This is a genomic window from Streptomyces ferrugineus (assembly GCF_015160855.1).
GTDB lineage: Bacteria > Actinomycetota > Actinomycetes > Streptomycetales > Streptomycetaceae > Streptomyces > Streptomyces ferrugineus.
The window spans coordinates 5,929,651-6,044,516 of sequence record NZ_CP063373.1; the positions used below are offsets into that span (position 1 = coordinate 5,929,651).

General features: G+C 72.1%; 96 protein-coding genes, 1 tRNA gene and 1 pseudogene (2 of these 98 only partly in view). 49 read left to right on the top strand and 49 right to left on the bottom strand.

The genetic code is table 11. From position 1 onward, the window contains the following. On the bottom strand, window positions 1-483 hold the beginning of the coding sequence (locus tag IM697_RS26780; protein ID WP_194038664.1) for a beta-galactosidase. The gene continues 1,539 nt to the left of window position 1, outside the view; 483 of the gene's 2,022 nt are visible here — the first part of the coding sequence; it begins with the start codon at window positions 481-483; the stop codon falls past the left edge of the window. Window positions 484-667: 184 nt separating this feature from the next. Here IM697_RS26780 and IM697_RS26785 point away from each other — a divergent pair, with 184 nt between their 5' ends. The 6 genes from IM697_RS26785 to IM697_RS26810 all read left to right on the top strand — a co-directional run bounded on the left by IM697_RS26785 (window position 668) and on the right by IM697_RS26810 (window position 5,799). Continuing rightward, window positions 668-1,996 carry an ABC transporter substrate-binding protein gene (locus IM697_RS26785; protein WP_194038665.1) on the top strand — a complete coding sequence of 443 codons (1,329 nt, stop codon included), beginning with the start codon at window positions 668-670 and terminating at the stop codon, window positions 1,994-1,996. Further along, on the top strand, window positions 1,993-2,916 hold the full coding sequence (locus tag IM697_RS26790; protein WP_194038666.1) for a carbohydrate ABC transporter permease: 924 nt from the start codon (window positions 1,993-1,995) through the stop codon (window positions 2,914-2,916). The genes IM697_RS26785 and IM697_RS26790 overlap by 4 nt, the downstream gene beginning before the upstream one ends. Further along, window positions 2,913-3,821, top strand: coding sequence for a carbohydrate ABC transporter permease (locus tag IM697_RS26795; RefSeq protein WP_194038667.1), 909 nt, complete (start codon window positions 2,913-2,915; stop codon window positions 3,819-3,821). Before IM697_RS26790 ends, IM697_RS26795 begins: the two co-directional genes overlap by 4 nt. Beyond that, entirely contained in the window at window positions 3,818-4,849 is a 1,032-nt protein-coding gene (locus IM697_RS26800) for a LacI family DNA-binding transcriptional regulator (RefSeq protein ID WP_194038668.1), read from the top strand. Before IM697_RS26795 ends, IM697_RS26800 begins: the two co-directional genes overlap by 4 nt. Before the next feature lie 121 nt (window positions 4,850-4,970). Next, a complete protein-coding gene (locus IM697_RS26805; protein WP_194038669.1) occupies window positions 4,971-5,321 on the top strand; it encodes a VOC family protein in 351 nt (116 codons plus the stop codon). Between the two features lie 88 nt (window positions 5,322-5,409). Then, complete coding sequence (locus IM697_RS26810) at window positions 5,410-5,799, top strand: MarR family winged helix-turn-helix transcriptional regulator (protein WP_194038670.1); 390 nt, start codon at window positions 5,410-5,412, stop codon at window positions 5,797-5,799. Window positions 5,800-5,812: 13 nt separating this feature from the next. Here the strand turns inward: IM697_RS26810 and IM697_RS44995 are convergent, their stop codons facing one another. The 5 genes from IM697_RS44995 to IM697_RS26830 form a co-directional block, all read right to left on the bottom strand. Further along, on the bottom strand, window positions 5,813-6,100 hold the full coding sequence (locus IM697_RS44995) for an MBL fold metallo-hydrolase (RefSeq protein WP_228044180.1): 288 nt from the start codon (window positions 6,098-6,100) through the stop codon (window positions 5,813-5,815). After that, a complete protein-coding gene (locus IM697_RS26815) occupies window positions 6,097-6,663 on the bottom strand; it encodes an MBL fold metallo-hydrolase (protein ID WP_228044181.1) in 567 nt (188 codons plus the stop codon). Before IM697_RS26815 ends, IM697_RS44995 begins: the two co-directional genes overlap by 4 nt. Before the next feature lie 252 nt (window positions 6,664-6,915). Continuing rightward, window positions 6,916-7,317 (bottom strand): SseB family protein, encoded by a 402-nt coding sequence (locus IM697_RS26820; RefSeq protein ID WP_194038671.1) that lies wholly within the window; start codon window positions 7,315-7,317, stop codon window positions 6,916-6,918. 148 nt (window positions 7,318-7,465) lie between these two features. Next, complete coding sequence (locus IM697_RS26825) at window positions 7,466-8,707, bottom strand: acyl-CoA dehydrogenase family protein (protein ID WP_194038672.1); 1,242 nt, start codon at window positions 8,705-8,707, stop codon at window positions 7,466-7,468. Between the two features lie 141 nt (window positions 8,708-8,848). Further along, window positions 8,849-9,580: a Type 1 glutamine amidotransferase-like domain-containing protein gene (locus tag IM697_RS26830; RefSeq protein WP_194038673.1), complete on the bottom strand. Its 732-nt coding sequence runs from the start codon at window positions 9,578-9,580 to the stop codon at window positions 8,849-8,851. Between the two features lie 160 nt (window positions 9,581-9,740). Here IM697_RS26830 and IM697_RS26835 point away from each other — a divergent pair, with 160 nt between their 5' ends. Continuing rightward, window positions 9,741-11,069 carry a phosphoribosyltransferase family protein gene (locus IM697_RS26835; protein ID WP_194038674.1) on the top strand — a complete coding sequence of 443 codons (1,329 nt, stop codon included), beginning with the start codon at window positions 9,741-9,743 and terminating at the stop codon, window positions 11,067-11,069. Between the two features lie 132 nt (window positions 11,070-11,201). Next, entirely contained in the window at window positions 11,202-12,128 is a 927-nt protein-coding gene (locus tag IM697_RS26840) for a peptidoglycan-binding domain-containing protein (protein ID WP_194038675.1), read from the top strand. A 20-nt stretch (window positions 12,129-12,148) separates the two neighbouring features. Here the strand turns inward: IM697_RS26840 and IM697_RS26845 are convergent, their stop codons facing one another. Beyond that, entirely contained in the window at window positions 12,149-12,844 is a 696-nt protein-coding gene (locus IM697_RS26845; protein ID WP_194038676.1) for a type 1 glutamine amidotransferase domain-containing protein, read from the bottom strand. A gap of 77 nt (window positions 12,845-12,921) precedes the next feature. Between IM697_RS26845 and IM697_RS26850 the strand changes: the two genes are divergently transcribed. Further along, the gene (locus tag IM697_RS26850) at window positions 12,922-13,869 is read left to right on the top strand and encodes a LysR family transcriptional regulator (RefSeq protein WP_228044182.1); all 948 of its coding nucleotides are present in this window, start codon (window positions 12,922-12,924) and stop codon (window positions 13,867-13,869) included. 26 nt (window positions 13,870-13,895) lie between these two features. Here IM697_RS26850 and IM697_RS26855 read toward each other — a convergent pair whose 3' ends face one another. The 4 genes from IM697_RS26855 to IM697_RS26870 form a co-directional block, all read right to left on the bottom strand. After that, on the bottom strand, window positions 13,896-14,372 hold the full coding sequence (locus IM697_RS26855) for a (2Fe-2S)-binding protein (protein WP_194038678.1): 477 nt from the start codon (window positions 14,370-14,372) through the stop codon (window positions 13,896-13,898). 8 nt (window positions 14,373-14,380) lie between these two features. After that, window positions 14,381-16,744: a molybdopterin cofactor-binding domain-containing protein gene (locus IM697_RS26860; RefSeq protein WP_194038679.1), complete on the bottom strand. Its 2,364-nt coding sequence runs from the start codon at window positions 16,742-16,744 to the stop codon at window positions 14,381-14,383. Window positions 16,745-16,996: 252 nt separating this feature from the next. Then, window positions 16,997-18,961 (bottom strand): collagenase, encoded by a 1,965-nt coding sequence (locus tag IM697_RS26865; RefSeq protein ID WP_194038680.1) that lies wholly within the window; start codon window positions 18,959-18,961, stop codon window positions 16,997-16,999. A 137-nt stretch (window positions 18,962-19,098) separates the two neighbouring features. Continuing rightward, entirely contained in the window at window positions 19,099-20,055 is a 957-nt protein-coding gene (locus tag IM697_RS26870; RefSeq protein ID WP_194038681.1) for a LysR family transcriptional regulator, read from the bottom strand. A gap of 136 nt (window positions 20,056-20,191) precedes the next feature. On the opposite strand from IM697_RS26870, the gene IM697_RS26875 reads away from it, so the two are divergent. Then, window positions 20,192-21,637 (top strand): glyceraldehyde-3-phosphate dehydrogenase, encoded by a 1,446-nt coding sequence (locus tag IM697_RS26875; RefSeq protein ID WP_194038682.1) that lies wholly within the window; start codon window positions 20,192-20,194, stop codon window positions 21,635-21,637. Here the strand turns inward: IM697_RS26875 and IM697_RS26880 are convergent. The 3 genes from IM697_RS26880 to IM697_RS26890 all read right to left on the bottom strand — a co-directional run bounded on the left by IM697_RS26880 (window position 21,616) and on the right by IM697_RS26890 (window position 24,757). Further along, window positions 21,616-22,548, bottom strand: a complete 933-nt coding sequence (locus IM697_RS26880; protein ID WP_194038683.1) for an HpcH/HpaI aldolase/citrate lyase family protein — start codon at window positions 22,546-22,548, stop codon at window positions 21,616-21,618. The genes IM697_RS26875 and IM697_RS26880 overlap by 22 nt on opposite strands. Beyond that, window positions 22,538-23,749, bottom strand: a complete 1,212-nt coding sequence (locus IM697_RS26885; protein ID WP_194038684.1) for a CaiB/BaiF CoA transferase family protein — start codon at window positions 23,747-23,749, stop codon at window positions 22,538-22,540. Before IM697_RS26885 ends, IM697_RS26880 begins: the two co-directional genes overlap by 11 nt. Before the next feature lie 72 nt (window positions 23,750-23,821). After that, window positions 23,822-24,757, bottom strand: a complete 936-nt coding sequence (locus tag IM697_RS26890; RefSeq protein ID WP_194038685.1) for a LysR family transcriptional regulator — start codon at window positions 24,755-24,757, stop codon at window positions 23,822-23,824. Window positions 24,758-24,900: 143 nt separating this feature from the next. Between IM697_RS26890 and IM697_RS26895 the strand changes: the two genes are divergently transcribed. Together IM697_RS26895 and IM697_RS26900 are read left to right on the top strand one after the other, a co-directional pair. Beyond that, window positions 24,901-26,214, top strand: coding sequence for a CitMHS family transporter (locus IM697_RS26895; RefSeq protein WP_194049881.1), 1,314 nt, complete (start codon window positions 24,901-24,903; stop codon window positions 26,212-26,214). Between the two features lie 25 nt (window positions 26,215-26,239). After that, window positions 26,240-28,327, top strand: a complete 2,088-nt coding sequence (locus tag IM697_RS26900; protein ID WP_194038686.1) for a 3-hydroxybutyrate oligomer hydrolase family protein — start codon at window positions 26,240-26,242, stop codon at window positions 28,325-28,327. Between the two features lie 36 nt (window positions 28,328-28,363). Here IM697_RS26900 and IM697_RS26905 read toward each other — a convergent pair whose 3' ends face one another. After that, a complete protein-coding gene (locus IM697_RS26905; RefSeq protein ID WP_194038687.1) occupies window positions 28,364-30,004 on the bottom strand; it encodes a thiamine pyrophosphate-binding protein in 1,641 nt (546 codons plus the stop codon). Next, window positions 30,001-30,786, bottom strand: a complete 786-nt coding sequence (locus IM697_RS26910; RefSeq protein ID WP_194038688.1) for a cyclase family protein — start codon at window positions 30,784-30,786, stop codon at window positions 30,001-30,003. The genes IM697_RS26905 and IM697_RS26910 overlap by 4 nt, the downstream gene beginning before the upstream one ends. Before the next feature lie 157 nt (window positions 30,787-30,943). Between IM697_RS26910 and IM697_RS26915 the strand changes: the two genes are divergently transcribed. The 6 genes from IM697_RS26915 to IM697_RS26940 all read left to right on the top strand — a co-directional run bounded on the left by IM697_RS26915 (window position 30,944) and on the right by IM697_RS26940 (window position 37,388). Further along, complete coding sequence (locus IM697_RS26915) at window positions 30,944-32,041, top strand: GDSL-type esterase/lipase family protein (protein WP_194038689.1); 1,098 nt, start codon at window positions 30,944-30,946, stop codon at window positions 32,039-32,041. A 38-nt stretch (window positions 32,042-32,079) separates the two neighbouring features. Then, window positions 32,080-33,714: a cellulase family glycosylhydrolase gene (locus IM697_RS26920; RefSeq protein ID WP_194038690.1), complete on the top strand. Its 1,635-nt coding sequence runs from the start codon at window positions 32,080-32,082 to the stop codon at window positions 33,712-33,714. 181 nt (window positions 33,715-33,895) lie between these two features. Then, window positions 33,896-34,936 carry an ABC transporter substrate-binding protein gene (locus tag IM697_RS26925; RefSeq protein ID WP_194038691.1) on the top strand — a complete coding sequence of 347 codons (1,041 nt, stop codon included), beginning with the start codon at window positions 33,896-33,898 and terminating at the stop codon, window positions 34,934-34,936. Window positions 34,937-34,977: 41 nt separating this feature from the next. Next, on the top strand, window positions 34,978-35,982 hold the full coding sequence (locus IM697_RS26930; RefSeq protein WP_194038692.1) for a FecCD family ABC transporter permease: 1,005 nt from the start codon (window positions 34,978-34,980) through the stop codon (window positions 35,980-35,982). Next, a complete protein-coding gene (locus IM697_RS26935) occupies window positions 35,979-37,061 on the top strand; it encodes a FecCD family ABC transporter permease (RefSeq protein WP_194038693.1) in 1,083 nt (360 codons plus the stop codon). Before IM697_RS26930 ends, IM697_RS26935 begins: the two co-directional genes overlap by 4 nt. 72 nt (window positions 37,062-37,133) lie before the next feature. Then, complete coding sequence (locus IM697_RS26940; protein WP_194038694.1) at window positions 37,134-37,388, top strand: EF-hand domain-containing protein; 255 nt, start codon at window positions 37,134-37,136, stop codon at window positions 37,386-37,388. Between the two features lie 9 nt (window positions 37,389-37,397). Here the strand turns inward: IM697_RS26940 and IM697_RS26945 are convergent, their stop codons facing one another. Both IM697_RS26945 and IM697_RS26950 read right to left on the bottom strand, forming a co-directional pair. Next, window positions 37,398-38,216, bottom strand: a complete 819-nt coding sequence (locus IM697_RS26945; protein ID WP_194038695.1) for an aminoglycoside adenylyltransferase domain-containing protein — start codon at window positions 38,214-38,216, stop codon at window positions 37,398-37,400. 94 nt (window positions 38,217-38,310) lie between these two features. Continuing rightward, the gene (locus IM697_RS26950) at window positions 38,311-41,685 is read right to left on the bottom strand and encodes a pyruvate carboxylase (RefSeq protein ID WP_194038696.1); all 3,375 of its coding nucleotides are present in this window, start codon (window positions 41,683-41,685) and stop codon (window positions 38,311-38,313) included. Window positions 41,686-41,826: 141 nt separating this feature from the next. Here IM697_RS26950 and IM697_RS26955 point away from each other — a divergent pair, with 141 nt between their 5' ends. Continuing rightward, window positions 41,827-43,905 carry a SpoIIE family protein phosphatase gene (locus IM697_RS26955; RefSeq protein ID WP_194038697.1) on the top strand — a complete coding sequence of 693 codons (2,079 nt, stop codon included), beginning with the start codon at window positions 41,827-41,829 and terminating at the stop codon, window positions 43,903-43,905. 165 nt (window positions 43,906-44,070) lie between these two features. Then, window positions 44,071-46,518 (top strand): SpoIIE family protein phosphatase, encoded by a 2,448-nt coding sequence (locus IM697_RS26960; RefSeq protein WP_194038698.1) that lies wholly within the window; start codon window positions 44,071-44,073, stop codon window positions 46,516-46,518. 4 nt (window positions 46,519-46,522) lie between these two features. Here IM697_RS26960 and IM697_RS26965 read toward each other — a convergent pair whose 3' ends face one another. Continuing rightward, on the bottom strand, window positions 46,523-46,849 hold the full coding sequence (locus tag IM697_RS26965; protein ID WP_194038699.1) for an SCO4225 family membrane protein: 327 nt from the start codon (window positions 46,847-46,849) through the stop codon (window positions 46,523-46,525). Between the two features lie 110 nt (window positions 46,850-46,959). Further along, window positions 46,960-48,738 (bottom strand): sigma-70 family RNA polymerase sigma factor, encoded by a 1,779-nt coding sequence (locus IM697_RS26970; RefSeq protein WP_194038700.1) that lies wholly within the window; start codon window positions 48,736-48,738, stop codon window positions 46,960-46,962. A gap of 416 nt (window positions 48,739-49,154) precedes the next feature. Between IM697_RS26970 and IM697_RS26975 the strand changes: the two genes are divergently transcribed. Genes IM697_RS26975 through IM697_RS26985 form a run of 3 tightly spaced genes read left to right on the top strand, consistent with a single transcriptional unit; the run spans window position 49,155 to window position 52,796 of the window. After that, a complete protein-coding gene (locus IM697_RS26975; RefSeq protein ID WP_194038701.1) occupies window positions 49,155-50,516 on the top strand; it encodes an MFS transporter in 1,362 nt (453 codons plus the stop codon). Further along, window positions 50,513-51,892 (top strand): alpha/beta hydrolase family protein, encoded by a 1,380-nt coding sequence (locus IM697_RS26980; RefSeq protein ID WP_194038702.1) that lies wholly within the window; start codon window positions 50,513-50,515, stop codon window positions 51,890-51,892. The genes IM697_RS26975 and IM697_RS26980 overlap by 4 nt, the downstream gene beginning before the upstream one ends. Window positions 51,893-51,944: 52 nt before the next feature. Next, on the top strand, window positions 51,945-52,796 hold the full coding sequence (locus tag IM697_RS26985) for a PaaX family transcriptional regulator (protein ID WP_194038703.1): 852 nt from the start codon (window positions 51,945-51,947) through the stop codon (window positions 52,794-52,796). 213 nt (window positions 52,797-53,009) lie between these two features. Here the strand turns inward: IM697_RS26985 and IM697_RS26990 are convergent, their stop codons facing one another. Beyond that, window positions 53,010-54,077, bottom strand: a complete 1,068-nt coding sequence (locus IM697_RS26990; RefSeq protein ID WP_194038704.1) for a DUF1152 domain-containing protein — start codon at window positions 54,075-54,077, stop codon at window positions 53,010-53,012. Continuing rightward, on the bottom strand, window positions 54,074-55,513 hold the full coding sequence (locus tag IM697_RS26995) for a coproporphyrinogen-III oxidase family protein (RefSeq protein ID WP_194038705.1): 1,440 nt from the start codon (window positions 55,511-55,513) through the stop codon (window positions 54,074-54,076). Before IM697_RS26995 ends, IM697_RS26990 begins: the two co-directional genes overlap by 4 nt. 247 nt (window positions 55,514-55,760) lie before the next feature. On the opposite strand from IM697_RS26995, the gene IM697_RS27000 reads away from it, so the two are divergent. From IM697_RS27000 to IM697_RS27035, 8 genes are all read left to right on the top strand, one after another. After that, window positions 55,761-57,014, top strand: a complete 1,254-nt coding sequence (locus tag IM697_RS27000) for an ATP-grasp domain-containing protein (RefSeq protein WP_194038706.1) — start codon at window positions 55,761-55,763, stop codon at window positions 57,012-57,014. Window positions 57,015-57,017: 3 nt separating this feature from the next. Further along, window positions 57,018-58,277 (top strand): ATP-grasp domain-containing protein, encoded by a 1,260-nt coding sequence (locus IM697_RS27005; protein WP_194038707.1) that lies wholly within the window; start codon window positions 57,018-57,020, stop codon window positions 58,275-58,277. Next, window positions 58,274-59,545, top strand: a complete 1,272-nt coding sequence (locus tag IM697_RS27010; protein WP_194038708.1) for an MFS transporter — start codon at window positions 58,274-58,276, stop codon at window positions 59,543-59,545. Before IM697_RS27005 ends, IM697_RS27010 begins: the two co-directional genes overlap by 4 nt. Beyond that, on the top strand, window positions 59,542-60,576 hold the full coding sequence (locus tag IM697_RS27015) for a peptidogalycan biosysnthesis protein (RefSeq protein WP_194038709.1): 1,035 nt from the start codon (window positions 59,542-59,544) through the stop codon (window positions 60,574-60,576). Before IM697_RS27010 ends, IM697_RS27015 begins: the two co-directional genes overlap by 4 nt. A 153-nt stretch (window positions 60,577-60,729) precedes the next feature. Then, window positions 60,730-61,380: a hypothetical protein gene (locus tag IM697_RS27020; RefSeq protein WP_194038710.1), complete on the top strand. Its 651-nt coding sequence runs from the start codon at window positions 60,730-60,732 to the stop codon at window positions 61,378-61,380. Window positions 61,381-61,527: 147 nt separating this feature from the next. Then, window positions 61,528-62,724, top strand: coding sequence for an FAD-dependent monooxygenase (locus IM697_RS27025; protein ID WP_194038711.1), 1,197 nt, complete (start codon window positions 61,528-61,530; stop codon window positions 62,722-62,724). 180 nt (window positions 62,725-62,904) lie between these two features. After that, window positions 62,905-63,903 (top strand): RNA polymerase subunit sigma-70, encoded by a 999-nt coding sequence (locus tag IM697_RS27030; RefSeq protein ID WP_194038712.1) that lies wholly within the window; start codon window positions 62,905-62,907, stop codon window positions 63,901-63,903. Window positions 63,904-64,043: 140 nt separating this feature from the next. Next, a complete protein-coding gene (locus IM697_RS27035) occupies window positions 64,044-64,505 on the top strand; it encodes a DUF6069 family protein (RefSeq protein WP_194038713.1) in 462 nt (153 codons plus the stop codon). A gap of 35 nt (window positions 64,506-64,540) precedes the next feature. On the opposite strand, the gene IM697_RS27040 is transcribed toward IM697_RS27035, so the two are convergent. Continuing rightward, window positions 64,541-65,278 carry a DUF1775 domain-containing protein gene (locus IM697_RS27040; RefSeq protein ID WP_228044183.1) on the bottom strand — a complete coding sequence of 246 codons (738 nt, stop codon included), beginning with the start codon at window positions 65,276-65,278 and terminating at the stop codon, window positions 64,541-64,543. 183 nt (window positions 65,279-65,461) lie between these two features. Next, window positions 65,462-65,531: transfer RNA gene (locus IM697_RS27045), tRNA-Arg, on the bottom strand. 247 nt (window positions 65,532-65,778) lie between these two features. Between IM697_RS27045 and IM697_RS27050 the strand changes: the two genes are divergently transcribed. Next, on the top strand, window positions 65,779-66,783 hold the full coding sequence (locus IM697_RS27050) for an esterase/lipase family protein (protein WP_194038715.1): 1,005 nt from the start codon (window positions 65,779-65,781) through the stop codon (window positions 66,781-66,783). Between the two features lie 246 nt (window positions 66,784-67,029). On the opposite strand, the gene IM697_RS27055 is transcribed toward IM697_RS27050, so the two are convergent. Next, entirely contained in the window at window positions 67,030-67,320 is a 291-nt protein-coding gene (locus tag IM697_RS27055; RefSeq protein ID WP_194038716.1) for a DUF6355 family natural product biosynthesis protein, read from the bottom strand. A 234-nt stretch (window positions 67,321-67,554) separates the two neighbouring features. Between IM697_RS27055 and IM697_RS27060 the strand changes: the two genes are divergently transcribed. Continuing rightward, entirely contained in the window at window positions 67,555-68,211 is a 657-nt protein-coding gene (locus IM697_RS27060) for a 2'-5' RNA ligase family protein (protein ID WP_194038717.1), read from the top strand. Between the two features lie 76 nt (window positions 68,212-68,287). Next, window positions 68,288-70,039, top strand: coding sequence for a dolichyl-phosphate-mannose--protein mannosyltransferase (locus IM697_RS27065; protein ID WP_194038718.1), 1,752 nt, complete (start codon window positions 68,288-68,290; stop codon window positions 70,037-70,039). 24 nt (window positions 70,040-70,063) lie between these two features. On the opposite strand, the gene IM697_RS27070 is transcribed toward IM697_RS27065, so the two are convergent. Further along, window positions 70,064-78,031 carry a type I polyketide synthase gene (locus IM697_RS27070; protein WP_194038719.1) on the bottom strand — a complete coding sequence of 2,656 codons (7,968 nt, stop codon included), beginning with the start codon at window positions 78,029-78,031 and terminating at the stop codon, window positions 70,064-70,066. Here IM697_RS27070 and IM697_RS27075 point away from each other — a divergent pair. Beyond that, window positions 78,030-78,185, top strand: a complete 156-nt coding sequence (locus IM697_RS27075; RefSeq protein WP_194038720.1) for a hypothetical protein — start codon at window positions 78,030-78,032, stop codon at window positions 78,183-78,185. The two genes, IM697_RS27070 and IM697_RS27075, sit on opposite strands and share 2 nt — an antisense overlap. Here the strand turns inward: IM697_RS27075 and IM697_RS27080 are convergent. Both IM697_RS27080 and IM697_RS27085 read right to left on the bottom strand, forming a co-directional pair. Then, window positions 78,145-78,876 carry a hypothetical protein gene (locus IM697_RS27080; RefSeq protein ID WP_228044184.1) on the bottom strand — a complete coding sequence of 244 codons (732 nt, stop codon included), beginning with the start codon at window positions 78,874-78,876 and terminating at the stop codon, window positions 78,145-78,147. The genes IM697_RS27075 and IM697_RS27080 overlap by 41 nt on opposite strands. A gap of 96 nt (window positions 78,877-78,972) precedes the next feature. Next, complete coding sequence (locus IM697_RS27085; protein ID WP_194038721.1) at window positions 78,973-79,473, bottom strand: PaaI family thioesterase; 501 nt, start codon at window positions 79,471-79,473, stop codon at window positions 78,973-78,975. A gap of 89 nt (window positions 79,474-79,562) precedes the next feature. Between IM697_RS27085 and IM697_RS27090 the strand changes: the two genes are divergently transcribed. Next, window positions 79,563-80,027, top strand: a complete 465-nt coding sequence (locus IM697_RS27090) for a winged helix-turn-helix transcriptional regulator (RefSeq protein WP_194038722.1) — start codon at window positions 79,563-79,565, stop codon at window positions 80,025-80,027. A gap of 51 nt (window positions 80,028-80,078) precedes the next feature. Here IM697_RS27090 and IM697_RS27095 read toward each other — a convergent pair. Beyond that, window positions 80,079-81,412, bottom strand: a pseudogene (locus IM697_RS27095) (FAD-dependent oxidoreductase). Window positions 81,413-81,830: 418 nt separating this feature from the next. On the opposite strand from IM697_RS27095, the gene IM697_RS27100 reads away from it, so the two are divergent. Together IM697_RS27100 and IM697_RS27105 are read left to right on the top strand one after the other, a co-directional pair. Beyond that, complete coding sequence (locus IM697_RS27100; protein WP_194038723.1) at window positions 81,831-82,400, top strand: PRC-barrel domain-containing protein; 570 nt, start codon at window positions 81,831-81,833, stop codon at window positions 82,398-82,400. A 4-nt stretch (window positions 82,401-82,404) separates the two neighbouring features. Then, complete coding sequence (locus IM697_RS27105; RefSeq protein ID WP_194038724.1) at window positions 82,405-82,845, top strand: PRC-barrel domain-containing protein; 441 nt, start codon at window positions 82,405-82,407, stop codon at window positions 82,843-82,845. A 19-nt stretch (window positions 82,846-82,864) separates the two neighbouring features. Here the strand turns inward: IM697_RS27105 and IM697_RS27110 are convergent, their stop codons facing one another. Further along, the gene (locus IM697_RS27110; RefSeq protein ID WP_194038725.1) at window positions 82,865-83,152 is read right to left on the bottom strand and encodes a hypothetical protein; all 288 of its coding nucleotides are present in this window, start codon (window positions 83,150-83,152) and stop codon (window positions 82,865-82,867) included. Window positions 83,153-83,312: 160 nt separating this feature from the next. Between IM697_RS27110 and IM697_RS27115 the strand changes: the two genes are divergently transcribed. The 4 genes from IM697_RS27115 (at window position 83,313) to IM697_RS27130 (ending at window position 86,114) form a co-directional block, all read left to right on the top strand. Further along, a complete protein-coding gene (locus tag IM697_RS27115) occupies window positions 83,313-83,828 on the top strand; it encodes a hypothetical protein (RefSeq protein ID WP_194038726.1) in 516 nt (171 codons plus the stop codon). Window positions 83,829-84,000: 172 nt separating this feature from the next. Further along, the gene (locus IM697_RS27120; RefSeq protein ID WP_194038727.1) at window positions 84,001-84,738 is read left to right on the top strand and encodes a hypothetical protein; all 738 of its coding nucleotides are present in this window, start codon (window positions 84,001-84,003) and stop codon (window positions 84,736-84,738) included. Between the two features lie 37 nt (window positions 84,739-84,775). Continuing rightward, window positions 84,776-85,369 (top strand): GIY-YIG nuclease family protein, encoded by a 594-nt coding sequence (locus tag IM697_RS27125; RefSeq protein ID WP_194038728.1) that lies wholly within the window; start codon window positions 84,776-84,778, stop codon window positions 85,367-85,369. A 49-nt stretch (window positions 85,370-85,418) separates the two neighbouring features. Continuing rightward, entirely contained in the window at window positions 85,419-86,114 is a 696-nt protein-coding gene (locus IM697_RS27130) for an ester cyclase (protein ID WP_194038729.1), read from the top strand. 24 nt (window positions 86,115-86,138) lie between these two features. Here the strand turns inward: IM697_RS27130 and IM697_RS27135 are convergent, their stop codons facing one another. After that, window positions 86,139-86,843, bottom strand: coding sequence for an SRPBCC family protein (locus IM697_RS27135; protein WP_194038730.1), 705 nt, complete (start codon window positions 86,841-86,843; stop codon window positions 86,139-86,141). Window positions 86,844-87,060: 217 nt separating this feature from the next. Between IM697_RS27135 and IM697_RS27140 the strand changes: the two genes are divergently transcribed. Together IM697_RS27140 and IM697_RS27145 are read left to right on the top strand one after the other, a co-directional pair. Continuing rightward, complete coding sequence (locus IM697_RS27140) at window positions 87,061-88,701, top strand: glycosyltransferase family 39 protein (RefSeq protein WP_194038731.1); 1,641 nt, start codon at window positions 87,061-87,063, stop codon at window positions 88,699-88,701. Window positions 88,702-88,860: 159 nt separating this feature from the next. Then, window positions 88,861-90,870 (top strand): spermine/spermidine synthase domain-containing protein, encoded by a 2,010-nt coding sequence (locus IM697_RS27145; protein ID WP_228044185.1) that lies wholly within the window; start codon window positions 88,861-88,863, stop codon window positions 90,868-90,870. Window positions 90,871-90,970: 100 nt separating this feature from the next. Here IM697_RS27145 and IM697_RS27150 read toward each other — a convergent pair whose 3' ends face one another. Next, window positions 90,971-91,720: a CbtA family protein gene (locus tag IM697_RS27150; RefSeq protein WP_194038732.1), complete on the bottom strand. Its 750-nt coding sequence runs from the start codon at window positions 91,718-91,720 to the stop codon at window positions 90,971-90,973. A 16-nt stretch (window positions 91,721-91,736) separates the two neighbouring features. Next, window positions 91,737-91,955, bottom strand: a complete 219-nt coding sequence (locus tag IM697_RS27155; RefSeq protein WP_194038733.1) for a CbtB domain-containing protein — start codon at window positions 91,953-91,955, stop codon at window positions 91,737-91,739. A gap of 252 nt (window positions 91,956-92,207) precedes the next feature. Here IM697_RS27155 and IM697_RS27160 point away from each other — a divergent pair, with 252 nt between their 5' ends. Then, window positions 92,208-92,789, top strand: coding sequence for a histidine phosphatase family protein (locus IM697_RS27160; protein WP_194038734.1), 582 nt, complete (start codon window positions 92,208-92,210; stop codon window positions 92,787-92,789). Here the strand turns inward: IM697_RS27160 and IM697_RS27165 are convergent. From IM697_RS27165 to IM697_RS27175, 3 genes are all read right to left on the bottom strand, one after another. Continuing rightward, window positions 92,777-94,291 carry a multicopper oxidase family protein gene (locus IM697_RS27165; protein WP_194038735.1) on the bottom strand — a complete coding sequence of 505 codons (1,515 nt, stop codon included), beginning with the start codon at window positions 94,289-94,291 and terminating at the stop codon, window positions 92,777-92,779. The genes IM697_RS27160 and IM697_RS27165 overlap by 13 nt on opposite strands. 92 nt (window positions 94,292-94,383) lie before the next feature. Then, window positions 94,384-94,818: a hypothetical protein gene (locus IM697_RS27170; RefSeq protein WP_194038736.1), complete on the bottom strand. Its 435-nt coding sequence runs from the start codon at window positions 94,816-94,818 to the stop codon at window positions 94,384-94,386. A 97-nt stretch (window positions 94,819-94,915) separates the two neighbouring features. Further along, window positions 94,916-96,352, bottom strand: a complete 1,437-nt coding sequence (locus IM697_RS27175) for an MFS transporter (RefSeq protein WP_194038737.1) — start codon at window positions 96,350-96,352, stop codon at window positions 94,916-94,918. Between the two features lie 105 nt (window positions 96,353-96,457). On the opposite strand from IM697_RS27175, the gene IM697_RS27180 reads away from it, so the two are divergent. Together IM697_RS27180 and IM697_RS27185 are read left to right on the top strand one after the other, a co-directional pair. Next, on the top strand, window positions 96,458-97,105 hold the full coding sequence (locus IM697_RS27180) for a TetR/AcrR family transcriptional regulator (protein ID WP_194038738.1): 648 nt from the start codon (window positions 96,458-96,460) through the stop codon (window positions 97,103-97,105). A 150-nt stretch (window positions 97,106-97,255) separates the two neighbouring features. Next, the gene (locus IM697_RS27185) at window positions 97,256-99,286 is read left to right on the top strand and encodes an RICIN domain-containing protein (RefSeq protein WP_194038739.1); all 2,031 of its coding nucleotides are present in this window, start codon (window positions 97,256-97,258) and stop codon (window positions 99,284-99,286) included. Between the two features lie 90 nt (window positions 99,287-99,376). On the opposite strand, the gene IM697_RS27190 is transcribed toward IM697_RS27185, so the two are convergent. Beyond that, on the bottom strand, window positions 99,377-100,240 hold the full coding sequence (locus IM697_RS27190; RefSeq protein WP_194038740.1) for an Fpg/Nei family DNA glycosylase: 864 nt from the start codon (window positions 100,238-100,240) through the stop codon (window positions 99,377-99,379). Between the two features lie 45 nt (window positions 100,241-100,285). Then, window positions 100,286-102,367 (bottom strand): SpoIIE family protein phosphatase, encoded by a 2,082-nt coding sequence (locus tag IM697_RS27195; protein ID WP_194038741.1) that lies wholly within the window; start codon window positions 102,365-102,367, stop codon window positions 100,286-100,288. Window positions 102,368-102,553: 186 nt separating this feature from the next. Between IM697_RS27195 and IM697_RS27200 the strand changes: the two genes are divergently transcribed. Continuing rightward, window positions 102,554-103,975, top strand: coding sequence for a lipase maturation factor family protein (locus IM697_RS27200; RefSeq protein WP_194038742.1), 1,422 nt, complete (start codon window positions 102,554-102,556; stop codon window positions 103,973-103,975). On the opposite strand, the gene IM697_RS27205 is transcribed toward IM697_RS27200, so the two are convergent. The 8 genes from IM697_RS27205 to IM697_RS27240 are packed head-to-tail and all read right to left on the bottom strand — an operon-like array spanning window position 103,963 to window position 111,787. Continuing rightward, entirely contained in the window at window positions 103,963-104,808 is an 846-nt protein-coding gene (locus IM697_RS27205) for an amidohydrolase family protein (RefSeq protein WP_194038743.1), read from the bottom strand. The two genes, IM697_RS27200 and IM697_RS27205, sit on opposite strands and share 13 nt — an antisense overlap. Next, complete coding sequence (locus IM697_RS27210; protein ID WP_194038744.1) at window positions 104,793-105,107, bottom strand: L-rhamnose mutarotase; 315 nt, start codon at window positions 105,105-105,107, stop codon at window positions 104,793-104,795. The genes IM697_RS27205 and IM697_RS27210 overlap by 16 nt, the downstream gene beginning before the upstream one ends. Then, window positions 105,104-106,051 carry an aldo/keto reductase gene (locus tag IM697_RS27215; protein ID WP_194038745.1) on the bottom strand — a complete coding sequence of 316 codons (948 nt, stop codon included), beginning with the start codon at window positions 106,049-106,051 and terminating at the stop codon, window positions 105,104-105,106. Before IM697_RS27215 ends, IM697_RS27210 begins: the two co-directional genes overlap by 4 nt. Beyond that, complete coding sequence (locus tag IM697_RS27220) at window positions 106,048-106,803, bottom strand: SDR family NAD(P)-dependent oxidoreductase (protein WP_194038746.1); 756 nt, start codon at window positions 106,801-106,803, stop codon at window positions 106,048-106,050. Before IM697_RS27220 ends, IM697_RS27215 begins: the two co-directional genes overlap by 4 nt. Further along, complete coding sequence (locus tag IM697_RS27225; RefSeq protein WP_194038747.1) at window positions 106,800-108,155, bottom strand: L-fuconate dehydratase; 1,356 nt, start codon at window positions 108,153-108,155, stop codon at window positions 106,800-106,802. The genes IM697_RS27220 and IM697_RS27225 overlap by 4 nt, the downstream gene beginning before the upstream one ends. Window positions 108,156-108,193: 38 nt before the next feature. Further along, on the bottom strand, window positions 108,194-109,219 hold the full coding sequence (locus IM697_RS27230; RefSeq protein ID WP_194038748.1) for an ABC transporter permease: 1,026 nt from the start codon (window positions 109,217-109,219) through the stop codon (window positions 108,194-108,196). Then, window positions 109,212-110,711 (bottom strand): sugar ABC transporter ATP-binding protein, encoded by a 1,500-nt coding sequence (locus tag IM697_RS27235; protein WP_194038749.1) that lies wholly within the window; start codon window positions 110,709-110,711, stop codon window positions 109,212-109,214. Before IM697_RS27235 ends, IM697_RS27230 begins: the two co-directional genes overlap by 8 nt. Beyond that, entirely contained in the window at window positions 110,708-111,787 is a 1,080-nt protein-coding gene (locus IM697_RS27240; RefSeq protein ID WP_194038750.1) for a sugar ABC transporter substrate-binding protein, read from the bottom strand. The genes IM697_RS27235 and IM697_RS27240 overlap by 4 nt, the downstream gene beginning before the upstream one ends. 164 nt (window positions 111,788-111,951) lie before the next feature. Here IM697_RS27240 and IM697_RS27245 point away from each other — a divergent pair, with 164 nt between their 5' ends. Next, window positions 111,952-112,653 (top strand): FadR/GntR family transcriptional regulator, encoded by a 702-nt coding sequence (locus IM697_RS27245; RefSeq protein ID WP_194038751.1) that lies wholly within the window; start codon window positions 111,952-111,954, stop codon window positions 112,651-112,653. 26 nt (window positions 112,654-112,679) lie between these two features. Here the strand turns inward: IM697_RS27245 and IM697_RS45000 are convergent, their stop codons facing one another. The 3 genes from IM697_RS45000 to IM697_RS27260 all read right to left on the bottom strand — a co-directional run. Continuing rightward, complete coding sequence (locus IM697_RS45000) at window positions 112,680-113,138, bottom strand: hypothetical protein (RefSeq protein ID WP_228044186.1); 459 nt, start codon at window positions 113,136-113,138, stop codon at window positions 112,680-112,682. 429 nt (window positions 113,139-113,567) lie between these two features. Next, window positions 113,568-114,125: a hypothetical protein gene (locus tag IM697_RS27255; protein WP_194038752.1), complete on the bottom strand. Its 558-nt coding sequence runs from the start codon at window positions 114,123-114,125 to the stop codon at window positions 113,568-113,570. Then, window positions 114,122-114,866, bottom strand: the 3' portion of a protein-coding gene (locus IM697_RS27260) for a serine hydrolase domain-containing protein (RefSeq protein WP_194038753.1). The gene runs 377 nt beyond the window's last position; 745 of the gene's 1,122 nt are visible here — the last part of the coding sequence; its start codon lies beyond the right edge, outside the window — the gene reads right to left on this strand; it ends in the stop codon at window positions 114,122-114,124. Before IM697_RS27260 ends, IM697_RS27255 begins: the two co-directional genes overlap by 4 nt.

Sequence of the window (114,866 nt, forward strand, 5' to 3'; positions counted from 1 at the left end):
GCAGGCCGAGACGGGGACGCCGTACTCGTTGTGCACGTGCCACATCGCGAGGGCCGGGTGGTCACCGTAGCGTTCGGCGAGCTTGGTGGTGATGGTGGCGGCCGCCGCCCGGTAGTCGGCGTTGCTGTGGCAGATCGCGGCGCGGGAGCCGAACTCGTGGCGCACGCCGTCCGCCGTGACGGGCAGGGCCTCGGGGTGGGCCCGGTAGAACCACACCGGCGGGCACACGGTGGGGGTGCCCAGGTCGACGCGGATGCCGTGCTCGTGCAGCAGGTCGAGGACGCGGTCGAGCCACCCGAAGTCGTACACCCCGGGTGAGGGTTCCAGCAGGGCCCAGGAGAAGATCCCGACACTCACCATCGTGACGCCGGCCTCGCGCATCAGCCGGACGTCCTCCCGCCAGACGTCTTCCGGCCACTGCTCGGGGTTGTAGTCCCCACCGAAGGCGAGCCCGGTCAGGCCCCTGGGGGTGGTCTCCGGCATGGATCTCTCCCGTTTGAGTCGATCATTTGGGAACGTGCACACACTCGATCGGCGGTGCGAGCCCAACATAACCGCACAGCAACAACCATTGACAAGTGTCCGGGATGTTTCTCTACTGTGAACGCTCACAGAAGCATGGCAGGTCTTCGCAACGGGCGGAGACCCCAGGTCAGGGGAGAGATCCATGCCCATCACGAAGCGCCGGCGGCCCTTTGTCAGAAGTGTTGCTGTGTCCGTCGCCGTCGCCCTCGGCGCCACCGCCCTCGCCGCGTGCGGCTCCGAGGACGACAGCGAGACCGAGTCCGGCCCCGTCTCGCTGACGTACTGGACCTGGACGCCCGGCATGGACAAGGTCGTCGACCTGTGGAACAAGGGCCAGGGCAAGAAGGACCGGATCACGGTCACGGTGAAGAAGCAGGCGTCCGGCGACACGCTGGTCACCAAGATCCTCACCGCGCACAAGGCCGGCAAGGCCCCGGACCTGGTGCAGGCCGAGTACCAGGCGCTGCCGACACTGGTCAGCAATGACGCGGTCGCGGACATAGCGAGCGAAGTCGGCGACGCCAAGGGCAAGTTCGCCGACGGCGTCTGGCAGCAGACCACGCTGGGCACGGACGCGGTGTACGCGGTCCCCCAGGACATCGGGCCGATGATGTTCTACTACCGCGAGGACCTGTTCGAGAAGTACGGCCTGTCGGTCCCGGCCACCTGGGAGGAGTTCGCCGAGACGGCCCGGGCGCTGAAGAAGAAGGCCCCGGACACGGACCTGACCACGTTCTCCGCCAATGACTCCGGCCTCTTCGCGGGCCTCGCCCAGCAGGCCGGCGCCAAGTGGTGGACGACCTCCGGCGAGAAGTGGAAGGTCGGCATCGACGACGCCGCCTCCCAGAAGGTCGCGGGGTTCTGGGGCGACCTCGTCAAGGAGGGCGCCATCGACAACCAGCCCATGTACACGCCGGCCTGGAACAAGGCGCTGAACACCGGCAAGCAGATCGCCTGGGTCAGCGCGGTGTGGGCCCCGGGCACGCTGACCACGGCCGCGCCCGACACCAAGGGCAAGTGGGCCATGGCCCCGCTCCCCCAGTGGTCCGAGTCGCAGAACGTCACCGGCAGCTGGGGCGGCTCCTCCACCGCCGTCACCACCGACTCGGGGCACAAGGCGGCCGCCGCGAAGTTCGCCGCCTGGCTGAACACCGACGACGCCGCCCTCCAGGCGCTGGCCAAGGAGAGCGGCATCTACCCGGCCGCCACGAACGCCCAGACCAGCGGCGCCTTCGCCACCCCGCCGGACTACTTCTCGAACCAGTCGGACTTCTACACCAAGGCCGCCGAGATCGCGAAGACCACCGCCCCGTCCGCCTGGGGCCCCAACGTGAACGTCGCCTACACGACCTTCAAGGACGCCTTCGGCAAGGCCGCCAAGGACAAGTCGGACTTCGCCGCCGCGCTGAAGACCATGCAGGACGACACGGTCGCCGACCTCGAGAAGCAGGGCTTCGAGGTCGCCGAGTGACCACCGCAAGCCGGAAGGCGTACGGGGTGAAGGGGGCCCCGTACGCCTTCCTCCTCCCCGCAGCCGTCCTCTTCCTCCTCTTCTTCGCCCTGCCCATCGGCTACGCGATCTGGCTCAGCTTCCGCAAGGTGAAGGTCTCCGGGCTCGGCCTCGGTTCCGGCGCTCGTAAGGAGGTCTGGGCCGGCCTGGAGAACTACACGGACGCCCTCACCGACAGTGAGCTGGTCAACGGCGCGCTGCGCGTCCTCGGCTACGGCTGCATCGTGGTGCCGGTGATGCTGGGCCTGGCCCTGCTGTTCGCGCTGATGCTGGACTCCGACAAGGTGCGCCTCGCGCCCTTCACCCGGCTCGCGATCTTCCTGCCGTACGCCATCCCGGGCGTGGTGGCCGCGCTGCTGTGGGGCTTTCTGTACCTGCCGGACGTCAGCCCGTTCTACTTCGTGCTGGAGAAGCTGGGCCTTCCGCAGCCGGACCTGCTGGACGGCGGTCCGCTGTATCTCGCCCTCTCCAACATCGCGGTGTGGGGCGGCACCGGCTTCAACATGATCGTCATCTACACCTCACTCCAGGCCATTCCGGCCGAGGTGTACGAGGCGGCGAAGCTGGACGGCGCCACCCCGCTGCAGATCGCGCTGCGGATCAAGATCCCGATGGTGGCGCCCTCGCTGGTGCTGACCTTCTTCTTCTCGATCATCGCCACGCTCCAGGTGTTCAACGAGCCGACCACCCTGAAGCCGCTCACCAACTCCGTGTCCACGACCTGGAGTCCGCTGATGAAGGTGTACCAGGACGCCTTCGGCAAGGGCGACATCCACGCGGCGGCCGCCCAGGCGACGATCATCGCCGTGGCCACGCTGCTGCTGTCCTTCGGATTCCTGCGGGTCGCCAACCGTCGTAACAAGCAGGAGGCAGCCCGATGAGCTCCCTCGCCGTCGGCAAGGCCGACACGGCCGCGGGTGTCACGCCCGGCGCCGCCCGGAGCCGACCGCCGCTGCGCCGCCGGATCGCGCTGGTGCCGACCGCCGCTCTGCTGCTCGGCGCGCTCTACTGCCTGCTGCCCGTGGCGTGGGTGGTGATCGCGGCGACGAAGTCCGGCAGCGAGCTGTTCGCCACGTTCACCTTCCTGCCGGGCACCGGCTTCGCGGACAACGTCTCGGACCTGAACGCCTACCGCGACGGCGTGTACTGGCAGTGGATGGGCAACTCCGCTCTGTACGCCGGTCTCGGCGCCCTGCTGTCGACGCTCGTCTCGGCGTTCAGCGGCTATGCGCTGGCCGTCTACCGCTTCCCGGGCCGCGAGGCGATCTTCAACACGCTGCTCGCGGGCGTGCTGATGCCGCCGGTCATCCTCGCCGTCCCGCAGTACCTGCTGCTGGCGAAGGCCGACCTGACGGACGCGTACCTGGGTGTGCTGCTGCCGCAGATCCTCTCGCCGTACGGCGTCTACCTCTCGCGGATCTACGCGAGCGCGGCCGTCCCCGCCGACGTCGTCGAGGCCGGGCGGATGGACGGGGCGGGCGAGTGGCGGATCTTCACCAGGGTGGCGCTGCCGATGATGGTGCCCGGCATGGTCACCGTGTTCCTGTTCCAGTTCGTGGCGATCTGGAACAACTTCCTGCTGCCGTACATCATGCTCAGCGACGACGAGAAGTTCCCGATCACGCTGGGTCTGTTCACGCTCCTCGAACAGGGTGCCAACACTCCGGCGCTGTACACGCTGGTGATCACCGGCGCGTTCCTCGCGGTCATCCCGCTGGTCGCGCTCTTCCTGGTCATCCAGCGGTTCTGGAGCCTGGATCTGCTCTCCGGGGCCGTAAAGTCATGACCATGAGCAACACGGGGGGCCGACGCAGGCCGCCGACGATCCACGACGTGGCGCGCGTGGCCGGAGTCTCACGGGGCACCGTCTCGCGCGTGCTCAACGGCGGGCACTACGTCAGCCCGGCCGCCCAGGAGGCGGTCAACGCGGCGATCCGCAAGACCGGTTACGTCGTCAACCGGCATGCCCGCTCGCTGATCACGGGGCGTTCGGACTCGGTCGGCTTCCTGCTGACCGAGCCGCAGGAGAGGTTCTTCGAGGACCCCAACTTCAACGTCCTGCTGAGCGGTTGCACGCAGGCGCTCGCCGCGCACGACATCCCGCTGCTGCTGATGCTGGCGGGCACGAAGGACGAACGGCGACGCATAACGCGGTACATCACCGCCGGTCATGTCGACGGGGTGCTGCTGGTCTCCAGCCACTCCGGTGACCGGGTCGCCGAGGAGCTGCGCGAGGCCGGTGTGCCCCTCGTGCAGTGCGGCAAGCCCATGGGGCCCGGCTCCAAGGTGAGCTATGTGGCGGCGGACGACCGCGACGGCGCCCGTGACATGGTGCGCCACCTGCTGTCGCTGGGCCGCCGCCGGATCGGCGTGGTCAGCGGCCCGCTGGACACGCCGGGCGGTGTCGACCGTCTCGCCGGGTACAAGGAGGTGCTCACGGAGGCGGGCGTCGAGATCGACGAGCGGCTCATCGTCTCCGGCGACTACAGCCGGGCCAGCGGCGAGGAGGGCGCCGAGCGGCTGCTGGCGCAGGCCCCGGACCTGGACGCCGTGTTCGTGGCCTCCGACCTGATGGCACAGGGCGCCCTGGCGGCGCTGCGCCGGGCGGGCCGCCGGGTGCCCGAGGACGTCGCCGTGGGCGGCTTCGACGACTCGGCCGCGGCGACCGAGGCCAAGCCCGCCCTCACCACGATCCACCAGCCCTACGACCGCATCAGCGCCGAGATGGTGCGGCTGCTGCTCGCGCAGATCGGCGGGGAGGACCCGGCGGCGGTGATCCTGCCGACGGAGCTGGTGAAGCGCGATTCGACGTGACGGCGTGCGGGGAGCGAGCGGGCCGCGACCGGTCAGGAATCGAGAAGCCGCCCGCCGCTCCCCGTCCTAGCGTGAAACCACCGACGAGAACCGTCGGCGCAGATCACGTCAGGAGGACGTCATGACCGCCGGAGTCAGCACGATCATCTACCCCGTCAAGGACCTCGACCGGGCGAAGGCCCTGTTCGGCGCCCTGCTGCGGACGGAGCCGTATGCGGACGAGCCGTACTACGTCGGCTACAAGGACGCCGGACAGGACGTCGGCCTGGACCCCAACGGGCACGCCAAGGGCATGACCGGCCCGGTGCCCTACTGGCACGTGGCCGACATCCGGGCGACCCACGCGGCCCTGCTGGAGGCGGGCGCCGAGCCGCTGCAGGACGTGCACGACGTCGGTGGCGGCAGGCTGATCGCCTCCGTGAAGGACGCCGACGGCAATCTCGTCGGGCTGCTCCAGGACCCGACCGGCTGAGCCCCGGACCGGCTCGCCGTACCCCGTCTCTTGCGCGCGCACTAGTTGCACGGGCAACAAATGGCCGAATCGGTGTTACCGTGCGGATATGGCAGCGAAAACGGCCGACGCGGGGCTCGAGGAACGGTGGCGGGACATCCTGTCGGTGCACGCGCGCACCATGTGTGAGATCGACCGGGTCCTGCATCCGCACGGCCTGGGCGCGAGCGACTTCGAGGTGCTCGACATCCTCGTGTCGGCGACGCCCGAGGAGGGCGGGCAGTGCCGGGTGCAGAACCTCGCCGGCCGGGTGCATCTCAGCCAGAGCGCGCTGTCGCGGCTGATCGGCCGGCTGGAGAAGGACGGCCTGCTGGAGCGTTCCGTGTGCGCGGAGGACCGGCGCGGCGTGTTCGTCACCCTCACCCGCAAGGGGCGTGACCTGCACGCCGAGGTCCTGCCGTTGCAGCGCGAGGCGCTGGCCCGGATGCTCGGCGGCTGACGGCCGACGGCGGTCAGAGCCCGAGCTCCACGCCGTCGGGCAGCACTTCGACACCCGCCCGCGCCACCTGTGCCCGGGCCGCCGAGCCCGGGTCGAGCAGGGGGTTGGTGTCGGCGAGGTGGGTGTAGATCCGGCGGGCGTGCGGGTGCCGGGCCAGGGCGGTCAGGGTGCCGGCCGGCCCCGAGACGGGCAGGTGGCGCCCGGCCCGCGCCGGCTCGTCACCCGCGAAGTGGGTGCCGTCCAGGACGACGCAGTCCGCCGTGGCGATCAGGTCGTCCAGCAGCGGGGACCAGGTGCTCACGCGAGGTGCGTACACCAGGACCCGCCCGGTGGCCAGGCCTCGATGCGGTACACGCTCACCCAGCGCCGATCCGAGCTCCGGGCCGGCACATACGCCGGGGCCCTCCCGGCGACCGGATGCGCCGTGACGACCAGGCCGCCGGCCAGCACGAACCCGCCCTCCGCCAGACTGTCCGCCCACTCCCACGGGGCCTGCCGGTCGAGTGCCGCCCGCGCCGGGCCCAGGGCGGCGAGCACCGGTGGAGCGGCGTAGGTCTTCAGCCCCGCGGCATCGCGCAGCACGGCCAGGCCCGCCACATGGTCGGCCTCGGCGTCGGTCAGCAGCACGCCCCGTACCGGGGTGTGACGGGGGCCGGGCCACAGGGCGGCCACGGCGGTGAGCTGGGTGCGCAGGTCCGGCGAGGTGTTCAGCAGCCACCAGTCGCGGGAGTTGCCGGTGACGGCGGCGCACTCCGGGCCGCGGGCGGGCAGCTTGCCGTCACGGGCGGCGTCGCACCGCACACAGGCGCAGTTCCAGCGTGGGAAGCCGCCTCCGGCGGCGGTGCCGAGCAGGACGACCCTCAAGACGGCCCCCCACCCCTTCGCGTCGGTCCTCCCGGTGGGATCTTCCCTTTCCATACGGCCGAACCACCCTGTGACAGGGAGCAGTTCCGGCCGACCTTCTCCCCGGTGTCCATGAGGCTCGGTGTCCACGAGGCCCGGTGTCCGCGAGGCCGCGTGGCCTCCTTCCCTGAAGGCACGAAAGGGATGAGCGGCATCCCATGCGGCCGCTCATCCCCTTCGTGGCGTGTGGTCGCCCGGGTCGCTCCTCGGGCGCTACGGTCGCGCCAGCAGGGTCCGTACCCCCTCCGAGGTCAGGGTCAGGGGGTGTTCGGAGCCGGCGTCTATGGTGAGGGCCAGGTCCTCGGCCGGCCACTGGGAGGCGAGTGCGCCCAGCGGGACCAGGCGGTAGCGGGAGATGTAGGGCAGCAACTCGGCCATCGCGGGCTCGGAGGTGAACACCGGGACGACCGGCTCACCGCCCGGCCGCTCGATGACCGGCAGCGCCACGGCACCGGGGTCGGTGGCGTCCGCCTCGCCCACGTCGTCGGGCACGGGGACGAGGACATCGCTGCTCGCGAGCGTGTCCAGCGCCGCGCTGTCCTCGGTGTTGTCGGCCAGCGCGTCCAGCGCCCGCCGGGCCGGTGTGGCGGTGTAGTCGTTCGCGGGTGTGTCCATGGCAGTTCCCCTGTCAGCGGCGGTAGTGCGGTCCGTCCGAGGCGTGATCGCGGGGTGGCCAGGCCCCGGCGCGGCCCTGCTCGCGTACCCGATCCGGACTGGAGCATTCCTATGGCTGTCCACAGGTCGGGCATCCGTTGTCCGCAGGTCAAGGGATCAGCGGAATGTGGTCGGACGGGAGGCCGAGGCGGTCGCAGCCGACCCGGCGGGCGAGGGGCTCGGCCATGCTGGGGCCCACATGCGTCCAGTACGTCGCCGCGTCCCGGAAGTAGCGCTGCATGCGCTCGCCGTCGCGGGCGTGCCGTGAGCCGACCGTGCGGAAGAGGGTGCCCTGCAGAACGTCCCAGGTCATCCGACCGGCGTTCAGGAACATCAGCGCGAGGCGGTTGTCGTCGGCGATCGTGAAGGGCTCACCGCCGGTGGCGTTGCGGTGGCAGGTCTCCATCCATTCCTCGGCGGTGCGTCGCAGCGCGGCCTCGGCCATGTGGATCACGCCGAGGGCCTCGCCCAGATGCCGCTGGTAGTCGTGGAGGTCGGCGCGGGTGCGGTCGGGTTCGAGGACGAGGGGGCGGGCGGAGATCGCGCGGGCGTACTCGTCCGCGGCGGCGTAGGCGGTGCCGATCATGATGGCGGCCAGTTCGCCGTGGAAGAAGCTCGGTGCCCGGCCGGCGTACAGGGGGTTGCCGTGCAGTTCGGAGCCGACGCTGCCGCCCTCGACGGGCAGGTCGAGCAGGCTCGCCTCGCGGGTGAGGTACGCGGGGATGCGGGCCTGTTCCATGTGGATGCTGTTGGAGCCGGTGCCGCGCAGCCCGAGGACGCCGTGCCAGTCGTCGAGCACGGTCCACACCGAGCGCGGGGCGACGAACAGCACCGGCGGTCCCGGCGGGGCGCCGGGCCGGTCCGGGGCGCGCAGGGTCTGACCGACGTAGTGCGTGGAGTAGGGGGCGCCCGAGGAGTACGGCCAGGTGCCGTCGAGGACGACATGGCCGTCGCCGTCGGGCTGGGCGACGCCGATGGGCGCGACCGTGGACGCGGCCCGGAAGTCGCCGTCGGCGCCGAAGATCTCGTCCTGTGCCCTCTCCTCGAAGACCGACGCGACCTGTAGGACGTGGGCGGCGGTGAGCGACAGGGCCCAGCCGGTGGAGGGGCAGCCGCGGGCGATCTCGGTGACCACGCGGTAGAACGTGGGCAGGCCGAACTCGTAGCCGCCGTACCGGCGCGGCTGGAGCATGCGGTAGAAACCGGCCCGCAGGAAGTCGTCGTGGGTGTCCTTGGGGTAGTGCGTCAGCCGTTCCGTCTCCGGCTGGCGTTCGAGCAGCACGGGCCGCAGCCGCACGGCCCGTTCGACGATGTCGCGTTCGGTCAGTCCGGGCTCGGGAGCGTCGATCACGATGCCTCCTGGCGTGTGGGGCCGTCCGTCGCGTGGCGTGTCGCATGACGCGGTACGAGTGATTGAACACGGCAACCGGCCACGGGTACCGACCGGATATCGCCAAGTGCCGGGTGCCGGGGCCGCGGGGGCGGCGTCGGCTCAGGGACCTGCTTCGGGTGCGGGGGCGAGGAGGCGGCACGGCAGGGCCCGCTCGCGCACACCCCCGTCGCCCTCCACCCGGTACACCTGTGCCCCCGGAACCCGCGTCACCGTCTCCGTCAGGCGCCCGTCGGTGAACAGGGCTCCGGTCCCGTCGTCCAGGGCCCACCCGGCGGGCAGTGCTCCGCTCCGTACCGCCGACCGGTACGACGGGCGGCGTCCCGGTTCGCTGTCGTAGTGCGGGCAGACCGACCCGGCCAGCAGTCCCAGGCCGTCCGGCAGGGACGTCAGCGGTCCGAAGGAGTCGGTGTGCGAGGCCTCGGCCCAGCAGTTGGCGCCGGCGCTGATGCCGCACAGCAGCGTTCCGCGGTCGTAAGCCTCGCGCAGGATCCGGTCGACGCCGTGTACCCGCCACACGGCGAGCAGGTTCGCGGTGTTGCCGCCGCCCACATAGACGACGTCCTGGGCGAGCAGGAACGCGCGCAGCGCCTCGTCGTCGAGGTCCCGCTGGAACAGCGGCAGGACGGAGGGCGTGCAGGAGGGGCGGGTGCGGAAGGCGGCCCGGAACCTCTCGACGTACGTGGGGGCGTCGCCGCTCGCGGTGGGCAGGAAGCAGATCCTGGGACGCGGAGTGCGGGCGTGCGACAGGAGCCAGTCGTCGAGCAGGCCGTCCTCCTCGGTGGAGAAGCCTCCGCCGAGGAGGGCCAGGCGGGGTGGGGGAACGTGGGTCACCGGTGCGCCTCCTTCGCGGGCGGGTGTCGGGGAACCATGCCGGGACCGGGGCCGCGTTCGCAATCAGGTTTGGCCCCGGGGCGTCTCGGTGGCGGGCGAACAGTCGTAGCCTGAGATGGAAGGGACAGGCTCCCGCCCTGATGGGCGCGGGAGGCGATGTATGCGTTACGACGACCGCAGGGCGGCCGGGCGGCTGCTGGCCGAGGGGCTGGACGGGCTGCGCGGTCAGGACGTGGTGGTGCTGGGCCTGCCGCGCGGCGGGATGCCGGTCGCGGCGGAGGTGGCCCGGCATCTGGGTGCCCCGCTGGACGTGCTGGTGGTGCGCAAGCTGGGCGTGCCCTGGCAGCCGGAGTGGGCCTTCGGGGCGATCGGCGAGCACGGGGTCCGGGTCCTCAACCGGGACGTGGTCGGCGACGCCGGGCTGGACGCCGCCGAGCAGGAGGCCGTGGAGGCAGCCGAGCGGGCCGAGCTGGACCGGCGGGTGCGCGACTACCGGCAGGGGCGGCCCGCGCTGCCGGTCGCCGGGCGTACGGCCGTCGTGGTGGACGACGGACTCGCCACCGGCGCCACGGCCGAGGCGGCCTGCCGGGTCGTACGGGGGCAGGGAGCGGCCCGGGTCGTGCTGGCCGTGCCCGTCGGGCCGGTGCACGGCGTCGAACGGCTGCGGAGGGTCGCCGACAACGTCGTGTGTCCCCGGCCCCAGCAGGTCCTGGGTTCGGTGGGCGCCTGGTACCGGGACTTCACCCAGATCGAGGACGCCGAGGTCACGGCGCTGCTCGCCGACGCCGCCCGCCCCACGCCCCGCTCCGCCGCCGGGCCCGCGCCGCCGCCGAACCGCGAGGTGCTGCTCCCGGCCGCCGGGGCCCGACTCGGCGCCCGTCTGGTCGTGCCGGACGGCGCGCGGGCGGTCGTGGCCTTCGCGCACGGCAGCGGCAGCGGCCGGCACAGCCCGCGCAACCGGTACGTCGCCACCGCCCTCAACCGCGCGGGCCTGGCCACCCTGCTGCTGGACCTGCTCACCGACGACGAGGCGCACGACCGGCACAACGTCTTCGACATCCTGCTGCTGGCCCGGCGCCTGCACTCCGCGGCCGTGTGGCTGCGGCGGGAGACCAGCCTGCCCGTCGCCTACTTCGGGGCGAGCACCGGAGCCGCCGCCGCGCTGGAGGCGGCCGCGCTGTCCGGCTCCGGGATCATCTCGGTCGTCTGCCGGGGCGGCCGCCCCGATCTCGCCACTCCGGCGGCGCTGACCCATGTACGGGCCCCGACGCTGCTCATCGTCGGCAGCCGTGACACACAGGTGCTCAGCCTCAACCGCCTCGCCGCCGACCGGATGCACTGCGAGCACCGGATGGCCGTCGTCCCGGGCGCCACCCATCTCTTCGAGGAACCCGGCACCTTGACCACGGTCGCCGAACTGGCCCGTGACTGGTTCACCGCCCACCTGGGCCGACCCACCACCAGGACGCCGCCGCTCCGCTCGGCCTGAGGTCCCTGATCCGGGCCGTGCGGCTGGTTTCGGACAGCCGGAAGCGCTGGTTCCGTCAACCTGCGGAGCCGAGGAGATTGAGTGTTGAACTTATGCCTAAACTCTGGATCCTTCATGGAGAGGGATCCCCACGTGAGCGAACCGAACGGCCCCGTCTGCCCGGAGTGCGGCACGCCCCGGGCGTCCGACGGAACCCCCGACTGCTCCTGCGCCGCCCGCGCCTCCGAGGCCCGTCGCGACGCGCGCGCCGCCGAACGGGCGGCGGCGGAGGACTTCGATCCGGTACGGATCCGGCCGTTCGTCGCACTCGATGACGAGCCCGGGGCGGACCAGGATGCGGATGGGGGCCGAGTTCCCCAGGAATCAGGGGACTTGGCGGACACGGACGCCATATCCGCCGTCCCGCCCTCCGCACAGTCGGCGCCCGACGAGGCGCCCCTGCCCGACGCGGACGCCGACGTCATCCCCCGGCACCGGCGCCGCGCCCTTCTGATCACCGGGGCGGGCGTCGCCTCGGCCCTCCTGCTGACGGGCGCCTACCTGGGAGGGCTGTTCACCTACGACAGCCCTTCGCGGGACGGGGCGGCCTCCGGCGACGTACGGGCACCCGTCCCGGACACTTCGAGCGCGGACGGCACCGCCCCCGAGGGGCAGTCCTCCGGCACGGCCTCCGCGTCACCGTCCCCGTCCGGGGCCGGGACCCCCTCATCCAGCACGACTCCCGACGACAGCTCTCCCACGCCGAGCACCTCCGCCACCACTCCCACCGCGCCGCCGTCCAGCGCGGGCGCCACTACCAGCGCCGCCCCCGAGCCGAGCGACGCGGAGGGAGAGCCCCCGGTACTGCGCCGCGGCGACCGGGGGCCGGAAGTCACCGAACTCCAACTCCGCCTGCGTCAGATCGGCCTCTACTCCGAGGACGCCGACGGCGAGTACGACCGCCGGGTCGAGAGCGCGGTCGGCACCTATCAGCTCACCCGCGTCATCCTCAACGATGAATCGGGCGTCTACGGCAGGGCGACCCGCACCTCGCTGGAGTCCGAAACCTCGGAGCCGTGACGGCGCGGCCTTCTCGTCGTTCAGCCCAGCTTCTTCAGCAGCTCGACGGCGAGCGGGGCGGAGGAGGCGGGGTTCTGGCCGGTGACCAGGTTGCGGTCGACGACGACGTTCGGCACCCACGGCTCGCCCACCTGGACCTGCACGCCGGCCTCGGTCAGCCGGTCCTGGAGCAGCCACTTGGCCTTCTCCGCGAGGCCGCCCAGGGTCTCCTCGGTGTTGGTGAACGCGGCCACCCGGTAACCGGCGAAGCTGTTGGCGCCATCGGCCCCGGTGGCGGCGAGCAGCGCGGCCGGGCCGTGGCAGACGACGCCCAGCGGCTTGCCGGAGTTCAGGGCCAGGGTCAGCAGCCTGCCGGAGCCGGCGTCGACCGCGAGGTCCTCCATCGGACCGTGGCCACCGGGGTAGAACACGGCGGCGTAGTCGTCGAGGTCCACGTCCTCCAGCCGGACCGGCTCGCGCAGCTCCGTCATCGCGTCGAGCACGGCGGCGATCCGGTCGGCGTTCTCCTGACCGCCGTTGGCCCCGGCCGCGAGGCTGCCCTGGTCGACGGGCGGCACGACACCGCCGGGCGTGGCCACGACGACCTCGTGACCGGCGGCCTTGAACGCCTCGTACGGGGCGGCGGCCTCCTCGGCCCAGAAGCCGGTGGGGTGCTTGCTGCCATCGGCCAGCGTCCAGTGGTCGGCGCCGGTCATCACAAAAAGGATCTTCGACATGCCCCCACGGTACGCATGCCCTCCCATTGGAATCCAATAGGCTCGCGCATATGAGACATAGGGATTCCGATGACGGGATGGAGGGGGCCCGTGCGGAGGAGAACCGGCTCGGCGGATCGGCTCCGGTGGACCTGAATCTGCTGCGCACGTTCCTCGCGGTGTACCGCACCGGTTCCTTCACCGCCGCCGCCCGGGTGCTGGGACTGTCGCAGCCGACGGTCACCACGCAGATCCGCACGCTGGAGCGGCAGCTCGGCCGGGAGCTCTTCCAGCGGCTGGCGCGCGGCGTCGCCCCCGCACCCTACGCGGACGAGCTCGCCGCCCGGGTCGTCGAGCCACTGGACGCGCTCGCCACCGTCACGGGGCCGGGCGGTTCCCCCGACGTCCACCCCGCGGAGCCGGTGCATCTCGCGGGCCCCGCCGAGCTGCTGACCCATCGCGTCATGCCCGCCCTCGCACCGCTGGTCGACCGGGGCGTACGGCTGCGCATCACTCCCGGCCTCACCGAGCCGCTCCTGGAGGAGCTGCGGGCGGGCCGCTACGACCTGGTGCTGTCGACCTACCGGCCGCGCGGTCGCGCCCTGGCCTCGGTGCCGCTGGCGGACGAGGAGTTCGTGCTGGTCACGGCCCCGGCCTGGGCGGAGCGCATCGGCGGTCCGGCGCGGATCGCGGCCGCCGGTCCCGCCGCGCTGCACGGCGTGCCGCTGGTCGCCTATGCCGAGGACGTGCCGATCGTGCGCCGCTACTGGCGTCATGTCTTCGGCCGGCGGCTGGTGCGCCACCCGGCGGTGACCATGCCCGATCTGAGCGCGGTCAAGGCCGCGGTGGCGGGCGGCACGGGGTTCAGCGTGCTCCCCCGCTACCTGTGCGCGGCCGAACTGGCCTCGGGTGCGCTGGTCCCGCTGCACGACCCGGACGATCCGCCCATCAACACCGCCTTCCTCGTCCAGCGCCCGGGCTCCTCCGGCAACCCCCATGTCGCCCTGGTCCGCGACCACCTGCTGGAGATCGCCCGCGACTGGTGAACAGCCGGCGCGGCCGCGGGGCGCGTTCAGTACTTCTGCGCGCCCGCCACGATCGCCTCCCGGATGCGGTGGTACGTCCCGCAGCGGCAGACGTTGCGGATCTCGTCGAGGTCGGCCTCGCCGATCTCGCGGCCCTCTTCACGGGCCTGGCGGACCTTGGCGACGGCGGTCATGATCTGGCCGGGCTGGCAGTAGCCGCACTGGGCGACGTCGTACTCCAGCCAGGCCTCCTGCATCGGGTGCAGTTCCCGGCCGACCGTGGCGGGCAGGCCCTCGATGGTGGTGACCTCGTCGGTGGGGCGCAGGTCCCTCACGGGGACCGAACAGGGGTTGAACGCCTTGCCGTTGATGTGGCTCGTGCAGGCCTGGCAGACGCCGAGCCCGCAGCCGTACTTCGGTCCGGTGACGCCGAGGACGTCCCGCAGCACCCACAGCAGCCGTACGTCGTCCTCGATGTCCACGGTCACGGACTCGCCGTTCAGGATGAAGGTGTGTTCGGGCACGGTGGCTCCTAGAAGGCGCGGCTCAGGCCGTCGACGGGGGACGCGGGGACGGACGGGGTGGTGGGCAGCGGCTCGAAGCCGAGCGGTTCGCCGTGGTTGAGGGGGAACGTCGTCGGCATGGTGCCGGTGGCGCGTCCGTAGGCGCAGGCCACCGCGGCCATCGCGCCCGCGACCGCGAGCTCACCGGCACCGCCCGGGGTTTCGGTGGTCGGCGGCATCACGACGATCTCCAGTCGCGGCGGGGTGTTCCACTGGCGGGTGTAGAAGTAGTTGTCCCAGCTGCCTTCCAGGAAATGCCCGTCGGCGAGGTGCAGCCCGGAACTCAGGGTGATCGCGATGCCGTCCATGATGCCGCCCATCATCTGGGCCTGGAGGCCACGGGGGTTCACCGCCAGGCCCACGTCCACGGCACAGACGACCTTGGTCACGCGCGGGCCCGTGTAGGCGTCGGGGATCTCGCGTCCGGTGGTCTGCGGGCGGCAGTCGATCTCCGCGAGGACCGCCACGTACGCGTGGTACTCGGGGTGCAGCGCGATGCCCTGTGCCGTCCCGGCCGGCATGGCGCGCCCCCACTCCCCCACTTCGGCGACCTTGTCGAGGACGGCCCGCGCCCGCTCGTCCTTGAGGAGGGCGCGGCGGAACCGGTAGGGGTCCTCGCCCATGCGCCCGGCCAGCTCGTCCACCACCAGTTCCTGGGCGCAGCGCACGTTGGGCGAGTAGATGTTGCGCATGGAGCCGGTGTTGAAGCCCTTGTCGGTCTCGCTGAGGAGCTGGGTGACGACGCCGAGGTGGTACGGGGTCTGCTGGGTGAGCGTGAAGACGGTCTCGGAGAAGGTGAGGTCGCCGACCGGCAGGCGGCTCGCCTCGGCCGTGATGATCTCGCCGACGCCGTGGCCGAAGTCGGTGGCCACGGAGGTGTGGCGCTGGTCGTAGGTGAGCACCTGGCCGAGCGCGTAGGTGGCGCGCACCCGTGAGGTGGACATGGGGTGGGTGCGGCCCTGCCGGAAGTCGTCGGTGCGGTGCCACATCAGCCTGACCGGCTTGCCCATGGCCCGCGAGACCTCGGCGGCCTCGCCGGCGGCGTCGTGGAAGAGCCTGCGGCCGAAGGAGCCGCCTCCTTCCGTCACATGGACCTTGACCGCGCTCACCGGGAGGCCGAGCTTGAGTGCGATCTCCTCCTGGGCGACGATCGGCGCCTTGAGGCTCGCCCAGATCTCGGCCGAGTCCTCGCGTACGTCGGCGATGGCGCAGTTGGGCTCCAGGGCGCTGTTGCTGGCGAAGTGGAAGGTGAAGCGGGCGTCGACCGACTTGGCCAGCAGGCCGAGGGCGGGCAGCGGGAGTTCGGCCGCGCGGAGTTCGGCACGGATCGTGTCGTCGGAGGCGTCCTCGGCGGTTCCGGGCCCCCAGGTGACCTGGAGCGCGCGTACCGCGTCGATGCACTGCCCGAAGGTACGGCCGCGCACCGCGACGCCGGTGGAGACACTCACGACGTCGGTGATGCCGGGCATGGCCCGCACCGCGTCCAGGTTCCGCACCGAGCGGACGGTGCCGTTGATCGTCGGCGGGCGGCACAGCATGGTCGGCAGCGCGTCCGGCATGTGCACGTCCATGGCGAACTTCTTGCGTCCCGTGACCGCCTCCAGCGCGTCGATGCGTCGCCGTGCGGTGCCGATCACCTTGAAGTCGGCGGGCTCCTTCAGGGTCACGGCGACCTGGCCGGTGGCCACCGAGGCGGCCTTCTCGGCGAGTTCGCCGTAGGTGAGGCTCGACCCGGTGACGGTCGAGGTGATGACACCGGCCTTGGCGCTCAGGGTGCCGACGGCCTCGCCCAGTTCGAGCGCGGCGGCCTTCAGCAGACGGCCCCTGGCCACGGCGGCGGCGACACGGATCGGGGTGTAGGTGGAGATGGTGGTGTTCGAGCCGCCGGTGAGCTGGTTGAACAGCAGCTCGGGCCGGGCGTCGGCGAGGGTGACGTGGATCCTGTCCAGCGGCAGGTCCAGTTCCTCGGCGATCAGCATGGCGCTGGAGGTGGTGATGCCCTGGCCGACCTCGGCTCGCGGCAGGGCGAAGGAGGCGGTGCCGTCGGTGTCGAGTCGGATGGTGATCAGGTTCGCAGTCGGCAGCGCGGCGTGGGTGAGCAGGTCGTTGAGGTCGTAGATCTCGGCCGGTCCGGGCACCGAGGGGACCGCCGCGGCCGCCTCGGTGGGCGCGAGGGCCGTCTCACCGAGCGGTGCGGCGACGGTCAGCGTGGAGGCGGCGACCACATAGCCCAGGAAGCGGCGCCGGCTGACGCCGTCGGGGTCGGCGGCGGATCCGGCGGTCGGCTCCTGCGGGCGGCCGTCGGTCCGCTCCGTGCGGTGGTGAGCTCCCATCGACTGACCTCCCGGCGAAACGTGGCGTGCGGCCGTGCTCGGCGGCTCCTGACTGTGCACAGCCCGCGCGCGTTGCGGAAGATCCTCGCGGCGCTTCGACACGCAACGCCCACAACCCGCCTCACCTGTGAAGCTCCGGCCCGCCCGGGGACCTCTGCCCTGGGCCGGCTCGGCGCCCGCCTGGCCCACGCTCGGCTGGGCGGGCGCGGGCCAGGACGAGCGCTCACGGTGGATCCGCGCTCGTGGAGCCGATCAACGTGCGGATGTCCGGGACGGCCCTCGGCCGACGGCCGGCGTCGCCGCACACGCGCCGGCGGCGCACGCCGTCAGCCACTCGTCGAAATCGGCGTCGTAACGGGTGCCGATGTCGTTGGCGTAGACGGCGTAGCCGCCCGCGTAGTCGCCGACGCGGAAGCGAGCGAGCATGCGGTGGATGTCGGCCGGGTGCTTCTCGAACATGTAGCGCACGGCGAGATAGCCCCATGCGTAGATGCGGGTCACGTCGCCGTTGGTGTACGTGTTCTGGAACAGGGTGCTCAGCCGGTAGGTGTGCCTGCCCGCCTCCGTGACGGCCCGGTCGTAGGTGATGCGGCGGTAGCCGTAGGAGACGTACTCGGCCACGCCCTCGATCCACCAGACGTCCGGCACCGAGGTCTGCTGGGCGAAGTCGCCCTTCATGTCGAAGCGGGCGTCGAGGTAGTGCGTGTACTCGTGGTTGAGGTTCCAGATCCGGGCGGCGTGCCCGTCGTCCCTGCTCTTCTGGTACATCGCCGCGAACGGCCGGTTGGCGGGATCCTCCGGGTCTCCGATCACGGTCATGCCGCCGTTGTCGGTGCTGATGCCGAAGATCGCTCCGGCGTACGTCCGGTAGTCCTCGCGGCTCGCGAAGACGACGAGGTCGAGGGTCGACAGGTACTGGCCCGGGATGGGGCCGTCGTCCCTGACGAGGTCATGGACGTAGCTGTCCTGGCCCAGCACGCTGGCGCACGCCGCACCGAGGTCGGCCGGGGTGAGGGACTGGGCGCGGATGGTGCGGGTGGCGTCGCAGGCGTGGGTGACCGGCAGGGCGGCCCGGGTCAGTTGGCCGGCCAGGTCGCAGACGCCGTAGTAGGCGCAGTTGGCACGGTCGTAGTGGTCGGCCTGCGTCGCCACGGCCACCCACAGCCCGGCCGTGCGGCCGGTGATCCGGGTGCTGTCCAGCAGGTGCTTGGCCTTGGGCCGCACGGTGGCGCGCAGCGCCGGGTGCTCGACATAACGGGCCAGGTTCATCCCGGCGTTGGAGGTGAGGTAGGCGCGGTCGGTGCCCAGCAGGCCGAGGTGGTCGAGCGCGAAGGCGTGCAGGGTGCCCACGACGGAGGGGTCGGCGGTGACCGCCCTCACGTACTGCGGGTTCCAGTTGCCGCGCCAGAGCGGGGTGTAGACGGCGTTGACGGCCGCGAGCATGCTGAGGACGGCGTCGTAGGAGCTGTCGTAGCCCTTGAGTATCCGCTGGTAGACCCGGAGATAGCGAGCCTGCTGGTCGGCGCTGTCGGTGAGGATGACGACCTCGCCGAGAACGTCGCCGTTGGCGGCCGTGACGTCTCCGGAGTGCGGGCGGGCGAAGAAGGTGTCCAGGCCGCGGACGGTGTGTGCGGCCAGGACCTTGCCGTACGGGCCCACGTCGTCCGGGTTGTTGAACTGCACGTAGTAGCCGGCCCGCAGGAACAGGACGAGTTGCCACACGCCGGCGGAGTTGTCGCCGTCGTAGGTGGCCGCCGTGCGGGTGAACGCCTGGGCGATCGTGACCATCTGGGACTCGCGGAAGACGGCGTGCGCGTCCGCGCCGGTGACCCCGAACAGGGTGTTGACGCAGCCGGTGGTCGAGGCCTTGACGAACGCGACGAGTGCGGCGCCGGTCCTGCCTGCGAAGTCACCGGGAGTGCAGGAGGCCGCCTGGAGGCCGGGCTCCGTGGCGGGGCGGGGCGGCACGCGCGTCGGTGTCAGGGGCGGGAGGTGGGCCGGGGTGAGCGGCCGGTCCTGTACGGCGCGGCGGGCGGCGGTGTCGCGGGTCGGGCCGGTCGGTGGTGGGGACGCCGTCCTCGCGCCGGGCGTGACCGCGGCGGGGTGGGCGCCGGTCGGGGGTGCCGCGAGTGCCGGGGTCGCCAGCAGGGCGGAGAGGGTGACGCAGGCGGCGATGGCGGATGTCATGCGTCTGGGCAGCGCGAAGCTGTAGCGCATCTGGATTCCTCCAGGGATGGATGCGCCTCCGAGTGGGGGTGCCGAGGCGTGTGAGGCACTGTCTCAACGCCCGGCCCCGTCAACAATGGTGTGTGACATAGCACCTTGCGCGGATGGGCCATAACGTCCCGCGCCGGCTACGCCTTCGACACACTCCACGTGCGTGCCGCCCAGGCCCTCAAGTGCGGGGACCGAGAGGCGAGTTGGCGATAGGCGGCGGTGGCGCACTGGAGCAGCGCGTCGGCCGTCTGCCCGCTCACCGTGTCATGCCGCCAGGCCAGCACGTAGCGGCACCACAGCGGCGTACCGGTCAGGGGTTTGACGACGACCTGCGGGATGGGCCGTGTCGTCGCCTGGACGACGGCCACGCCGAGCCCGTCGGCGATCATCCCCTGCAACTGCTGCCGGTCGCCCAGGAACTCGTGCACCGTCGACGGTGTGAAGCCGGCCGCCGCGCAGGCGGTGTAGAAGACGCCCGGCCATCCGGCCCCGTCGTCCGGCGTGAGGAACCACGCCTCCTCGGCCAGCTCCGCGAGGGAGATCTGAGGGCGGCGGGCGAGCGGGTGGCGGGACGGCAGGGCCACGAAGTTCGGCTCGGTGACGATCCCGCGATGGCCGATCCCGTCCGGGTGCTCCAGCTCCCTTCCGGGGTAGTCCGCGGCGATCGCGGCGTCCAGCGCACCGTCCTCCAGGAGCTCGACGATGCGCGAGGAGGCGTACACGCTGCTCACGGAGAGCGACACGTCCGGGAACCGGGCACGGACCCCCGAGACCATGCCCGCCAGCATCGGCGAGTTCGTCGCCGCCACCCGCAGGGTCCGTCGCGCCGCCGAGCCGGCGGCCGGACGGCGGCCGATCGCGGCGGCACGGGCCAGGACGTCACGGGCCTGGTCGACCACCTCGACGCCGTACGGCGTCGGCCGCACCCCAGTCGGCCCGCGTTCGAACAGCGGCTCACCGAAGTGCCCCTCGATGCGCTGGAGTTGGGTGCTCACGGCGGGCTGCGAGTATCCGAGGTCCGACGCGGCCCGGCCCACGCTCCCCGCGTCGGCGATCGCACACAGCACCCGCAGATGCCGCAGCTCAAGTTCCACCCGCAACACTCCTCTTCCTGCATTTCGCATTAATCATCACAAACTCCGGCATCTCGCCCCGCGCGGACCCCCCTGTGACCGCTCGTCGCACCTCGCGGTTAGCATATGAGCGCCACCTAGCTCGAAAGATAGGCCCGTGACTGTCAACGACGACTCGTTCACCAACTGGAAGACCCGCGAGGAGATCGCGGAGTCGATGATCCCGCTCATCGGGAAGCTGCACCGGGAGAGGGACGTCACCGTCCTCCTCCACAGCCGCTCCTTGGTGAACAAGTCGGTGGTCAGCATCCTGAAGACGCACCGGTTCGCCCGGCAGATCGCCGGTGAGGAGCTCTCGGTCACCGAGACGCTGCCGTTCGTGCGGGCCCTCACCGAGCTCGACCTCGGCCCGTCGCAGATCGACATCGGCATGCTGGCCGCGACGTACAAGGCCGACGACCGGGGTCTGACGGTGGAGGCGTTCACCGCCGAGGCCGTCGCCGGTGCCACCGGCGCCAACAAGATCGAGCGCGGCGAGGGCCGCGACGTCGTCCTGTACGGCTTCGGCCGCATCGGGCGGCTCGTGGCCCGGCTGCTGATCGAGAAGTCCGGCTCGGGCAACGGCCTGCGGCTGCGGGCGATGGTCGTGCGCGGAGGCGGCGAGCAGGACATCGTCAAGCGGGCCTCGCTGCTGCGCCGGGACTCCATCCACGGCCAGTTCCAGGGCACGATCACCGTCGACGAGGCGAACAGCACGATCATCGCCAACGGCAACGCGATCAAGGTGATCTACGCGAACGACCCGAGCGAGGTCGACTACACGGCGTACGGCATCAAGAACGCCATCCTGATCGACAACACCGGCAAGTGGCGCGACCGCGAGGGCCTGTCCCAGCACCTGCGCCCCGGCATCGACAAGGTCGTGCTGACCGCGCCGGGCAAGGGCGACGTCCCGAACATCGTGCACGGCGTCAACCACGACACCCTCAAGCCGGACGAGCGGATCCTGTCCTGCGCCTCCTGCACCACCAACGCCATCGTCCCGCCGCTGAAGGCGATGGAGGACGAGTACGGCGTGGAGCGCGGGCACGTGGAGACCGTCCACTCGTTCACCAACGACCAGAACCTGCTGGACAACTACCACAAGTCCGAGCGCCGTGGCCGCAGCGCGCCGCTGAACATGGTCATCACCGAGACCGGCGCCGCCTCGGCCGTCGCCAAGGCGCTGCCCGACCTCAAGGCGCGGATCACCGGCAGCTCGATCCGGGTGCCGGTGCCGGACGTCTCGATCGCCATCCTCAACCTCCAGCTCAAGCGCGAGACGACCCGCGAGGAGGTCCTCGACCACCTGCGCGAGGTGTCGCTGACCTCGCCGCTGCGCCGCCAGATCGACTTCATCACGGCGCCCGACGCGGTCTCCAGCGACTTCATCGGCTCCCGCCACGCCTCCATCGTGGACGCCGGCGCGCTGAAGGTGGAGGGCGACAACGCGATCCTCTACCTCTGGTACGACAACGAGTTCGGCTACTCCTGCCAGGTCATCCGGGTCGTCCAGCACGTCTCCGGGGTGGAGTACCCGACCTACCCGGCCCCGGCGGTCTGATCCCCTCCGGCCGCCCGGTGTCGCGCGAGCGCGTGCCGGGCGGTCGCCGCCATCGCCTCGTCGACCATCCGCCCCTCGAAGAGGACGGCGCCCGCGCCACGCGCCTGGGCCTGCTCCACCGCGGCCACCAGGGCCTCGTAGCGGCGCAGTTCTTCCGCGCCGGGTGCGAACACCTCGTTGACGACGGGGACGTGGGACGGGTGGATCACTATCATGCCCTCGTAGCCCAGCGCACGGTTCTGCTCCGCGAAGTGCCGCAGTCCCGTGAGGTCGGCGGCGTCGGCCCACAGTCCGGTGGCGGGATACGGGCAGTCCGCCGCGCGCGCGTCGAGCAGTACGCGGGCGCGCAGTTCACGGGTCTCGGTGCCCTCGGGAGTCCAGCGGTAGCCGACGGCGCGCTCGACGTCGCCGCCCGGTGCGGTGAGCGCGCCGAGGTGGGCGATGCGGCGGGCGGCGCGGCCGATGTCGTAGGCCTCACGCAGTGCCCGGGCCGTCTCCAGGAGCGGCACGAGTGCGAAGTGCCCCTCCGGCAGCCCTTGTTCGCGCTCGCACCAGCTCAGCAGCCGGTCGGCCAGGCGTACGTCGTCGGCGCCGTGCACCTTGGGCAGGACGACCCCGTACAGCCCGGGGCGGGCCACCGCCCGCAGATCGTCGGCGCCTGCCCAACCGGCCGACACTTCCAGTGAGTTGACGCGCACCAGGAGGCGCATCGGACCGTGCGCCCCGGCCACGGCTTTCGCCACGGTCGCTCGTGCCGTGGGTTTGTCCGCCCGCGGGACCGCGTCCTCCAGGTCGAGGATCGCCGCGTCGGCGCCCGCAGCCCGGGCCTTGGCGAGCCATTCGGTCCGGTTTCCGGGGACGAAGAGCAGGGAGCGCAGGGGCGCCCTGCCGCCCTCCCGTTCAGATGACACCCCGCTCCTCCAGTCCCGCGCGCCGCTGCTCGTCGATGCCCAGCCACTGCCCGTACACGAGCTCGTTGTCCACCCCGAGCGACGGGCCGGTGCGCCACACCGCCCCCGGGACGCGCCGGAAGTGCGGGATCACGGCCTGCATGCGCACCGGTCCCAGGTCGGGGTCGTCGACGGTGACGATGTCCTCGCGTTCGGCGTAGACCGGGTCCTGGACGATGTCCGCCGCCGTGAAGACCCGGGACGCCACCACCTCGGCGTCCTCGAAGGCCTTCAGACACGCCTCGGCCGGGCGCTCGGCGATCCAGGCGCGCAGACCGTCGTCCAGTCGGGTCCGGCCCGCGTGCTGCTGCTCGGCGGTGGCGAACTCCTCCTGCGGCAGGCCGAGGAGCCGGGCCACGTTGCGCACGGAGCGCGGGGTGGCGGAGGTGACCGTCAGCCAGTCGTCGTCGGCGGTGCGGTAGGTGTTGATCACCGCGGCCGGGGCGACGGCCAGTTGGTTGCCCGCGCGTTCGGGGACGGTGCCGAGCTGGTCGTGCGCGATGATCTGCCACTCGACCAGCCGGAACAGCGGCTCGAAGAGGGCGAGGTCGATCCATTCGCCGTCGAAGCCGGGGTCGGTGGCGCGGCGGTGCAGGGCGGCGAGGACGGCGTAGGCGCCCATCAGTCCGGTCACCGCGTCGCCGTGGGAGAAGCCGGTGTGCACGGGCGGGCCGTCGGGAAAGCCGGTGAGGTGGACGACGCCGCTGCGGGCCTCGCCCATCTTGCCGAAGCCGGGTGCGTCCGCCCGGGACGAGGTCGCGCCGAAGCCGGAGATCTGCAGGAGGACGGCGCGCGGGTTGACCGCGTGGACCGCGTCCCAGTCCAGGCCCCAGGCCTTGAGGCGCCCGGCCCTGAGGGTCACGATCACCACATCGGCCCAGGCGACCAGCTCCCGGGCTATCCCACGCCCCTCCTCGTGGTGGAGGTCCAGCGTCACGGACCGCTTGTTGCGCCCGGCGACCTTGAACCACAGGGGCACTCCGTCGCGGCGGGGCCCCATCAGTCGGGCCGCGTCCCCCGTGCCGGGCGGCTCCACGTGCACGACGTCCGCGCCCTGGTCGGCGAGCATCGCGCCGGCGAGCGGGCCCGCCACCACATGGGCGAACTCCACCACCTTCAGACCCGTCAGCTGTCCCTGTCGTGTGCCGTCGCTGTCGTCCATGGGGATCAGGCTGCGGGCCGGAGCCTATGCGGGTCCAGCAACGGCAGAGCATCAATTCATGCGGATCGCGCATCAGCTCCCCTCGTCCCAGGACACGCCCTCGGGGAGCCGGTACGCGCTCCCCCGGAACTCCTCGAGCTGTTCCAGGAAGGCCCGGGCTCCGGGTGGCAGGGCACGGCGCAGCGGCAGCACCACGTGCAGACGGCGTTCGACGGTGGGCTCCACCAGCGGTCTGCGCACCCAGGCGCCGGGCGGCACCAGCGGGTGGACGAGCGCCGGCATCGCCGAGACCCCGAGTCCGGCCGCGACCAGCCCGCCCACCGTCGCCACGTTCGCCGCCTCGGCCGCCGGACGCGCTTCGACACCCGCCTTGGCGAAGGCTGCGTCGGTCAGCCTGCGCACGCTGGAGTCCGCTCCCACCGCGAGGAAGGGCTCGCCGCCCAGTTCCCGCCAGGTCACCTCGGGCCGCTCGGCGAGCCGGTGGCCCTCCGGAAGCACCGCCTCGAAGCGGTCCCTGACCAGCGGGCGCAGCTCCAGTCCCGGCATACGGGGCCGGGCCACGGTGCTCACCGCGAAGTCCGCGTCACCGCCGGCGACCCGCTCCAGCGCCGCCCGCTCAAGACCGTCCAGGATGCGCACGGTCACCTCGGGGCGGCGGGCGCGGAACGCGGAGATGACCGGCGGCAGCAGCACGGCGGCCGGCGAGGGCAGGGTCGCCAGGGCCACGGCGCCCCGCTCGCCGGCCAGGAAGCGGCCGAGCTGGGCGATGCCCGCCCGGTGGGTGGACAGGATCTGGTCGGCGACCCGCAGCGCCTCCACCCCGGCCGGGGTGAGTTGCACATTGCGCGTGTCGCGCTCCAACAGCCGGGTCCCCAGGGTGCGTTCGAGCTCCGCGACGGCCCGGCTGAGGGACGACTGGGACATGTGCATCTCGCCGGCGGCGGCCGTGAAGCTGGCGGCCCGGGCGACGGCCGCGTACGCGGCGAGCTGACGGAGGGTGACGTCCATGGGCCGCGAGCGTAGGCGCGCTCGTCGGCCGGCGGAACCCATGCACAGAACGCATGGACAGATCCGTGTCTGATGCTGGACCCGGATCACTGGCCGCTCGGACACTCGTCGGCACACCCGACCGGACGACGAAGTGGGCGGCCATGCTGGCGACTCTCGGTTTCCTCACCATCGGCGGCTTTCTGCTGCTCACCATGACCAAACGGGTCTCCGTGCTGGTGGCGCTGGTGCTGGTGCCGGTGGTGGGCGCGGTGGCCGCCGGGCGCGCCGGGGACATCGGGCCGATGGCGCTCGACGGCATCACCAAGGTCGCCCCGACCGGCATCATGATCGCCTTCGCCGTCCTCTACTTCAGCCTGATGATCGACGCCGGGCTGTTCGAGCCGCTGATCCGCTGGATCCTGCGGGCGGCCAAGGGCGACCCGGTGCGCATCGCCGTCGGAACGGCCGTCCTGACCCTGTGCGTCGCGCTGGACGGCGACGGGGCGTCGACGTTCCTCATCACCGTCTCCGCCATGCTTCCGGTCTACCGGCGGATCGGCATGAGCCGGCTGGTGCTGGCCGCGATCGTGTGTCTGGCCGCGGGTCTGATGAACATGGTGCCGTGGGGCGGGCCGACGGCCCGGGCGGCCGCCGCGTTGAAGCTGGACACCTCCGACATCGTCACGCCGCTGCTGCCGGCGATGGGCGCCGGCGTCCTGTGGGTGCTGATCGCGGCGTATCTGATCGGGCGGCGTGAACGGAACCGGCTCGGAGCGCTGGAGGACAGCCCCCGGGAGGAGGCCGGGTCGACGGTGGGAGACGGCCCGGGCACGCCCCGGGTGGCCGAGCGGCCGCACCCCGCGCTCACGGTCTTCAACCTGACCCTGACCCTGGCCCTGCTGGTCTGCCTGGTCCTGGAGGCCATGCCGCTGCCGGTCCTCTTCGTGCTCGCCTTCGTGGTCGCGCTGCTGGTCAACCACCCTCGCTGGGAGGACCAGCAGGCGCAGTTGGAGAAGCACGGCAAGAACGTCGTCCTCGTCACCACGATGATCTTCGCGGCGGGCGTGTTCACCGGCCTGCTCACCGGCACCGGGATGATCGAGAGGATGGCGTCGGCCCTGGTCGGTGTCGTCCCGGACGCCCTCGGCGGGCATCTGCCGGTCGTCGTCGCCGTCACGAGCATGCCGCTCAGCCTCGTCTTCACGCCCGACGCCTACTACTTCGGCATCCTGCCCGTCCTCGCCCAGACCGCCGACTCCTTCGGCACCGGTCAGGCCGAGATCGCCCGCGCCGCCGTGCTCGGCCAGATGACGACCGGCTTTCCGCTCAGCCCGCTCACCGCGGCCACCTTCATCCTCATCGGCATGACGGGCGTACAACTCGGCGAGCACCAACGCTTCGTCTTCCGCTGGGCGTTCGCGACGACGCTGGTGATGACGGCCGCCGCCCTGCTGACCGGCGCACTGCCTCTGTAACCGCCTTCCCGAGGAGCCGTAGCCCATGACCAGACGCCGCCGCCCGGCGCTCGTCCTGACGGTGCTGCTCGCCGCGAGCGCGCTGCCCGCGACCGACGCGGCAGCCATCGAGCAGCCCTCCCGACTGCCTCCGTACATCACCGAGTTGACGTCGATCCGCTACGACGGCCGGGCCGACGACCTGCTCACGGCCGGCCTCGGCTTCAGCGGGCTGCGCGACGCCACCCCGCCCGCGCCCGCCGACCCCGACCAGCCCACCGCGGCCGAACTGCGGCGCCGGGCGGTCTGGGCGTCGGCGGGGCTGTTCGTCGGCGACAGCGGTGGCCTCGGCAGGCTCTACGGCCCCGATGTCGAGGGCGGACGTCCGGTCCCCGGGGACGGCAGGGTGGCGGGCACCGAGTACCGGGCCGTCGCCGGTCGCGGTGCGGCCAGTGTGAGTTACGTCGTCCAGGTCCCGGCCGACCTCGACCGCGCCCGCCCCTGTGTGGTGGCGGCGCCCGCGACGGGGCTGGCCCGCGTCTACAGCATGACCGGATCGGCCGGGGCCTGGGGACTGCACCGGCGCTGCGCGGTCGCCTACACCGACAAGGGCATGGGGCCGGCCTTCGACGATCTGCACTCCGGCACGGTCATGGCGTACGACGGAACGACCGGCCCGCGCACGGCCGTCGGCGGCCGGGCCGCGTTCGACGCCGGACTGGACGACGCCGAACGCGCCCGCTTCGACGCGGAACGCCCCTACCGGGTGGCGTACAAGACGGCGCACAGCGGCACGAATCCGCAGGCTACCTGGGGGCGCGATGTGCTGCGCTCGGTGGAGCTCACGCTCGCCCTGCTCAACCGCGACTGGCGCAAGGGCGCGCCGTCGGCCGGGTACACGCCCGCCACCACCACGGTCATCGCCACCGGGGTGTCCAACGGCGGTGGCGCCGCGGTCGCGGCCGGCGAGGACGACCGGCGCGGGCTGGTCGACGCCGTGGTCGCCTCCGAACCGCAGATGAACCTGGCGCCGCTGGGCGGCGTCCGCGTCGTCCAGGGCGAGCGGCGGGTACCGTCGGCGGGCCTGCCCCTGCTGCGCTACGGCGCCCTGGCCTCGCTGCTCCAGCCGTGCGCGGCCCTCACCGAGCCGACGGCACCCGGCTACGCCTCGCTGGACGAGGCCGCCGCCCGGCGCCGCTGTGCCGACCTCGTCGGCGACGACCCCCGTCTGATCACCCGCCGCGACGCCGCGCGCGCCGGCCCGGCCGGGCTGCCCGAACTCGCCCAACAGGCCCTGGTCCGGGCGGGGTTCCAGCCGCAGTCGTCGTATCTGCAACTCGCGCACTACGACCCGCAGACCCCCGTCTCCTACGCGATGAGCTTCGCGCGCGCCTCGGTCGCCGACTCGCTGTGCGGCTACGGATGGGCCCGCACCGACGCCTCGGGGCGCCCCGCGCCGTACACGCGCGCGGAACTCGCCGCCGCCTTCGCCACCAGCGGCGGTCGGGCCCCGGCCCCCGGTGTGCTGATCGACGAGAACTCGCCGGGCGGCCCGGTCGCGGACGCCAGGTCCCTCGGCCCGCGGGGAATCCACGACTACAACCTGCGTGGGGAGCGGTGCGTGTACCGGCTGGCCTTCCCCGGGGCGGACGACCGGCCGGCGGAGCGGGCCTGGGCCCGGCGGGTCGCGCGGGGTCTGGACGCCACGCGTTGCTCCGGTGACCTGCACGGCAAGCCCACCCTCATCGTGCACGGCAGGGACGACACCCGGGTGCCGGTCAACCACGCCTCCCGCCCCTACCTGGGCCTCGACTCCCGCGCCCAGCACGGCCGGGGCACCGTCGGCTACATCGAGGTCACCCACGCCCAGCACGTCGACTCCACGGCACCGGGCCTCGACAACCGCTATGTGCCGCTGGGGTTCTACTACCAGCAGGCCCTGGACCTGATGTGGGGGCGGCTGCGGGACGGTGCGCCGTTGCCGCCCAGCCAGGTCGTGCGCACGGTCCCGCGCGGCGGTGCGCCGGGACGGGCGCCGGACCTGGAGGGCGCCAACGTGCCCCCGATCGCCCAGCGTCCCGCCGGTGGCGACCTGATCCGGGTCGCCGGTGGTGTCGTACGGGTCCCCGACTGACCTGATCCGGCCCGGGCCCGGCGCCCGGGCCGGGGCTCAGTGCCCGCGGAACGCCTCCTCCAGCCACCAGGCCCCGTGATCGGCGACCACCTTGGCGTCGATGAGCAACGGCGCGGACCGGGGGCCGGCGACCCAGTCCCGTACGGCCTTCAGGTCGGCCGTCGTCCGCACGGTCACCGCCTCGAAGCCGTAGCCCCGGCCCACGGCGGCGATGTCCGTCGGCGGGAAGCGCACCGTGTCGAGGGGGTGCCCGTCGGGCCCGAAGTGGTGGACCTCGGCGCCGTAGGCCTCGTCGTCGTACACGACGACCACCATGGGCAGTCGCAGCCGGCGCACGGTGTCCAGTTCCACGGCGCCCATCAGCGCGCCGCCGTCCCCGAGCGCGGCCACGGGCAGCCGGTCCGGCCGGGCCAGCGCCGCGCCGATGGTGGTCGCAAGGCCGAGCCCGATCGACTGGAAGGCCTGGGTGAAGCAGAAGCCCTGCTCGTCCGGCACCGACAGGTACGCGGTCGGGTAGCCCATGAAGTTGCCGGAGTCCACGCCGACCACGCGCTCGGCGGGCAGGATCTCGTCGAGGGCGACGCTCAGCGTCCTCGGGTCGATCCGCTCGCGCGTGCTCGTGTCCTCGTACGGCACGTCGTGCCAGCGCAGACGGGCGGCGAGGGCCGCGCCGGTCTCCGGGGTCCGGTAGCCCTCCCGTGGCTCGGTGCCCGCCTCGGCCACCCGACGCGCGGTGAGGCGGACGTCGCCGGTGACCGCGAGGTGGACCGGGCGGTGGGCGCCGAGTGCCGACGGGTCGTCGTCGACCTGGACGACGGTGGCGTCGGCGCCGATGAGCCGGCCGTGCCGCATCGTCCACATGTTGAGGGCGCAGCCCCAGCCGACGATCAGGTCGGCGCCCTGGAGCAGTTCCACGGCCAGCGGCGAGGCGAAGCCTCCGGAGACGTCCAGGGACCACGGGTTGCCGTGGAAGAGCCCGCGGGCGACGGCCGAGGTCGCGAGCAGCGCGCCGTAGCGCTCGGCGAGCGCCTCCAGGGCCTGCCCGCTGCCGGGTCCCCGCGATCCGCGGCCGGCCACGAAGACCGGGCGCCGGGACCGTCCGAGCAGTTCGGCGAGCGCCGCCACATCGGCCGCCTCCGGTTCCACGGCGGCCCGTTGCGCCGGTGGTGCCGCCTGGGCGAGGGCGCCGTCGGGGACCTCCAGCGCCTGCACCGGCAACGGCAGGTTGAGCAGGACGGTCCGCCGCTCGCGCACCGCCAGCCGAACGGCCGCGCACGTCTGCTCGACGGCCTCCTCGGCCGACGTGACCCGGGCCGTGGCGGCCCCCACCGCGCGGGCCAACGCCTCCTGGTCGACGTAGAAGTTGGACCGGGGCTCGGTCACGTCGGCCGCCAGCACGATGAGCGGCGTGCGGCTCTTCGCCGCCTCCGCGATGCCGGTCATCGCGTTGGTCAGACCGGGGCCCTGATGGACGCTCACGACCGCGACCTCGCCGCTGGTGCGGGCGTAGGCGTCGGCCATCGTCGCCGCGCCGGCCTCATGGCGGGTGGCGACGAACCGCGCGCCCGCGGCGACCATCGCGTTGGTCACGTGGAAGTTGCCCGATCCGACGACCCCGAAGACCTGTCCGACCCCGGCCGCGCACAGCGCCCGCCCCACCGCCTCCGCGACCTTCATGAGCGCTCCACCAGGGCGAGCACGCGCGCGGGTGCCCCCGAGCCCGTGACGATGGGCAGCGGTCCGGCGATGACGACCGAGCCGGTCGGCGGCAGCGCGGCGAGGTTCCGCAACTGCGTCAGTCCGTATTTGTCACTGCCCATCAGATAGGAGTGGCAGGGATAGACGGGGTCGAAGGAGTGCGCGCCGCCGGCGTCGGTGCCCACCGTCTCGACACCGAGGCCGATCACGGGCGACTCCTCGGCGACCCAGCGGGCGCACTCCGCCGACAGGCCGGGGGTGTGCGGGCCGTTCTCGTCGGCGTTGAGGAACTCCTCCTGGGAGTGCGAGCGGGCGTCCCAGCCGGTGCGCAGCAGCAGCCAACCCCCGTCGGGCAGGGGGCCGTTCTCCGCCTCCCAGGCCTTGACGTGGTCGATCTCGACCAGGAAGTCGGGGTTCTTGGCGGCCTCGGCGCTGAAGTCCAGTACGGCGGCGGGGGCCAGCAGCCTGCGCGCCGGCACCGAGGCGACGTCGGTGAGGTCCTTGCCGGTGACCCAGTGGTTCGGGGCGTCGAAGTGGGTGCCGGTGTGCTCGCCGCTGCGGAAGTTGTTCCAGTACCAGGCGGGGCCCCGGTCGTCGTAGCGGCTGATCTCCTCCAGTTCGAAGACGGCGGTCTGCCCGAACTGGGGCGGCAGTTGGATCACCGGGGTCGACGACGACAACGGCGAGGTGAGGTCGAGGACTTCGATCGATCCACCTCGCAGCCCGGAGACCAGCGCGGCAAGTACGGATGACTCGGACATGGCGCCTCCTCAAGCGGACGGTGCTCGCACTGACAGCATCTCAGTCCTCCCCCCGCCTCTTGACGCGTCATTGACAACAGTGGCTTGATGTTTGATGGGAGCGCTCCCACCCTGCGCGCGAAGCGCGCTGACGGATACGGCCAGGGAAGGGAACACCATGCGCGGCACCCGCCACTGCTCACCCTTGCGGATCGTTCCGCTGCTCGCTCTGCTGGGCGCCTTGCTGCTGCCGGCCGGCACCACGCTCGCGCCCCGGGCCGCGGCCGCGACCCCGGCGGCGGCTCCCGTGCGCGTCATGCCGCTCGGCGATTCGATCACCGGCTCGCCCGGCTGCTGGCGCGCGCTGCTGTGGAACCGTCTGCAGTCCACCGGATACACGGACATCGACTTCGTCGGCACCCTCGGCCCGCAGGGCTGCGGCCAGTCGCACGACGGGGACAACGAGGGCCACGGCGGCGAGTTGGTCACCAACGTGGCCGATCAGAACCTGCTGCCCGGCCGACTGGCCGCGACACTGCCGGACATCGTTGTCATGCACTTCGGCACGAACGACGTGTGGAGCTCCGTCGCCCCCGACCGCATCCTCACCGCCTACAGCAAGCTCGTCGAGCAGATGCGGGCCAGCAACCCCGGCATGAGGATCCTGGTCGCCCGGCTCATCCCGATGAACCCCAGCAGTTGCGCGGCGTGCGCGCAGCGCGTCGTCGACTTCAACGCGCGGATCCCCGACTGGGCCCGGGCGACCAGCACCAGCCGCTCCCCCGTCACAGTGGTCGACCAGTGGACGGGCTTCGACACGGCCACCGACACCTACGACGGCGTGCACCCCAGCGCCTCCGGCGACGAGAAGATCGCCGCTCGCTGGTATCCGGCGCTGGCCGCGCTCCTCGACGCGGGCCCCGGAGACCCGGACGGCCCCACAGACCCCGGTGACCCGGCCGGCTGCACCGCGACCTTCCGCGCCGTCTCCGTGTGGCAGGGCGGCTATCAGGGCGAGGTGACGGTGACCAACGGGTCCTCCTCCGCCGTCTCGGCCTGGACCGCGACGGTCGCACCGGCCGACGGCGCCCGCATCGGCCAGCTCTGGAACGGCACGCTCACGACCGGCGCCGACGGCACGGCGACCGTCACCAACGCCTCCTGGAACGGCACTTTGGCACCCGGCGCGAGCGCGGCCTTCGGGTTCATCGCCGGTACGCCGTCCACCGCCGGTGCTCCGTCGGCGGACGTGAGCTGCACGACGAGGGCCGACTGACCTTTCCCCGCCCCCAACTCCCCTCTCTTGGAGCCGCCATGAGATCCCGCACCCCGGCCGTCCCTGGGCCGGCCACCGTGGCCGCCGCCCTCCTGGGGCTGCTCCTGCCGCTGATCGCCTTCGTCACGCCCGCCCATGCGGCGCCGCCCGGCTTCCGCATCACCGACGGCCGACTGCTGGAGTCGAACGGGAACGACTTCGTCATGCGGGGCGTCAACCACGCCCACACCTGGTTCCCGGACCGCGTCAGCTCCCTCGCCCACATCAAGGCCAAGGGCGCCAACACCGTCCGCGTGGTCCTCTCCAGCGGTGACCGCTGGACCCGCAACGACACCGCCGACGTGGCGAACGTCGTCGCCCAGTGCAAGCAGAACCGGCTCATCTGCGTCCTGGAGGTCCACGACACCACCGGCTACGGCGAACAGAGCGGCGCCGCCACGCTGTCCCGGGCCGCCGACTACTGGATCAGTGTGCAGAGCGCGCTGGCCGGCCAGGAGGACTACGTCCTCGTCAACATCGGCAACGAGCCGTACGGCAATACCGGCTACACGGCCTGGACCGCCGACACGAAGGCGGCGATCCAGAAGCTGCGCACCGCCGGGTTCCGGCACACCATCATGGTCGACGCGCCCAACTGGGGTCAGGACTGGGCGTTCACGATGCGCGACAACGCCGCCTCGGTCTTCGCGGCCGACCCGGACGCCAACACGATCTTCTCCATCCACATGTACGGCGTCTTCGACACGGCCGCCGAGATCAGCGACTACCTGAACCGCTTCGTCACCGCCGGACTCCCCATCGTCGTGGGCGAGTTCGGCCACAACCACTCGGACGGCGACCCCGACGAGGACACCATCCTGGCCGTCACCCAGCAGCTGGGCCTGGGCTATCTCGGCTGGTCGTGGAGCGGCAACGGCGGTGGGGTCGAGTACCTGGACATGGTCACGAACTTCGACCCGAACCAGCTGACGTCGTGGGGACAGCGGCTCTTCAACGGCGCGAACGGCATCGCCGCCACGTCGCAGGAGGCCACCATCTACTCCTCGGGCGGCGGCGACACCACTCCCCCGACCGCGCCCGGGACGCCGACCGCCTCCGCCGTGACGTCCTCGTCCGTGACCCTGAACTGGGCCGCCTCCAGCGACGCGAACGGTGTGACCGGCTATGACGTCGTCCGCGTCAGCGGCGCCACCGAGACCGCCGCCACCACGACGACCGGCACCTCCGTCACCGTGACCGGCCTCGCCCCGGAGACTTCGTACACCTTCGCCGTCTACGCCCACGACGCCGCCGGCAACCGCTCGCAGCGCTCCGGCACGGTGACCGTCACGACGTCCTCCGGTGGTCCGGCGGTGGCGTGCGCCGTCGCCTACCGGGTCGCGAACGAGTGGCCCGGCGGCTTCCAGGGCGAGATCGTCATTCGCAACACCGGCAGCTCGGCCGTCAACGGCTGGACGCTGCGCTGGACGTTCCCCGGCAGCCAGCGCGTCAGCAACCTGTGGGGCGGCACCGTGACGCAGAGCGGTTCCGAGGTGAGCGTCACCTCCGCCTCGTACACCGCGACGATCGCCCCGGCGGGCTCCGTCGCCCTCGGCTTCACGGCCACCGAGGGAGGCACCAATCCCAACCCCGCGACGTTCACCCTCAATGGCTCCGGCTGTTCACTGACCTGAACCGCCCACGTGCCGAGCCTCCTTGGCGTCCTGTCGGCTCAGGGCGTCAAGGAAGCGCACCCCGGCGCCACAGAACCGTGACAGGGGCCACACAGACTCATGTGCAAGGCACACGAAAGATCCGGATAAGGTAAGGCTGGCCTAATGGCCGGAATCAGCCCGTACCAAAGGGAGCCTTGCCATGCTTCACCGGCGCCGCGGCACTGCCGCCGTCGCTCTTGCCGTCGCCGCCGCCCTGTCCCTCGCGGCCTGCGGCGGTTCCAACGGCGGCGCGGACAAGGAGTCCACGGCCGAGGCCGGGGACAAGAAGGCCGTGGCTCAGGGCGGCGACGACTTCTCGGACGCCGCGAAGAAGACCGCGGCGATGGGCACCGACGCCAAGGCCGGCGAGTGGCCGCGCACCATCGAGCACGCCATGGGCGAGACCGAGATCAAGTCCCAGCCCAAGCGTGTCGTGGTCCTGGACGTCGGCGAGCTCGACAACGTCGTGTCGCTCGGCATCAAGCCGGTCGGCCTCGCGCCCACCGAGGGCTCTCCTGAACTCCCGTCCTACCTGAAGAAGGACGCCGGTACCCCGGCGAACGTCGGCACCATCAACAACCTCAATCTGGAGGCGATCGCCGGCCTCAAGCCGGACCTGATCCTCGGCAGCCAGCTGCGCGCCGCGGACAAGTACGACGAGCTGTCGAAGATCGCGCCCACCGTCTTCTCCCTGCGCCCCGGCTTCACCTGGAAGGAGAACTACCTCCTGAACGCCGCGGCCCTGGACAAGACCGCCGAGGCCAAGGCGAAGCTCGCCGCCTACGACAAGAAGGTCGACGAGCTCGACGCCAAGCTCGGCGCCGACAAGCCGACCGTGTCGATGGTGCGTTACCTGCCCGACGGCCTGATCCGGCTGTACGCCAACGCCTCGTTCATCGGCACCATCCTCAAGGACGCCGGCATCCCGCGCCCGAAGAACCAGGACATCGACGACCTGGCCGCCGAGGTCAGCGCGGAGAACATCGACCAGGCCGACGGTGACTACATCTTCACCGGCGTCTACGGCGACCCGAAGGCCACCGACAAGTCCCGCGCCCAGGGCAACCCGCTGTGGAAGAACCTCAAGGCGGTCAAGGAGGGCCGCGCGTACGACGTCCCGGACGAGACCTGGTACCTGGGTCTGGGCGTCACCGCGGCCGAGGAGGTCCTCGCGGACCTGGAGAAGTACCTGACCAAGTAAGGTCGTTCGGCACCGACGACAGGAACGGCAAGAGGAAACGCATGTCCCATGCCACCCGACGGCGCATCGGCTGGACGGTCGCCGGCACCCTCTTGCTGTTCCTCGCCGTCCTGCTCAGTCTCGCCCTCGGCAGCCGCCACATCCCCCCGTCCGAGGTGTTCGACGCCCTGCTGCACGGCGGCAACAGCGCCAACGCCCAGGTCGTACGCGCCCTGCGGGTGCCCCGCACGGTCATCGGTGTGCTGGTCGGGCTCGCGCTCGCGGTCGCCGGAGTGGTCATGCAGGCCATCACCCGCAACCCGATCGCCGAGCCCGGCGTCCTCGGGGTCAGCCAGGGCGCCGCGCTGGGTGTCGTGTGCGCGATCGCGTTCCTCGGGGTGCACACGCCCAGCGGGTACGTATGGTTCGCGTTCGCCGGTGCGGGGCTCGCCGCCGTGGCCGCGTACGTCGTGGCGGGCCGCGGGCGCGACGGCGCGTCGCCGGTCAGACTGGCGCTGGCCGGGGCCGCGATGAACGCCTTCATCGCCTCCGTGGTCTCCGCCATCGTCACGACCGACGCCCGCGCCCTCGACGAGTTCCGCTTCTGGGACGTCGGCTCGATCGGCGGCCGGGACGGCGAAGTCGTCACGCAGACCTGGCCGTTCGTGCTCGTGGGGCTGGTGCTGGTGGCCGTCATGGCGCGAGGTCTTGACGCCCTCGCCCTCGGCGACGACGTGGCCCGGGGACTCGGTCACCGGGTCGCGCTCGTGCGGGCCGTGGGTGCGCTCGCCGCGACCGTGCTGACCGGGGCCGCCGTCGCGGTCGCCGGTCCGATCGCGTTCACCGGGCTCGCCGTCCCGCACATCGCGCGGGCGCTGGTCGGCGCCGACCACCGGTGGGTGCTCGCCCTGTCCGCGCTGCTGGGCCCCACGGTGATCCTGGTGTCGGACGTGCTCGGCCGGGTCGTCTTCGCGCCCTCGGAAGTGCCGGTGGCCGTGATGACCGCGTTGCTCGGCGTGCCGTTCCTGGTCGCGCTGGTACGGAGAAAGGCGACGGTGCCGGCGTGACCCAGTCCCTCGAACGAACCGCTCCCGCCCCGCGCCGGCCGCGCCCCGCCGGCTACACGGTTCTCCGCGTGCGGGACGGCAGCTTCCTGCTGCACCGCCGGGCGAGTGCCGTCGCGCTCCTGCTGGCCGTCGTGCTCGCGGTGACGGTCGTCGTGTCCCTCTGCATCGGCGAGGCGTACGTCTCTCCGACGGAGGTCGTGCGCGTGCTGCTCGGGCAGCCGAGCCCCGACGAACTCGTCGTCGGCACGCTCCGGTTGCCCCGGCTGGTGACCGGACTGCTGGTCGGTGCCGCCTTCGGCGTCTCCGGCGCGCTGATCCAGACCGTGGCCCGCAACTCCCTCGCCAGTCCGGACGTCATCGGCGTCACGCACGGCGCGGGCGCGGCGACGGTGACCGCGATGACGTTCGGGCTGACGTCGTACAGCGTGCTTCCGTACGTCTCGGTCGCGGGCGGGCTCGCGGCCGCCGCGTTCGTCTACGTCTTCGCCTGGCGGCGCGGTCTGCACGCCACGCGGTTCGTCCTCGTCGGCATCGGAGTGTCGATCGCGCTCGGTTCGCTGACCCGGCTGTTCCTCACCAAGGGCGACTATCTGGTGGCCCAGCAGGCCAAGGTGTGGCTGACCGGGTCGCTCAACGGCCGGGGCTACGACCAGGCCGCGCCGCTCGCGCTGGTCCTCGCGGTCCTGGTGCCGGCGCTGCTGTGGGCGGCGCACGCCCAGCGCATGGTCTCCCTGGACGACAGCACGGCGACCGCGCTGGGCGTGCGGCTCGGGCCGGTGCGGCTGGGGCTGACCGGGCTCGGTGTCGTCCTGGCGTCCGTGGCGACCGGGGCCGCCGGGCCGGTCGACTTCGTGGCGCTGCTCGCCCCGCAGATCGCCCACCGGCTGACCCGCACCGCCCAGATCCCGCTGCTGTCCTCCGCCCTGACCGGCGCCACGATCGTGGTCGTCGCGGACCTGCTGGCCCGCCGGCTGTTCTCGCCGGTCGAGCTGCCGGTGGGCGTGCTCACGGCAGCGGTCGGAGCGCCGTATCTGATGTGGCTGATTGCCCGCACCCGGCGTGCCCGGCAGGGAACCTGAGGGGGGACGGGGGCGTTCTTGTCTGGTAGCGGGGTGGCAGGCCCGCCTGCCGACAGGAACGAAGGTGACACGATGAGTGACAAGGCCCGGAAGCTGTTCGAGGCGCTCGACCTCGACTCGAACGGGACCCTGACCCGCGCAGAGGTGATCATCGCCCTGCGCACGAAGGGCCCGTCCCTGGCCGCATCGGGGGATCTGCCGTTCTGGGGCCTGGGAGACGAGGACGCCTCCTCCGCACTGTTCGACGCCGCCGACCAGAACGGGGACGACATGGTGACCCTGGAGGAGTTCACGGCGGTGGTGGACCGCCGGTTCGGCTGGAGCTGAGGGGCGCAGTCACCCGCCGGGCGCTTGGCCCGTGCGCTCGCTGTCGGCCGTCTCGTCGACCTGTGCGGCGACCCAGTCCAGGAAGGCCCGTACGTCGGTGGCGGGCAGCGTGGTCGCGGCGGTGCGGGGGCGTTCGTAGCTGTGCACCGCCGCCGTCAGGAGCGGCCGGTAGCGTTCCTCGGCCGCAGCGACCGCCTGCGCCGCCCGGCGCTTGGCCTGCCAGCGGCCCGTGCGGCAGTACCGCACCGAGCGGCAGCCGTTGAGGACCCGGTTGTCGGCCAGATGTCCCTCGCCGGCGCTGTGCTCACGGACGGAGGCGCGGAGCGCGGCGAGCACCTCGGCGCGGGCGGGTTCGGCGATCACTTCCCGCGCCGGCCTGCCGTGCAGCACTCGCCCGGCCTGGTGGGCGACGGAACGGTCGATGACGTACCAGAACGCCGGGGACTGAGCGGGGTCGAGGCTGACCTTGCCGGGCAGCAGCGGTCCGGTGTTGAGGTCCAGCAGGTACCCGGCCTCGCCGGACGGCCTGGCCGCGAAGCCCTCGTCGTAGACCACCAGCTCCAGTCCGGCCGCGGGGCAGGGCAGCGCGGGATGGGTGAGCGCGGCGGCCAGCTCGGTCAGCGTTCCCCGAGGCAGGGGCGTGTCCACGACCACCGTCACGTCGGTGTCGCTGCGCCCGTGCCGGTAGTCGCCGAGCGCGACCGAGCCGACCGCGATGACGCTCACCAGGTGCGATCCGCACACGGAGCGCGTGCGGTGGACGACCTCCCGGAGGTACGGGCGGAGTTCGGCGGGGACGGAGTGCGGGTCCGCGGGGGTCCGGGTCATACGGTCAGCACACCACCGTCCCGGCCCGACGGCGCCCCGCGCGGATGCCTCCCCCTGCGCGGGGCGCCGCCGGTGTGCGAGACCGCGGCCCTGCTCAGGCGAGTTCCACGAGCAGGTCGCCGCCCTCCACCTGCTGGATGGGGTTGATGGCCAGCCTGGCCACCCGGCCGGCCTTCGCGGCGGTAATCGAGGCCTCCATCTTCATCGCCTCGATCGTGGCCACCGTGGCCCCGGCCGGCACCTCGTCCCCCTCGGCGACGGTGAGGGTCACCACGCCGGCGAACGGCGCCGCGACGTGGCCGGGGTTGGCCCGGTCGGCCTTCTCCGTCACCGGCACGTCCGAGGCGGCCGCCCGGTCGCGGACCTGGATGGGCCGCAACTGGCCGTTCAGGGTGGACATCACGGTGCGCAGACCGCGCTCGTCCGCGTCGCCGACGGCCTGCAGCTCGATCAGCAGCCGCACCCCGCGCTCCAGGTCGACGGCGTACTCCTTGCCCGGGCGCAGCCCGTAGAAGAAGTCCTTGCTGTCCAGCACGCTGGTGTCGCCGTAGGTGTCGCGGTGCGTCTCGAACTCGCGCGTCGGCGCCGGGAACAGCAGCCGGTTGAGCGTCGCCCGCCGGTCCTTGGCCAGTCCCGCACGGTCGTCGGCGCTCAGCTCCTGCACCGGCTTCGCCTCGGCGCGGCCCTGCAGCGCCTTGCTGCGGAACGGCTCGGGCCAGCCGCCGGGCGGGGTGCCCAGCTCGCCGCGCAGGAAGCCGATAACGGAGTCGGGGATGTCGAACCGGTCCGGCTCGGTCTCGAAGTCCTGCGGGGACACGCCGGCGCCCACCAGGTGCAGCGCCAGGTCGCCGACCACCTTGGACGAGGGGGTGACCTTCACCAGGCGGCCGAGCATCCGGTCGGCGGCGGCGTACATCGCCTCGATGTCCTCGAAGCGGTCGCCGAGGCCCAGCGCGACCGCCTGGGTACGCAGGTTGGACAGCTGTCCGCCGGGGATCTCGTGGTGGTAGACGCGGCCGGTCGGGGAGGCGAGCCCCGCCTCGAAGGGGGCGTAGACCTTGCGGACGCTCTCCCAGTACGGCTCCAGGTCGCCGACGGCCTGGAGGTCGAGGCCGGTGGGCCGCTCGGAGTGGTCGGTGGCGGCCACGATCGCCGAGAGGGACGGCTGCGAGGTCGTACCGGCCATGGACGCCACCGCCCCGTCCACCGCGTCCGCGCCGGCCTGGATCGCGGCGAGGTAGGTGGCGAGCTGGCCGCCGGCGGTGTCGTGGGTGTGCACGTGGACCGGCAGGTCGAACTCCCGGCGCAGGGCCGACACCAGCTTCGCCGCGGCCGGTGCCCGCAGCAGGCCCGCCATGTCCTTGACGGCCAGCACATGGGCGCCCGCGGCCACGATCCGCTCGGCCAGGCGCAGGTAGTAGTCCAGGGTGTACAGGCGCTCCGACGGGTCGGACAGGTCGGAGGTGTAGCACAGGGCCACCTCCGCGACGGCCGTCCCGGTCTCCCGTACCGCCTCGATGGCGGGCCGCATCTGGTCGACGTCGTTGAGGGCGTCGAAGATGCGGAAGATGTCGATGCCGGTGGCCGCCGCCTCCTGCACGAAGGCGTCGGTCACCTCGGTGGGATACGGCGTGTAGCCCACGGTGTTGCGGCCGCGCAGCAGCATCTGGAGGCAGATGTTCGGCGCCGCCTCCCGCAGGGCGGCCAGCCGCTCCCACGGGTCCTCGGCGAGGAAGCGCAGAGCCACGTCGTAGGTGGCGCCGCCCCAGCACTCCAGGGACAGCAGCTGGGGCAGGGTGCGGGCCACCACCGGGGCCACGGCGACCATGTCCTTGGTGCGCACCCGGGTGGCGAGCAGCGACTGGTGGGCGTCGCGGAAGGTGGTGTCGGTGACGCCGATGGTCGGCGAGGCGCGCAGCCAGCTCGCGAAGCCCTCGGGGCCCAGCTCGGCGAGCTTCTGCCGGGACCCGGCCGGGGGCTCACCGGCCGGCAGGGCGGGCAGCTTGGTCAACGGGTCGAGCAGGTCGGGCCGTTCGCCGTGCGGCTTGTTCACGGTGACGTCGGCCAGGTAGGTGAGCAGCTTGGTGCCGCGGTCGGCGGAGTGGCGGGCGGTGAGCAGGTGCGGGCGCCGCTCGATGAACGACGTGGTGACCCGGCCGGCCTGGAAGTCGGGGTCGTCGAGGACCGCTTGCAGGAAGGGGATGTTGGTGGCCACGCCGCGGATGCGGAACTCGGCCACGGCACGCCGGGCGCGGCCCACGGCGGCGCCGAAGTCCCGGCCGCGGCAGGTGAGCTTCACCAGCATCGAGTCGAAGTGCGCGCTGATCTCCGTACCGGCGTGGGTCGTTCCGCCGTCGAGGCGGATGCCGGAGCCGCCCGGCGAGCGGTAGGCGCTGATGCGGCCGGTGTCCGGGCGGAAGCCGTTGGCCGGGTCCTCGGTGGTGATGCGGCACTGGAGCGCGGCGCCGCGCAGGGTGATCGTCTCCTGCGACAGCCCCAGGCCGGCCAGGGTCTCGCCGCCGGCGATGCGCAGTTGTGCCTGCACCAGGTCGACGTCGGTGACCTCCTCGGTCACCGTGTGCTCGACCTGGATGCGCGGGTTCATCTCGATGAAGACGTGGTTGCCGTCGCGGTCCAGCAGGAACTCCACCGTGCCGGCGTTGCGGTAGCCGATCTGCCGGGCGAAGCGCACCGCGTCGGCGCAGATCCGCTCGCGCAGCTCCGGGTCGAGGTTCGGCGCGGGCGCCAGCTCGATCACCTTCTGGTGGCGGCGCTGCACCGAGCAGTCCCGCTCGAAGAGGTGGATGACGTCGCCCTGTCCGTCGGCGAGGATCTGCACCTCGATGTGGCGGGGCTCGACGACGGCCTTCTCCAGGAACACCGTGGGGTCGCCGAACGCCGAGGCCGCCTCACGCGACGCCGCCTCGATGGACTCGCGCAGCTGGGCGGGGTCCTCGACCCGGCGCATACCGCGCCCGCCGCCGCCCGCGACGGCCTTGACGAACACGGGGAAGCCGATGTCCTCGGCGGCGCTGACGAGTGCGTCCACGTTGGTGGACGGCGCCGAGGAACCCAGCACGGGTACGCCGGCCGCGCGTGCGGCGGCCACGGCGCGGGCCTTGTTCCCGGTCAGCTCCAGGATCTCCGCGCTGGGCCCGACGAACGTGATGCCCGCCTCCTCGCAGGCGCGGGCCAGGTCGGGGTTCTCGGACAGGAATCCATAACCCGGGTAGACGGCGTCGGCTCCCGCACGGCGCGCCGCACGGACTATCTCCTCCACGGAGAGATAGGCCCGCACCGGATGTCCCGGCCGGCCGATCTCGTAGGCCTCGTCGGCCTTCAGCCGGTGCAGGGAGTTGCGGTCCTCGTGCGGGAAGACGGCGACGGTGCGCGCGCCCAGCTCATAGCCTGCGCGGAAAGCGCGAATCGCGATCTCACCGCGGTTGGCGACCAGCACCTTGCGGAACATTCTTGATCCCTTCAGCCTGCCGGGTGACGGACACCCATGGTGTCGGCGGTGCCCCATTCACGCCATGTGAGCCGGGCCACTTGCGGCCTACGCTGTCCTTGAGCTTCCTGTGGTCAAGGGTGGTGTAAGCGAGGTGCCCTCATGACCAGTGCGAGTCACCGCGATGCACGTGCCCACGACGCGATCGGCGAAACGCCTGGTCGGCGGACGCCCCCGGTGGGTCGTGCGGGGGTGTTCCAGGATCTGCTCCCGCTCGCGCTCTGGGTGGTGGACGCCGACGGGGTCCTGGTGCAGTGGTCGCTCGCCGCGCAGGACCTGCTCGGTCACACCTCCGAGCAGATGGTCGGCCAGGACGCCAGGCGCGTGCTCGTGCCCGAGGGGCACCTGGAGCTGGCCGACGGGCTGAGCCGGACGGTGCGGACGGGGGCGGCGGTGGTCGCGCGGCTGCCGGTCCGGCATCGCGACGGGACCGTGGTCGACATGGAGCTGTGGCACTGTCCGATCGCGGATGTGCGGGGCCGCCCCGGTGTGCTGGCCATCGCGGCGGAGACCTCGGCGGTGGAGCGGATGCGCGATGCGCTGGCCGCGCTGGAGGGCCTGTTCACGCAGTCCCCGGTCGGCCTGGCCATGCTCGGCGCCGATCTGCGGTTCCTCCGCGTCAACGAGGCGCTGGCCCGGATGGACGGGGTGCCCGTCGCGGAGCACATCGGCCGGCGGGTCACCGAGGTCGCCCCCGGCACCGAGGCCCTGGAGTCGATGATGCGGCGCGTCCTGGACCGCGGCGAGGCGGTGGTGGACCACCGTCACACCGGCGCCGACGCGGCCGACCCGGAACAGCAGCGGACCTGGTCCTGCTCCTACGCCCCCTTGCTCGGCGCCGCCGGGCAGCGGGCGGGGGTGATCGCCTCGCTGATCGACGTCACGGAGGGGCAGCGGGCCCATCTGGAGGTCGAGCGGGCGCGGCGGCGGCTGGCGCTGCTGGCGGAGGCGGGGACCCAGATGGGTTCCACCCTGGATCTGGCCCGGACGGCGCGGGAGGTGGTCCGTGTCCTGGTGCCCCGGCTCGCGGACTCCGCCGACGTCCAGCTGCTGGAGGAGGCGGTGGCCCCGGACGAGACCGCCGCGTCCGCGCACGGCGTGGTCCGCCGGGTCGCGGCCGCCTTCACGGATCCGGCCGCACCGGCCGACCACCTCTCGGTCGGCATGACCCAGCAGGTCCCGCCCGGCTCGGTGTACGAGCAGGTCATCGGCGCCGGGCGGCCCATGAACCTGTACCTGAGCGACATCGGCCCGCTGATCCCCACCCCCGGCGCCGACCGGCTGCGCGAGTATCTGCGGGCCCGCGTGGGCTGCGCCCGGCTGGTTCCGCTGGTGGCGCGGGGCACGGTGCTCGGCGCGGTGGTGGTGACCCGCACCCGCGACCGGGAGCCGTTCGACGACCAGGACACCCTGCTGATCGACGAGCTGGTCGCGCGGGCGGCGCTGAACATCGACAACGCGCGCATGTACAGCCGGGAGCGCGACGCGGCGCTGACCCTGCAGCGCAGCCTGATGAACCCCGTCCTGCCCACCGTCAGCGGCCTGGAGCTCACCGGGCGCTATCTGCCGGCCGGGGACCACGAGGTCGGCGGCGACTGGTTCGACGCCATCGCCCTGTCGGGCGGCCGGACCGCGCTGGTGATCGGGGACGTGATGGGGCACGGCATCCACGCGGCCGCCGTCATGGGTCAGCTGCGCACCGCCGTACGCACCCTGGCCCGCCGGGACACCGCGCCCGACCAGGTGCTGCGCGCTCTGGACGCCGCCGTGGCGGACCTGGGCGACAACGAGATGGCCACCTGCCTGTACGCCGTCCACGACCCGGTGGCCGGCCACTGCCTGATCGCGAGGGCGGGCCACCCGCCGCCCATGATCGCCGACGGACGGGGAACCATAGCCTTCCTGGACGGACCGCCGGGCCCGCCCCTGGGCCTGGGCGGGCAGGACTGCGAGGTCCAGCGCATGGTGCTGCCGCCGCGCAGCCTCCTGGTGGCCTACACCGACGGCCTGATCGAGACCCGGGGCACGGACCTGGACCAGGGCATGCGCCGGCTGGCCCAGGCGCTGCGGCATCCCGGGCATCCGCTGGAGGAGATCTGCGACGAGCTGCTCGCCCACGTCATGCCGGAGACGGCCGACGACGACGTGGCGGTGCTCCTCGCCCGCGCGCAGCCCCGCTGAACCCGAACGTCCGCCCGTCCGCCGGACGCGTCACCCGTCGGGACCGCCCCGGCCCCGGCGACCAGGCACGCGGTACCCGCAGAGCCGATACTGGGAGTGAGCCGCTGCACAGCCGGCCGGGCTGTGCACAGCGGGCACCCGGGAACGGCGCGAGATGGGTGGGAGATGCACGACACATCCCCGACGTCACTCAGCGAGAGCCCGCAGGACCCGTTCTCCGTCCACCGATCCGCGGCGGTCGTCCTGGACGCCCGCGGACGGGTCGTCGCCTGGAGCGAACGGGCCACCGCGCTGCTCGGGCACCGGGCCGAGGAGGTACTGGGCCGAGCAGCGCGCGAGACCCTGGTCGACAGCGGTGACGAGGCCATGATCTCCGCGGCGACCTCCGCGTGCCTGCGCGAGCGGGGCTGGTTCGGCCTGCTGCCGGTGCGGCACCGCGCGGGCCACCGCGTGTACGTGGGGTTCAGGGCCCGTCTGGTGGAGCGGCTCGACTCCACCGTCGAGTGGTTCCTCGTCGGCTCGCTCGCCGAGGACATCGCCCAGTGGGAGATCGACCGGGCCGTACTGGACGGACTCTTCCTCCGGTCGCCGGTGGGTGTCGCGGTTCTCGGTCCGGACCTGCGCATCCTGCGGGTGAACCGGGCGATCGCACGGTTCGGCGGGCTGCCGGCCGAGGACTACCGCGGCCTTCGCACCGCCGACTTCCTGCTCGGCCCGGACACGGATCTGGTCGAGGAGAAGCTGCGGCAGGTTCTGGAGACGGGCCGGCCCGTGATCTTCGCCGAGCAGCCCTGCCGGTTGCTGCGGGACCCCCGGAAGGAACTGATCGTCTCGGTGTCCGCCTTCCGGATGCAGGACCCCTCCGGCAGGGTGCTGGGCGTCACCGAGATCGTCGAGGACGTCACCGACCGCCACCGGGCCCGTCGGCGGCTCGCGCTGCTCAACGAGGCCGGCGCCAGGATCGGCACCACACTGGATGTGACCACGACGGCGCGTGAGCTGGCCGAGGCGGCGGTTCCCGCGCTGGCCGACGCCATCTCGGTGGATCTGCTGGAGGCCGTGCCGCGTGGCGACGAGCCGGCCCCGGACTCCAGGGGCCCGCTGCGCAGGATGGCGGTCCGCGGCATCCGGCCCGAGTCGCTGAAGGTGATGCGTGCCGAGGGCGAGCTGTTCTCCTTCCCCGAGCGGACCGCGCCGGCCCGCTGCCTCGTCGAGCGGCGGCCGATCCTGCTGCCCGCCCTGGAGGACAGCCACGCGTGGTACGCCGCCGAGCCGAAGCGGGCCGCGAGCGCCCTGGCGATGGGCGTCCACTCCCTGATGGCGGTGCCACTGACGGCGCGCGGTGTGGTCCTCGGCGTGGTCTGTCTGTGGCGCTCGATGCAGCCGGAGCCGTTCGAGGAGGACGATCTCACCCTGGCGGCGGAGTTCGCCGCCCGGGCCGCGGTCTGCATCGACAACGCCCGCCGCTACACCCAGCAGCACGAGGCCGCCGAGGCCCTGCAGCGCAGTCTGCTGCCGGGCGAGGTGCCCGAGCACCCGGCGGTCGAGACGGCCCACCGCTATCTGCCGGCGCGGGCCTCCACCGGGGTCGGCGGCGACTGGTTCGACATCATCCCGCTGTCGGGGCTGCGTGTCGCGCTGGTCGTCGGCGACGTGGTCGGCCACGGCATGCACGCCTCGGCGACCATGGGCCGGCTGCGCGCCGCCGTGCGCACCCTGGCCCACCTCGACCTGGCCCCGGACGAGGTCCTCGCCCGGCTCGACGACCTGGTGGACCAGCTGTCCACCGAACAGCGGCAGGCGGACGGGAACGCCCCGCAGATCGTGGGCGCGACCTGTCTGTACGCGATCTACGACCCGGTCTCCCGGCACTGCGCCATGGCGCGCGCAGGGCACCCGCCGCCGACCGTGCTGGGCCCGGACGGCCAGGTGCGCCCGATCGACGTGCCCGCCGGACCACCGCTCGGCCTGGGCGGACTGCCGTTCGAGTCGGCCGAGCTGGAACTGGCCGAGGGCAGCATGATCGCCCTGTACAGCGACGGTCTCCTGCTCGCCGACGACCGCGACGTCGACCAGGGTCTGGATCTTCTGCGCACCGCGCTGGCCGGTCCCGCCCGGTCCCTGGAGCACACCTGCAAGGCGGTGGAGGACGCGATGCTGGCCACCCGGCCCGCCGACGACGTCACGCTGCTGCTGGGCCGGACCCGGGTGCTGGCACCGCAGGACGTGGCCACCTGGGAGCTGCCGGCCGAGCCCACCGCGGCCGGCCGGGCCCGGACGCTGGCACGGGACCGGCTGACCGAGTGGGGCCTTCAGGAGCTGGCCTTCACCACCGAGCTGATCGTGAGCGAACTGGTCACGAACGCCTACCGGTACGCCGGCGGCCTGGTCCTGCTGCGCCTCATCAGGGACGGCCATCTCATCTGCGAGGTCTCCGACTCCAGCAGCACCTCCCCCCACCTGCGCCAGGCCAGCGGCACCGACGAGGGCGGCCGCGGCCTGTTCCTGGTGGCGCAGCTCTCCGAGCGCTGGGGCACGCGCTACGGCCGCAACAGAAAGACGATCTGGGCCGAGCAGCCCCTGTCGGCGGATCCGGAGAGCCCCGACGCGTGAGTCCTCAGGCGCCGTTCGGACGCGTGCGGTGGTGGAGGCGGCCGGAGAGACGGTGGTACGCGGCACCGAGCACCGCCGCCTGTACCAGGGCGCCGACGACGACGCCGGCCCACGGCAGCACGCCGGGCAGCAGCAGGAACAGCCACGACGTCGGACCCGTGACCAGGAAGGCCCATATCCCGGCGAGGCTCGCGTCCTGGTGCTCGACGAGCAGCGCGTCGACACCGACCCACGCCAGCACGCCGACCACGACCGCCAGATATGCCAACGCCGCCGGATTGACCAGACAGCGGCGCGCCGCCGCCACGAAGGACTGCTGAGAACCGGTCATCGGGAACCCCCCTGAGATCGCTGTCGGCTCCCTACGATCCCCCGAGCCGCCCGGGACGGCCTGAGTAGCCGTACTCAGGTACCCCACGCGCGACTACCCAACCTCGGCCCTCACTGCTTGGCGCCGAAGTTCTGCGTCCACCAGGGGCCGCCCGAGCTCTTGTTGATGCCCACGCCGATGTCCTTGAACGAGCAGTTGAGGATGTTGGCGCGATGGCCGGGGCTGTTCATCCAGGACTCCATGACCGCTTCCGGGGTCTGCTGGCCTTGAGCGATGTTCTCGCCGAAGGTGGACCAGCGGTATCCCGCGGCGGTGATGCGCTGGCCGGGATCGGCGCCGTCGGGGTTGGTGTGGTCGAAGAAGCCACGGGCGGCCATGTCGTCGGAGTGGCCCTGGGCGGCCTTGTTCAGCAGGGCGTCCTCCTCGAGCGGGCCGCAGCCGGCGGCCGACCGCTCCTTGTTCACCAGGGCGACCACCTGCGCCACGGCGCCCGTGGGTGCCGGCTGCTCCTGCGGTGTGCTGGACGCGCTGCGCGTCGGCTCAGGGGTGGGCCGGGGAGCCGGCGCCGCCTTCTTCGTGGGCCGCGGGGACTTGGATGGGGTCGCCTTCTTCGACGGTGACTTGGACGGCGTCCGGGAGGGGGAGGGCGAGGCGGAGGTCTCGATCGGGGTGGCCTGCGCGAGGTCCGGGACCGGGGCGCCGGCCGTGCGCGCGGCGGTCGCCTCCTCGGTCCCGTTCCCGGGATCGGTGTCGTAGTGGAACCACAGGCCGCCGCCCGCCACACAGGCCGCGACGACGGCACCTCCCACGGCCCTGCGCCGGACGCGTCGGCGCCGACGGGCCTCGCCGCGCGAGAGGGCGCGGCCGCGACCGGCGCGGTGCGCGGCTCTGCCGCCCGATCCGGCGGACGCCGCGAGCTGGGCCTGCGAACCCGTCGGGGTCCCATCGACGACCGAACCCATCGGGGCCGTCCCATCGACGACCGAACCCGTCGGGGCCGTCCCATCGACGACCGAACCCACCGGGGCCATCCCGTCGGCGGCCGAACCCACCGGGAGCATCCCGTCGACGACCGAACCCACCGGGAGCATCCCGCCGGACGCCGACAGCACCCTCTCCGCCAGCGCCGGTGCCACCGCGACCAGGGCCAGGCCGGCCAGCAGCCCCTCGGCGGGCATCAGCCCGCTCCACACGCCGGAGCAACGCACACAACCCCGGGCATGCCGGGCTATTCGCTTGCGCCACAGTGCCGAGGGCTGGCCGTCCCAGGACGCCAGCACACCCCGCAGTTCGTCGCACGGCGGCTGCGCGTCGAGCGCCCGCACCACCACCCGGGCCGCCTCCAACTGCGCCTTCATCCGCTGCACCCGTACCGCGGTGTGCTGCGGCGACAGCTCCAGGGCCGCGGCGACCTCGGCCCGGGTGAGCTCGCCGGCGCACTCCAGCCACCACAGCGACAGCAGTCCCCGGTCGTCGGGCTCCAGCCAGCGGGTGGCGAGCGCCGTCTCCTGGCGCTGGCCGGACAACTGGAGCCGCACCATGGTCAGGTCCACGAAGTCGGCGCCGGGATCGGCGATGTCCTGGGCCTCCTCCACGGCGCCCGGGGCCGTCTGCCGGTCGTGCCAGTGCGCACGGACCTGGTTCATGGCGATCGCCACCAGCCAGGAGCGGAAGCTCTCGGGAGTGCGCAGCCCGCCGAGCGCGTCGAGGGCGCGCAGCATGGTCTCCTGCACCACGTCGTCCACGTCGACGGAGCCGTTCAGAGCCCTCCCCACGATGTTGTAGACCAGCGGGAGGTACGCACTGACCAGGGCGTCCTGAGCCTTTGGATCGCCGCTTCGGGCGGCGGTCACCAGTGCCGCGAGCTCCCTCGTGCGCTCTGTACTCATCAGAAAACTTCCCTGTCCTCGACGCCGAACGATGCTGTCCGATACCTGGGAGATCGCTCGGTGGACCGTGGATAACAGTTCTTCGGAGGTTTCTTCGGACGCTTGTTCCCCGAGAGACTCACGACGTCCGCGCGAGCGCGCAATGGGGGACGTCACATCGGGTTCCGAGTACGTGGGAACGTTGGGATATCTGGCGAATGCCCTGGTCGGACCGCTAGTTCCGATATGCGGGCGCCACTCGTGCGAGCCGGAGTTCTCGACGACCTCACCGAAGTCGCCGCGCATGGGAGAAGCGTCCGTTGAAGAGGCGCGGAGCAGTCACCGTCCCGCACGGTTTGATGTTGTGCACTTTATTGACGACGGTCAGCAGAGAGCCTACTTTCGCGGTGTCCTTCCTCCGCTCAAGGGAGACCGCGATGTCCCCGTCCCCCGTCGCATCACCGTCCCCGTCCACGAACCCCGAGCGAGCCCGGCAGTTGCGCAGAGTCGCTCTGTCCGGGTTGCTCGGCACCGCCGTGGAGTTCTACGACTTCCTCGTCTACGGCACGGTCGCCGCGCTCGTCTTCGGCGAGCTGTTCTTCCCGGGTGCCGATCCCGCCGTCGGCACCATCGCCGCGTTCGGCACCTTCGCCGCCGGCTATGTCGCCCGCCCGCTCGGCGGCATCGTCTTCGGGCACTTCGGCGACCGGCTCGGCCGCAAGTCGATGCTGCTGCTCACCATGGGCCTGATGGGCGGCGCGAGCTTCCTCATCGGCCTGCTGCCGACGTACGACACGATCGGCGTCTGGGCCCCGGTCCTGCTGATCACCCTGCGGGTGCTCCAGGGCATCGCCATCGGCGGCGAGTGGGGCGGGGCCACCCTGATGGTCGTCGAGCACGCCGGGGAGCGGCGCCGCGGCCTGTGGTCCAGCTTCACGCAGATGGGAGCCCCGCTCGGCTCCCTGATGTCCTCGCTCGTCGTCACCCTCGTGGTGGCCATGCCCAGGGACCAGTTCGCGGCCTGGGGCTGGCGCGTGCCGTTCCTGCTGAGCGTGGTGCTGCTCGGGGTGGGGCTCTTCGTCCGGCTGAAGGTGGTCGAGAGCCCGCTGTTCGCCGAGGTGAAGAAGGACCGCGCCGAGGCACGGCTGCCGATCCTCGACGTCCTGCGGCGGCCCCGGCCCCTGCTGCTGGCCTGCTGCGTCGGCATCGGCGCCTTCACCGCCCAGTCCCTGCTGACCAGTTACCTGATCGCCTACGCCACCGGCATCGGCTACGCCCGCCCCCAGGTGCTCACCGCGCTCACGGTCTCCGCCACCGTCGCCCTCGTCGTCCTGCCCTGCGCGTCCGCCCTTTCCGACCGCGTCGGCCGCCGCCCGGTCGTCCTCACCGGAGCCGTCCTGTCGGCCGCCACCGCGTTCCCGGTCCTCGCGCTGGTCGACTCCAAGTCCCCTGCCTCGCTGATCCTCGCCGTCGTCATCGGCCACGGCATCGCCCAGTCCGTGATGTACGGCCCGCTGGGCGCCCTGCTCACCGAGATGTTCGGCACCCGGGTCCGCTACACCGGCGCCTCCCTCGGCTACCAGGGCGCCACCCTCATCGGCGCCGGCTTCTCCCCCATGATCGCCGGGAGCCTGGTCGCCGGCAGCGGCAACGGCACGCCCGTCGCGCTGCTGATCTGCGGCGGCTCCCTCATCACCGCGCTGACGGTGTGGTTCGTCCGCGAGACCAGCCGTACGTCCCTGTCCGGCTCCGCGACCGAACTCCCCACCACACCCCGCGCGGAGGAGATCACCGCATGAGGACCGGCACCCGCACCGCTCTGGCCGCCGCTCTCCTGCTCGCCGTCGGCGCCCTGCCCACCCCGGCCGTCGCCGCCACCCCCGACCCCACCCACGTGGACGGCCGACTCCCCTCCGGCGCCACGTACTTGATGGACGTACCGGCCGACTGGAACGGCACCGTCCTGCTGTTCAGCCACGGCTACAACCCCGGCCCGGCCAACCCCGCCCAGAACTCCCCGGGCGACGCCACGAAGGCCCTCCTCCTCCAGCGCGGCTACGCCCTCATCGGCTCCTCCTACGCCAGTGCCGGCTGGGCGGTGACGGACGCGGTGCCCGACCAGCTCGCCACGCTGAGCGCCTTCACCGAGCGCTTCGGCGCGGCCGCCCGCACCATCGCCTGGGGACAGTCGTACGGCGGGCTGGTCACCACCGCCATCGCCGAGCGCCACCCGGAGCGGATCGACGGTTCGATCTCGCTGTGCGGTCTGGTCCACGGCGGGGTCGCCAACTGGAACAACACCCTCGACCCCGTCTTCGCCCTCAAGACCCTCGTCGCTCCCGACACCGACCTACCGCTGGTGAACCTCCCCGACCAGCAGAGCGCCGCCACCGCGGCCGACGCCCTGACGGCCGCGGTCGACTCGGCGCAGTCGACACCGGCCGGGCGGGCCCGTATCGCCCTCGCCGCCGCCCTGCACAACATCCCGGGCTGGAACCAGCCGGCCCAGCCCCGTCCCGCCCCGACGGACTGGGACGCCCAGCAGGCGGCCCAGTACGAAGCCCTCAAGGGCCTGGTGAAGTTCCCCGCCTTCAGCTGGCGGCAGGAGGCGGAGACCCGGGCGGGCGGCAACATGTCCTGGAACACCGGTGTCGACTACGCGAAGCTGCTCGGCAGGTCCTCCGTCCGCAAGGAGGTCACCGAGCTGTACAAGAAGGCCGGTCTGTCCCTGAAGGCCGACCTCACCGCCCTCGACCGCGCCCCGCGCATCGGCGCCGACCCGGACGCCGTGGCATGGATGAGCGGCACGAGTTCCTTCACCGGCAGGCTGGCCAAGCCGCAGCTGTCCGTCCACACCATCGGCGACGCCCTCGTCCCCGTCCAGACGGAGAGCGCCCTGAAGCGGGCCGTCACCGCCGCCGGGTCGGCGTCCCGGCTGCGGCAGGCCTACACCGACAACGCCGGCCACTGCACCTTCAGCCCCGCCGAACAGCTCGCCGCCGTGGACACCCTGGAGGACCGCCTCGCCGCGGGCAGGTGGATCGGCACCGACCCGGACTCCCTCAACCGCCGCGCCGAGAAGGCCGATCCGACGACGCCCACCCGCTACGTGCCGTACCGCCCCGCCCCGTACCCGCGCCCCTACGACCTTGCCCACCCCGCCGACGGCCGCTGACGTGGTACGACCGCTCGCCGCGTCCTCAGCGGGCGGTCGTACCCTTGCCAGCGTGGAGGACCACGACATCCTGGACGGCCAGGACATCTCGGAGGCGCCGCAGCCGCGCCCGCAGTCACTCATGCTCGCCTTCTTCGGCAACCACGTCCTGGACGAGGGCGAGGTGGGGGTCTACTCGGGCAGCATCATCGATGTGCTCGGCCGCGTCGGGGTGGGTGAACAGGCCGTACGCTCCACCCTGACCCGCATGGTCAACCGGGGGCTGCTGCGCCGCCGGCGCGAGGGCCGCAGGATGTTCTTCGGCCTGACCCCGCAGGCGACGCGCGTCCTTGAGGACGGCCGTGTCCGCATCTGGCAGCAGGGCGCGGTCAACGACGACTGGGACGGCTCCTGGACCCTGCTCGGCTTCTCCCTGCCGGACTCCTGGAAGCGCCAGCGCCACGACCTGCGCTCCCGGCTCACCTGGTCCGGATTCGGCGCGCTGTACAGCGGGCTGTGGATCGCGCCCGGGAAGGTCGACGCCGCCGGGATCGTCTCGGAACTCGGCCTGGCCGCCCACGTCAAGATCTTCCACGCCCGGGCCGACGAGGTCACCGACATCGAGCTGATGATCCGGGACACCTGGGACCTGGAGGGCATCGCGGCCCGCTATGTCGTCTTCGACAAGCGCTGGACGGCGCATCTGAACGCCGGGGCGGGTGACGACCCGATCGGCACCCGGCTGCGGCTGGTCAGCGAGTGGCTCTGGACGATCCGGACGGACCCCCGGCTGCCGGCCCGGCACCTGCCCCAGGAGTGGCCGGCCCGCCCAGCCCAGGAGACCTTCCGACGCGTCGCCGACCACACCGCACGGCCCGCGCGGCGAATGGCCCGCGACCTGCTGGAGACCACCCCGCTGCGGTGACCGACCGGCGGCGGCCCGAGGCCGCCGCCTCCTGCCCTACCCGTCCTGCCCGGCCCGGCCCTTCCACCGGCAGGTGGCGAAGGATCCCGCCGGAACCGTCACCACGAACCACTGACCGACGGCTTCGATCCGGACCTGACACCGTTCTGCGCGGCGCTCGGCTCCAGGCGCACACCACCGCGACCGGGCCTCTCGGCCCTCCCGCGTCGACTTTCAGGCCACCGGGAGCACCGGCCCGTCGGCGCCCAACAGCGCACGCAGTGCGGGGATCCGACGCCAGGTCAGGCCGAGCGCGCGGGCCGCGAACCGGAGGGTGACGTGCGGCGCGCCCTGTGCCGCTTCGCGTATCGCCTCCCGCGCGGCCCGCGCGCTTTCGGGCAGGGCTCCCCCGGCGGGCGCCGCTGCCGCCCCGACGCGCTCCCGGTCGAGCTCGTGGATCCCCGTGAGCTCGGCCGAGAGATCGGCGGCGGCCTCCAAGGTCTGCGGCAGCAGGCCGAGGAGGTGGGCCGCGACCGTGTTGTGGGCGAGGGCCTCGTCCAGGCCGGTGGAGTGGACGCGGGCGGACTCGTCGCTGAGCGGGACGAGACGACTCACCGTACGCACCGGGCCGCGTACGCCCTCGATCGCGGCCGCAAACAGGGCGGACGCCTCGGAGGGGTGCCAGGACAGGGCCGTTCGGATGGCGGCCAGGTCCGGTGTGAGGGGGGTGAGGACGCCACCGCTCAGGCGGTCCAGTACGTCGGTCCGGGGGATCTCCCCGTCCGTTCCCGGACCGGCGACGTACACGGTGGCGGGCACGCCGGCGAGTCGGCATGCGGCGAGAGCCAGCGCGTCGACCAGCGGACTGCACAGGGTCTTCTCGTCGCCGTGCGCGAGGATGTCGCCGCCGACGTCGACGATGCGGACGTGGTCGTGACCGGTGTCCGCGAGGCGCCGGATCTGCTCGGCCAGTGCCGTCAAACCCTGCCACGGGTCGAGCAGAACGAGGCGTGCGGGGAGGTGGGCGGCCAGGTCGGGCAGGGTGGAGCCGGCCGGGGTGATGGCCCGTGTGGTGGGGGTGATCACGGGTACGCCCGCTCGGTGGGTGAGGCCGGTGAAGTGCTCGGCTCCCAGAGGGCCGGGGGTGGGGTCGACTTCGGGGCGTTCCCAGGCGTACGTGGCGATCGTGGTCTCACTCTCGCCGAGGGGTGCGCCGGTGAGGGTGCGGCCCACCGTGGCCGCGGTGATCGCGGTGCCCACGGGGTCCCCGCCACCGCCCGCGGCGATGAACAGGTCGCTCACGCGCTCTCCCGGGCGGTGCCGATCCCGGTGATCCGCACCGGCGTGCCCATGTTCCTGCGGGCGCGGGCGTTGGCCTCGTGCAGGCCCTCGTAGTACTCGCGGTCGAGGGTTTTGACGTGGTCGGAGTAGAACATCCAGGAAAGGATGTCGCGGTACTTGAAGCCCTTGGGCGTGAGCTGGACGCGGCGCGGGCCGACGCGGTGGATCAAACCGTTGGCGTGGGCGGCGTCGAGGATCTCCTCCACCTCCTCGCCGATCATGTCCAGGCCGAAGCGGTCGAGTTCGGACAGATCGAGGTCGAAGGTGTCGAGCACGAGGCGTTTGCGGACGATCTCCTCCGGGGTGAGCGCGAACCCCGTGGTCGGCTGCAGGCGGTGCGCCTTGGCGCTGCGGATGTAGTCGGCGACCTCGCTCATGGACGGCTTGACGCTGCCGGTCATGTAGTCGAGGACGGAGGTGTAGGAGCGGGCCCCGACACCGAGGCCGAGCAGGGGGACGCCGTGGAAGGTGAGGACCTTCTGCGCATAGCCGCCGCGACCGGGCTTCTTGTAGCGGACGGAGCCCTCCTGGACGTAGCCGTGCGCGGTGAACACCTCACGGGCGTAGTCGTAGCGCTCGTACAGCTCGGGCCGCCACATGTACTGGTACGCGCCGGTCTTGGAGAACCACGCGTCCGGTCGCACCGTGAGGAAGTAGGTGGAGATGGTCGTCGGGGCGAGCCCCGCCAGCTCGTCCACCGAGTGCCGCCAGGTCTCGGGGGTCTGCCCGGCGAACCCCATGATCAGATCCGTCGACAGGTCCGGCAGTCCGCGCTCGTGGACGATCTCGACGGCCCTGCGGATGACGTCCTCGCCCGCCTGGCCGCGCCCGGCCTCGCGGATCTCCTGCGGTACCAGCGACTGGATGCCGATGTTGGCGCGGGTGAGGCCCAGGTCGAGCAGCCGCCCGAAGCCGTCGGGGTCGGCGACGATGGAGTCCGGAGTGGCCTCCAGGGCCACCTCCTCCACGGTGGAGCGCCAGTTGGGGTAGATCTCGCCCAGGGTGGCGAAGATCTGCTCGAAGTGCCGGGTCGAGAGCAGCGCGGGGGTGCCGCCGCCGATGTAGACGGTGCGCAGCCGGCGCGCCCGGATGATCTCCGCGTGGTCGCGGAGCTGGGTGCAGAGCGCGTCGGTGTAGGCGTCGTAGAGGTCCTCGTCCGTGGATATGACGGTGTAGAGGTTGCAGAACCCGCATTTGTAGCGGCAGAACGGGACGTGCAGATACAGGCTGAGTTCGGGCACCTGGTAGGCGGCCAGGTCCTTCGCCCATACGTCGTGGACGTCCCAGGCGCCCTCGTCGAGCCGCCGGTAGGTGGAGCGGGGCGGATACGAGTACTGGTACGGGGGGATGACGCCCTGTCGGATGTACTCGGCGAGCTGGTCGTGCGGGCTGTTCACGATGGATGACTCCTTCGCACCATGCCGTTCGATTGACCGTGCCCACCGATCCGAACACGCAACATTTTGTTGAAGCTATCGGTGTTGTGCACCAACTCCCGCACGCCGAGGGGGTGTCGTGGTTGTGGCATCGGACAATGGGGCGCCGCTTCTTGTCGCTTCGGCCAACTCGAGTGCGTCTGCGGCGAGTTGTTTTCGGAGATCGGCCCGATGGACGGTGTGCCGCCGGGGCCGGTCCACTGAGCGCGTGGACAGCAGCGACGACGAGCCGGGCGCGACCGGCGTACTGGTGATCGAGCCCATGGGCAACGCGGGTCCCTTCCTCGCGGAGGCCGCCGCCCGTCTGGGCATCCGGCTGTACGCGGCCACCGACGAGCGGGTTCACGCCGGCTATGAGCCATGGCTGACGCGGCGCCTGGACGGGGTCTGTCCGACCGAACTGGCCGACACCGAGCGCGCGTTGGACGACATGGAGAAGTTCTGCCGTACGCGGCGCATCACGGGTGTCGCGGTCTGCTGGGAGCTGCTGACCCCGCTGGCGGCCCTGCTCGCCGAACGCCTCGGGCTGCCGGGCAACGACCCTTGGCTCGCCCGGGCCGCCCGCAACAAGATCGCCATGGCGGCGGCGTTCCGCGCGGCGGGCGTGCCGGCGCCCGCCGAGGCGGTGGTCAGCACCGTCGAGCAGGCCCATCAGGTCGCCGCGTCCGGCCGGTTGGGGTGGCCGCTCGTCGTCAAACCCGCCGAGCAGGGCGGCTCCTGGGGCGTGAGCGTGGTGGCGGGCCCGGACGGGCTCGATGCCGCGGTGGCCGCCGCCGGGCGGTTCACCCGCGCCGAGCCGCACGGTCTGCCGCTGGACTCGCGGGTGCTGCTCCAGCGCTATGTGCCCGGCGAGGAGTTCTCCGCCGACACGGTCGTGCACGACGGTGTGCCGCACCCGCTGCCCGTGGTCCGCAAGGACACCACGGTGGGCCGCTACCGGGTGGAGACCGGGCACTCCTGCCCCGCCGGGCTCGACGCCCGCACGGTACGGGCGATCCAGGACACCGCGGCACGCGCCGCGCTCGCCGTCGGGATACGCAACGGCATCGCCCACACCGAGGTGAAGCTCGCCCCGGGTGGCGAGCCGGTCGTCATCGAGACCGGGGCCCGGCTGCCCGGGGACAACATCTGCGAGCTCGTCGAGGCCGCGACCGGCGTCAGTGAGGCGGCCGCCTACCTGCGAGCCGTGACCGGGCGGGTGCCGCACACCGAGCCGACCCGGGACGCCGCGGCCGCGCTGCGGTTCGTCCTGCCGGAGCGGGCGGGAGTGTTGGAGTACGTCGTCATCCCCGAGGCGCCCGGCACGCACAGCCGGATCCACATCCGTCCCGGCGAGCGGGTGCCCGAACCCGCCGACAGTTCCGGCCGGGTCGGGCATGTCCTGGCGCGCGCCGCGTCCGTCGACGAGGCCCGCCGCCTCGCCGCCCAGGTCGTCGCCGACACCCGAGTGAAAGTGAGCTGATCCGTGCCCAGCCCCGTACGGAGGATCGCGTTCCTGCGGTCCGTGGAGATCCGACGCGCCGACCCCTACATCCAGCGATGCGTCCGCGAGCTGTCCCGGCTCGGCGTCGAGAGCCGCCTGTTCCACACGCACGGCACGGCGGACGACGGGGACTTCCCCGGCGCCCGGCGCCGCCTCGACGCCGCCGTCACCCCCGCCGAACTCGCCCAGGAGGTCGCCGACTGGGGCGCGGACGCCGCCGTCTCCATCTCCCTGCCGTGCGAGAACGCCCTGCGGGACGCCACCGTCAAGGAGTTCCTCGAAGCCCGGGGCATCCCCACGGTGATGACCCCGCTGGCATCGACCTTGGCCCTGACCGACAAGTGGGAGACCAAGCGGCTTCTGGCTCGCGCCGGCCTCGACACCCCGCGCGGCTTCAAGGCCGACTCCGATCTGCTGGCCGGGCGCGGCGTGGCGGTTCCCGCGTACGCGGACGCCCTGCGCGCATCGGCCGCCGGCATCGGCTATCCGCTCCTGTCCAAGCCGCTGTGGGACTCCACCAGCATGGGGATCAGGGCCCTGCCCGACGCGGCGGCCCTGGACGCCTATCTCGCCGACCCGCCCGAGGTGTCGGCGGTGATCGAGGAATGCGTCACCGGCGCGCTGTGCTCGGTGGACATCGTGGGCGAGCCCGGGGCGTACCAGGTGCTGCCGGTGTGCTGGACCGGGACGGCGGGCACCGAGCCCGTGTTCACCTTCGCCGATCTGCGCTGGTGCGGTCCCCGGCCCCGGGCCGACGCCGACTTCGCGCCGGTCGCGGCCGGGCTGACCGCGTTGTGCGAGGATCTCGAGGTCCGCGGATCCGTCAACGTCGACATGATCTACACCGGTTCGCGGTACGTGATCCTGGAGATCAACCCGCGTATCGGCGGCGCCACGACCCTGTCCTGCGCCGCCTCCGGCACCAACACCTTCACCGCGCTCGCCGACATGGCGCGCGGCGTGTACGCCCCGGCCCCTGTGCGCCGTACGGGATGGGCCGTCGAGTTCCTGTCCCCCGAGCGTCTGCCGGAGCCGGTGCGCTCGGAGCTGACGGCCCGGCTGAATCTCGTCACCGCCCATGAGTTGGTCATCGACGACACCAGTCACGGCGAGATCGTCGTGTTCACGCTCGCCGAGGGCGACGAGCGGCAGACCGTCAAGCAGTTGGAGGAGCTGCACCGGACCACGGGCTGGCCACGCCAGGAGATCCTGGACAAGACCCGGGCCCTGCTGACCCCATGACGCGGACCGCCCCGACCCGTTCTCCGAGACTGCGCCGTGCGCTGGGGCTCCCGGCCACCCGCGGCCATGGCCGGTTCGTCACCGGCAACCTCGTCGACTCCCTCGGCAACGGCATGCTCCTGCCGCTCGGCCTGCTGTACTTCACCACGCTGCGCGATCTGCCGCTCGCCGCGGTCGGAGCGGCGGTCACCGTGGGCCAGTTGGCCGCCCTGCCCGTCGTCTTCGCCGCGGGCCGCTTCATGGACCGGCACGGGCCGAGACGTCTGACCGTCGTCGCCAACGTCGTCAGCGCCGCCGGCTTCCTCTCCTTCCTCCTCGCCGACCGGCCCTGGCAGATCGCCGGCGCCTATCTGCTGGTGCAGTCCGGCGTCAACGCGTACTACACGGCGCAGCGCACGCTGATCCTGCACGCCGCGCCCGCCACGGAGACGCGCAGTTGGTTCGCCTTCACCGGCAGCCTGCGCAACATCGGCATCGGTGCCGGGGCACTGCTGGCGGCCGGCGCGCTCGCCCTGTTCGGCACGACGGCCCTGACGTGGCTCGTCGTCGCGGCGGCCCCGCTGTATCTGCTGGCGGCACTCTGCTTCGCACGCGTGCGGACGACGCCCCCGCCCGAGACGGCCGGCGAGAAACCGCCGGGCGAGGACCGCACGGCGCGCAAGGGGCCGGGCAGCGCGGACATGCGTCGCTACCTGCTCCTCGTCGGCTGCAACGTCCCCTTCGTACTGTCCCAGGCCATGCTGTCGGTGCTCATCGCCGTGTACGCCACCCAAACGCTCGGGCTGCCCGCCTGGTCCGCGAGCATCCTGCTGGTGGTGAACACCGCGATGGTCTCCACGCTCACCAGTCCGCTGACGGCGCACGTCGCCCCGAAGCAGGCCCGGCACACCCTGGCCGTGGGCCATGCCCTGCTGGTGTGCGCCATGCTGGCGTTCGCGGCCCCCGCGGTGCCTGAGGCGGACGTCCCCGCATGGCCCGCCCTGGCCCTCGCGATCGTCCTGTTCAGCCTGGCCGAGATCCTCTACTCGCCGGCCGTCAGCGAGCTGTCCGTCACGCTCACCCCGAACGCGGCGCGCGGCAGCAGGCAGAGCCTGTACCAACTCTCCTGGGCTTCGGGCAACATCGCCGCCCCCGCCCTGTTCACGGGCCTCCTCGACGCCCACGCCCTACTGCCCTGGGCCGTACAGGGCACGGCGTGCCTCATGGCCCTCGCCGCGATCCCGGCCCTGAAGTCCCCTGCCCCGCAGGGCGGAAGGAGGCACGGATGAAGGCGGAGATCGTGCGCAGCGTGCGCGCGGTTCCGGTGGCGGACTGGGACCGGCTGGCGCGGCACGCCAGTGTGTACCTCTCGCACCGCTGGCTCGCCGGCGAGGAGAGCGACCCGACGGCGACGGCGTCGTACGCGCTGGTCCGGGACGAAGCCGACACCCTGGTGGCGGCCGCGCCCCTGTACCTGGTGCACGACGAACCCAACGCCTACTACCGGCCCACGCACCTCGCGCCCGCGACGGCGAGGCCGCGGGTGCTCGCGGGCGCCCGGCGCGGCTACCACAACACGCCCCTGACCGACCCGCGCCTCCCCGACGACCTCGCCGCCCAGTGCCTGACCCTGCTCCGCGAGGCGGCACGCGACCACGCCGAGCGGCACGGGACGACGCACTGGTGGCCGTATCTGACCGAGTCCGCCACGCACATGCTCGCGCCGCTGTACGCCACGCCCCCGCATCGCATGGAGGACGACGCGACGATTCCGCTGCCCGGCGCCGGTTTCGACGACTATCTCGCCTCGCTGCCGTCCAAACGACGCGTGGCGATACGTCATGAGCGCGCCGCCTTCGCGGCGGCAGGGCTCGACATACGGCACCAACCCCTCATCGACTGCTACGAGGACGCGGGCCGGCTCCTCGCGGCGTTGCAGAGATCCCACGGTCACGCCGACGACGCGGCGGCGATGACGCACGTCCTCGAACGCCAGGCCGTCGCCATGGGTGAGCAGGCCCGAGTGGTCGCCGCCCACGCGGGTCCACGCATGACCGGCTTCTGCCTCTACTACCACCAGGGCGGGACCACTTGGCTGCGCGCCGTCGGCATCGACCCCGAACACCCCGCCCCGTTCGCGTACTTCGCCCTCACCTACTACGCGCCGATCGAGGACGCGTACCGCCGGGGCAGCACCGCGCTGCACGCGGGGATGAAGGCCGTCGAGGCCAAGCGGCGGCGCGGGGCGCGGATCAGTGGGCTTTACGCGCTGCATGACACGGAGACGGATACGCAGGCCGCCGCCAGCACACTCCATTGACATGCTCAAAACACAGGATTAGCATCCGGAAAGCTTGAGCGGAAAGCGCTTTCCACCGTCCGGCGGTCGCTGCCGGACACCCCCAGCAAAGCCCCGCCTCACTCGACCCGGGTCCCATTCGCTACGGCCACCCCCCCACAGGAGGACCCCGCAATGAGTCCACGACGAGCCGCGACGCCCGAATCGCACACGCCGTCCAGGCCCTGGCGCACCAAGGCGGTCGTGGCCGCGCTGGCCGCCGCCCTGCTGGCGAGCCCGGGCATCGCGCAGGCCACCCCGCAGGCCGCCCCGGCCCCGGCACCGCAGGGACGGGTGGCGGCCGCGGCCACCATCACCTGGACCCTCGAACGGGCCGCCAACCCCACCGAGGACCAGCGCACGGCGTACGACCTCATCACCAGGGCCATGAACGCGGCGGTGGCCCGCTACAACAACCTCAGCGACCTGGGCAAGGCCATCACCGTCCGCTACGACCCCGGCGTCCCCACCGCCGACGGCAACATCAACGGCACCATCCGCTTCGGCAACCGCGGTTACATGACCGAGCGCACCGCACTGCACGAGATCGCCCACACCATCGGCGTGGGGACCAGCTCGGGCTGGTCGCGGCTCGGCGGCGGCGGTACCTGGACAGGTTCTCAAGCGACGGCGCTGGTCCGGCAGTTCGACGGTTCGAGCGCCAAAATCTCCACCGGCGGCGGCCACTTCTGGCCATACGGCCTGAACTACGAGAACGAGTTCTCGAACACGGCGGCCGACCGCCACGTCCGGATCGTGGCCGCGATGGTGCGCGACGGTCTGTGATCCCCGTATCGGCCGCGCCCCGGGCCGATGTCACCGCCGGCCTCCGTGTGACGACCAGGACCCGAAGGCGAGGAGCACCTCTAGGGAGGGCATGGGTGGGGCGCAAGATGTGAGCAGGACGTTGGCCTCGCATCGAAGGAGCGGCCCATGCCCGACCTCGCGCACGGCCCCCGCATCGCCATCGTCGGAGGCGGCATCGGCGGCCTCGCCACCGGGGCCTTCCTGCGCCGCGCGGGCCTGACGGCGACCGTGTTCGAGCAGGCGTCGGCCTTCACGGAGGTCGGCGCCGGTCTGATCGTGGCCCCCAACGCCGTACGGCTGCTGCGTCGCCTCGGCGTGATGGAGGGGTTGCTGCGCCGGGCCGTGCCGCTGGAGTGGGCCTGGGAGTTCCGGCGCTGGGCGGACGGCGGCGTGCTGTCGGTGGAGAGGCTGAGCGGGGTGTGCGAGCGGCTCTACGGTGAGCGGACGTACACCGTGCACCGGGCCGATCTGCTCGACGCGGTCAGGTCGGCCGTGCCCGACGACTGGGTCCGGCTGGGCGCGCGGTGCACGTCGGTCGACACGGGCCCCGACGGCGCACTGCTCGGGTTCGCCGACGGCAGCCGTGTCGAGGCCGACGTCGTCATCGGCGCCGACGGTGTGCACTCCGTCGTCCGCGGCGCGGTGGCCGACCCCGCGCCGCCCGAGCACTCCGGCATCTGCGCCTTCCGCACCGTCGTGCCGGCCCACGCCGCGCCCGACTTCGCCCGGCGGCCCGCCCAGACCCTCTGGCTGGGGCCCGGCCGGCACTTCGTGCACTACCCGATCTCCGGCGGCGACGCCGTCAATGTCGTCGCCGTCGCGCCGGCCGGAGACCTCACCGACGAGTCGTGGAGCGCGAGGGCCACCGTCGAGGAGTTCTACGCCGAGTTCGCCGACTGGGACCGCCGGGTGACCGACCTCATCACGGCCGGCGACGACGCCCCGGGGCGCTGGGCGCTGCTGGAGCGGGCACCGCTGCGACGGTGGAGCCTGGGCGCAGTGACGCTGCTCGGTGACGCCGCGCATCCGATGTTCCCGTTCTTCGCCCAGGGAGCGGCCCAGTCCATCGAGGACGCCGCCGTGCTGGCCCGCTGCCTGGCCGCGTCCGTGGCGGACCCCGAGGAGGCGCTGCGGCGGTACGAGGCCGCCCGCATCGACCGCACCGCCCGCCTCCAGCGGGTCAGCCACGCCCGCCGGGACATCAACCACCTGCCCGACGGCCCCGAACAGCAGGCCCGTGACACGGCACTCGCCGCGTCCGATCCCCTGGTGGGCAGCGGCTGGATCTACGGCTACGACGCGGAGGAGGCGCTCACCTCGTGACCGGGGTGGCGTGAGCCGTCGCCGCTGACACCGGGGCCGACTCGCCCCGGCCGGCACGCCATGTCCTGACCGAGCTGCGCTGCGGCCCCCTCCGGACGACCGCAAGGGTGCAGTGATGAGTTTTCGCGCCCCCACCCGTCACACCTATGACGGGGCACGACGAGGCGGAAGGATGACGTGATGAGTGCGGACACGCGGCTGGAGGAGCTGGGCGTGAGCGGTCTGGGCGAGGTCGACGAGCCGGCGTTCTCGGGGCTGGCGGAGCGGCACCGGCGGGAGCTGCACGTGCACTGCTACCGGATGCTCGGGTCGTTCGAGGACGCCGAGGACACCGTGCAGGAGACGTTCCTCCGTGCCTGGCGGCGGCGGGAGACCTTCGAGGGGCGGTCGACGTTCCGGGCCTGGCTGTACGGGATCGCCACCAACGCCTGCCTGGACCTGCTCGCCAAGCGCCGCCCGGAGCCCGCGACCGGCGGCGAGGTGCTGTGGCTGCAGCCCTACCCGGACCGGCTGCTCGACGAGCTGCCCGCGGGCGACGCGGACGAGCCGGAGGCCGTCGCCGTCGCGCGGGAGACGATCGAGCTGGCGTACCTGGTCGCGGTCCAGCACCTCGCGCCGCGCCCACGGGCCGTGCTGATCCTGCGGGACGTCCTCGGCTGGCCGGCGAAGGACGTCGCGGAACTCCTCGGGGACTCCGTCAACTCCGTGAACAGCGCGCTGCAGCGAGCCCGCGCCGGCATGCGCGAGCACCTGCCCGCCGAGCGGCAGGACTGGACCGGCGGCGAACAGGACGCCGGGACGCGCGAGCTGGTGCGCCGCTACACCGACGCCAGCGTGGCCACGGACGTCGGCCGGCTCGCCGCCCTGCTGCGGGACGACGTCCGCTGCTCGATGCCGCCCACGCCGGGCCTGTACGTCGGGCGCGACGCGGTGGTGAACGACTGGGTCGAGAGCGGCTTCGAGGGCATGAAGGGCCTGCGCGCCGTCCCCACCTCGGTGAACCGGCAGCCCGCCGTCGCCTTCTACCTCTGGCGGGAGCGGGAGGGCGCGTACCTGCCGCTGACGATCGACGTCCTGCGTGTCAGCGGCGGGGCGATCACCGAGATCGTCACGTTCCACGACGACCGGTTCCCGCGGCTCGGTCTGCCGGAGCGCCTGCCGGCGGACGGCACGGAGTAGTCCCGAGGTGGACGCGCGCGCTGGGCGGTGGCGCGCGTGTCGCGGTGGTCGTGGCGGTCGCGGCGGAGTGGTGCGACGCGTTCGCCGTTGCCCCCGGAGCCAGGCCCCGTACGCCCGTTACCGAATGATGGAGGATCGACATGAGCAGGACGAATGGCACCGGGGTCGTCGCAGCCCCGGCATCGAGCCGGACCGACCAGACCCACCGGCTCCGGGGGCTCGCCGGCATCGGTTTCATCGCCACGCTCGCGGCGACGGTGGCCACCACCCTCGCCGCGGCTCTTGCCGGGGCCGCTGGCGTCGACTTCCAGGTCCCCGATGGTGGTGAGACGATCCCGTTGTCCGGGTTCGCCGTGGTGACCGGCTTCTCCTCGGCCGTGGGCGTCGTCATCGCCGTCGCTCTTCTTCGTTGGAGCGCTCGCCCCGCCGAGCGATTCGTGTGGGCGGCGGTGTCGCTGACCGCGGTCTCGTTGGTCCCGCCCCTCCTGGCCGGGGCGAACACCGCCACCACCGCCGCCCTCCTCGGGCTGCACCTCGTCCCTGCGACGGTGATGATCCCCACCCTGACGCGGAGCCTCCGCGCCCGGACCGATGGGCGCTGAGCGGTGCCCCTCTCTCGTAAGGCGAACCGCGATACTCAGGCGGCCCCGCTCCGGCGCCTGCGCATCCACCACGCGCCGCCGCCGAGCACCACGACGGCCGCACCGACGCCCAGGGGCACGGCCACCGGCATGCCGTCGTCGTCCTTCGAGTCGTCCGCCACCGGCTCCGCGGAGGACTCCTTGGCGGCGGGCTCGTCCGAGGCGGTGTTCGACGCAGATGCGGACGGGTCCTGGGTGGGAGTGGGGCTCACCGGCTCGGCGCCGGGTGCGGCCGCCTTCAGTTCCAGCCGGGGCGCGGGATGGCCGTGCCCGTGCCCGTCGCCCTCGGACTCCTCCTCCAGTTCGATCCAGCGGTCGATCTTGCCGTCGCTGTAGCTCTGGAGGGTCTTGAAGACCAGCTCCTTCGCGTCCGGCAACTGCCGTACGGTCACGACGTACTCGGCGTCCGCCCCCACCGCGAGCTTCGGCCCGGACACCGTGTAGCCCCGGCCGGTGGGGGCGAACTTCCACCCCTTGGGCCCTTCGTCATAGGTGACGTCCTGCGGGCTGATGCCCTCGGGCAGGATCACCTCCAGCTTGCTGATTCCGGCCGTTGCCGACTCGGACGCCGCGGAGAAGGTCAGCGCGACGTTCTGGTCGAGGGCCCGGGCGCCCGCGGCCTCCACCTCGGCGTGCGCCGCCGCCGGTCCCGCGACGGCGACGGTCACGGCGAGGGCGACCGAGGTGAGAACGCCGGTACGGCGCAGACTGCGGATCAGAGTGGAGCGGGACACGTACGACTCCCTTGTACCGATGACGGGCTCGCTGGCCGACCGCCGGACGGCGGTCTCTTCACAGAAGTCGGATGGGGAGCCGGGTGAGTTCCCGTGCTCGCCCGGAAAAAATGTGGCGTCGTTGTTGTTCGCCAGCCAACGCCATGAGGCCCGTCCGCGGTGTGCGGACGGGCCTCGTGATCGAGCGCCGGGCAGGCCTTGCACCTGCATCTCCCCGCAGGAAGCGGGACGTCTTTCCTTGGACCACCAACGCGACACCAGTCACCCGGAGTTGCGGCGACCAGCTCGTGGTCCACCTTAGCGCATCCGATCCCCCAACGCTCACACGTTCGACCGCACTCCGCTCGCCGATACGCCTTTCTGCTCTTCCGTGAGCTGGACGGATGAAAGCCGTCTGCTCCATATGAGGTGCCGCGAGCGGCTGTTGGGCACGGCGGGGACCGGCTCCTCGATCATCTTCGCGTCGGCGCACGGCCGGCATGGAGACGAGGAGTGGCCCGATGTCGGATCGGAAGGTTTCCCGGAGTCGGTCGAACCCGCGGCGCAGCAGGTGGGCGGCGGTCTGTGCGGGCGCGGCCCTGTCACTGACGGCCGGCCTGCCGGGCGACGCGGCCGCCTCCGACACTCCCTCACCCTCGCGACCGCTGGGCCAGGTCCTCGATGTCTCCGCGGCGGTGGCGGGAGGGCTCCGGAACCCGGACGCGCCGCCGGCCGGGGCCAATGACTGGGATTGCCGGCCCACGCGCCGGCATCCGCGCCCGGTCGTGCTGCTGCACGGATCCGCGGGGAACGCCTTCAACAACTGGAGCATGCTGTCCCCGTGGCTGAAGCGGGAGGGCTACTGCGTCTTCGCCCCCAACTACGGTGGCCCGCCCGGCAGTCCGTTCCAGGCCACGGGCCCCATCCCCGAGTCCGCCCGCCAGGTCGCCCGTTACGTCGACCGGGTGCTGAAGGCGACCGGGTCCCGCCAGGTCGATCTCGTCGGGCACTCCCAGGGCGGCGGTCCGACGCCCCGCTGGTATCTGCGGTTCGAGGGCGGCACGGATCCCGCGCATCCGAAGCGGAACAAGGTGCGCAGCCTCATCGCGCTCGCCCCGTCCAACCACGGCGGGAACGTCTCCGGCGTCGGCACCCTGATCACCAAGCTGGGTCTCAACCCGACCGTGTCCGCCGTCGTCGGCCAGGCGTGGTCGGACCAGATGGTCGGCTCCGCGGTGAACAGGAAGCTCGACCGGGGCGGGGACACCCAGCCGGGGGTCCGCTACACCGTCATCGCCACCAGGTACGACGAGTTCGCCACGCCGTACCGGAACAACTTCCTGACCGCGGGACCGGGCGCGACCGTCCGCAACATCCTGATCCAGCGGATCTGCCCGCAGGACATGTCCGAGCACCTGTCGCTCGCGTACGACACCAACGCCGCCCAGCTCGTGCGCAACGCCCTCGATCCCGCCCACGCACGACCCGTCCGCTGTGGGCTGTCCCTGCCTGTGCTGGGCGGCTGAAGTCGTCCTGGCGCGCGGGAGGCGGCCGCGCCACCCTCGGGTCCGAGGAGGAACGCCGTCAGGCCGGCGGTCCCCAGCGCGACCAGCGGCAGGCCCACGGGCAGTGCCCTGAGCATCACCTCGGCCCGCTGCCGACCGGATCCGGGATCGGGGACAGCAGGCCGAGGGAGATCGGTGCGAACAGCCGATGGCGAGCATGTCCCATTGTCGGCCGACCCCAGGAGGACCGCAGCCCGTGTCGGGCTGTCAGCAGGTGCGGCCCACGTAGTGAGCGCCCTGGATCTTGGCGGCGGAGCCCAGCCAGGTCGTGCCGGGCCCGACGCACCGTTCGTAGTCCGACGCATAGGCGACGCGCACCTTGATGACCACCCGCGAGCCGTCGGAGGTGCAGTGGTTGTAGTAGGCGTCGGAGCTGGTCTCGTAGAAGCCGCACGGGTCGGCTGCCGCGGGGATCGCCTGGGCGGTCACCGCGCCGAGGGACGTGAGCACGAGGGCGACGGAACCGAGGGCGCCGGTGACTACGCGACGAAGACTCAAGGGGAACTCCTTGACCAGTGGAGGCAACCGGCCCGGTGGCCCGTGTGCCTGCCCATTCGTTGGATACGCGCACAAGAATCGCCGTGCCGCACGGGCGCTGTTGATCGATTGCGGCTCCGTTCACCTGGCGAATCGTTCGACCGGTCCCCGATGGGATGATCTTGTCCCCGTTGTCGGGTCCGGCCCGGGCGGGACTGTGTAGAGGTCGTCGTCCCGTTTTGGGACCATGACCTCGTGGACGGGATTCCGGCTCATGGCGCGGCCGAGCCGGTGGATGTGCTCGAGGTGGCGCCGACGCCCCGGACGGCGGTGGCGTGGCTGCCTCCGCGCGAGCTCTGGCCGCCGATCCAGGACATCCGCTGGGAGCACGATCCACAGGTACGGCGCTGGCCGCCCCATGTGAATCTGCTGTTCGGTTTCGTGCCGGAGGAGGAGTTCGCTCGGGCCGTGCCGCTGCTGGCCGCCGGGGCGACGGCCGGTACGGCGTTCACGGCGCGCCTGGCCGGTGTGCGCTACTTCCGGCATCGCCACTACGCGACGGTCTGGCTCGATCCGGCCGCGGCGGACCCGGCGCCATGGGCCCGCCTCCGCCGCGAACTGCGGCGGCGCTTCCCGCTCTGCCAGGGGCGCGGCGACCGCTTCACTCCCCATCTGTCCCTCGGCCGCACCCGGGACCCGAAGGGCCTGGCGGCCGAGTGCGCCGCCCGGCTCGGCACGCTGTCGGCGGCGGTCGAGGAGGTGGTGCTGCTCTCCCGTCGCGGCGAGGAGCCCATGCGTCCCCGGGCCGTGATCACACTGGGCACCGGCGAGGTCCGCGACCCGGAGGCGAGGTGGGACGATCCGTCAACTGCGGGGCGCCCAAGCGACGGTGAGCCGCCGACGACGAGCTGACGTATGGCCGGAGGCCGTCGCTCCCACCGGCTCATCGCCGAAGGGTGGTCTGCCCGGTGATCTACCCTCTGGTCTGATGAGCCTGATCACCTTGGCCCGGAGCCTGTTCGCGAGCGGCGCGACCCGTTTCCCCGTCCTCGACGGGACGAGTCGCCCTCCGGCACGCGGCGATCGGCAGGAACGATTGCGCCGCTTCGGGTACGTCGGCCGACGCCCGACCGACATCCGCGAGCGTCTCGTCCCGCCCTTCCCGAAGCCGCCGACCCACCTGTGGGCGTCCACCCGCCTCAGCCCGGCGTCGGCGTACCGCGCCGCGAAGGCGATGGAGTGGCTGGGCCCGGTGCTCGTCGCCGTCCTCGCGGGAGCGATCCGCTTCTGGCGCCTCGGCCGGCCGCGGGACCTCGTCTTCGACGAGACCTACTACGCCAAGGACGCCTGGTCGTTGCTGCAACTCGGCTACGAGGGCACCTGGCCGGACCGCGAGATCGCCGACCCGCAGGTCCTCGCGCACCCGCAGGCCGTCCCGCTGTCCGACACCGGGGCCTTCGTCGCCCACCCGCCGACGGGCAAGTGGGTGATCGCCCTCGGCGAGTCGATGTTCGGCCTCACCCCCTTCGGCTGGCGCTTCATGACGGCGGTCCTGGGCACGCTGTCCGTGCTGATGCTGTGCCGAATAGGCCGGCGCCTGTTCCGGTCGACGCTGCTGGGCTGTCTGGCCGGGGCCCTGATGGCGATGGACGGTCTGCACGTGGTGATGAGCCGGACGGCGCTGCTGGACCTCGTCGTCATGTTCTTCGTCCTGGCGGCCTTCGGATGCCTGCTGCTCGACCGGGACCGGGCACGGGCCCGGCTCGCGGCGGCCCTCCCGGTGGGCGAGGACGGCCGGGTGCGCCCGGACGCCGGCACCGGTGACCGTGCCGGGACCGGCCTGCGCCCCTGGCGACTGGCCGCCGGCGCCTTCCTGGGACTGGCGGCCTCGACCAAGTGGAACGGCCTGTACTTCCTCGCCTTCTTCATGGTCCTGACGGTGCTGTGGGACGTCGGCTCCCGCCGTGTCACGGGAGCGCGCCGCCCGTACCGCGCGGTGCTGCGCAAGGATCTCGGCCGGTCGGTGCTGTCCCTCGCTCCGGTCGCGGCCGTGACGTATCTGGCGACCTGGACCGGCTGGTTCCTGTCCGACCGCGGCTACGCGCGCCACTGGGCGGACGGCCGCGGCGGCACCTGGTCATGGATTCCCGCCCCGCTGCGCGGCCTGTGGCACTACGAGTACGGGGTCTACCGGTTCAACGTGGGACTGCACACCCCGCACAAGTACGAGTCGAACCCCTGGAGTTGGCTGGTCCTCGGCCGCCCGGTGCTGTTCGACTACGAGTCGCCGGACCCCGGCCGGGACGGGTGTCACACCACGGTCGACTGCTCGCAGACCGTCCTCGCCCTGGGCACGCCGCTCCTGTGGTGGTCGGCGTGCTGCGCCCTCGTGTATCTGCTGCACCGCTGGGCGCTGCGCCGTGACTGGCGCGCCGGTGCCGTCCTGTGCGCGGTGGCGGCCGGCTATCTGCCCTGGTTCCTCTACCAGGACCGTACGATCTTCTCCTTCTACGCCGTCGTGTTCGTGCCCTACCTGTGCCTGGCCGTGACGATGATGCTGGGAGCCCTGCTTGGCCCACCGGGGGCGGCCTGGAGACGGCGGACGCGGGGTGCGGTGGCGGCGGGCGTACTCGTCCTCCTGATCGCCTGGAACTTGATCTACTTCTTCCCGCTCTACACCGGGCAGACGATCCCGTACGCCGACTGGCACGCGAGGATGTGGCTCGACACCTGGATCTGAAGCGGGCGGCGGTGGCGGCGGAACTCACCGCTCTCCCCTCGGCGTTCGCGCCTCGACCCAGCCGCGGATCGCCGACACGGTCGTCTCCGCGTGTTCCCGCATCATCGTCAGATGGTCGCCGGGGACGTCCACCACGTCGTGGGCCGTCGGCCAGGACGTCCGCCAGTGGTCCCCGTCCGCGGCGGCCGCCATCGCGGGCGTGGGCCGCCGCGCGCGCACCAGGAGCGTGGGCGTGGCGACCGGCCCGGGATTCCAGTCGAGGAAGATCCGCTGGTAGGCGCCCATCGCGGCCAGGGCGGTGTCGTCGTCATCGGTGTCGTGCGGCGGTGGGGCGGCGAGGGACAGCAGCCAGTCCTCGCCGCTGTTGCCGGGCGTGATGTGGTAGGTGTCCAGCAGGACCAGACCGGTCGGTGTCCGGCCCATGGTCTGCAGTTCGTGGGCCACCAGGTGCGCCGCATTGCCGCCCGCCGACCGTCCTACGACCACGAAGGGCCCGTCCCCGACATGCCGCAGCACGTTCTCCGCCTGCGTGCGCGCCAGCGCGGCGCGGTCCTCCGGTACGGCGGCGCCGGCGCCGATGCCGGGGTGCGGGAACTCCAGGACGTCCAGGTGGTTCTGGAAGGCGCGGTGGAACCGTGGGAAGTCGCCGCCGTCCGATGCGGGCGAGGGATGGTAGGCCGGGAAGTAGACGACCGTCGGGTTTCCGGAGCCGGGGCGGCCGTGGGAGCGGCGGAGCGGGGGCAGTGCGTGCTCGCGGCCGTCGGTGGCCGTGAAGGTGGGCAGGGCCAGGGACGCGGTGACGAGCAGGTGCATCGCCGCCACCGGGTGGCCGCCGGCGCTGACCGTCCGGAACAGGGAGGAGAGGGTGTGCGCGGGCCGTTCGGCCGCTGGGGCGGGGGGTTCGTCGTCCAGCAGGCCGAGCAGGTGGCGGGCCAACTCCTCGGCCGTGCGGTGCTCGAACACCACGGCCGCCGGCAGACGGAGGTTCAGCGCCGTGCTCAGCGCGTTGCGGATCTGCACGGCGGTGAGGGAGTCGAACCCCAGGTCGGTGAGGGCCTTGCCGGCCGGGAGCGCGTCGGCGTGCGGGTATCCGAGCACCGCGGCCACGTCGGCCCGCAGCAGTGCCAGGAGCGCCGTCTCCCGCTCGGGCACGGGTATGTCGGCCAGCCGCTTCCGCCAGGCCCCGGGCTCCGCCGGTTGTTCGGATCCGGAGACCGTCGCCGCGGCGGTCGGCCGGCTCCGGCGGACGAGGCCGCGCAACGGCGGTGGCAGGTGCCCCGTGCCGGACCGAAGCGCCGCCCGGTTCAGCAGGGCCGGCGCCAGCACCGGCTCCGTCGAGCGCAGCGCGGCGTCGAAGAGGGTCAGGCCCTGCCGGATGGACAGCGGTACCAGCGGGTCCCGTGCCCGCGAGGGCTGTCCCGCCGCCATGCCGTCGGCGTGCTCCCACGGGCCCCACGCCAGCGAGAGCGTCGGCAGTCCTTCGGCGGTGCGGCGCTGGGCGAGGGCGTCGAGGAAGGAGTTCGCGGCGGCGTAGTTGCCCTGGCCCGCTCGGCCCAGCAGGCCGGAGACGGAGGAGAACACGACGAACGCCGACAGGTCCATGCCCCGCGTCAGTTCGTGCAGATTCCAGGCCGCGTCGGCCTTCGGCCGCAGCACGGCCGACATCCGCTCGGGGGTCAGCGAGTCCAGCACACCGTCGTCGAGGATCCCGGCCGCGTGCACCACCGCGCCCGGCGGCGGGTCGCAGCGCTCGATCACCTCGGCCAGCGCGGCACGGTCGGCCGCGTCACAGGCGACGATGTCGACCTGGGCCCCCGACTCCGCCAGTTCGAGACGCAGTTCCCGCGCTCCTGGCGCCTTCGGCCCCCGGCGTCCGGTCAGCAGCAGATGCCGTACGCCGTGTTCGGCGACCAGGTGACGGGCCAGCTCCGCGCCGAGCGCGCCGGTGCCTCCGGTGATCAGCACCGTGCCGCCCGCGCCGAAGCCGGCCCCCGGGTCGGAGGTGTCCCCGGCCGCGGCCAGTCGTGGCACCGTCACCTGCCCGTCCCGCACCCGGAGTTGCGGCTCACCGGTGGCGACGGCCGACGGCAGTACGCGCAGCGACTCGGGGTGCCCGTCCACATCCACCAGCACGACACGGCCGGGCAGCTCCGACTGCGCGGCACGCACCAGCCCCCAGACCGCCGCACCCGCCAGGTCCGGCACCGGCCCGGTGGCGTCCCGCGTCACCACGACCAGCCGCGCGCCTGCCGCCCCCGGATCGTCCTGCCAGTCCTGGAGCTCCTTGAGCACCCGGCCGGTCAACGCGTGTACGGCCGGCAGCGGATCGGAGCCGGTCGCGCGGGCGACGGCCGTGACGGCGACGAACTCGGGGTTCCCGGCGCCGGGCAGATACGAGGCGAGGTTCAGCTCGTCCGGCCCGCGCACCGCCCAGCCGCGCCCATCGCCGCCGTCGTCGTGGCCGTCATCGTCGCCGTCGCCGTCGCCGTCGACGGAGAGTTCGAGAACGACCCAGTCAGGGCGCAGCAGAGCCCTTCGTACGAGGTCGTCCGTCATGTCGGCCCCGTCGGGCGGGAGTTCCCTGGTCGCCAGCGACTCCACGCGGGCCACGAGGCGGCCGGACGGGTCGGCCAGGGTGACCGAGACCGTGTCCGGGCCCGTGGCCGTCACCCTGACCCGCAGCTGTGTGGCTCCCGAGGCGTGCAGGCTCACCCCGCTCCACGCGAACGGCACCCGCACCGTGCCCGAGTCGGCGGGCGCGGCCAGCAGCGGCGCGTGCACCGCGGCGTCGAACAGCGCCGGGTGCAGCCCGAATCGGCCCGCCTGCGAGGTGTGCGGCGCGGGCAGCCGGACCTCGGCGAAGACGTCGTCGCCGCGCCGCCAGAGTGCACCGACCCCCTGGAAGGCCGGCCCGTAGGCCAGCCCGGTATCGGCGAGGGCGGCGTACGCGTCGGTGAGATCCAGCGCCTCGGCGCCCTGGGGCGGCCACGGGATCGGCTCGCCCTCCGCCTCGCGTGCGCGACCGAGCCGCCCGCAGACGTTCCGGGTCCATGGGGCGTCCTCGGCGGCCTCCTCGGGCCGGGAGTAGATGTCGACCGGGCGCCGCCCCGAGCCGTCCCGCGCACCCACCACCACCTGCACCCGCACCCCCACGGCACCGGACAGGGCGAGCGGCGCCGTCATCACGAGATCGTCGACCGCACCGCAGCCCACCGCGTCGCCCGCCCGCACGGCCATCTCCACGAACACCGTCGCCGGCACGATCACCCTGCCGGCGACGACATGGTCCGCGAGCCAGGGGTGGGCCGCCGTGGACAACTGCCCGCTCAGCACCGTGCGCTCGGTGTCCGGCACCGGAAACGCCGGGCTCAGCAGCGAGTCGGCGGCATCGGTCCCCGTCGTGGGCGGTACGTCCAGCCAGTACCGCTGCCGCTGGAAGGCGTACGTCGGCAGATCCACGCGCCCCGTGTCGCGGTCCGCGTACACCGCCGTCCAGTCGACGGCGGCCCCGGCCACATGCAGCCGCGCCACGGCCGACAGGAGCGTCTCCGGTTCGTACGCACCGTTTCGTGTGGTCGCGGCGAGAACGGGGGCGTGCGTGGACGTCTCGGCCAGGCAGTCGGTGGCCGCCGCGGTGAGTGCGGGACCGGGGCCGAGTTCCAGGTAGGCCGAGATCCCGTCGTCCGCGAGCCGGTGTACGGCGTCGGCGAAGCGCACGGGCAGCCGGGCGTGCCGGGCCCAGTACTCGGGCGAGCACAGGTCCGCGGCCTCGGCGGGCCGGCCGGTCACGGTGGAGACGATCGGGATGCGCGGCGGGCGGAAGGTCAACCGGCGTGCGAGGTCCAGGAATTCGTCGAGGACCGGGTCCATCAGCGGCGAGTGGAAGGCGTGACTCACCCGCAGCCGCACGGCACTGCGGCCGCGCGCCTCGAAGCCGGCGGCGACCGCGAGCACCGCGTCCCGCGCGCCCGAGATCACCACCGAGCGGGGCCCGTTGACGGATGCGACGGCCACCGCACCCGGCACGGCGGCGGATGCGGACTCCCCCTTCGCCGCGAACTCCGCGAGCGCGGCGTCGACTTCCTCCTCGCTCCCGTCCAGGGCCACCATCGCGCCCCCGTCGGGCAGCGCCCGCATCAGCCGGCCACGCGCGGCGACGAGGGTGGCCGCGTCGGGCGGCTCGAGTACGCCGGCGACATGCGCGGCCGCGAGCTCGCCCACGGAGTGGCCCACCAGGCGGTCGGCTCGAACGCCCCACGATTCGAGCAGCCGGAACAGCGCCACCTCGAAGGCGAACAGTGCGGCCTGCGTGAAGTCCGTGCGGTCCACGAGTGCCGACTCCGGTGAGCCCGGCTCGGCGGACAGCACCGCGCTCAGTGGCCGTGGGAGGAGGTCGTCCAGGTGTCGGCAGACCTCGTCGAAGGCTTCGGCGAAGACGGGGAAGGCGGCGCGCAGTTCGGCGCCCATCCGGGGGCGCTGCGCGCCTTGTCCGGTGAACAGGAAGGCCGTACGGAGCTCCGGGTCCGCCAGTCCTCGTACGACTCCGGGGGTGTCCCGGCCGGCTGCCAGCGCGCTCAGCGCGTCCAGCATCCGTGTCCGGTCGGCGGCTGGCACGAGCGCCCGGTGGGTGAGGGCGGAGCGCGACACCGCGAGCGAGTGGGCGATGTCGGTGGCCGACAGGTCCGGTCGGTGTGCCGCTTCGGTCGCGAGCCGTTGTGCCTGGGCGCGCAGGGCGCTCTCGTCGGCGGCGGAGAGCAGCAGCGGAACGGGCGGGGGCGTGGCTGTCTCCCGGCAGACCGGCGTCTCCCGCTCCGGCGGCTCCTCCAGGATCACGTGGGCGTTGGTGCCGCCGATTCCGAAGGCCGAGACCCCGGCACGCCGTGGACGCTCCGAGGGCGGCCAGGGCCGGGGCTCGGTCAGCAGTTCCACCTGGCCCGAGGACCAGTCGACGTGTGGTGTGGGCGAGTCGGCGTGCAGGGTGCGGGGCAGTTCGCCGTGCCGCATGGCCTGCACCGTCTTGATGACGCCGGCGACTCCGGCGGCCGCCTGGGTGTGCCCGAGGTTGGACTTGACCGAGCCGAGCCACAGCGGCCGCTCACGGTTCTGTCCGTACGCGGCCAGGAGGGCCTGTGCCTCGATGGGGTCGCCGAGCCGGGTTCCCGTGCCGTGCGCCTCCACCGCGTCCACGTCACCGGCGCGCAGTCCCGCGTCCGCCAGTGCCTGCGCGATGAGCCGCTGCTGAGCCGGGCCGTGGGGCGCGGTGAGCCCGTTGGACGCGCCGTCGGAGTTGACGGCGGAGCCGCGGAGCACGGCCAGGACCGGATGGCCGTTGCGCCGCGCGTCGGACAGCCGCTCCAGCAGGACGAGCCCCACGCCCTCACCCCAGGCCGTGCCGTCGGCGGCCGCCGAGAACGACTTGCAGCGCCCGTCCGGCGACAGCCCGCGTTGCCGGCTGAAGGCGAGGAACGGCTTGGGCGTGGCCATCACCGTGACCCCGCCGGCCAGTGCCAGCGAGCACTCGCCGGAGCGCAGCGACCGCGCCGCCCAGTGCAGCGCCACGAGGGAGGACGAACACGCGGTGTCGACGGTGATCGCGGGGCCGCGCAGTCCGTACAGGTACGAGATCCGGCCGGAGGCCACGCTGCCCGTCGAGCCCAGGCCCAGGTGGGCTTCCAGCTCGTGGACGCGGGTGAAGCGGGTGGAGTAGTCGGCGTACATCACGCCGACGAACACGCCGGTGTCGCTCTCGCGCAGCGACGCCGGGGCGATCCCGGCCCGCTCCCACACCTCCCAGGACGTCTCCAGGAGCAGCCGCTGCTGGGGATCCGTCGCGAGTGCCTCGCGCGGTGAGATTCCGAACAGTCCGGCGTCGAACTCCGCGGCCCGGTGCAGGAATCCGCCGTGGCGCGTGTACGACGTGCCGAGCCGGTCGGGGTCGGGGTCGTACAGGGCGTCGAGGTCCCAGCCGCGGTCGGCCGGGAACTCCGTGATGGCGTCCCGCCCCTCGGACACCAACTCCCACAGTTCCTCGGGGGAGTTGACGTCACCGGGATACCGGCAGCCCATGGCGACGATCACGACGGGATCGTCCTCGTGGGACCGGTCCTGTCCGCCGTGGATCCGGGAGCGTCCTCCCTCGGGTGTGTCCTCGAAGAGCGCGGTGCGCAGGTGTCGAGCCACGTCGGCCGGTGTCGGGTGGTCGAAGACCAGCGTCGGCGGCAGGCTCAGGCCGGTCAGCTCACCGAGCCGGTCCACCAGTTCGACCGCGCCGACGGACGTCATGCCGAGATCGGCGAACGAGCCGTCGGCGTCGGGCAGTTCGTCCGGCCCGGTCCGGCAGACCCCGGCGGTCTCGATGAGCACCGCCTCGCGCAGCGCACGCTCCCGCTCGTCGGGCGAGAGCGGCAGGAGCCGCTCGCGCAGAACGGCAGGAGCGAGGTCGACGGCGGTCGGAGCAGGGACGACCATCTGTTGCCGGGCGATCTTGCCGGACGCGGTGCGCGGGACGGCGGCGATCTCGCGAATCTCGGTCGGGACCTTGTAGTCGGCCAGCCGGCTACGGCACTCGGCGAGCACCCGCCGCGCGTCGAGCCCTTCCGGCCCCGGCACGACGAAGGCGACCGGCACCTCGCCCAGCACGTCGTGCGGCACGCCCACGACCACGGCGTCGGACACTCCGGGACACTGCGACAGGACCTGTTCGATCTCCGTCGGGTGGATGTTCTCGCCTCCGCGGATGATCAGTTCGCTGAGGCGGCCGGTGAGTTGGAGATGGCCGTGCTCGACGCGGCGGCCGAGGTCGCCGGTGCGGTACCAGCCGTCCACCAGTGCGGCGGCCGTCGCCTCGGGCTGCTCGTGGTATCCGGTCATCAGGCCCGGCGAACGCACCCAGACCTCGCCCTCGGCACCGTCGCGGACGTCCTCGCCGCTCCCGGGGTCGACGACCCGTACGTCGACGCCCGGCGCGGGCGTCCCACAGGAGCCGTCGATCCGGGTGCCCTCGGGACGATCGGCCGCTATCACGCCGCAGGTCTCGGTGCTGCCGTACAGGTCGAGCAGCGGTGCCCCGAGGGCCTCCTCCACGGCCGCGCGCAGCGCCGGACCACTCGGGGCACCGGCCACCAGGCACATCCGCAGCGCCTGCGGGGCGGCGCCTGCCGTGTCGGCCAGCCGGTGATACGTCGCGGGTACGCCGGCCACGACGGTGAACGGCCCGCCGAGCCCCTCGTAGGCCGTGACCAGCTCCTTCCGCAGCCCGCCGGGTGCCGGTAACTCCCCGGCGATGCGGGCGCTCGCGCCCACGGCGGTCACGCCCAGGAGGGCGAACGAGTGGCTGAAGCTGTGGAACAGCGGAAGCGGCCAGAGCAGCCGGTCGTCGGGCGAGAGGCCGAAGACCGGGGCGTAGCAGGCGGCCACCGACCACAGTGCGGCCCGCTGCGTGGACAGCACGCCCTTGGGGCGGTGGGTGGTGCCGGAGGTGTACAGCATCCAGGCGGGCTCGTCGAGTCCGAGCGTGTCGATCTCGGCGGACTCGTCGCTCTCGGCCGCGTGCTGGAACGGGTGGGTACCCTCCGGGGTCGGGCCGGTTCCGGTGACCAGGGCGCCCAGTGCGTCGTACGGCGGCCCCAGGCGCCGCAGTTGTGCGAGGTGCGCGGCGTCGGTGATGACGAAGGCGGCGCCGCTGTCCTGGAGGAAGTGGGCCAGCTCGGCGTCGGAGGACCGCGGGTTGAGCGGGACGCCGACCATCCCGGCCCGCAGGACGGCGAGGTGACTCTCCACCGTCTCCACGCGGTTGCCGAGGCAGATCGCGACCCGGTCGCCGCGGCGCAGTCCCGTCCGGGTGAGATGCCCGGCCAGTGCGCGGGTCCGCCGCTCCAACTCGGCATAGGTGACCCTGCGCGAGGCGTCGGCGTACGCGACCCGCCGCGCCGCCCGCTCGGCGTGCTCCTTCAGCAGCTCCGGCAGCGGCCGGATCAGGGAGTGACTGAGCATGACGGGTTCCGATCGGCTGAGGGAGGTGACGACGCGGCTGTTCCCCCGGGTCAGTGAACAGGGGAAGTCGCCTGATCATCAAGGGAGTTACGGCATCACGTCGTCCGGCCTGGTCAACGGCGACTGGATCTTCTCCCTGAAGGAGACGACGTGATCTCCAGCTCATCCAGGGGGACGCCTCTCGCCCAGCGCTGCAGCCGACCGCCGTCCACGAGGCGGACGTCCTCCTGGAGGGACGCCCACCTCGTCTCCGCGCGGCTGAAGCTGCCGGGGTGGACGATGACCTGGACCGTGCTGTCGGCGTCCGGTTCACCCGGCTCGACGAGGGTCGCGGGGCTGTCCTCCGCCTCGGCCGTCTCCTCGGCGCGGAACCTGACGTCCAGCCGGCGGCCCTGGCGGTCCCGGGCGTGCAGGCGTCGCCGCCCCTTCGTCAGGGTCAGGTCGACCACCCGCCAGCCGTCGCGCCGCAGGATCCGCCCCACCGCCTCCGCCAGCCCGCGCTCATCCAGCAGGGCGAGCTCCTGCGCGGTGTAGCGGCCACCGCGCCGACGCACGACGCCCCGGCGAAGTCGCAGGGCCACCAAGGCGATCGCGGCCAGCACGCCGACGCCGATCGCCAGTCCGGCGACGCCGAAGCCGCGGTGCAACCAGACCAGCAGGAACACCGGGACGAGGACGGCGAGACCGAGGCCCGCGAAGGCCGGGAGGACGTCGCGGAGTCCGGGGCCGTACCGGCCCTGCGCCCGCAGTTCGGAGACCGCCTGCTTTCGCCGTGAGCGGCGCGATGCGGGAGGCGGCGGGTGCTGCTCGTCCACCGGCAGGCGCGGCTGCCGCCACTTCCTCACCAGAATGTGCTCCCCCGCGGTCTCGTTCGTCCCCCTGACGATAGAGATTCCCGCCCGGTCGGCGCCAGCGGGGAGGATCTCTCGCGATCGCCGCTGTCAGCTCGACGCCGGAGAGACGGGGAAGAGCATGCAGCTACTGGTGGCGTGGGCGAGCAGACGGTCCTCGGAATCGAACAATTCGGCTTGTGCCAGGGCCGTGCGGCGGCCGTGGTTGAGCACGGAGCCGATGGCACGGACCTTGCCGGTGTCGACGTTGATCTGCCGCAGGAACTTCACGCTCAGGTCGATCGAGGTGTATCCCATGCCCGCCGGCAGCACGGACTGCACGGCACAGCCGGCGGCCGAGTCGAGGAGGGTGGCGTAGACGCCGCCATGGACGCTGCCGATGGGGTTGTAGTGCTCCTCCCCCGGTTCCAGGGCGAAGACGGCGTGGCCGAACTCGACCTGCTCCAGGGTGAATCCGAGGGTCGCGGCGATGGGCGGGCCGGGCAGACGTCCGCTCAGCATGCTGCGCAGGAAGTCGAGACCGCTCTCCTGGCCGACGACGGCCGCGGAGATACTCGGATCCTGCCACTCGACGGTGCGTGACCTCGTCATACGTCTCTTCCTCCCCATCTGGCTTCGACAACCGAAGCTAGCTGGCACGCACCTGGCTGTCAATGTCGAAGCCAGCCTACGATGGCGCCATGACCTGGTTGGAGACGAGCACCGAGAACTGCACGGTGCAGCGCACCCTCGACCTGATCGGCGAGAAGTGGTCGCTGCTGGTGTTGCGCGACGCCATGAACGGCGTACGCCGCTTCGACGACTTCCGCCGGCACATGGGAATGTCCGAGGCGGTGCTGGCGGACCGGCTGCGCAAGCTGGTCGCCGCCGGGGTCCTGGACACCGTCCCGTACCGCGAACCGGGCCACCGCACGCGCCACGAGTACCGGCTCACGCGCAAGGGATGGGACCTGTGGCCGGTGATGCTCGCCCTCAAGCAATGGGGCGACCGGTACACGGCGGACCTGGAGGGGCCGCCCCTGGAGGTGCGCCACCGTGACTGCGGCGAACCGCTGGAGACGGTCGTCGTCTGCGCGGGCGAGCACGGGCCTCTTGCCCCACGGCAGGCTTACACACGGCCTGGCGCGGCGGCGCACGCCCTGTGAGCGGATGCCGCTCTGCGAGCGGATGCCGAGGCATCTGTGGGCCGACCGCGCTCAGCCCTCCGCTTCCTCCCGTGTCACCGGCGGCTCGGCGGGGGTGGGGGCAGGCGGGCGGAAGAGCACGACTCGGGCCACGGGCAGGGCGAACAGGGCGGTGACGGGCGCGGACAGGGTCAGTACGGCTCGGAAGGCGCGCCCCACGACGGGGTCGCCGGGGTAGTGCTCCTGGACGCGCCGCAGGTACCAGTCGGCGACACGGTCCGCCGGCCGGCCTTCGACCGCGTTGCCGATGGCGCCCGGCATCTTGCGGTCCGCCCCGGCGGAGATGTCCCACGCCTGCCGGGAGGCCGCGAGGAGCGCCCGCTGTACGCGCCGCGTCGTGGGGTACGGCGCGGATCGGCCAGGGCGTCGCGCAGGGCGACCGCGTTCATCGCGGCGACGGCCATGCCCTGCCCGTAGATCGGGTTGAAGGTGCACAGCGCGTCGCCGACCGCGAGGAATCCGGCCGGGCTGCGGCCGGTGAGGTCGTAGCGGCGGCGGACGTTGGCGGTCCGCCGGTAGCCGAACGCCGACGAGAGCGGCTCGGCCTCTTCCAGCCACCGATGCAGCGGCGGATGCGGCAGCCTCTTGGCGTACGTCACGAACTCGTCGTCGCCCCGGGGCGGTTCGTCCCCACGCAGCCCCGAGACGATGACCAGATGGCTGCCGTCCTCCAGCGGCAGCGCTCCGCCGGCGTGCACCTGGTCGGGGCTCGGGTAGGCGTAGTAGCCGACGGTGTCGCCGTCCAGGACACCGCTCTTGCCGCGGTAGACACGTGAGGCGTACGCGAGCCCCGTGTCGATGGTCTCCTCGTGCGGGGCCTCGGCTCCGATCGCCGTGAGCCACTGCGGGGCCTTCGTGCCGCTGCCGGAGGCGTCGACGACCAGGTCGGCCTCGAGGGCCTGCTGCTCCCCGCGGTCGTCAACGGAGCGCTCCCGCAGCAGCACGCCCCGCACGCGAGCGGCGTCGCCCAGGAATCCGACGGCGTCACTGCCCTGCGCCACATTGATCACAGGGTTGGCGAGTACCCGCCGCCGCACCAGTTCCTCGAGCTGGGCGCGGGAACCGGTGTATATGTGCGTCGTCGAGGGCAGCCTGCGAAACCAGTGGCCGTTCTGGCACAGCACCATGTCCGACGGCATGCCCACCCGAGGCGCCCCCGCGGCCCGCAGCTCCGCCAGGAAACCCGGCAGCAGCGACTCCAGGGCCTCCTGCCCGCCCTCCAGCAGCACATGCGGATGCCGGCCCTGCGGCACCCCGGGCCGCGACGCCGTCCCGTCCGGGAACCGGTCGCGCTCCACGACGGTCACCCGGTCGGCGTACCCGGCGAGAACGTGCGCTGCGAGCATCCCCGCGAGGCTCCCGCCGACGACGACCGCGTGCCGTCCGCCCCGGCCACGGGCCGAGCCCCAACTGCCCGCTTCTCCCGCAGAGTTCACCGATCCACTCCCTTGATCGCCACGTCGCGACAGGCACCAGTATCCCCGTTCACCAGAACTGGTTGACCGAATTCCGGCCCTTTGCGGGGACGGCGCAGGAGGGCCGCAGATCCTGCCGCCCCGGTCGGTGAGACCCTGGAAATGAAACAGGAGGTACATACAGGCATAGACATGATCAAAGGGGTTCGGAGATGGAGTGGTGGGCCTGGCTCGTCGTCGCTGTCGCGGTCATCGCGGCCGCGGCCACCTTTCTCGTGTCCCTGCAGGCACGGCGCCGCTCCGGTGGCGTCATCGCCCAGGGCCGTCCGAGGAGAGGAGGGCGGAGGCCGTGACCACGTACATGCGGGCCAGTGAGATCGCCAAGAAGCCGGTGGTCACCCTGGCAGGGGAAGACATCGGGCAGGTCAAGGACCTCGTCTTCGATCCCTCCACGGGCAGCATCCGGTGCTTCACTCTCGCCGGCCGCGGCCTGCTGGCGGGTCCGCTCCACCGTGCCCTGCTGTGGGAGAACGTCCACGCCCTGGGACCGCACGCGGTCATGGTGCGCGACGAGAGCGCGCTGGAGGAGGACGATTCGGCCGCCCGCTCGGACGCCGGAGCGCGCGGCGGGGGCAATGTGCTGGGTGTCGCGGTCACGACCCGGGGCGGCACCCGGCTGGGTGTCGTCACCGACGCGGTCGTCGAGACGGGGAGGGCGCCGAGGGTGGCGGGCTACGAGATCGAGACCGCCGAGCGCCGCCGCAGTCTGCTGCCCGTGACCGGCCCCGTCACCGTCTCCGGTGATCGGGTACTCGTTCCGGACGCCACCGCACAGCACAGCGCGGGCGACCTGGGAGGGCTCGCTGCCGCCGCCGAGGACCTGCGCGACCACCTCCGGCACGAGGCGCGGGAGGGCTGAGACGATGCTGTTCACCAAGGTCCTGGGCAGGGACGTCATGGACCTCACGACAGCCGAGACGGTGGGGACGGTGTCCGCGTGCACCGTGGCGCCGGCACCGGCGCGCATCGCCGGGCTGCGGCTCAAGACCCGAGGCCGCGGACGTCGCACCCTCGCCTGGGGAGACGTCCAGTCGTTCGGCCCGGACGCGGTCGCCGTCGAAGCGGCCGACCGTGTCCGCGACGAGAAGACCATCGAGCCCGGCGACCACGCCCATGCGGTGCACGACCCCGTCGGAAAGCCGGTGCTCACGGAGACGGGGCTGGTCAAAGGCACCGTGCGCGACATCGAATTCGACGAGCAGACGGGAGACATCAGTCACCTGGTGACCGACGAGGAGCAGATTCCCGGCACCGAACTCCTGGGAGTCGGAAGCTACGCGGTCGTGGTCACCGCCCCGTCCTGAACACCGGATCAACGCCGGATCAACGCCGCTCCCACGGCTCTTCCTCGGTCCAGGTGAACGCGTCCAGGCCGCCGCGTTCCGGCTCGGCGTCGAAGGAGTGACCAGGCGAGTCGCCCGGGGCCGCGTCGCTGTTGCTCCCCCTGCCGTGAGGGCGAGGACGCAGCAGCCGGTCCACTCCCCACGCCATCACGAACACGGCGGTCAGGATGGCTCCGACGAGCAGCAGGAGCATGATCGGCATCATGACCCCGAACGCCACGGTGGAACGGGCGATACCGGGTACGTCGGCGCAGGCACAGGCGAACATGGATACGCCCTGCCCAGCCCGCCCCGCCGGATGCGCCGGATGACACGTCTGTGACAAGGAAGTGCCGACTCTGTGCTCTGGGGCCCGACGTACGCCTCCGCACGGCGATCGCCCGGGGGTGGCGATCAGGGGCACGGAGCAACCCGCGCATAATGCAAAGATGGCAGTCAACAATCAACGTGGCCGCACGGTCCTGGCAGCGGCGTCGGCAGCCGCCCTCATCGCGCTGACGGCCGGTTGCACGAACCCGAGCTCCACCGCCTCCGCACCCGAGACCGCCGGCGGCACCACCGCACTCGGCCGGGCCGAGGTCCGGGCCCCTGGCGTGGACCTGACGGTGACGCATGCCGTCGCGCATCTGAACCATGCGGGCGACGGCACGCTGACCATGGAGGTGCGCAACGAGGACGGCGTTCCCGAGCACCTCGGCATGGTCGCCACCCCGGGCGGCGGCCGCGGCACGCTCGTGGGCGGCAGGTCGGACGAGGGCAACGGGGCGCTGTCCGTGGCGGGAATCATGGTGCAGAGCGGCACGACGGTCACCTTCGGCGGGAGCGGGCCGCGCGTGATGCTGCGTCATGTGCAGGGCGTCACCGCCCATCACACACTGCCGATCTCGCTCCAGTTCGGCGTGGCCGGACTGGTCCGCCTCCAGGCGCGGGTGGCCGCGGTCTGAGCCTGCGCGCCTGCTCGCACCCTGCCCGGCAGTCACGGCGCTTTGGACCCACCGTGCCATTTTGCGTCATGCAAAGGTAGCTTCAAGGGCCTGCAAGGACGTCAGCGCCGGAAGGCGCGACGCCAGAGGGACGTCTGACACACCGACTCGGAGCGGCAGGAGACCGAACCACGTGCCCACACTCTTCGCGCCGCCCACCGTCGCCCCCGTCACGCTGTCGGGCCCGCCCGTCCTGGAGAGCTGGGACGCGGCCGGGCACCCGAGCCAACAGCGTCTGCGCGCCTACCTGGACTCCGTCGCGGAGCTGGTCGGCCCGGCCGCCGCCGAGGGCGGCACCCGGCTGGCCATGGCGCTCGATGTCGGTCTCGCCGACCACGTGTCCTTGACGCGCGGCGGCCACGACCTCGACAACTACCTGTTCCCGCTGGTCCGCAGGTTCGGCGCCGGTCGGTTCGACGCCGTCTTCGCCCGCAAGCGCCACGCCCCGTCCTCCACGATCACCGTCGGACCGGCCGCCCCACCGCCGGACTCGCACCGCGCCGCCGTCCCGCCCCTGCTGTCCGTGCGCACCAGCGTGTCCGCCACCTCGGTCGCGTGGAAGGGCGCCATCCACGCGGCATGCCGGGCGGCGTGCCCGGAACCGGCTGCGGACGGGCCGCTGGCGGTCGAGCTCTGCTTCCGGGTGTCCGGCGGACGCAACTGGTCCACGCTCTGGAAGCCGGCCATCGACGCCCTGGGGCCCCTGCTCGGAATGCCGGATCCGCACCGCCCCTTCCGGCCCTGCGACGACCGCGTCGTCGATCTCGCCCTGCATCGCAACCTCGACGACTCGCTGGGCCACGACATCGTGATCGACGCTTGGTGCACCCCGTCACACCATAGTGAGCAACTCCCCCGCGATATCGGGTAGTCCATGACAGCGACAGCAACGGAAGTCTGGTGCGCACGTGCCGAACGACGCGACCGTCCAGCAGGCCGCAGCAGACCTGTTCCGCGCGCCGCACGCCTTGAACGCGGCGCTCGCCGCCCTGCCCACCACGGCGGGCCTGTACGCCTGGTGGGCGCCGCCCGAGGTCCTGGCCCCCTTCCATGGCCCCGCCGACTCAGGTGACGGCGGTCGGCGCCTGCTCTACCTCGGCAAAGCCAAACGGCTGCGCTCCCGTATCGCCTCGAACCACCTCAGGGACTCCGGTCGCTCCACCCTGCGCCGCACCCTGGCCGGACTCCTCATCGACACCCAGGGCTACCGCACCACATGGACCGACCGCGTCGTCCTGGTCCCCGAAGACGAGCAACGCCTCACCGACTGGATGCACCGGAACCTCGCCCTCACCTGGAGCGAGCACCCCGACCCCGTGCCCCTGGAAACAGCGCTGATCTCCCGGCTGCGCCCACCGCTGAACGTGGACGGAGCGCGGGACGGCACCACCCTGGACCGCGTCAGGCAGGCACGAGCCGCGTACTACGCCAGCGCCGGGCCCCGCCCGGCCACCGGCGAGAACGACAGCGGGAGCGGGGGCGGAAGGTCCGGTATAGCCTGAAATAGCCCCAATCTCTCCACGCGCCTCGTTCATCGCTCCGGAGGGGATCATGACCTTCGTCCAGCTCATCGACTGCAAGACAAGCAACGTCGACCGACTCAACCGGCTGATGGACACCTGGGTCGAGGCGACTCAGGGCAAGCGGACCGCCACACACTCGATCGTCGGGCAGGACCACTCGGACCCCACCCATGTCGTCGAGATCGTGGAGTTCCCGTCGTACGAGGAGGCGATGAGGAACTCCAACCTCCCCGAGACCAACCGCATCTTCGAGGAACTCGTCGCCGCCTGCGAGGAGACGCCCACCTTCACCGATCTCGACGTCGTACGGGACGAACAGCTCAACAAGATCGTCGTCCGCCGCTTCTTCGACGAGGTCGTCAACGCCAAGAACCTCGACCTCGCCGACGAGCTGTGCACCGGCAACTACCGGGAGCACGACCCCGCGCTCTCCTCCGACGACGTCGACCTCGCCCAGGCCAAGCGTGAGAACGGCGAGATCCTGAACGCCTTCAACCCGCGGATCACGCTGCGGAGCCTGATCGCCGAGGGCGACCTGGTGACCTGCCGGATCGACTACCGAGGCCGGCACACCGGCAGCTATCAGGGGATGGAGCCCACCAACCGAGACGTCTCCGGGACCGGACACGCCACGTTCCGCTGCCAGGGCGGCAAGATCGCCGAGAGCTGGTGGAACTGGGACGACCTCGGGCTGCTGCGGCAGTTGGGGGTCGTTGAGGCCTGACCTCGAGGGCCGAGTGCGAAGGCGTCATGACGGCGACGAAACCCTCGCGCCGACCCTGCCGCGCAGATTGTGGAACTGGCGGGTCTGCATGATGAAGTGAGCGGGCTCCCCCAGCAGCACGTCGAAGGGCCGGGTGAGCGCACGCGGACGGCTCTGTCCGCGGGTGCGGACCACCAGACGGGTGCCGCCGTCGGTGGTCGGCCGCAGGTGGAAGCCCCAGATCCCGTCCATGCGGGCCTGCGGGAGAACATCCCACTGCGGGTCGAAGGAGTGGCCGGAGGGCAGGCGCAGATCCGAGCGCAGCACCAGGGTCCGGTTCGGCTCCAGGCGGGCCACGGTGAACCAGGACTCGCCGTCCGGCGTCGCCTTCAGGCGTTGTCCCTCCTCCAGGTGCTGCCACTCGGGCGCGATGCGTTCCGCACTCGGTGCTCCGTAGTGGTCCAGGAGATCCCAGCTGTACCAGCCGGCGCGGTCGAATCCCATCTGCACCAGCCAGGGCCAGACCTTCTCGGGCGGCGCCGGAAGGGTGGTGGCCATGGTCGAGGTGCCGTCGGCGTCGGGGAAGAGCTCGTCGCCCGGGTAGGCACGATCGGCCTCGTCCTGTGTCGCGCCCCAGGTCAGCAGCCTCGGCCGCAGCCGCAGCAGGTAGAGGGCCAGTGCGGCGGAGACCGCCGCGAAGGGGAGCAGACGGGCTCCCGGCAGCCGTCGGCATGATCGCTGCTCAAGCATCGTGTCCTCCTCGAAACCCGTCGTTTCTCTCGGCCTACCAGATACGGGACGGCCCGCACGAGGGCCGGTAGGCCCTCCGAGAGGCCCCGTCTGCCGGGCGGTCGCCTCGATCGACCGGGGGTGTTCACCGCCGGGCTCGCTCGGTGGCGGCGGGCACTGCTCACCACGCCCTCCCCAACTCGCCTCCGAACAGGATGAGTTGCCGCAATCTCAAGGCATGATGTACATGCGCCAGGGCGAGTTGACGGCGGGGGGAGTTCATGTGCGTCGGCCGCGGATCTCAGCGACGGCGATGCTTGGGTATCTGGAGCTGCGAGGAGCCTGCGACCTGCGGCATCCGGTGCACGATCGAGATCGTGTGAACCGCTGGTACCGGTGCTTGCTCGCGGCCCTTCTCGCCCTGCTCGTCGGGCTGGTGGGTCTGTGGAAGCTGGACCGTGACGCATCCTCCTGGCGGGATGAGGCCGTCAGCTATGACGTGGGGAAGCGGTCGCTGGGCGAGTTGTGGCTCTTGGTGCAGAACATCGACGCCGTCCACGGCCTGTACTACTTCCTTGCCCACGTGTCACTCGCCGTGTGGGACGACGGTGTCCTGACCCTGCGTGTCCTGTCGGTATTGGGCACGCTGCTCGCGGTCTTGGGCGTCTATGCCATCGGCAGCCGCCTCGGCGACCCGGCGACCGGGTTCTTGGCCGGGTTCGCCTTCCTGTGCGTCCCGCAGGTGCAGTTCTATGCGCAAGAAGCCCGCTCGTACGCGTTGGTGAGCGCGGCGGTGGTGTGGGCGACCTGGTTCTTCGTGCGTGCGTTGCAGGACGGTCGGCGACGCTGGTGGGCCGGGTACGGTGGGCTGCTCCTGCTGGCCGGGTGGCTGCACGTGTTCGCCTTGCTCGTCCTCCTCGGACACGCCGTGACGCTCTGGTGCAGCGGCCGCCTGCATCGACTCGGGCGGCGCTGGTTGTCCACGACCGCGTTTGTCGGTTGTGCCGTGGCTCCGCTGGCCGTGGTCAGCGCCGGTCAGGCGGCGGAGCAGTTGGAGTGGCTGGGCCGGCCCGGCGTCCAGGACTGGCTGGGATTCGCCCTGCCTGTCGCGGCGGCGCTCGCCTTGAGCGTGCCGCTTCGTCGACGACGTGAAACGCCGGCCCGAGCGGTGACTCTTCCTGCCGTGGGACTGCCGCTGCTGATCGTCCCGGCCGGCTTCCTGCTCGTCGTGTCCCTCGCGCGCCCCTGGTACGTGGACCGCTATGTCCTGTACGGCATGTCCGGGCTGGCGCTCGTTGTCGGCCAAGCCCTACGGCACTGGCAGTTGGTCCTCCGAGCTGAGGCAGACCCGGCTCGCCGGAGGCGTCGGCTGTATGCCACCGCGGCCACCGGGTTCGTCATCTTCTCGGCTCTGGGCCCCTGGTACTGGCAGCAGCGCACTCCCGCAAGTCGCACCGACAGCGTGGAAAGCTACTGGGGACTCACCGCCACATCGCCGGACGACCCCGAACCGGTCCTGTTCCAGCCCGCGCGGCGCCGGGTGTGGGTCCTGGCCCGGCCTGCCGTCTTCGGGCCGATCGACGACATCGCGTTGCAGCAGACGCCGGCTGCCTCTGGCACGCTGTACGGCGTCGAAGCGTCGCCTGACGTGATCAAGCGGCGCATGCTCCGGCATCGCGAGATCAATGTCCTGCGCGACCGCCCTGACCAGCCACGGGACAACACTCCAGCGGAGATCGTCAAACGGGAAGTCCTGCGCCGGCACTATCAGCTGTGCTGGGTGATCCCGGTGAACGGCGGCGAATCCGCCATCTTCATCCGTCGCGATGCCGCCCCGGAGGACCCCCTGTGCGCGCCGGGCCGGGACATTTACAGCTGACCCTCCCGTCCCGACCCAACAGAGTGTCCTGCGGTGCCGGGCGGCCGCCCGTCAGGGCCGTTCCGCCCCCCGCTCGGCAAGGCATCTCGACTCGCCGCCCGGAAACTGGCACCGTAAACCAGCGTGAACCTGACCAAAAACGGGCAAACGGTAAGTTCGGTGCGCTGGAGGCTCGTGCTGGCCAGCACCACCATGCTCTTCGTCGAGCTGGCGCTGATCAGATGGGCGGGCGCCAACGTCGTCCACCTCAGCTACTTTTCCAACTTCATCCTGCTGGGATCCTTCCTCGGGATCGGCATCGGCTTCCTGATCCCCGCCGCGCGCGGGCAGTGGCTCAAACGCTGGACGCCGATCCCGCTCGCTCTGCTCGTCATCCTCGTACGCGCCTATCCGGTGCAGGTGCGTCAGAGCAGCAGCGAGGTCATCTACTTCACCGCCGTGAAGACCACCGGCCTGCCCCAGTGGGTGACTCTGCCGGCCATCTTCCTGCTGACCGCGGTGATCATGGCCGGCATCGGCAAGATCACCGCCGATCTCTTCCGCCAGCTCACCTCCCTCGACGCCTACCGCTACGATCTGCTCGGCAGCATCGCCGGCTCGGTCTCCTTCGCCGTACTGTCGTGGCTGCGCGCCCCCTCGGTCGCCTGGGGCCTCCTGGCCGCCGCGGCCCTGCTGGTCCTCGGCGGGCGCCGCAACACCCTGCTGTACGGGATCCCCCTCACGGCGATGGTCGCCGCGCTGTTCCTGGAGACGACCGCGGCCGGCGTCTCCTGGTCGCCGTACTACAAGATCCAGCTCAAGCCCTCGCCGACCGCCACCCGGACGTACAACATCTCCGCCAACGGCGTCCCCCATCAGAGCACCGCGCCGCTCCCGGTGCTGATGCGGGAGAACTCGCCCTACCGGCAGGCGTACGACCAGACACCCGACAACCCGCACAAGCGGGTGCTGGTCATCGGGGCCGGCAACGGCAACGACGTCGCGGTCGCGCTGGCGCACGGAGCGGAGCGTGTCGACGCGGTCGAAATCGATCCGCGGCTGCAGGAGATCGGCGCGACACTGCACCCCGCCAGGCCCTACGACGATCCCCGGGTGCACGCCCACATCGACGACGGACGGGCGTTCCTGGAGCGGACCGACACCAAGTACGACCTCATCGTGCTGGCGCTGCCGGACTCCCTGACCCTGGTGTCGGGGGCGAGCAATCTCCGGCTGGAGAGCTACTTGTTCACCCGGCAGGCGTTCCAGGCCGCGCGCGATCACCTGGCGCCGGACGGCGCGTTCGCCATGTACAACTACTACCGCAAGGCCTGGCTGGTCGACCGCTTCGCCGGAGACCTCGACAGCATCTACGGCCACGCCCCCTGTATGACGACGTACAAGCGGAACGCGGCCGTGCTGGTGGCCGGGATGAGCCCCGCCGACCAGTCCTGCAAGCAGACCTGGCAGCCCAGCGGCCCGGTCCCGGCGGCCGCGAGCGACGACCATCCCTTCCCCTATCTGCTCCACCGGACCATCCCGACGCTCTACGTGGGTGCCCTGGGCGCGATCCTGCTGGTGACGCTGTTGTCGGTGCGCATGACCGGGGTCCGTATCCGCAGCACGTTCCGTTACTTCGACATGTTCCTGCTGGGTGCGGCCTTCATGCTGCTGGAAACGAAGAACGTGATCGGCTTCGCGCTCTACTTCGGTACGACATGGCTGGTCAACGCCCTCGTCTTCTTCGGCGTCCTGCTCTCCGTCCTCGCGGCGGTCGAGGTCCGGCGCAGGATGCGCGGTGCCGACCAGCGACTGCTGCAACTCCTCCTCTTCGGCTCGCTCGCGGTGGCCTGGCTCGTTCCCACGCAGGCCGTGCTGTCGCTGCCGTTCGCCGGGCGGCTCGCCGCGGCCATCGCCCTGGCCTTCGCCCCGATCTTCTGCGCCAACCTCATCTTCTCGGACCGCCTCGCGAAGGCGCCGGACCCGACGTCCGCGTTCGGCGCGAATCTGCTGGGCGCGCTGACCGGCGGTGCGCTGGAGTATCTGGCGCTGGTGACGGGCTATCAGGCGTTGCTGCTGGTCGTCGCCACCCTGTATCTGGGGGCATACGTCGCCATGCGTTACGCCGGTCGAGGGCCGGGTGGGCCGACGACGCCGGTGCCAGACAGGGCGATGGCCGCCAAGACCTGACCTCGGGCCCCGAAGAGTCGCGTGGCAGGGCCACGCGGCACAGAACGCGCAGGACCCGCCGGGCGCGCCCCCGGCGGGTCCTGCCCTGTTCCGGCGGGCTCTATGCCGCCACGGTGGATGTCTGCCGTCCGACCGGCTTCGGTTCGAGGACGCGTTCCGCCAGGTACCCGAAGAGCACCCCGAACGCCGTCCACAGCACCGCCTGGACGCCGATGGCGGCCAGTCGGAACTCCCACAGGTCGGTCGCCGGGAAGCCCTTGGGCACGTTCTCGCCGGACGGCAGGAACACCATCGCGACGGTCAGCGCCGCGACGAAGGCCCCGCCGGCGGTGACCGAGGCGTTCCAGTTGCCCAGCCTGGGTGCGAGGCGGCGGCCGAGCAGCACCGCCGCGATCGTCAGCAGTCCGCTGAGGGCGATCATCAGGAAGAACAGGGCGGTCCGCTGGTCGAGGGTGTCGGGGTTGCCGACCGCGGGCGGGTTGGCCGGGTACTTCAGCATCGGGACCAGATACCCGGCCCCGAACGCGGCGAGCGCGGTCAGCGCCGCGGTGGCACGCGCCCCGAAGCGGCCGACGCGGCCCAGCGCGAAGCAGAACGCGAGCGCGGCGATGCCGCCCACCGCGACCCCGTAGACGAGGACGCCCGTGGCCAGGCCGGCCGTGGCCTGCACACCACGGCTGACCGATTCCTCCCCTCCTGCCTCGTGAGGGGACTGGGCGGACTCGAAGGCGATGGCCGCGTCCACCGGTCCCTCGCCCACCAGATACGCGAAGATCAGCGCCGGTATCCCGGCGATGAGCCCCGCGAGCATGCCGCGCACCAACAGGGTGCGCACAACAGTGGAGTTCATCGGTGCTCGACCCGCCTCAGTGGCAGGGGAAGCCGAGCAGGTGGCGTGCGTCGTGCACCCACTCGTGGACGCCCTCACCGGACAGGACGGCGGTGGCGCCCTGCTCGGCACCGACGAAGTACAGCAGGACGAGCATCAGGATGCCGAAGAAGACCGCCCACAGGGCGATGGCCCGCAGCGGCAGCGGTGTGACGGCCTGAGTGGTGGGGGTGGGGGCAGCGGTGGACTGCGCCATGGCGAGACCTCCTCGGGAACACGCGTCCCGCAATCGTGTGGAGCACTCGACGACGGCGTTGGGTCTGACTCACCACCTCCTCTTGTCGAGGGGTGGCACACAGTGGCGCGACCGTGCCGGAATTGCACCGGGCTTCCGTTCCGCCGTCGTCCTGTCGCCCAGAGCGTAGGGGCAATACGGGATTCGGCCAACATGGCGTACGCCACCTACGATGGGCGGCCGATGCCGTGGACCTGCCATGAGGGGGATGTCATGACCGTCCGGCTGATGCTGGTGTGCGCCGCGGCACCGACGGGACGCGAGGTGCGGTTCGCCGACACCGTCCCCGACGAGCGGGCGCTGCGGCAGGCGCGCTCGATCGGGGACGGGCTGCCCTCGGCCGGCCTCCGGTGCACGGCGCCGTCGCAGCGGTGCCGCCGGACGGCCACGGCCCTGGGGTGGGACGCCGTACCCGAGGAACCCGCACTGCGTGCGCTCGACATGGGCCGCTGGCAGGGCCGCAGCCTCGACGAGGTCGCGGCCGACGAGCCGGACGCGCTCGGTGCCTGGCTGACGGATCCCCAGGCCGCGCCCCACGCGGGCGAGTCGGTCGCCGAGCTGTGCCGGCGGGTCGCCGCATGGGCCGACGGGCTCTTGCCCGACGCGGGGCGGGTGCAGGCCGTGGTGGACCAGGCGGTGGCACGTGCCGCGGTCGTCCACGCGCTGTCCGCGCCGGAGCGCTCCTTCTGGCGCGTCGACGTGCCACCGCTCACCGTCGTACAGCTCACCGGCCGGGGCGGCCGGTGGAACCTGCGGATGGGAACGGCCACCAGCGGTGACGGTCAGGACCGGTAGGCGACCAGCGTCATCATTCCGGCCTCCGCGTGGTAGGCGTTGTGGCAGTGCAGCATCCACTGACCGGGGTTGTCGGCGTCGAAGACGACGGACAGCTTCTTCTTCGGCAGCACGATGGACGTGTCCTTGCGCGGGCCGTGGCCGCCGAGCTGGTAGGTGTGGCCGTGCAGGTGCATCGGGTGCCACATCTCGGTGGTGTTGACGAAGTCCAGCCGCACGCGCTGCCCTTCCTCGACGGTGAGGGGATGCGCGGCCGGATCCGTCATGTCGAACGCCTCCCCGTTGATGGCCCAGTTGTACTTGCCCATGCCGCCCGTCAGCTCGACCCGGTGCACCCTGTCCACCTTCCTGGAGGGCAGACGGACCTCGTCGGCCGCACGTAGCTGGGACGCCGTCAGGATCCTGCCGTTCAGCTCGGCCGGGCGGACGGTCGTCCCGGGCGCGCCGCCGGATCCCGTGCGGACCAGGGCCATGCCGGTGGCGTCCTTGCCCTCGGCCAGCGCGACGAGCGGGAAGACACCGTCGTCGAGGGTGACCAGGACGTCGTACCGCTCCCCCATGCCGATCAGCAGGGCGTCGACCTGCTCGTGCCGGACGGGGAAGCCGTCGGTGTGCGTGATGGTCAGCTTGTGGCCGCCGAGCGCCACCCGGTACGCCGTGTCGCCGCCCGCGTTGACGACGCGCAGCCGGACCCGCCGGCCGGGCTTGCCTCGATAGACCGCGGGGTCGGCGGACACACGCCCGTTGACCAGGTGGTACGGGTACTTCACATCGCCGGCGTCGCCACCCAGCAGTTCGCTCTCGGCGCCCATCAGCATGAACTTCGTCGACATGTCGCCCATGCCGTCCATGTCCATACCGCCCATGCCGTGCCGCAGCTCGGCGAGGACCTCGTCGGGGGTGCCGGTGACGCCGTCGACCCAGTCGTCCAGGACGACGACCCATTCGTCGTCGTACGACAGCGGTTCGTCGGGGTCCTCGACGATCAGCGGCGCGTACAGGCCCCGGTCGAGCTGGACGCCGACGTGGGGGTGGAAGAAGTAGGTGCCGGGGGCGTCGGTGACGAAGCGGTACGTGTAGTCGGCGCCTGCGCGTACCGCCCGCTGGGTCACCGGGGGCACGCCGTCCATGTCGTTGCGCAGGGCTATGCCGTGCCAATGGATGGACGTCGGGGTCTTGTCCGGAAGCCGGTTGGACAGTTCGGCGGACAGGGTGTCGCCGGCGGACAGCCGGATCTCCTCGCCCGGGGTCCGGCCGCTGAAGGCCCAGCTCCTGGCCGTGACCCCGCCGCCGAGGTCGAGCGTGGCGGCTGCGGCGGTCAGGGGGACCTGCCGCGTCCTGCCGGTGCCCTTGCGCTTATTCTCCGCCGCGGCGACGGCCGGTCCGGAGGGGCTGACCAGCGCGGGCGTCGCGCCGGAACCGCTGCTGCAGGCGGCGAGCGCGCCGGCGCCCGCGACGCCGAGCCCGGCGAGCAGGACGGACCGGCGGTTGATGCTATTCATGGGTGTCCTCGATCTCGGTGTGCGCATACGGGAGTTGGCGTGCTGGACAGTTCCTCGGCGCGACAGGGGCGCGAGGAGCTGCTGGGCACGGCCTAGATGCGCAGCTGGGAGAGGACGGACAGGTCCGGGGGCGCCCGTTCCACGGTCCCGGCGGCCTTGGGGCCGGTGGCCGCTGCTCCGGGCGCGGCCAGGCTCCCCGGAGCGAAGGTCCGTAGCGGCACCGGAAGCTTCACGACCTCGAGGCCCGCGGCCGAGCAGTGCTGCATGGCCGTACCGGAGCAGGCCGGGTCGTCGGCACTGCTCTTCGTCGGGATGGCCGACGGTGCGGCGGGGCCGGCCGGCGTCACCATGCCCGGCATCGCCGCGTGGGCGGCGGACGAAGAGGGCGAGCCCGCCGGCACGGCGGTCGTCTCGTGGTGCATCAGTACGGCGATCGCCGTGAGCAGGGCGATGACAGCGGCCCGGGCCCAGCGGACGGCGCCGTGCGAGGCACGGGTCCGCGAGGTACAGGCTTCCTGCGCTGTCATCGCTTCCTTCCGGGTTCCGGCGGGACGGCTGCGCCCAATATACCCCGAGGGGGTAATGAGCTCCCGACCGGTTGTCCTCGGTCGACGACCGGCCCGTTCAGTGGACGTGCGGGCCACCGGTCGACTGCGGCTTGCCTCGCGGCACCAGGGCCAGGGCCACGACAGTGCCGACGGCGGCCGTCACGGCGCAGACCGTGAACGCGTCGCCGAAGCCGCCCGCCGAGCCTCGCTCGAAGCCGGCCGCCGCGACGGTGGAGACGACGGCGACACCGATCGAGCCACCCACCTCGTGGAAGGTGTTGACGACTCCGGAGGCGAGCCCCGCCTCCCGGTGCTCCACCATGGCCAGGGCGGTCGTCGTGGCGGTGACGAAGACCGCGCCGAGGCCGAGGGAGGCGATCACGAATCCCGGCAGGAGCCCGGCGTACACGCTGCCGGTCTCCGAGAGCCGGGTCAGCGGGATGGTGCCGGCGGCGGCGACGGCCAGTCCGGCGACGGCCGTGGGACGGCTGCCGATCCGGCCGACGAGGCGGGATCCCAGGTGGGCGCCGATGCCCGTGGCCACGGCGACGGGCAGGAACAGCACTCCGGTCCGCAGCGGACTGAAGCCGCGTATGTGCTGCAGGTAGACGGATCCGAGGAAGAAGTAGGCGATCAACAGGGCCGTGGCGACCAGCATCAGGAAGGCGCCCGCGAGCACCGGCCGCCGGGTGAACATCCGCAGGTCCATCAGCGGGGCCCGGCCGGTCCGCTCGACCGCCGCGAAGGCCCCGTACGCCACCGCCGCCCCGGCCAGCGGCAGCAGGGTCGAGGCGTCCGCCCAGCCGCTGTCGCCCGCCTCGACCAGGCCGTAGATCAGTGCGGCGGTGCCCGCGGTGACCAGGAGCGCGCCCGGCACGTCGAGGCGTGCGGGCTGTGGCGCACGGGCCGCCACGAAGGCGGGCAGGGTGATCAGCAGGAGCAGCCCGACCGGCACGTTGATGTAGAACACCCATGGCCAGCCGGGTCCGTCGGTCAGGGCCCCGCCGAGGAGCACGCCGGCCGCCGAGCCGCTGCCGCCGATCGCCGCCCAGACGCCGAGCGCCTTGTTGCGTTCGGCGCCGTGGAAGGTGGTGGTGACGAGGGACAGCGCGGCCGGGGACAGCAGCGCCGCGCCGACGCCCTGGCCGATCCGGCCGCCGAGCAGCGTCGGGGCGTTCTGGGCCAGGCCGGTGACCAGGGATGCGGCGGTAAAGAGCGCGAGTCCGGCGAGCAGGGTGCGGCGGGCGCCGAGGGCGTCGGCGAGTCGGCCGCCGAGCAGCATCAGCCCGCCGAAGCACAGGGTGTAGGCGGTGACCACCCAGGTCAGCGTCTGCCGCCCGAGGGCGAGGTCGGCCGCCATGTCGGGCAGCGCGACGTTCACGACGGTGACGTCGAGGATCAGCATGAACTGGGCGAGGCAGATCAGCGCGAGGGCGGCCCAGCGGCGGGGGTCGGCGGGCGCGTTCGGGTCATGCTCGGCCGTGTGCGGCGCACCGGCTGCGGAGTGGGTCATGGCGAGTCCTTCTGGTGCGTTGGCGGACCTGGGACACTTCTGAACTGTACCGTTCAGTTCAAATGAACTCAACGGTACAGTTCAGATGGCTGCTAGGGTCGTGCCATGAGCGTGGACAGCGCCAAACGGCCTCCGAGCGGACCCCGCGCCGAGCTCAAGCGGCAGGCGATCGTGCGGGCCGCCCGCACGTTGTTCCTGCGGGAGGGCTTCGGCGTGGGCATGGACACCATCGCCGCCGAGGCCGGCGTGTCGAAGGTGACCGTCTACAACCACTTCGGCAGCAAAGAAGCCCTGTTCACGGCGGTCATCACGAGCGCACTCGACGAGCCGCTCGCCGGTGAGTCATCGGCCGCCCTGGAGGGCCTGGCCGAGGCCGAGGACCTGCGGGCCGCCCTCGTCGAAGCGGCCCGCACCTGGGTGCACGCCGTGCGCGGCAACCACGAGGTCACCGCCCTGCGCAACCTCGTGGCCGCCGAACTCCACCGCTTCCCCGAACTGGGCGAGGCCTGGAGGCACCGCGGCACGGAGAGCCACCACCCCGCCGTCGCGAGCGCCCTGCGCACCCTCACCGAGCAGGGCAGGCTGGAGATCCCCGACCTCCAGGTCGCGATCATCCAGTTCTACGGCCTCCTGGTCTTCCCCCACATGGTCTTCAGCTCCTACGGCACGGACATCGACGAAGACCTGACGGACCGTCTCATCACCAGCGGCGTCGAGATGTTCCTGCGCCACTACGGTCCACAGGGCGCGTAGGGAACGACAGGCGCCCACAGGGGCCGACGGCGACTGCGCGATCACACCAAACCACGCGCGATGTCTTGACGTGTTCAAATCTGTCATCCAGCATCCCTTCAGCCCGATGGATTCTGAATGCTTTTGTTTGCTCTCGATGATCGGATGGTCATGCCCAGCAGACGTCGCACAGTCCGAGCCTTGGCGCTCACCGTCCCCCTCGCGCTCGGCGCGGGACTCGTCGCCGTACCTTCGGCCTCCGCGGCCGACCCGCCGAGCACGGTCACGGTGCGCATCGATCCCTCGTACCGGCAGCAGGAGTTCGAGGGGTGGGGCACGAGCCTGGTCTGGTTCGCCAACGTCACCGGTGGCTACCCGGACCCGATCCGCAAGCGGCTCGTCGACATGCTCTTCGGCCGCGACGGGCTGCGCCTGAACATCGCGCGCTACAACATCGGCGGCGGCAACGCCCCCGACGTCCGCAAGGACTACATGAAGGTCGGCGCCACCATGGAGGGCTTCTGGAAGGCCCCCGAGGGAACCACCCGCGAGGACATGGACTGGTGGGACCCCGAGAACCCGGACCACTGGAACTGGGCCGCCGACGCCAACCAGCGCTGGTGGATCGACCAGATCAAGGGGAAGGTGACCCACTGGGAGGCGTTCAGCAACTCACCGCCCTGGTTCCAGACGGTCAGCGGATACGTCTCCGGAGGCTTCAACGCGAGCACGGACCAGATCCGTGCCGACCGCGTCGACGACTTCGCGACGTATCTGACCGAGGTGACCGACCGCCTGGAGAAGAAGCACCACATCAGGTTCGACACCATCGCCCCGCTCAACGAGCCCAACACGCCTTACTGGGGCACCCAGTTGGGCGCCGACGGCCAGCCGACGGGCGGACGCCAGGAGGGCGCCCACGCCGGCCCCGAACTCCAGCAGAAGGTGGTCCTGGCCCTGCAGCGCGCCCTCGGCGAAGCCAGGACCCGGGCCACGATCTCCGCGATGGACGAGACCAACCCGAAGATCTTCACGGACAACTGGAACGCCTACGACACGACGGCGCGGGCGGCCGTGGACCAGCTCAACGTGCACACATACGGCACGGGTATGCGCACCAGCGCCCGTGACGGTGCCAAGGGCGCCGGCAAGAAGCTCTGGATGAGCGAGGTCGAGGGCACCTGGGGCACCGGCACCGACTTCACCAGCATGGAGCCCGGGCTCGGGATCGCCACCCGCATGGTCGGCGACATACGCGAACTCGAGCCGTCCGCCTGGGTGTTCTGGCAGCCGATCGAGGACTCCATCCCGCAGGCCGCCGCCGGCAAGAACTGGGGCAGCATCCACATCCCGTTCGACTGCACGGCCTCCGACACCCTGGAGACCTGCCCGATCAAGGCCAACAGCAAGTTCCACACCATCCGGAACTTCACCCACTACATCCGTCCCGGGGACCGCTTCGTCAAGACCGACGACGCCTCCAGCGTCGCCGCCGTGAAGAAGTGGGGCACGGGCGCCACGGTGGTGCACGTCAACGACGGCACCGCGGCGCGCACGGTGACCCTGGACCTCTCCCGCTTCGGGTACGTCGCCCCGTGGGCCTCCGTCACGCCGGTGGTGACCAGCGCGGACGGAGCCCTCGTCCAGGGCGAACCGGTGCGCGTGCGCGACCGTTCCGCCACCCTCACCGTCCCCGCCAAGTCGGTCACGACGTTCCGGGTCTCCGGCATCGGCGGGACCGCCCGGGACGCCGCGCTCGTCCAGCCCGGCCACACCTACCGGCTGCAGGGCGTGGAAAGCGGCAGGTCACTGGCGCCGAACGACGACGGCACCGGACTCGTCATCCGCACCACCGACACCGCCGCCGACGCCCAGCTGTGGTCCGTACGGAAGCTGAGCCACGGCGACAGCAACCGTGAGCGCTACGCGCTCGTCAACTCCGCGACGGGCAAGCGGCTCGCGATGCGGGACGGCCAAGCGGTCCTGGAGGACCCGGGCTCGGCCCCGGCGGACAGAGCAGCGCAGTGGATCATGTCGACGACAGGTGACGGCACCTGGACCTTCGTCAACGCCGCCACCGGCCGGCTGCTCGACGTCGCCGGGCACGCCACGGCGGACGGCTCCAGGGTGACGACCTGGACGCCCACGTCGGGCGCCAACCAGCGCTGGGCCGTGACCGACGAGACGACGCCACGCACCTGAACGGCGGGGCGCCGCACGGGTGCCGCCTGCCGCCTCCTCGACGAGGAGCGCGGCGGGCGGCCTCGCGCATGTCCCTCCCCGACGCCACGCCTACTTCAGCAGCCTCGACATCCTCCGGTCCGCCAGCGGCTTGCCGCCCGTCTGGCAGGTCGGGCAGTACTGGAGGGAGGAGTCGCTGAAGGAGACCTCGCGGATGGTGTCGCCGCAGACCGGGCAGGGCTCGCCGGTGCGGCCGTGGACGCGCAGGCCGCTCTTCTTCTCGGACTTCAGCCGACCCGCCGCGACCCCGCGTGAGCGCTCGACCGCGTCGGTGAGAGTCGTCCGCAGGGCCTCGTACAGCCGCGCCGTCTCCTGTGCCGTCAGTGACGACGCCAGCTTGAAGGGGGACATCCTCGCCGCGTGCAGGATCTCGTCGCTGTAGGCGTTCCCGACCCCGGCGATCAGACTCTGGTCGCGCAGGGCGCCCTTGAGCTGGCGGCGCTCGTCCTTCAGCAGCGCCGCGAACCGCGTCTCGTCGAAGTCGTCGGCGAGCGGGTCCGGGCCCAGCCGGGCCACGCCCGGGACCTGCCGAGGGTCCTGGACGACGTAGACCGCGAGGCGCTTCTGCGTGCCCGCCTCCGTCAGGTCGAAGCCGGCGCCGGTCTCCAGGGCCACGCGCAGCGCGAGCGGGCCCTTGCCGGGGCGGGGCATACCGCTCGGGAGCTGGTCCTTCCAGTGCAGCCAGCCCGCCCGCGCCAGATGGGTCACGAAGTGCGGGCCGTCGGCCGTCTCCAGGTCGAGGAACTTGCCGTGCCGGTGTACGGCGGCGACCGTGTGGCCTTCGATCGCGGTGACCGGCGGGTCGTACGTCTTGAGGACGCTGATGGCGACCGGCAGCACCCGCACGACCTCATGACCGACCAGGTTCTCGGTCAGGAAGTCCTTGAGCGCTTCGACCTCGGGGAGTTCCGGCATACGTCCAGAGTGCCATCCGGCACCGACAGTGCCAGGCGAGTCCCCTCACCCGCCGGACCGCTCCGGTACCAGGAACTCGCACCACACGGCCTTGCCGCCGCCCCGCGCCTCCACGCCCCACACGTCCGTGAGCAGGTCGACCAGGAGCAGCCCCCGGCCCGAGACGCCCGACGCCCCCGCCTCGCGGCGCCGCGGCAGGGCGCTGGAGGAGTCCTCGACCTCGACCCGCAGCCGGCGCTCGGAGCCGGTGAGGACCCGCAGGGTCACGACGGCGGAGCCCTCGGTGTGCATCAGGGCGTTGGTGATCAGCTCGTCGGCGACCAGTTCGACCTCGTCGGCCCGGTCGCCGGCGCCCCAGGCGCGCACGGCGGCGCGGATCATGTGCCGGGCCGCGGTGAGGGCCTCGGGATCGCCGGGCGCGACATGCTGCTGGAGGCGGCCACCGGCCCGCGGGGCGTCCAGGACGCGGCGGCGCAGCAGGAGCAGGGCCACGTCGTCGTCGCCGCCGCGTTCCTCGGCCACGTCGATGAGGCGGTCGGCGAGGTCCCGTACGTCGTCCGGGCCGGTGGCGATCAGCGCGGTCAGGGTCTGCATGCCGTCGTCCAGGTCGGCGCCGGGCTGTTCGACCAGGCCGTCGGTGCACAGCAGGAGCGTGTGGTCGGAGTCCAGCTCGATGGTGCCGACCGGGTATTCGAGCCGCCCGAACTCCGCGGACAGGCCGAGCGGCAGCCCGCCCTCGACCAGGACGCGCCGGCAGGCGCCGCCGGGCTCCCGGATCAGCGGGTCGATATGGCCGGCCCGCACCACCTGCACGACGCCGGTGGACAGGTCGGCCTGGGCGTACAGGCAGGTCGCGAAGCGGTCGGTGTCCAGTTCGTGCAGGAACACCGAGGCGCGGGCCATCACGGTGGCCGGGGTGTGTCCCTCGGCGGCGTAGGCGCGCAGGACGATGCGCAGCTGGCCCATGACGGCGGCGGCGTGGGTGTCGTGGCCCTGGACGTCGCCGATGACGGCGCCGACGCGACCGCCGGGCAGCGGGATCAGGTCGTACCAGTCGCCGCCGATGTCCCGCCCGAGGGAGGCGGAGCGGTAGCGGACGGCGACGTCGGCGCCGGGCACGGACGGGATGGTGCGGGGCAGCATGGCCTGCTGGAGACCGGTGGCGAGGTCCTTCTCCTGCTCGTAGAGCATGGCCCGCTGCAGGCTCTGCGCGATGCTGCTGCCGAGGGCGACGAGCACGTTGCGGTCGTCGGTGGAGAAGCCGCGCCGGTCGCTGTAGAGCAGGCCGATGGCGCCGATCGGCCGGGCCTGGGCGATCAGCGGCATATAGGCGGCGGACGTGATGTTCAGGTCGGTGATGTGCGGCCAGAGGATCGGGTACCGCTCCGCGAACTCCTCCGGTGACTCGATGAAGCGCGGGCTGAGCGTCCGTACGACCTCGCTCATCGGGTACTGCTCGTCTATCCGGGTGACCAGGGTCCCGGGCACGAAGCTGCCGGCGGGGCCCTCGGCGACCAGCCGGATGCGGCCGGCCTCGACCAGGCCCATGACGAGGCTGGTGGCGCCGAGGTGGGTCAGGCCGTGGGTGTCCTTGAGGACGTCGATGACGTCCTGGATCGTGCGGGCGTGGGCGAGGGCGGCCGTGGTGAGCTGGACGACGTTGGTCTGCTGCCGGCGGGCCTCGTCGTCGGCGGCCTGCTCGCGCCGCTCCTCGCTCTGGGCGAGTTCGTCGGTGGCGTCCCGCACGATGCCGATGATGCGGCGCGGGCGGCCCGTCTCGTCGCGGCGGATGTAGCCCTGGGTGTGGGTCCAGCGCAGGGTGCCGTCGCGGCAGCGGATGCGGAAGTAGGCGCCGTAGTTCTCGCTGCCGTCCTTCATGGCCTGGGAGACCAGGCCGTCCAGCCGGTAGGCCTCCGGCGGCGGCACCCGGATCGCCAGGGTCACGGGGTTTCCGTCGTATTCGTCGGGGCGCAGGTCGAAGACCTCGTGGGCCTGGGCGTCCATCTGGAAGACGCCGTTGTCCAGGTCCCAGTCGAAGGTGCCCATCTGGTTGAGCGCCAGGATCGGGTCCGGGTGGGCGGGCCAGTCGTCCGGGAGTGACAGGGCGCTCGCTCCCCGATCAACCATGGAGCCACCTTGCCAGGGTTTGCCGGATTCTTCGACCGGTGTGACAGAACGTGCTTCGCCAAAGGCACCAGCCGCGGGCATCGCCATGGTCTGCTTCACTCACTTGGGTCACACAGGCGGAGAGGTGGTATACGGACAGTCACCTGAGTCGCGTGGCGCGACAATGAGGAAAGGAGGGGTACGGCCATGGACTGGTTCGTCGCACCGGACTACTGGACGAGCCGGCTGGTCTTCCAGCGGGCTCTGGCCGGCGTGTACCTCGTCGCGTTCCTGACGGCGGCCCTGCAGTTCCGGGCGCTGATGGGCTCGCGCGGCATGCTGCCCGTGCCGCGCTTCGTCGCCCAGGTCCGCTTCAGGGCCGCGCCCAGCCTGTTCCAACTGCACTACTCGGACCGGTTCTTCGCCGTCTGTGCCTGGGCGGGCTGCGCGGTCTCCGCGGCGCTGCTCGCCGGACTGGACTCCGTCGTACCCCTGTGGGGCGCCATGCTGCTGTGGCTGGTGCCGTGGGCGCTGTACCTGTCGATCGTGAACGTCGGCCAGACCTGGTACTCGTTCGGCTGGGAGTCGCTGTTGCTGGAGGTCGGCTTCCTCGCCGTGTTCCTGGGCAACGACGAGGTGGCGCCGCCGATCCTGGTGCTGTTCCTGCTGCGCTGGATCCTGTTCCGGGTCGAGTTCGGCGCCGGTCTGATCAAGATGCGCGGGGACGAGTGCTGGCGGAAGCTGACCTGCCTGGACCACCACCACGAGACCCAGCCGATGCCGGGCCCGCTGAGCTGGTTCTTCCACCATCTTCCCAGGCCCCTGCACCGGGTCGAGGTGGCCGCCAACCACTTCACCCAGCTCGTCGTGCCGGTGCTCCTCTTCACCCCGCAGCCGGTCGCGTCGGCCGCCGCCGCCCTGATGATCGTCACCCAGCTGTGGCTGGTCCTGTCGGGCAACTTCTCCTGGCTGAACTGGATCACCATCGTGCTGGCCCTGTCGGCGCTGCGGTTCCCGAGCGATCCGGGGTCCGTGGCCGAGGCGCCGCTGTGGTACGAGGTCGTGGTCCTCGCGGTCGCCGCCCTCCTCGTCGTCCTGAGCTACCACCCGGTCGCCAACATGATCTCCCGCCGCCAGATCATGAACCGCTCCTTCGACCCGCTCCACCTGGTCAACACCTACGGCGCCTTCGGCAGCGTCAGCCGGATCCGGTACGAGGTGGTCGTCGAGGGCACCGCCGACGACGTGCCGCGCGAGGAGTCGGACTGGCGGGAGTACGAGTTCAAGGGCAAGCCGGGCGATCCCCGGCGCTGGCCGCGCCAGTTCGCTCCCTACCATCTGCGCCTGGACTGGCTGATGTGGTTCGCCGCGCTGTCGCCCGCCTATGCCGGCTCCTGGTTCGGCGCCCTGGTGGAACGGCTCCTGGAGAACGACCGCGACACGCTGAAGCTGCTGCGCCGCTCGCCCTTCCCGCCCGACGAGCCGCCGCGGTTCGTCCGCGCCCGCCTCTTCCGCTACCGGTACACGACCTGGCGTGAGCTGCGGGAGACGGGCGCGTGCTGGGAGCGGACGTATGTGCGGGAGTATCTGCCGCCGACCAGGCTGGCCGGGGTGGCTCAGAGGTCGTAGACGCGGGTGGCGGTCGCCTCGAAGAGCTGCCGGTGGTCGGACTCCCCCGTCAGCTCCCGGGCCGCGGTGACGACTTGACCGTACGACGCCGCCAGGGTGCACACCGGCCAGTCCGAGCCGAACATCATCCGGTCCGGGCCGAAGGACTCCAGCACGACTTCGGCGTACGGGCGCAGGTCGTCGACCGCCCAGAAGGCGAGGTCGGCCTCGGTGACCATGCCGGAGAGCTTGCAGACCGTGTTGGGGTGGGCGGCCAGGGCACGGAGGTGGGTGGCCCAGGGTTCGAGGGCGCCGGAGGCGATGGGCGGCTTGCCCAAGTGGTCCAGGACGAAGGTGAGTTCGGGCAGTGCGGCCGCCGCCTTGGCGCAGGCGGGCAGCTGGTGGGGCAGGACCACGAGGTCGTAGCTCAGCCCCGCCTCGGCGACGGCGGCCAGTCCGCGCCGTACGTCCGCACGCAGCAGCCACTCCGGGTCGGGCTCGCCCTGCACCTGGTGGCGGATGCCCTTGAGGTACCGCCCGCCGGGCAGCTCCCGCAGCCGGGCCAGTTCCTCGGCGACGTCGGGGCGGGTGAGGTCGCTCCAGCCGACGACGCCGGCGATCAGCTCGTGCTCGGCGGCGAGGGCGAGGAACTCCGGGGTCTCCTCGGGCACGGTGACCGTCTGGACCAGGACGGTGCGGGTGACGTCGGCCGCGCGCGCCTCGGGGGCCAGGTCGGCGATGCCGAAGTTCCTTCTGAGCGGCTGGAGTTCGGGGCCCGTGATCCAGTCCTGGTCCCGCACCGACAGGTCCCAGACGTGGTGGTGGGCGTCGACGAGCGTCACGGCAGCTCCCATACGACGGGCAGGCCGGCGTCCGCGCCTTCGCCGGAGTAGTCGTGCACCACGTCGAGCAGTTCGGCCATGCGGGCCTGCCAGGCCACGTTGACCGGGAGTCTCTCCAGCTCGGCGAGGAGGCGGCCGTAGTCCTCGCAGTCCAGGACGTGGAAGAGGTCGGTGCCGCTGCGCCAGATCGTCCAAGAGGTGGCGCCGGCGGCACGGATCGCGTCCGTGAGCTCGACCGGCACCTCGCGGTGGGCGGCCTCGTACTCGGCGATGCGGTCCGCACGGACCTTGGTGTGCAGGGCGACTCTCATGACGGCTCCTCGATGGCCAGGAGTCCGGTGTCCCGCAGCTCCTGCCAGAAGGAGTCGGGGACCGGCGTGGCGAACTGGTCGGCGGCGTCCCGGACTTCGTGTGCCGACCGGGCTCCCACCAGGACACTGCTGACAGCGGGGTGGGCGGCGCAGAAGGCCAGCGCGGCGGCGCGCAGGCTGATGCCGTGCCGCCCGGCGACCTCCTTCATGCGCAGGGCCCGGTCCAGCAACTCCTGGGGCGCCCGCGTGTAGTCGTACGTCGCTCCCGGCTCGGGATCCGCGAGCAGGCCGGAGTTGAAGGCCCCTCCGATGACGACCGACGTGCCCCTCGACGCGGCAGCGGGCAGCAGCTCGTCGAGCGCGCTCTGGTCGAGCAGCGTGTAGCGGCCGGCGCACAGCACCACATCGACGTCGGTGTCGCGGACGAAGCGGGTGAGCATCTCCGCCTGGTTCATGCCGGCGCCGATCGAGCCGACGACCCCTTCCGAGCGGAGCTTCTCCAGGGCCGGGTAGCCCTCCCGGAAGGCCTGTTCCGCGTGGTCGTCGGGGTCGTGCAGGTAGACGATGTCGACGCGGTCGAGGCCGAGGCGTTCCAGGCTGGCGTCCAGGGTGCGCCGTATGCCGTCCTCGGTGAAGTCCCAGACGCGGCGGTGCGTGGCGGGCACGGCGAAGCCGTGCGCCATGTCGTCGCCGCCGTCGGTGGACGGTTCCAGACGGCGGCCCACCTTCGTGGAGAGCGTGTACTCCTCGCGGGGGTGCTCGCGCAGGGCCGCGCCGAGGCGGCGTTCGGACAGGCCGAGGCCGTAGTGGGGTGCCGTGTCGTAGTAGCGGATACCGCACTGCCAGGCGGCGTCCACCGCCTCGTACGCCTGCTCCTCGTCGAGCTCGGTGAAGAGGTTGCCGATGGCGGCGGCCCCGAAGCCGAGTCCGCTCGGGGTGCTCACCGGCCCACCGGCCGCAGTCGCAGGCCCTGCATGCCGCCGTCGACGGCGAGGGCGGTGCCGGTCGTGGCACCCGAGAGCGGGCTCGCGAGGTGGGCGATCGCGCCGGCGACCTCGGTGGCCGAGACGAGGCGGCCGGTGGGCTGGCGGGCCTCCAGGGCGGCGCGCTCGGCGGCCGGGTCGGCGGCGGCGTCGAGGAGGCGGCCGACCCACGGGGTGTCGACCGTGCCCGGGTTGACGCAGTTGACGCGGATGCCCTCGCGGACGTGGTCGGCGGCCATGGCGAGGGTGAGCGAGTACACGGCGCCCTTGGTCGCGCTGTACAGCGCCCGCTGCGGGAGCCCGGCCGTGGCCGCGATGGAGCAGGTGTTGACGATCGCCGCGTGCGCGGAGTCGCGGAGATGCGGGAGGGCGGCACGCGCGACCCGGACCATGCCGACGACGTTGACGTCCATGACCCGGTGCCACTCGGTGTCGTCGTTGTCCTCGACGGTGCCCTGTGCGCCGATGCCCGCGTTGTTGACCAGCACGTCCAGCCCGCCGAGCTCGGCCACGGCGGCGGCCACGGCCTCGCGCACGGAGGTGTCGTCGGTGACGTCGGCGCGGAAGGCGAGCAGCGGCTTGTCGACGGAGGACGGGTCCAGGTCGAGTACGGCGACCTGGGCGCCGCGCGCGGCGAGGAGTTCGGCCGTGGCCCGGCCGATGCCGGAGGCGCCTCCCGTCACCAGCGCCTTGAGACCGTCGAAGTCGCTCATGCCGCGTGCCCCTTCTTTCCGGAAGTCTGGAGGTCGGCGGCCCAGAAGGCGCCGTCCGGGAACGTGTACCGCGCGATCGACTCGGGTCGCATGGCGGCCGAGAAGCCGGGCGCGGTGGGTGCCGTGTAGTGACCTTCCCTGATCACCACCGGGTCGAGGAAGTGGTCGTGCAGATGGTCGACGTACTCGATGACGCGGTCCTCGGTGGTGCCGGTGACCGCGACGTAGTCGAACATCGACAGGTGCTGGACGAGTTCGCACAGTCCGACGCCGCCGGCGTGCGGGCAGACCGGCACGCCGAACTTGGCGGCGAGCAGCACGATGGCGAGGTTCTCGTTGACGCCGCCGACGCGGGCCGCGTCGATCTGGAGCACGTCGAGGGCGCCGGCCTGGAGGAGCTGTTTGAAGACGACCCGGTTCTGCACGTGTTCGCCGGTGGCGACCTTGACCGGGGCGACGGCCTCGCGGATGGCGGCGTGGCCGAGGACGTCGTCGGGGCTGGTGGGCTCCTCGATCCAGTACGGGTCGAACTCGGCGAGGGCCTTGGTCCAGCGGATCGCCTCGGCCACGTCCCAGCGCTGGTTGGCGTCGATCGCCATGCGGATGTCGGGCCCGACGACCGAGCGGGCGACGCGGCAGCGCCGTACGTCGTCCTCCAGGTCGGCGCCGACCTTCAGCTTGATCTGCCGGAAGCCGTCGGCGACGGCCTCGGCGGCGAGCCGGGTCAGCTTGTCGTCGTCGTAGCCGAGCCAGCCGGCGGAGGTGGTGTAGGCCGGGTAGCCGCGCTCCAGGAGCCGGGCGATGCGCTCCTGCGCGCCTTCGCGGCCCCGGCGCAGGAGGGCCAGCGCCTCCTCGGGGGTGAGCGCGTCGGTGATGTACCGGAAGTCGATCTGGCGGACGATCCACTCCGGGTCGGCGTCGGCGAGCAGCCGCCACAGCGGCTTGTCGGCGCGCTTGGCGGCGAGGTCCCACACGGCGTTCATGACCGCGCCGATCGCCATGTGCATCACGCCCTTCTCGGGGCCGAGCCAGCGCAGCTGGCTGTCGCCGATCAGGTCGCGGTTGAGGGTCCCCGGGTCGGCGCACAGCTCGTCGACGGACCGCCCCACGACATGGCCGCGCAGCGCCTCGATCGCGGCGACCTGGATCTCGTTGCCCCGCCCGATGGTGAAGGTGAACCCGTGCCCCTCGTGGCCGTCCGCCGCGTCGGTGCGCAGCACGACGTAGGCGGCCGAGTAGTCGGGATCCGGGTTCATCGCGTCGGAGCCGTCGAGCTCGCGCGAGGTGGGGAAGCGGATGTCATGGGTGTCGACCGCGGTGACGCGGGCGGGGGTGCCGGGGGCCTGGGACACTGAAGTCCTTTCCGTCAGGGGCGGTGGGCGGCCGGGGGTCAGTCCTGGGCGCGGCCCGTCGTCACACGGGCGATCATGAGGGCGATCAGGATGATTCCGCCGTAGATGGCCTGGATCCAGAACGACGGGACCTGGGCGAGGGTGAGCAGGTTCTGCACGACACCCAGGAGGAGTACGCCGGTCAGGGCGCCGAACATGGTGCCCCGGCCGCCGTCCAGGCTGATGCCGCCGATCACCGCGGCCGCGAACACGGTGAAGATCATGTTGTTGCCCTGGTTGGCGCTGATCGCGCCGACGTAGCCCGTCTGGATGATGCCGCCGACGGCCGCGAGGGTGCCCGCCACGACGAACACGCCGAGCATCACGCGCTCGACCCGGATGCCGGCCGCGCGGGCGGCGTCCGCGTTGCCGCCGATGGCGTACAGGGCGCGTCCGACGCGGTGGTACTTGAGCACGAACCCGGCGATCGCGAAGGCGGCCGCCGCGAGCCACACCGACATCGGGATGCTCAAGAACGTGGTGGTGGCCAGGGAGTAGAAGCTGTCGGGCATCCCGAACAGCGTCTTGCCCTTGGTCGCGCCGACCAGCAGACCGCGCAGCACGATCAGCATCGCGAGCGTCACGATGAACGCGTTGAGCTTGAACTTCACGACCAGGATGCCGTTGAAGGCGCCGACGGCCGCGCCGGCCGCGAGGATCGCCAGCAGGGACAGGGCGGCCGGGAGTTCGGTGCCCCAGCCGGAGTTGGCGGCGGGCAGCACGAGAAGCGCGCCGACGGCGGGCGCGATGCCGACGACCGATTCGAGGGACAGGTCGAACTTGCCGGTGATGAGGACCAGCGACTCGGCGAGGACGACCATCGCGAGGGCGGCGGAGGCCCCGAGGATGGAGATGAGGTTGCGCTCGGTGAGGAACGAGTCGTTGACCACCGCGCCGAGCACCATGAGCAGCAGCAGGGCGGGCACCAGGGCGAGTTCACGGGCCCGGCGGAGCAGGACCGTCCTGGCCGCACGGGCGTCCGGGACCTTGACGGGCGTGACCGGTGGGGCCTTGGTGTCAGCCATGGTCCACTCCTTCGATGGAGGCGATCAGCTCGTGGTCGCGCCAGCCCGCCGGGTGCTCGGCGACGACACGGCCGTGGAAGAGGACGAGGACGCGGTCGCAGCGGCGCAGGTCGTCGAGTTCGTCGGAGACGACGAGTACGGCGATGCCGTCCTCACGGGCGCTGTCCACGCGGGCCAGCAGGGACTCCTTGGACCTCACGTCGACGCCGGCGGTGGGGTTGATCAGCACGAGCAGCCGGGGGTCGCGGGCGAGGGCGCGGGCCATGACGACCTTCTGCGCGTTGCCGCCGGACAGGTCGGAGACGGGCTGGTCGGGGCCCTCGGTGTGGATGTCGAGGCGTTCGATGAGAGCGGTGGCGAAGCCGCGCTTGCGGTCGGTGCCGACGAGGCCGAAGCGCCCGAGCCGGTCCAGGACGGTCATCGTGGCGTTGTCGCCGACGGTCATGCCGAAGACCAGGCCCTGGTCGTGCCGGTCGCGGGGCACACAGGCGACACCGGCCCTGAGGGCGGCCCGCACATCGCCGAACGGCAGCCGCCTGCCGCCCAGTTGGGCCGTCCCGCCGGTCGGGGTGTGCAGCCCGGCGAAGGACTCGGCGAGCTCGACCTTGCCGCTGCCGCTGATGCCGGCGAGTCCGACGACCTCGCCGCGGCGGACGGTGAGGTCGATGTTCCGGTACGCCGGTGAGGTGAGCCCGCGGGCTTCGAGCAGGACGGGGGCGTCGTGGTCGACGTCCCGGGGGTCGACGGCCTGCTCGGCGATGGCCTCCAGGGACTCCCCCGCCATGGCCTCCACCAGGGCCCGGCGCGGCAGTTCGGCGACCGGGGCGGTGGTGATCCAGCGGGCGTCGCGCAGGACCGTGACGGTCTGGCAGACCTCGTACACCTCCTGGAGGTGGTGCGAGATGAACAGGAAGGTGACGCCGGAGTCCTGCAGCGCCCGCATGCGCCCGAACAGCCGCTCGATCTCGCGGTTGTCGAGCTGGGCGGTGGGCTCGTCGAGGATGATGAAGCGGGCGCCGAAGCTGAGCGCCCGGGCGATCTCCACCATTTGCCGGTCCTCGACCTTGAGGTCCGAGGTGCGGGCCTCGGGGTCGACGTGCACGTCCCAGGTGGCGAGGAGTTCGGCGGCCTCGGTGCGCAGCCTTCGCCAGTTGATGAAGCCGCGCCGGAGCGGCTGACGGTTGATGAAGAGGTTCTCGGCGACCGTCAGTTCGGGGACGACGGTGGGCTTCTGGTAGACGCAGGCCACCTTGCGGCGCCAGGCGTCGCGGTCGGCCAGGGCGGGTGCCGGTTGGCCGTCGAAGCGGACCTCGCCCGCGTCGGCGGCCTGGAGTCCGGTGAGGATGTTGACCAGGGTCGACTTGCCGGCGCCGTTGCGGCCGACGAGGGCGTGGGACTCGCCGGGCAGGACGGTGAGGCGTCCGTCGGCGAGGGCGGTGGTGGGGCCGTAGCGCTTGACGATGCCCCGCGCGTCGACGAGTGGCGTTGTCATTTGACCGTGTTGCCCCAGAGCTTGGGGTCGTCGACGTTGTCCTTGGTGACCAGCGGCGCGGGCAGCTGGTCCTCCAGGATGCCGCTGGGGAGTTCGACGATGGTCGAGTCGTGGTCGGTCGGGCCGGGCTCGAACTTCTTCCCCTCCATCGCCGCCTTGATGTAGTACATGCCGTACTTGGCGTACAGGTCGGCGGGCTGGGAGACGGTCGCGTCGATCTCGCCCTTGCGGATGGCGTCGTACTCCTGCGGGATGCCGTCGTTGGAGACGATGGTGATGTGACCGGCCTGGCCGGCCTTCTTCAGCATGCCCTTCGACTTCAGGGTCTGCAGGGTCGGCGCGAGGTAGACGCCGCCGGCCTGCATGTAGATGCCCTTGATGTCGGGGTTGGCGTTCAGCAGGGTGTCCAGCTTGGAGGCCGCGGCGTCGGACTCCCACTTGGCCGGTATCTCCAGCACCTTCAGCTTGGGGAAGTTCTTCTTCACGCAGGCGCGGAACGCCTCGGAGCGGTCGCGGCCGTTGACCGAGGCCAGGTCGCCCATGATCTGCACGACCTTGCCGGAGGGGATCTGCTCGCCGAGGTACTGGCAGGCCTTCTCGCCGTACGCCACGTTGTTGGCGCGCACCACCATCGCGACCTTGCCCTTGTCGGGCGCCACGTCGACGGCGACGACCGGCACCCCCTTGCGCTCGGCCTGGTCGAGGCCGGCTTCGATGGCGGCGCTGTCCAGCGGGGCGACGACCAGGCCCTTGACGCCCTGGTTGAGCTGGTTGTTGATGTCGGTGATCTGCTGGGAGGGGTCGCTGTTGGAGTTGACCGTCTTGAGCGCGTCGACGCCTTCGGAGTCGGCCATCTTCGGCACGTAGTCGTTGTACGACTGCCAGAACGGCGAGGTCAGCAGGGGCAGGATCACCCCGACCTTGCCGCTGCCGCCCCCGCCTTCGGCACTGGTCGCGCCGGTGTCGTTGGTACTTCCGCATGCGGCGAGCACGAGCGAGGCGCCGGCGACCGCCGCCACCGCGCCGACGATCCGGGTCCTGTTCCGCTTCCTCTTGCTCACTGTCCTGCCGGGCATCTGGCGGCTCCTCGTTGAGCTTGTTCGAGCAGATGACCGCATACTTATCAGACCACTCCCTCGGAAGAACACCCTCCAGAGCCACTTTTCCAGGGATCTGACCGATAGTGGTCCGACCACCTCCGGGGCTACACTGCGGCGCACCGGGCGACAGGAGGCATGGCGTGGATGAGACAGCCCCGCAGAAGGGCACCGTGACGCAGCGCGCCATCGAGCAGATCAAGGCGATGATCGCGGAGGGACGCCTCGAGCCCGGCCAGCGGCTGCCGACCGAGCGCGATCTGGCGGCGCGGCTCGGCATCTCCCGCAGCTCGATGCGCGAGGCGATCCGCGCGCTGACCGTGATGGGGGTGCTGGAGGCCCGGCACGGTTCGGGCATCTACGTCACCCAGCTCGAGGCCGGCGATCTGCTGGAGACGTTCGGCGTGGTGGCCGACCTCTCGCGGGGCCCGCGGCTGGTGGAGCTGCTGGAGGTGCGGCGCATCCTGGAGTCGACGGCGACCGCCATGGCGGCGGCGCGGATCACACCGGACCAGCTCGCGGAGGTCGAGAAGCATCTGACGGCGATGAACGCCACGGACGACCCCGAGGAGATCCTCGCCCACGATCTGGCGTTCCACCGCGAGATCGCGGTCGCCGCGGGCAACGACACCATGGCCGCGATCCTGGAGGGCCTGTCGTCGCGCACCTTCCGGGCCCGCGTGTGGCGGGGCTACCAGGAGGAGGGCGCCTTCACCCGCACCCGCCGCGAACACGCCGCGATCCACCGCGCCCTGGTGGCTCGCGACCCGGAGGCGGCCCGGGCCGCGGCGGCCGCACATGTCGGCGAGGTCGAGGAGTGGCTGAGGGCGCAGCTCGGCGGCTGACACCCGCCCCCGTCGGCCACCGGGTCCTACGGCCGCACGTCGAAGCCGTGGGCCTCGCCGAGCCGGTCCAGGGACACCTGGCCGGGGATGCCGTCGGCGTCCGTTCCGCTGAAGCCGCACCGGTGCTGCCAGTCGGAGTACGCCTTGACGGTCGCCCCGCCGAAGTGGCCGTCGGCGTACCGTGCGGCGAGCAGGCCCTCCGCGACGAGTGCCTTCTCCACGGTGCGCACGCCCGGGTACGACACCGGTGTGCCGGCCCGGTCCGGGTCGTGCAGGGCCGCGGCGATCACCTTCGACAGGTCGATCACCGGCCGCGGGCCCGGCACGGTGGGCGAGCCGCCGGGGCGCGGGGCACCCTTGCGCACCCAGGCGTACAGATGCTCACCGGGGCACTGTGTGGCGAAGCCGTCCCGGTGCCCCTTGATCTCCTTGCCGGCACCGTGGCGGCGCAGCAACTCGATGCCGTCGCGGACCGCGCCCAGCATCGCCTCCGTCGGCTTGGTCAGTCCCTCCGATCCGACCAGGCCGCAGATCGCGTAGTGGGCGCGGTTGAGTTCCTGGTCGCCGTTGGCCCCGGTGCGCTTGCCGAGGCCGCGTCCCTCCAGGAGATGGCCGTGCGGGCAGGCGCCGTAGTTGTAGGCGATGTCCGAGTAGTTCTCCGTCTCGTTCGCGAGATGGTCCTTCCGGATCGCTTTCCATTTGATCGGCGCGGGCGGTGCGGGTGCCCGTGCCGCGGTTGATCGAGCGGGGCAGCACGGGGGTCGCGCGGGGCGCGTGACCAGCGCGGCTGGGGTGTGTGTCGAGTGTTCCGTCGTCCGCGCGAAGCGGGGCGCGGCGACGTCGTGAGGGTGCCTCCCGCCCGAGCCGTGTGAAGCACGGTTCGGAGATGGTACCGGGCGCGTGACCAGCGTGGCCTAGGACAGCGGCAGACCGCCGAGGCCCGTTCGGCTGACGCCACGGGGTGAGAAGGTGATCGGCCCGATCCAGCCATGGCGAATGACGGCGATCTGGGACGGCAGCGGGGTCAGCGGATCGACGGCTCTGCCCCGCGACCAGTTCGCGAACAGCCCCTCGGTGGTCTCGACGGCGGTCACCACCATGGTCACCTTGAGCTCTCCGTCACTCCAGGTGTTCCACAGGGCCCAGCCCTCGGGCCTGGGCTCCACGCCGATCCGCGCGCACACCTCCTCGTACGTCTCCTCCACCCCGGCCGGCATGACCCCGGGCTTGAGCACGCAGGCTCCGACGAGCCGGATCCGGGGCCGGTCGTCCTCCAGGCAGCCGTCGCCGTCGAAGTGGTGGTGCCGCAGCACCCGGGCCAGCGCGTTCACGCTGCGCTGGAGCGGGGTCGCGCCCTCGGGGTCGTCCAGGTACGAGAGCCAGCCCTCGTCGGAGGCCGCCTCTCGGACCCGCAGCGCGAGGCGTTCGATCTCCCGGAGATGGTCCAGCTCGCCGAGTTCGAGGGACGTCATGACGGGAACCCTTCGGCGCGCAGCCCCTGAAGGCCCTCGTAGGCGGCCGTGACGCTCTCCATCCCCCGGGTGTCCTCGGCGGGCTCGCGCATCTGGTGTGTCACATACGCCACCGCCAACCGGTTGTCGGGCTCGATCATCACCAGCGACCCGCCCCAGCCGCCCCAGCCGTACGCGCTGCCGAACAGGCCGAAGCCCAGCCCCCACCGCATCGGCATCCCCAGCACACGGTCGTCGCCGTCGAACTGCTCCGCCCCGGCACGGTCGCAGCCGGCCCGGGACAGCAGCCGTACGCCGTTCACCTCTCCCCCGCAGGCCAGGACCGACTGCACCAGCGCGACCGAGCGGGCGTTGCCGTATCCGCTCGCCGCCGGGATCTGCGCGCGGCGCCAGGCCGGGCTGTTGCCGTCCCGGACGCGCATCCCGTTGCCCGCCACGGAACCCTCCGGGTTGCCGGGCGCGCTCGACGCGTAGTCCTCGTCCTGCCCCGCCGGCGGGATCGCCGGCGCGACCCGATGGTCGTGCTCGGCCGCGAGCCCGATGTGGAAGTCCGCGCCCAGCGGCCCGGTCACCTCCTCGGCGAGGAACTCCCCCACGCTGCGTCCCGTGATCCGGCGCACCACCTCGCCGACGAGGAAGCCCTGGGTGAGCGAGTGATAGCCGGCCGCGGTGCCGGGCTCCCATCGGGGAGCCCGCGCGGCGAGCCGGGCCGTGGCGGAGGGCCAGTCGTAGAGGTCGGCC

Coding starts and splice junctions, on each gene's coding strand:
- IM697_RS27240 (WP_194038750.1), bottom strand. CDS start 111,787: ATGCCCGGCAGGACAGTGAGCAAGAGGAAGCGGAACAGGACCCGGATC.
- IM697_RS27175 (WP_194038737.1), bottom strand. CDS start 96,352: ATGACCCACTCCGCAGCCGGTGCGCCGCACACGGCCGAGCATGACCCG.
- IM697_RS26795 (WP_194038667.1), top strand. CDS start 2,913: ATGAGCTCCCTCGCCGTCGGCAAGGCCGACACGGCCGCGGGTGTCACG.
- IM697_RS27235 (WP_194038749.1), bottom strand. CDS start 110,711: ATGACAACGCCACTCGTCGACGCGCGGGGCATCGTCAAGCGCTACGGC.
- IM697_RS27255 (WP_194038752.1), bottom strand. CDS start 114,125: ATGACGTCCCTCGAACTCGGCGAGCTGGACCATCTCCGGGAGATCGAA.
- IM697_RS26885 (WP_194038684.1), bottom strand. CDS start 23,749: ATGGACGACAGCGACGGCACACGACAGGGACAGCTGACGGGTCTGAAG.
- IM697_RS26950 (WP_194038696.1), bottom strand. CDS start 41,685: ATGTTCCGCAAGGTGCTGGTCGCCAACCGCGGTGAGATCGCGATTCGC.
- IM697_RS26845 (WP_194038676.1), bottom strand. CDS start 12,844: ATGTCGAAGATCCTTTTTGTGATGACCGGCGCCGACCACTGGACGCTG.
- IM697_RS27015 (WP_194038709.1), top strand. CDS start 59,542: ATGAAGGCGGAGATCGTGCGCAGCGTGCGCGCGGTTCCGGTGGCGGAC.
- IM697_RS26920 (WP_194038690.1), top strand. CDS start 32,080: ATGAGATCCCGCACCCCGGCCGTCCCTGGGCCGGCCACCGTGGCCGCC.
- IM697_RS27035 (WP_194038713.1), top strand. CDS start 64,044: ATGAGCAGGACGAATGGCACCGGGGTCGTCGCAGCCCCGGCATCGAGC.
- IM697_RS26915 (WP_194038689.1), top strand. CDS start 30,944: ATGCGCGGCACCCGCCACTGCTCACCCTTGCGGATCGTTCCGCTGCTC.
- IM697_RS26835 (WP_194038674.1), top strand. CDS start 9,741: ATGCGTTACGACGACCGCAGGGCGGCCGGGCGGCTGCTGGCCGAGGGG.
- IM697_RS26960 (WP_194038698.1), top strand. CDS start 44,071: ATGCACGACACATCCCCGACGTCACTCAGCGAGAGCCCGCAGGACCCG.
- IM697_RS26910 (WP_194038688.1), bottom strand. CDS start 30,786: ATGTCCGAGTCATCCGTACTTGCCGCGCTGGTCTCCGGGCTGCGAGGT.
- IM697_RS26820 (WP_194038671.1), bottom strand. CDS start 7,317: ATGGACACACCCGCGAACGACTACACCGCCACACCGGCCCGGCGGGCG.
- IM697_RS27150 (WP_194038732.1), bottom strand. CDS start 91,720: ATGAACTCCACTGTTGTGCGCACCCTGTTGGTGCGCGGCATGCTCGCG.
- IM697_RS27065 (WP_194038718.1), top strand. CDS start 68,288: ATGAGCCTGATCACCTTGGCCCGGAGCCTGTTCGCGAGCGGCGCGACC.
- IM697_RS27190 (WP_194038740.1), bottom strand. CDS start 100,240: ATGCCGGAACTCCCCGAGGTCGAAGCGCTCAAGGACTTCCTGACCGAG.
- IM697_RS26860 (WP_194038679.1), bottom strand. CDS start 16,744: ATGGGAGCTCACCACCGCACGGAGCGGACCGACGGCCGCCCGCAGGAG.
- IM697_RS27170 (WP_194038736.1), bottom strand. CDS start 94,818: ATGACAGCGCAGGAAGCCTGTACCTCGCGGACCCGTGCCTCGCACGGC.
- IM697_RS27075 (WP_194038720.1), top strand. CDS start 78,030: ATGACGGGTTCCGATCGGCTGAGGGAGGTGACGACGCGGCTGTTCCCC.
- IM697_RS27210 (WP_194038744.1), bottom strand. CDS start 105,107: ATGAGAGTCGCCCTGCACACCAAGGTCCGTGCGGACCGCATCGCCGAG.
- IM697_RS27165 (WP_194038735.1), bottom strand. CDS start 94,291: ATGAATAGCATCAACCGCCGGTCCGTCCTGCTCGCCGGGCTCGGCGTC.
- IM697_RS27110 (WP_194038725.1), bottom strand. CDS start 83,152: ATGTTCGCCTGTGCCTGCGCCGACGTACCCGGTATCGCCCGTTCCACC.
- IM697_RS27220 (WP_194038746.1), bottom strand. CDS start 106,803: ATGAGCGACTTCGACGGTCTCAAGGCGCTGGTGACGGGAGGCGCCTCC.
- IM697_RS27105 (WP_194038724.1), top strand. CDS start 82,405: ATGCTGTTCACCAAGGTCCTGGGCAGGGACGTCATGGACCTCACGACA.
- IM697_RS27185 (WP_194038739.1), top strand. CDS start 97,256: ATGCCCAGCAGACGTCGCACAGTCCGAGCCTTGGCGCTCACCGTCCCC.
- IM697_RS26930 (WP_194038692.1), top strand. CDS start 34,978: ATGTCCCATGCCACCCGACGGCGCATCGGCTGGACGGTCGCCGGCACC.
- IM697_RS27140 (WP_194038731.1), top strand. CDS start 87,061: ATGATGTACATGCGCCAGGGCGAGTTGACGGCGGGGGGAGTTCATGTG.
- IM697_RS26895 (WP_194049881.1), top strand. CDS start 24,901: ATGCTGGCGACTCTCGGTTTCCTCACCATCGGCGGCTTTCTGCTGCTC.
- IM697_RS26850 (WP_228044182.1), top strand. CDS start 12,922: ATGGAGGGGGCCCGTGCGGAGGAGAACCGGCTCGGCGGATCGGCTCCG.
- IM697_RS27230 (WP_194038748.1), bottom strand. CDS start 109,219: ATGGCTGACACCAAGGCCCCACCGGTCACGCCCGTCAAGGTCCCGGAC.
- IM697_RS26980 (WP_194038702.1), top strand. CDS start 50,513: ATGAGGACCGGCACCCGCACCGCTCTGGCCGCCGCTCTCCTGCTCGCC.
- IM697_RS27135 (WP_194038730.1), bottom strand. CDS start 86,843: ATGCTTGAGCAGCGATCATGCCGACGGCTGCCGGGAGCCCGTCTGCTC.
- IM697_RS27160 (WP_194038734.1), top strand. CDS start 92,208: ATGACCGTCCGGCTGATGCTGGTGTGCGCCGCGGCACCGACGGGACGC.
- IM697_RS45000 (WP_228044186.1), bottom strand. CDS start 113,138: ATGCTGGGCGCGGTCCGCGACGGCATCGAGTTGCTGCGCCGCCACGGT.
- IM697_RS26865 (WP_194038680.1), bottom strand. CDS start 18,961: ATGCGCTACAGCTTCGCGCTGCCCAGACGCATGACATCCGCCATCGCC.
- IM697_RS27085 (WP_194038721.1), bottom strand. CDS start 79,473: ATGACGAGGTCACGCACCGTCGAGTGGCAGGATCCGAGTATCTCCGCG.
- IM697_RS27155 (WP_194038733.1), bottom strand. CDS start 91,955: ATGGCGCAGTCCACCGCTGCCCCCACCCCCACCACTCAGGCCGTCACA.
- IM697_RS26905 (WP_194038687.1), bottom strand. CDS start 30,004: ATGAAGGTCGCGGAGGCGGTGGGGCGGGCGCTGTGCGCGGCCGGGGTC.
- IM697_RS27200 (WP_194038742.1), top strand. CDS start 102,554: ATGGACTGGTTCGTCGCACCGGACTACTGGACGAGCCGGCTGGTCTTC.
- IM697_RS26945 (WP_194038695.1), bottom strand. CDS start 38,216: ATGACCCGGACCCCCGCGGACCCGCACTCCGTCCCCGCCGAACTCCGC.
- IM697_RS27205 (WP_194038743.1), bottom strand. CDS start 104,808: ATGGGAGCTGCCGTGACGCTCGTCGACGCCCACCACCACGTCTGGGAC.
- IM697_RS26800 (WP_194038668.1), top strand. CDS start 3,818: ATGACCATGAGCAACACGGGGGGCCGACGCAGGCCGCCGACGATCCAC.
- IM697_RS27030 (WP_194038712.1), top strand. CDS start 62,905: ATGAGTGCGGACACGCGGCTGGAGGAGCTGGGCGTGAGCGGTCTGGGC.
- IM697_RS27180 (WP_194038738.1), top strand. CDS start 96,458: ATGAGCGTGGACAGCGCCAAACGGCCTCCGAGCGGACCCCGCGCCGAG.
- IM697_RS26965 (WP_194038699.1), bottom strand. CDS start 46,849: ATGACCGGTTCTCAGCAGTCCTTCGTGGCGGCGGCGCGCCGCTGTCTG.
- IM697_RS27130 (WP_194038729.1), top strand. CDS start 85,419: ATGACCTTCGTCCAGCTCATCGACTGCAAGACAAGCAACGTCGACCGA.
- IM697_RS26970 (WP_194038700.1), bottom strand. CDS start 48,738: ATGAGTACAGAGCGCACGAGGGAGCTCGCGGCACTGGTGACCGCCGCC.
- IM697_RS26900 (WP_194038686.1), top strand. CDS start 26,240: ATGACCAGACGCCGCCGCCCGGCGCTCGTCCTGACGGTGCTGCTCGCC.
- IM697_RS27010 (WP_194038708.1), top strand. CDS start 58,274: ATGACGCGGACCGCCCCGACCCGTTCTCCGAGACTGCGCCGTGCGCTG.
- IM697_RS26890 (WP_194038685.1), bottom strand. CDS start 24,757: ATGGACGTCACCCTCCGTCAGCTCGCCGCGTACGCGGCCGTCGCCCGG.
- IM697_RS27115 (WP_194038726.1), top strand. CDS start 83,313: ATGGCAGTCAACAATCAACGTGGCCGCACGGTCCTGGCAGCGGCGTCG.
- IM697_RS26805 (WP_194038669.1), top strand. CDS start 4,971: ATGACCGCCGGAGTCAGCACGATCATCTACCCCGTCAAGGACCTCGAC.
- IM697_RS26810 (WP_194038670.1), top strand. CDS start 5,410: ATGGCAGCGAAAACGGCCGACGCGGGGCTCGAGGAACGGTGGCGGGAC.
- IM697_RS27070 (WP_194038719.1), bottom strand. CDS start 78,031: ATGCTCAGTCACTCCCTGATCCGGCCGCTGCCGGAGCTGCTGAAGGAG.
- IM697_RS27025 (WP_194038711.1), top strand. CDS start 61,528: ATGCCCGACCTCGCGCACGGCCCCCGCATCGCCATCGTCGGAGGCGGC.
- IM697_RS27195 (WP_194038741.1), bottom strand. CDS start 102,367: ATGGTTGATCGGGGAGCGAGCGCCCTGTCACTCCCGGACGACTGGCCC.
- IM697_RS26925 (WP_194038691.1), top strand. CDS start 33,896: ATGCTTCACCGGCGCCGCGGCACTGCCGCCGTCGCTCTTGCCGTCGCC.
- IM697_RS26785 (WP_194038665.1), top strand. CDS start 668: ATGCCCATCACGAAGCGCCGGCGGCCCTTTGTCAGAAGTGTTGCTGTG.
- IM697_RS26955 (WP_194038697.1), top strand. CDS start 41,827: ATGACCAGTGCGAGTCACCGCGATGCACGTGCCCACGACGCGATCGGC.
- IM697_RS27050 (WP_194038715.1), top strand. CDS start 65,779: ATGTCGGATCGGAAGGTTTCCCGGAGTCGGTCGAACCCGCGGCGCAGC.
- IM697_RS26940 (WP_194038694.1), top strand. CDS start 37,134: ATGAGTGACAAGGCCCGGAAGCTGTTCGAGGCGCTCGACCTCGACTCG.
- IM697_RS27090 (WP_194038722.1), top strand. CDS start 79,563: ATGACCTGGTTGGAGACGAGCACCGAGAACTGCACGGTGCAGCGCACC.
- IM697_RS26975 (WP_194038701.1), top strand. CDS start 49,155: ATGTCCCCGTCCCCCGTCGCATCACCGTCCCCGTCCACGAACCCCGAG.
- IM697_RS27020 (WP_194038710.1), top strand. CDS start 60,730: ATGAGTCCACGACGAGCCGCGACGCCCGAATCGCACACGCCGTCCAGG.